Annotated in this window: 106 protein-coding genes (2 of these 106 running past the window's edge); 69 read left to right on the forward strand and 37 right to left on the reverse strand. The window is 66.7% G+C overall.

Annotation, left to right across the window (positions count from 1 at the left end):
* Positions 1–348 carry the 5' portion of a UbiX family flavin prenyltransferase gene (locus QX041_RS22585; protein WP_316166549.1) on the reverse strand. 285 nt of this gene lie to the left of the window's left edge, so 348 of the gene's 633 nt are visible here — the first part of the coding sequence; its start codon is at positions 346–348; the stop codon falls past the left edge of the window.
* Positions 345–1871, reverse strand: a complete 1527-nt coding sequence (locus QX041_RS22590) for a UbiD family decarboxylase (RefSeq protein ID WP_316166550.1) — start codon at positions 1869–1871, stop codon at positions 345–347. The genes QX041_RS22585 and QX041_RS22590 overlap by 4 nt, the downstream gene beginning before the upstream one ends.
* Positions 1872–2062: 191 nt before the next feature.
* Here QX041_RS22590 and QX041_RS22595 point away from each other — a divergent pair, with 191 nt between their 5' ends.
* The 4 genes from QX041_RS22595 to QX041_RS22610 are packed head-to-tail and all read left to right on the forward strand — an operon-like array spanning position 2063 to position 4675.
* On the forward strand, positions 2063–2533 hold the full coding sequence (locus tag QX041_RS22595; RefSeq protein WP_316166551.1) for an SCP2 domain-containing protein: 471 nt from the start codon (positions 2063–2065) through the stop codon (positions 2531–2533).
* On the forward strand, positions 2524–3501 hold the full coding sequence (locus tag QX041_RS22600) for a peptidase U32 family protein (protein WP_315714249.1): 978 nt from the start codon (positions 2524–2526) through the stop codon (positions 3499–3501). The genes QX041_RS22595 and QX041_RS22600 overlap by 10 nt, the downstream gene beginning before the upstream one ends.
* A 36-nt stretch (positions 3502–3537) precedes the next feature.
* On the forward strand, positions 3538–4428 hold the full coding sequence (locus QX041_RS22605) for a U32 family peptidase (RefSeq protein WP_316166553.1): 891 nt from the start codon (positions 3538–3540) through the stop codon (positions 4426–4428).
* Positions 4429–4477: 49 nt separating this feature from the next.
* Positions 4478–4675: a hypothetical protein gene (locus QX041_RS22610; RefSeq protein ID WP_316166554.1), complete on the forward strand. Its 198-nt coding sequence runs from the start codon at positions 4478–4480 to the stop codon at positions 4673–4675.
* An 11-nt stretch (positions 4676–4686) separates the two neighbouring features.
* On the opposite strand, the gene QX041_RS22615 is transcribed toward QX041_RS22610, so the two are convergent.
* Complete coding sequence (locus QX041_RS22615; protein WP_316166555.1) at positions 4687–5622, reverse strand: LysR family transcriptional regulator; 936 nt, start codon at positions 5620–5622, stop codon at positions 4687–4689.
* A gap of 108 nt (positions 5623–5730) precedes the next feature.
* Between QX041_RS22615 and QX041_RS22620 the strand changes: the two genes are divergently transcribed.
* On the forward strand, positions 5731–6144 hold the full coding sequence (locus QX041_RS22620) for a hypothetical protein (protein ID WP_316166557.1): 414 nt from the start codon (positions 5731–5733) through the stop codon (positions 6142–6144).
* Positions 6145–6558: 414 nt separating this feature from the next.
* Here QX041_RS22620 and QX041_RS22625 read toward each other — a convergent pair whose 3' ends face one another.
* Positions 6559–7896, reverse strand: a complete 1338-nt coding sequence (locus QX041_RS22625) for an MFS transporter (RefSeq protein ID WP_315714254.1) — start codon at positions 7894–7896, stop codon at positions 6559–6561.
* A gap of 450 nt (positions 7897–8346) precedes the next feature.
* On the opposite strand from QX041_RS22625, the gene QX041_RS22630 reads away from it, so the two are divergent.
* Together QX041_RS22630 and QX041_RS22635 are read left to right on the forward strand one after the other, a co-directional pair.
* A complete protein-coding gene (locus QX041_RS22630; protein WP_315714255.1) occupies positions 8347–9372 on the forward strand; it encodes a histone deacetylase family protein in 1026 nt (341 codons plus the stop codon).
* A 224-nt stretch (positions 9373–9596) separates the two neighbouring features.
* The gene (locus QX041_RS22635; RefSeq protein WP_315714256.1) at positions 9597–11030 is read left to right on the forward strand and encodes a lysophospholipase; all 1434 of its coding nucleotides are present in this window, start codon (positions 9597–9599) and stop codon (positions 11028–11030) included.
* A gap of 13 nt (positions 11031–11043) precedes the next feature.
* Here QX041_RS22635 and ppsA read toward each other — a convergent pair whose 3' ends face one another.
* Positions 11044–13497 (reverse strand): phosphoenolpyruvate synthase, encoded by a 2454-nt coding sequence (gene ppsA / locus QX041_RS22640; RefSeq protein ID WP_315714257.1) that lies wholly within the window; start codon positions 13495–13497, stop codon positions 11044–11046.
* 174 nt (positions 13498–13671) lie between these two features.
* Between ppsA and QX041_RS22645 the strand changes: the two genes are divergently transcribed.
* Entirely contained in the window at positions 13672–14799 is a 1128-nt protein-coding gene (locus QX041_RS22645) for an SbmA/BacA-like family transporter (protein WP_315714258.1), read from the forward strand.
* Here the strand turns inward: QX041_RS22645 and QX041_RS22650 are convergent.
* The 3 genes from QX041_RS22650 to QX041_RS22660 are packed head-to-tail and all read right to left on the reverse strand — an operon-like array spanning position 14759 to position 18039.
* On the reverse strand, positions 14759–15697 hold the full coding sequence (locus tag QX041_RS22650; RefSeq protein ID WP_315714259.1) for a 1-phosphofructokinase family hexose kinase: 939 nt from the start codon (positions 15695–15697) through the stop codon (positions 14759–14761). The two genes, QX041_RS22645 and QX041_RS22650, sit on opposite strands and share 41 nt — an antisense overlap.
* Positions 15698–15703: 6 nt before the next feature.
* Positions 15704–16684, reverse strand: coding sequence for a glucokinase (glk, locus tag QX041_RS22655; protein ID WP_315714260.1), 981 nt, complete (start codon positions 16682–16684; stop codon positions 15704–15706).
* A gap of 2 nt (positions 16685–16686) precedes the next feature.
* The gene (locus tag QX041_RS22660) at positions 16687–18039 is read right to left on the reverse strand and encodes a GH1 family beta-glucosidase (protein ID WP_315714391.1); all 1353 of its coding nucleotides are present in this window, start codon (positions 18037–18039) and stop codon (positions 16687–16689) included.
* A 212-nt stretch (positions 18040–18251) separates the two neighbouring features.
* Between QX041_RS22660 and QX041_RS22665 the strand changes: the two genes are divergently transcribed.
* Genes QX041_RS22665 through QX041_RS22685 form a run of 5 tightly spaced genes read left to right on the forward strand, consistent with a single transcriptional unit; the run spans position 18252 to position 23655 of the window.
* Positions 18252–19202, forward strand: a complete 951-nt coding sequence (locus tag QX041_RS22665; protein ID WP_315714261.1) for an ABC transporter permease — start codon at positions 18252–18254, stop codon at positions 19200–19202.
* Positions 19203–19210: 8 nt separating this feature from the next.
* Positions 19211–20077 carry an ABC transporter permease gene (locus tag QX041_RS22670; RefSeq protein WP_315714262.1) on the forward strand — a complete coding sequence of 289 codons (867 nt, stop codon included), beginning with the start codon at positions 19211–19213 and terminating at the stop codon, positions 20075–20077.
* Positions 20074–21084, forward strand: a complete 1011-nt coding sequence (locus QX041_RS22675) for an ABC transporter ATP-binding protein (RefSeq protein ID WP_316166559.1) — start codon at positions 20074–20076, stop codon at positions 21082–21084. The genes QX041_RS22670 and QX041_RS22675 overlap by 4 nt, the downstream gene beginning before the upstream one ends.
* Positions 21081–22133, forward strand: a complete 1053-nt coding sequence (locus QX041_RS22680) for an oligopeptide/dipeptide ABC transporter ATP-binding protein (RefSeq protein ID WP_315714264.1) — start codon at positions 21081–21083, stop codon at positions 22131–22133. The genes QX041_RS22675 and QX041_RS22680 overlap by 4 nt, the downstream gene beginning before the upstream one ends.
* A 34-nt stretch (positions 22134–22167) precedes the next feature.
* Positions 22168–23655, forward strand: a complete 1488-nt coding sequence (locus QX041_RS22685; RefSeq protein WP_315714265.1) for an ABC transporter substrate-binding protein — start codon at positions 22168–22170, stop codon at positions 23653–23655.
* Between the two features lie 210 nt (positions 23656–23865).
* Here the strand turns inward: QX041_RS22685 and QX041_RS22690 are convergent, their stop codons facing one another.
* Positions 23866–24027 carry a hypothetical protein gene (locus tag QX041_RS22690; RefSeq protein WP_315714266.1) on the reverse strand — a complete coding sequence of 54 codons (162 nt, stop codon included), beginning with the start codon at positions 24025–24027 and terminating at the stop codon, positions 23866–23868.
* 10 nt (positions 24028–24037) lie between these two features.
* Entirely contained in the window at positions 24038–24280 is a 243-nt protein-coding gene (locus tag QX041_RS22695) for a hypothetical protein (protein WP_315714267.1), read from the reverse strand.
* Between QX041_RS22695 and QX041_RS22700 the strand changes: the two genes are divergently transcribed.
* Positions 24273–25166 (forward strand): NAD(P)/FAD-dependent oxidoreductase, encoded by an 894-nt coding sequence (locus QX041_RS22700; protein ID WP_315714268.1) that lies wholly within the window; start codon positions 24273–24275, stop codon positions 25164–25166. The genes QX041_RS22695 and QX041_RS22700 overlap by 8 nt on opposite strands.
* Before the next feature lie 282 nt (positions 25167–25448).
* Here the strand turns inward: QX041_RS22700 and QX041_RS22705 are convergent, their stop codons facing one another.
* The 6 genes from QX041_RS22705 to QX041_RS22730 form a co-directional block, all read right to left on the reverse strand.
* Positions 25449–26306 carry an ABC transporter permease gene (locus QX041_RS22705; protein WP_316166561.1) on the reverse strand — a complete coding sequence of 286 codons (858 nt, stop codon included), beginning with the start codon at positions 26304–26306 and terminating at the stop codon, positions 25449–25451.
* Positions 26303–27232 (reverse strand): ABC transporter permease, encoded by a 930-nt coding sequence (locus QX041_RS22710; RefSeq protein WP_315714392.1) that lies wholly within the window; start codon positions 27230–27232, stop codon positions 26303–26305. The genes QX041_RS22705 and QX041_RS22710 overlap by 4 nt, the downstream gene beginning before the upstream one ends.
* The gene (locus tag QX041_RS22715; protein ID WP_315714270.1) at positions 27232–28224 is read right to left on the reverse strand and encodes an oligopeptide/dipeptide ABC transporter ATP-binding protein; all 993 of its coding nucleotides are present in this window, start codon (positions 28222–28224) and stop codon (positions 27232–27234) included. The genes QX041_RS22710 and QX041_RS22715 overlap by 1 nt, the downstream gene beginning before the upstream one ends.
* A complete protein-coding gene (locus tag QX041_RS22720) occupies positions 28221–29195 on the reverse strand; it encodes an ABC transporter ATP-binding protein (protein WP_315750445.1) in 975 nt (324 codons plus the stop codon). The genes QX041_RS22715 and QX041_RS22720 overlap by 4 nt, the downstream gene beginning before the upstream one ends.
* Positions 29196–29199: 4 nt before the next feature.
* Positions 29200–30837: an ABC transporter substrate-binding protein gene (locus QX041_RS22725; RefSeq protein WP_315714271.1), complete on the reverse strand. Its 1638-nt coding sequence runs from the start codon at positions 30835–30837 to the stop codon at positions 29200–29202.
* Between the two features lie 64 nt (positions 30838–30901).
* Complete coding sequence (locus QX041_RS22730; protein ID WP_315714272.1) at positions 30902–31723, reverse strand: sugar phosphate isomerase/epimerase family protein; 822 nt, start codon at positions 31721–31723, stop codon at positions 30902–30904.
* A gap of 228 nt (positions 31724–31951) precedes the next feature.
* Between QX041_RS22730 and QX041_RS22735 the strand changes: the two genes are divergently transcribed.
* Positions 31952–33085, forward strand: a complete 1134-nt coding sequence (locus tag QX041_RS22735) for a hypothetical protein (protein WP_315714273.1) — start codon at positions 31952–31954, stop codon at positions 33083–33085.
* A 30-nt stretch (positions 33086–33115) separates the two neighbouring features.
* Here the strand turns inward: QX041_RS22735 and QX041_RS22740 are convergent, their stop codons facing one another.
* Both QX041_RS22740 and QX041_RS22745 read right to left on the reverse strand, forming a co-directional pair.
* On the reverse strand, positions 33116–33760 hold the full coding sequence (locus QX041_RS22740; RefSeq protein WP_315714274.1) for a PQQ-binding-like beta-propeller repeat protein: 645 nt from the start codon (positions 33758–33760) through the stop codon (positions 33116–33118).
* Positions 33761–33792: 32 nt separating this feature from the next.
* Positions 33793–35013, reverse strand: coding sequence for a helix-turn-helix domain-containing protein (locus QX041_RS22745; RefSeq protein WP_315714276.1), 1221 nt, complete (start codon positions 35011–35013; stop codon positions 33793–33795).
* 87 nt (positions 35014–35100) lie between these two features.
* Between QX041_RS22745 and QX041_RS22750 the strand changes: the two genes are divergently transcribed.
* Positions 35101–35862 carry a DUF899 domain-containing protein gene (locus QX041_RS22750; protein WP_315714278.1) on the forward strand — a complete coding sequence of 254 codons (762 nt, stop codon included), beginning with the start codon at positions 35101–35103 and terminating at the stop codon, positions 35860–35862.
* 15 nt (positions 35863–35877) lie between these two features.
* A complete protein-coding gene (locus QX041_RS22755) occupies positions 35878–36165 on the forward strand; it encodes a hypothetical protein (protein ID WP_315714280.1) in 288 nt (95 codons plus the stop codon).
* A 304-nt stretch (positions 36166–36469) separates the two neighbouring features.
* Here the strand turns inward: QX041_RS22755 and QX041_RS22760 are convergent, their stop codons facing one another.
* From QX041_RS22760 to QX041_RS22780, 5 genes are all read right to left on the reverse strand, one after another.
* A complete protein-coding gene (locus QX041_RS22760) occupies positions 36470–37255 on the reverse strand; it encodes an ABC transporter ATP-binding protein (protein WP_315714281.1) in 786 nt (261 codons plus the stop codon).
* Positions 37252–38025, reverse strand: a complete 774-nt coding sequence (locus QX041_RS22765; protein WP_315714394.1) for an ABC transporter permease — start codon at positions 38023–38025, stop codon at positions 37252–37254. The genes QX041_RS22760 and QX041_RS22765 overlap by 4 nt, the downstream gene beginning before the upstream one ends.
* A 213-nt stretch (positions 38026–38238) precedes the next feature.
* Positions 38239–39183 (reverse strand): ABC transporter substrate-binding protein, encoded by a 945-nt coding sequence (locus tag QX041_RS22770; protein WP_315714283.1) that lies wholly within the window; start codon positions 39181–39183, stop codon positions 38239–38241.
* Between the two features lie 128 nt (positions 39184–39311).
* Positions 39312–40049: a histidine utilization repressor gene (hutC, locus tag QX041_RS22775; RefSeq protein WP_315714284.1), complete on the reverse strand. Its 738-nt coding sequence runs from the start codon at positions 40047–40049 to the stop codon at positions 39312–39314.
* Entirely contained in the window at positions 40046–41404 is a 1359-nt protein-coding gene (locus QX041_RS22780; protein ID WP_315714285.1) for a formimidoylglutamate deiminase, read from the reverse strand. Before QX041_RS22780 ends, hutC begins: the two co-directional genes overlap by 4 nt.
* Before the next feature lie 87 nt (positions 41405–41491).
* Here QX041_RS22780 and hutI point away from each other — a divergent pair, with 87 nt between their 5' ends.
* From hutI to QX041_RS22830, 10 genes are all read left to right on the forward strand, one after another.
* On the forward strand, positions 41492–42706 hold the full coding sequence (gene hutI, locus QX041_RS22785) for an imidazolonepropionase (RefSeq protein WP_315714286.1): 1215 nt from the start codon (positions 41492–41494) through the stop codon (positions 42704–42706).
* Positions 42703–44250: a histidine ammonia-lyase gene (hutH, locus tag QX041_RS22790; protein ID WP_316166563.1), complete on the forward strand. Its 1548-nt coding sequence runs from the start codon at positions 42703–42705 to the stop codon at positions 44248–44250. The genes hutI and hutH overlap by 4 nt, the downstream gene beginning before the upstream one ends.
* A 9-nt stretch (positions 44251–44259) precedes the next feature.
* The gene (gene hutU, locus QX041_RS22795; protein ID WP_316166564.1) at positions 44260–45930 is read left to right on the forward strand and encodes a urocanate hydratase; all 1671 of its coding nucleotides are present in this window, start codon (positions 44260–44262) and stop codon (positions 45928–45930) included.
* A gap of 84 nt (positions 45931–46014) precedes the next feature.
* Positions 46015–47061 carry a magnesium chelatase ATPase subunit I gene (gene bchI / locus QX041_RS22800; protein WP_315714289.1) on the forward strand — a complete coding sequence of 349 codons (1047 nt, stop codon included), beginning with the start codon at positions 46015–46017 and terminating at the stop codon, positions 47059–47061.
* Positions 47058–48797 carry a magnesium chelatase subunit D gene (locus QX041_RS22805; RefSeq protein WP_315714290.1) on the forward strand — a complete coding sequence of 580 codons (1740 nt, stop codon included), beginning with the start codon at positions 47058–47060 and terminating at the stop codon, positions 48795–48797. The genes bchI and QX041_RS22805 overlap by 4 nt, the downstream gene beginning before the upstream one ends.
* A gap of 133 nt (positions 48798–48930) precedes the next feature.
* Positions 48931–49899: an alpha/beta hydrolase gene (locus tag QX041_RS22810; protein WP_315714291.1), complete on the forward strand. Its 969-nt coding sequence runs from the start codon at positions 48931–48933 to the stop codon at positions 49897–49899.
* 33 nt (positions 49900–49932) lie between these two features.
* The gene (gene bchO, locus QX041_RS22815) at positions 49933–50838 is read left to right on the forward strand and encodes an alpha/beta fold hydrolase BchO (RefSeq protein ID WP_315768650.1); all 906 of its coding nucleotides are present in this window, start codon (positions 49933–49935) and stop codon (positions 50836–50838) included.
* 51 nt (positions 50839–50889) lie between these two features.
* Positions 50890–52428 (forward strand): phytoene desaturase, encoded by a 1539-nt coding sequence (locus QX041_RS22820; protein ID WP_316166565.1) that lies wholly within the window; start codon positions 50890–50892, stop codon positions 52426–52428.
* Positions 52425–53465, forward strand: coding sequence for a phytoene/squalene synthase family protein (locus QX041_RS22825; RefSeq protein ID WP_315714294.1), 1041 nt, complete (start codon positions 52425–52427; stop codon positions 53463–53465). The genes QX041_RS22820 and QX041_RS22825 overlap by 4 nt, the downstream gene beginning before the upstream one ends.
* A gap of 146 nt (positions 53466–53611) precedes the next feature.
* Positions 53612–53755 carry a hypothetical protein gene (locus QX041_RS22830; RefSeq protein WP_315714295.1) on the forward strand — a complete coding sequence of 48 codons (144 nt, stop codon included), beginning with the start codon at positions 53612–53614 and terminating at the stop codon, positions 53753–53755.
* A gap of 614 nt (positions 53756–54369) precedes the next feature.
* On the opposite strand, the gene QX041_RS22835 is transcribed toward QX041_RS22830, so the two are convergent.
* On the reverse strand, positions 54370–55074 hold the full coding sequence (locus QX041_RS22835; RefSeq protein WP_315714296.1) for a hydratase: 705 nt from the start codon (positions 55072–55074) through the stop codon (positions 54370–54372).
* Positions 55075–55229: 155 nt separating this feature from the next.
* Positions 55230–56759 carry a 1-hydroxycarotenoid 3,4-desaturase CrtD gene (gene crtD, locus QX041_RS22840; protein WP_315714297.1) on the reverse strand — a complete coding sequence of 510 codons (1530 nt, stop codon included), beginning with the start codon at positions 56757–56759 and terminating at the stop codon, positions 55230–55232.
* Positions 56760–56882: 123 nt separating this feature from the next.
* Between crtD and QX041_RS22845 the strand changes: the two genes are divergently transcribed.
* The 12 genes from QX041_RS22845 (at position 56883) to QX041_RS22900 (ending at position 67786) form a co-directional block, all read left to right on the forward strand.
* Positions 56883–57752 (forward strand): polyprenyl synthetase family protein, encoded by an 870-nt coding sequence (locus QX041_RS22845; RefSeq protein ID WP_315714298.1) that lies wholly within the window; start codon positions 56883–56885, stop codon positions 57750–57752.
* A 336-nt stretch (positions 57753–58088) separates the two neighbouring features.
* Complete coding sequence (locus QX041_RS22850; RefSeq protein WP_315714299.1) at positions 58089–59234, forward strand: methyltransferase; 1146 nt, start codon at positions 58089–58091, stop codon at positions 59232–59234.
* A gap of 89 nt (positions 59235–59323) precedes the next feature.
* Entirely contained in the window at positions 59324–60265 is a 942-nt protein-coding gene (gene bchC / locus QX041_RS22855; protein WP_315714300.1) for a chlorophyll synthesis pathway protein BchC, read from the forward strand.
* The gene (locus QX041_RS22860) at positions 60262–61272 is read left to right on the forward strand and encodes a chlorophyllide a reductase iron protein subunit X (protein WP_315714301.1); all 1011 of its coding nucleotides are present in this window, start codon (positions 60262–60264) and stop codon (positions 61270–61272) included. The genes bchC and QX041_RS22860 overlap by 4 nt, the downstream gene beginning before the upstream one ends.
* A 31-nt stretch (positions 61273–61303) precedes the next feature.
* A complete protein-coding gene (gene bchY / locus QX041_RS22865) occupies positions 61304–62854 on the forward strand; it encodes a chlorophyllide a reductase subunit Y (protein ID WP_316166566.1) in 1551 nt (516 codons plus the stop codon).
* Entirely contained in the window at positions 62854–64305 is a 1452-nt protein-coding gene (gene bchZ / locus QX041_RS22870) for a chlorophyllide a reductase subunit Z (RefSeq protein ID WP_316166567.1), read from the forward strand. The genes bchY and bchZ overlap by 1 nt, the downstream gene beginning before the upstream one ends.
* 30 nt (positions 64306–64335) lie before the next feature.
* The gene (locus QX041_RS22875; protein ID WP_315714304.1) at positions 64336–64563 is read left to right on the forward strand and encodes a hypothetical protein; all 228 of its coding nucleotides are present in this window, start codon (positions 64336–64338) and stop codon (positions 64561–64563) included.
* A gap of 151 nt (positions 64564–64714) precedes the next feature.
* On the forward strand, positions 64715–64948 hold the full coding sequence (gene pufB / locus QX041_RS22880) for a light-harvesting antenna LH1, beta subunit (RefSeq protein ID WP_315714305.1): 234 nt from the start codon (positions 64715–64717) through the stop codon (positions 64946–64948).
* 16 nt (positions 64949–64964) lie between these two features.
* On the forward strand, positions 64965–65153 hold the full coding sequence (pufA, locus tag QX041_RS22885; RefSeq protein WP_315714306.1) for a light-harvesting antenna LH1, alpha subunit: 189 nt from the start codon (positions 64965–64967) through the stop codon (positions 65151–65153).
* A 141-nt stretch (positions 65154–65294) separates the two neighbouring features.
* Complete coding sequence (gene pufL / locus QX041_RS22890; protein WP_315810497.1) at positions 65295–66140, forward strand: photosynthetic reaction center subunit L; 846 nt, start codon at positions 65295–65297, stop codon at positions 66138–66140.
* A gap of 18 nt (positions 66141–66158) precedes the next feature.
* Positions 66159–67085, forward strand: a complete 927-nt coding sequence (gene pufM / locus QX041_RS22895; protein WP_315750173.1) for a photosynthetic reaction center subunit M — start codon at positions 66159–66161, stop codon at positions 67083–67085.
* A 17-nt stretch (positions 67086–67102) separates the two neighbouring features.
* A complete protein-coding gene (locus tag QX041_RS22900; RefSeq protein ID WP_315714309.1) occupies positions 67103–67786 on the forward strand; it encodes a biliverdin-producing heme oxygenase in 684 nt (227 codons plus the stop codon).
* A gap of 256 nt (positions 67787–68042) precedes the next feature.
* On the opposite strand, the gene QX041_RS22905 is transcribed toward QX041_RS22900, so the two are convergent.
* Both QX041_RS22905 and ppsR (QX041_RS22910) read right to left on the reverse strand, forming a co-directional pair.
* Positions 68043–70217 carry a GAF domain-containing protein gene (locus tag QX041_RS22905; protein WP_315714310.1) on the reverse strand — a complete coding sequence of 725 codons (2175 nt, stop codon included), beginning with the start codon at positions 70215–70217 and terminating at the stop codon, positions 68043–68045.
* A complete protein-coding gene (gene ppsR / locus QX041_RS22910) occupies positions 70218–71588 on the reverse strand; it encodes a transcriptional regulator PpsR (RefSeq protein ID WP_315714311.1) in 1371 nt (456 codons plus the stop codon).
* 317 nt (positions 71589–71905) lie between these two features.
* Between ppsR (QX041_RS22910) and QX041_RS22915 the strand changes: the two genes are divergently transcribed.
* Entirely contained in the window at positions 71906–72340 is a 435-nt protein-coding gene (locus QX041_RS22915; RefSeq protein WP_315714312.1) for a c-type cytochrome, read from the forward strand.
* Between the two features lie 18 nt (positions 72341–72358).
* On the opposite strand, the gene QX041_RS22920 is transcribed toward QX041_RS22915, so the two are convergent.
* The 6 genes from QX041_RS22920 to QX041_RS22945 form a co-directional block, all read right to left on the reverse strand.
* Complete coding sequence (locus QX041_RS22920) at positions 72359–72622, reverse strand: hypothetical protein (RefSeq protein WP_315714313.1); 264 nt, start codon at positions 72620–72622, stop codon at positions 72359–72361.
* A gap of 11 nt (positions 72623–72633) precedes the next feature.
* Positions 72634–73845 (reverse strand): geranylgeranyl diphosphate reductase, encoded by a 1212-nt coding sequence (locus QX041_RS22925; protein WP_316166569.1) that lies wholly within the window; start codon positions 73843–73845, stop codon positions 72634–72636.
* A gap of 3 nt (positions 73846–73848) precedes the next feature.
* On the reverse strand, positions 73849–75183 hold the full coding sequence (locus QX041_RS22930) for a BCD family MFS transporter (RefSeq protein WP_316166571.1): 1335 nt from the start codon (positions 75181–75183) through the stop codon (positions 73849–73851).
* Positions 75180–76082 (reverse strand): chlorophyll synthase ChlG, encoded by a 903-nt coding sequence (gene chlG, locus QX041_RS22935; RefSeq protein ID WP_316166573.1) that lies wholly within the window; start codon positions 76080–76082, stop codon positions 75180–75182. Before chlG ends, QX041_RS22930 begins: the two co-directional genes overlap by 4 nt.
* A gap of 14 nt (positions 76083–76096) precedes the next feature.
* Positions 76097–77464 (reverse strand): transcriptional regulator PpsR, encoded by a 1368-nt coding sequence (gene ppsR / locus QX041_RS22940; RefSeq protein WP_316166574.1) that lies wholly within the window; start codon positions 77462–77464, stop codon positions 76097–76099.
* Between the two features lie 138 nt (positions 77465–77602).
* Positions 77603–78499, reverse strand: coding sequence for a B12-binding domain-containing protein (locus tag QX041_RS22945; protein WP_316166576.1), 897 nt, complete (start codon positions 78497–78499; stop codon positions 77603–77605).
* A 229-nt stretch (positions 78500–78728) separates the two neighbouring features.
* Here QX041_RS22945 and bchF point away from each other — a divergent pair, with 229 nt between their 5' ends.
* The 16 genes from bchF (at position 78729) to bchJ (ending at position 96702) form a co-directional block, all read left to right on the forward strand.
* Entirely contained in the window at positions 78729–79328 is a 600-nt protein-coding gene (gene bchF / locus QX041_RS22950) for a 2-vinyl bacteriochlorophyllide hydratase (protein WP_316166577.1), read from the forward strand.
* Positions 79325–80611, forward strand: coding sequence for a ferredoxin:protochlorophyllide reductase (ATP-dependent) subunit N (locus QX041_RS22955; RefSeq protein WP_316166579.1), 1287 nt, complete (start codon positions 79325–79327; stop codon positions 80609–80611). The genes bchF and QX041_RS22955 overlap by 4 nt, the downstream gene beginning before the upstream one ends.
* Before the next feature lies 1 nt (position 80612).
* Entirely contained in the window at positions 80613–82169 is a 1557-nt protein-coding gene (gene bchB / locus QX041_RS22960; protein ID WP_316166580.1) for a ferredoxin:protochlorophyllide reductase (ATP-dependent) subunit B, read from the forward strand.
* Positions 82144–85734 (forward strand): magnesium chelatase subunit H, encoded by a 3591-nt coding sequence (locus QX041_RS22965; RefSeq protein WP_316166581.1) that lies wholly within the window; start codon positions 82144–82146, stop codon positions 85732–85734. Before bchB ends, QX041_RS22965 begins: the two co-directional genes overlap by 26 nt.
* On the forward strand, positions 85731–86636 hold the full coding sequence (gene bchL, locus QX041_RS22970; RefSeq protein WP_316166582.1) for a ferredoxin:protochlorophyllide reductase (ATP-dependent) iron-sulfur ATP-binding protein: 906 nt from the start codon (positions 85731–85733) through the stop codon (positions 86634–86636). Before QX041_RS22965 ends, bchL begins: the two co-directional genes overlap by 4 nt.
* Positions 86637–86649: 13 nt before the next feature.
* Entirely contained in the window at positions 86650–87351 is a 702-nt protein-coding gene (bchM, locus tag QX041_RS22975; RefSeq protein ID WP_316166583.1) for a magnesium protoporphyrin IX methyltransferase, read from the forward strand.
* Positions 87348–88778: a BCD family MFS transporter gene (locus QX041_RS22980; protein WP_316166584.1), complete on the forward strand. Its 1431-nt coding sequence runs from the start codon at positions 87348–87350 to the stop codon at positions 88776–88778. Before bchM ends, QX041_RS22980 begins: the two co-directional genes overlap by 4 nt.
* Before the next feature lie 19 nt (positions 88779–88797).
* Positions 88798–89580, forward strand: coding sequence for a photosynthetic reaction center subunit H (gene puhA, locus QX041_RS22985; RefSeq protein ID WP_316166585.1), 783 nt, complete (start codon positions 88798–88800; stop codon positions 89578–89580).
* Between the two features lie 26 nt (positions 89581–89606).
* Positions 89607–90227, forward strand: a complete 621-nt coding sequence (puhB, locus tag QX041_RS22990) for a photosynthetic complex putative assembly protein PuhB (protein WP_410051884.1) — start codon at positions 89607–89609, stop codon at positions 90225–90227.
* A 16-nt stretch (positions 90228–90243) separates the two neighbouring features.
* A complete protein-coding gene (puhC, locus tag QX041_RS22995; RefSeq protein ID WP_316166589.1) occupies positions 90244–90711 on the forward strand; it encodes a photosynthetic complex assembly protein PuhC in 468 nt (155 codons plus the stop codon).
* Positions 90708–91013: a hypothetical protein gene (locus QX041_RS23000; RefSeq protein WP_316166590.1), complete on the forward strand. Its 306-nt coding sequence runs from the start codon at positions 90708–90710 to the stop codon at positions 91011–91013. Before puhC ends, QX041_RS23000 begins: the two co-directional genes overlap by 4 nt.
* Positions 91010–92071, forward strand: a complete 1062-nt coding sequence (acsF, locus tag QX041_RS23005) for a magnesium-protoporphyrin IX monomethyl ester (oxidative) cyclase (RefSeq protein WP_316166591.1) — start codon at positions 91010–91012, stop codon at positions 92069–92071. Before QX041_RS23000 ends, acsF begins: the two co-directional genes overlap by 4 nt.
* Before the next feature lie 13 nt (positions 92072–92084).
* The gene (gene puhE / locus QX041_RS23010) at positions 92085–93128 is read left to right on the forward strand and encodes a putative photosynthetic complex assembly protein PuhE (protein ID WP_316166592.1); all 1044 of its coding nucleotides are present in this window, start codon (positions 92085–92087) and stop codon (positions 93126–93128) included.
* On the forward strand, positions 93125–94336 hold the full coding sequence (gene hemA, locus QX041_RS23015) for a 5-aminolevulinate synthase (protein ID WP_316166593.1): 1212 nt from the start codon (positions 93125–93127) through the stop codon (positions 94334–94336). The genes puhE and hemA overlap by 4 nt, the downstream gene beginning before the upstream one ends.
* A 94-nt stretch (positions 94337–94430) precedes the next feature.
* Positions 94431–96035, forward strand: a complete 1605-nt coding sequence (gene bchE / locus QX041_RS23020) for a magnesium-protoporphyrin IX monomethyl ester anaerobic oxidative cyclase (protein WP_315714331.1) — start codon at positions 94431–94433, stop codon at positions 96033–96035.
* Position 96036: 1 nt separating this feature from the next.
* Positions 96037–96702, forward strand: a complete 666-nt coding sequence (gene bchJ, locus QX041_RS23025) for a bacteriochlorophyll 4-vinyl reductase (RefSeq protein ID WP_315714333.1) — start codon at positions 96037–96039, stop codon at positions 96700–96702.
* 48 nt (positions 96703–96750) lie between these two features.
* Here the strand turns inward: bchJ and QX041_RS23030 are convergent, their stop codons facing one another.
* Complete coding sequence (locus QX041_RS23030; RefSeq protein WP_315714335.1) at positions 96751–97671, reverse strand: LysR family transcriptional regulator; 921 nt, start codon at positions 97669–97671, stop codon at positions 96751–96753.
* A gap of 146 nt (positions 97672–97817) precedes the next feature.
* Here QX041_RS23030 and QX041_RS23035 point away from each other — a divergent pair, with 146 nt between their 5' ends.
* From QX041_RS23035 to QX041_RS23075, 9 genes are all read left to right on the forward strand, one after another.
* Positions 97818–98873: a class 1 fructose-bisphosphatase gene (locus tag QX041_RS23035; protein WP_315714336.1), complete on the forward strand. Its 1056-nt coding sequence runs from the start codon at positions 97818–97820 to the stop codon at positions 98871–98873.
* A 35-nt stretch (positions 98874–98908) separates the two neighbouring features.
* The gene (locus QX041_RS23040) at positions 98909–99784 is read left to right on the forward strand and encodes a phosphoribulokinase (RefSeq protein WP_315714337.1); all 876 of its coding nucleotides are present in this window, start codon (positions 98909–98911) and stop codon (positions 99782–99784) included.
* Positions 99781–101808 (forward strand): transketolase, encoded by a 2028-nt coding sequence (tkt, locus tag QX041_RS23045; protein WP_315714338.1) that lies wholly within the window; start codon positions 99781–99783, stop codon positions 101806–101808. The genes QX041_RS23040 and tkt overlap by 4 nt, the downstream gene beginning before the upstream one ends.
* A 44-nt stretch (positions 101809–101852) precedes the next feature.
* Complete coding sequence (gene fba / locus QX041_RS23050; RefSeq protein WP_315714339.1) at positions 101853–102935, forward strand: class II fructose-bisphosphate aldolase; 1083 nt, start codon at positions 101853–101855, stop codon at positions 102933–102935.
* A 35-nt stretch (positions 102936–102970) separates the two neighbouring features.
* Positions 102971–104431, forward strand: a complete 1461-nt coding sequence (locus QX041_RS23055; protein ID WP_315714340.1) for a form I ribulose bisphosphate carboxylase large subunit — start codon at positions 102971–102973, stop codon at positions 104429–104431.
* Between the two features lie 75 nt (positions 104432–104506).
* The gene (locus QX041_RS23060; RefSeq protein WP_315714341.1) at positions 104507–104923 is read left to right on the forward strand and encodes a ribulose bisphosphate carboxylase small subunit; all 417 of its coding nucleotides are present in this window, start codon (positions 104507–104509) and stop codon (positions 104921–104923) included.
* Between the two features lie 170 nt (positions 104924–105093).
* The gene (cbbX, locus tag QX041_RS23065) at positions 105094–106038 is read left to right on the forward strand and encodes a CbbX protein (RefSeq protein ID WP_315714397.1); all 945 of its coding nucleotides are present in this window, start codon (positions 105094–105096) and stop codon (positions 106036–106038) included.
* A complete protein-coding gene (locus QX041_RS23070) occupies positions 106035–106757 on the forward strand; it encodes an HAD-IA family hydrolase (RefSeq protein WP_315714342.1) in 723 nt (240 codons plus the stop codon). Before cbbX ends, QX041_RS23070 begins: the two co-directional genes overlap by 4 nt.
* 148 nt (positions 106758–106905) lie before the next feature.
* A complete protein-coding gene (locus QX041_RS23075; RefSeq protein ID WP_315714343.1) occupies positions 106906–107598 on the forward strand; it encodes a TetR/AcrR family transcriptional regulator in 693 nt (230 codons plus the stop codon).
* Positions 107599–107607: 9 nt separating this feature from the next.
* On the opposite strand, the gene QX041_RS23080 is transcribed toward QX041_RS23075, so the two are convergent.
* A complete protein-coding gene (locus QX041_RS23080) occupies positions 107608–108195 on the reverse strand; it encodes a PepSY domain-containing protein (RefSeq protein WP_315714344.1) in 588 nt (195 codons plus the stop codon).
* 190 nt (positions 108196–108385) lie between these two features.
* On the reverse strand, positions 108386–108631 hold the full coding sequence (locus QX041_RS23085; RefSeq protein WP_315714345.1) for a hypothetical protein: 246 nt from the start codon (positions 108629–108631) through the stop codon (positions 108386–108388).
* Positions 108632–108808: 177 nt separating this feature from the next.
* On the opposite strand from QX041_RS23085, the gene QX041_RS23090 reads away from it, so the two are divergent.
* Positions 108809–109624 carry a lytic transglycosylase domain-containing protein gene (locus QX041_RS23090; RefSeq protein WP_409977953.1) on the forward strand — a complete coding sequence of 272 codons (816 nt, stop codon included), beginning with the start codon at positions 108809–108811 and terminating at the stop codon, positions 109622–109624.
* Between the two features lie 95 nt (positions 109625–109719).
* Here the strand turns inward: QX041_RS23090 and katG are convergent, their stop codons facing one another.
* Positions 109720–111900, reverse strand: a complete 2181-nt coding sequence (gene katG, locus QX041_RS23095; RefSeq protein ID WP_315714346.1) for a catalase/peroxidase HPI — start codon at positions 111898–111900, stop codon at positions 109720–109722.
* A gap of 229 nt (positions 111901–112129) precedes the next feature.
* Between katG and QX041_RS23100 the strand changes: the two genes are divergently transcribed.
* The 3 genes from QX041_RS23100 to QX041_RS23110 all read left to right on the forward strand — a co-directional run.
* Entirely contained in the window at positions 112130–113059 is a 930-nt protein-coding gene (locus QX041_RS23100; RefSeq protein ID WP_316166594.1) for a hydrogen peroxide-inducible genes activator, read from the forward strand.
* Positions 113060–113115: 56 nt separating this feature from the next.
* A complete protein-coding gene (locus QX041_RS23105) occupies positions 113116–113412 on the forward strand; it encodes a hypothetical protein (RefSeq protein ID WP_316166595.1) in 297 nt (98 codons plus the stop codon).
* 177 nt (positions 113413–113589) lie between these two features.
* On the forward strand, positions 113590–113814 hold the 5' portion of the coding sequence (locus QX041_RS23110; protein WP_316166596.1) for a hypothetical protein. It continues 207 nt past the right edge of the window; 225 of the gene's 432 nt are visible here — the first part of the coding sequence; it begins with the start codon at positions 113590–113592; the stop codon falls past the right edge of the window.

The raw sequence follows: 113814 nt of genomic DNA on the forward strand, positions 1-113814 counted from the left end.
GAGTTGAACGTCGGCGGCGCGGACCAGCAGGTTGTCGAGCTGGCCCCAGGCGATCGCCGAGAGGGTGCGGATCGAGCAGGGCGCCACGATCATGCCGGCTGCAGAAAACGAGCCGCTGGCGATGCTCGCACCGATGTCGGCGACATCATGAGCATGCGCCGCCAGATCACGCAGCCGCGCGAGGCCGCCCTGGCCGACCTCCTCGTGCAAGGTGCGCACGGCAGCGCCGGACACCACGAGATGGACCGCGCATTGCGGCTGCTCCGCGAGCCGTTCGACGATGCGCGCACCGATCGCGGCGCCCGAGGCGCCGCTGATGCCGACGATGACGTGATGCCGCCCGTTCATGTCGAGGCCGTTCGGTCGGCCATGGCGTCGCCGAGGCCGAGGCTCGGCCACATCGCGTCGATGCGCGCGGCTACAGCGGGGTCCATCGCCAGCACCTCGCCCCAGGGGCGTTCGGTCTCGACCCCGAGCTTGGTTGTGGCGTCGATGCCGAGCTTCCCGCCGAGGCCGGATTTTGGCGAGGCGAAGTCGAGATAGTCGATCGGCGTGTTGGCAAGCGGCACGAGGTCGCGCGAGGAGTCGCTGCGCGTCGCGACGGCCCACATCACCGCGCGCCAGTCTCGGACGTCGATGTCTTGGTCGACCACGATGAGGAGCTTGGTGTAGCTGAACTGCGGCAGCATCGACCAAAGGCCGAGCATGATGCGGCGGGCCTGGCCCGGATAGCGCTTCTCGATCGCTACTACGGCGATCCTGTAGGAGCAGGCCTCCGGCGGCAGATAGCAGTCGACGACCTCCGGGAATTGTCGTCGGATCAAGGGGACGAACAGCGTGTTCAGCGCCTCGCCAATTCGAGACGGCTCGTCCGGCGCGCGTCCCGTGAACGTCGACAGATAGAGCGGACTTCGACGCGTGGTGATCGCGGTGACCTGAAGCACCGGAAAGCTCTCGACGGCGTTGTAGTACCCGGTGTGATCGCCGTAGGGCCCCTCCGGGGCGGTCTCCGTGGCCGACACGATGCCCTCGATCACGATCTCGGCGGCCGCCGGCACCGTCAGGGGCACGGTCAGGCATTCGACCAGCTCGGGACGGTCGCCGCGCAGGACGCCGGCGAAGCGCAGCTCGGAGATGGTCTCGGGCAATGGCAACACGGCGCTGAGGATGGTGGCGGGATCGGCCCCGATCACGACCGCAATCGGCATGTCGCGCCCCTGCGCCTGCCACTGCTGGTGGTGGCGGGCGCCGCCGCGATGGGCGAGCCAGCGCATGATGGCGCGATCGCGGCCGAGCACCTGCATGCGGTAGACGCCGACATTTTCCTGCTCGCCGGCGGACGCGTCCGGCGGCACGGTGATGACGAGCGGCCACGTCAACAGCGGCGCCGGCTCGCCCGGCCAGCAGATCTGGGCCGGCAAGGTGGTCAGGTCGATGTCATCGCCCATCGTGACACGTTCATGCACCGGCGCGGCTGATCGCAGCCTCGGCCGGGTCGACAGTGCTGCGCGTGCCAGCGGCAGCTTCTGCAGCGCTTCCCTGATGTCGCGCGGCGGCTGCGGGGCGCGCAACTCCGCCATCATCTCGCCGAGCTCCGCCAATCGTTCCGGCTGCACGCCCATGCCCCAGGCCACCCGCTCCACGGTGCCGAACAGATTGGTGACGAGCGGCATTGCCGAGAGCGATCCGCATGCCTTGATCGGCCGTTCGAACAGCAGCACGGGCCCTTCGGCGGAGATGACGCGGCGATGGATCTCGGTGATCTCGTGGACGACCGAGACGCTGTCGCGAATGCGTCGCAGCTGTCCCCGCTCGTCGAGAAAGCGCAGGAAATCCGACAGCTCGCGGAAGCGAGGGACATCACGTCGCAACGATAGGCTCCGTTCAAAAAACGCCTCGTAGCTGGAACAATCAGTGTGATCTTTGTTCCGGGTCAAATACTTCCCCCGCCGATCCGGCCAGAGCTTGTGCCATGAGCTCTCTTCAGGACGCGTCTTCGACCTCACTGCCCCTGTTGCCGCCACTGCTCAGGCAGGTGCTGCGTCCGTTGCCGTTGCTGCCCGTGCAGATCGCGCTCGGCGCTTTCCTGCGTGGGCTCTTGCGCCGGCATCCGCATCTGCTCGACCGGCTCGGGTCGCATCGCGGAAAGCGCTTTGGCATCAAGCCGACCGATCTGCCGTTCGCATTCGTGATTCAGGCGGGTCCACAGCAGCCGCAACTCGCGGCGGTGCGCGAGCTGCCCACCGGCCTCGATGCCTCCATCTCCGCGTCGATCGTGAGCCTGCTGGCGCTGGTCGAGGGCCGGCTCGACGGCGATGCGCTGATGTTTTCGCGTCAGCTCGTCATCGAAGGCGATATCGAGGCGGTGCTGGCGCTGCGCAACGCGATCGACGATGCCGGTCTGGATCTGGTCGGCGAGATCGCAGCGCTTTCGGGGCCGTTCGGCGTGCCCGCGCAACGCCTGCTGGCGGCCGCGCGTGACTCGCTGCTGAGATCAACGACGAACGAAAGCGGGATGCGACGATGGAGCTGATCTGTCCGGCAGGGACGCCGGCGGCGCTGAAGAGCGCGGTCGAAGCCGGCGCCGATGCCGTCTATTGCGGTTTCGCCGACGAGACCAATGCCCGCAACTTTCCCGGGCTGAATTTCAGCCGCGAGCAGATGCGCGAAGGAGTAACGTTCGCGCATCGGCGCGGCGCCAAGGTGCTGGTTGCGATCAACACCTTCCCGCGCGCCGGCGCCGTCGAGCTGTGGCGTCGCGCGGTCGACGATGCCGTCGAGGCCGGGGCCGACGCGCTGATCCTTGCCGATGTCGGGCTGATGCACTATGCCGCGCGGCGCCATCCCGAACAGCGACTGCATGTCTCGGTGCAGGCGGCGGCGGCGAATGTCGACGCGATCGCGTTCTATGTCGAGAATTTCGGCGCCCGCCGCGTGGTGCTGCCGCGCGTGCTGAGCGTGCCCGAGATCGCCGAGATCACCCGTGAGACGGCATGCGAGACCGAAGTGTTCGTGTTTGGCGGACTATGCGTTATGGCGGAGGGGCGTTGCTCGCTGTCCTCCTACGCCACCGGCAAGTCGCCGAACATGCAGGGGGTGTGCTCGCCGGCCAGTCATGTCGTCTATCAGGAGACGATACTGGGCACGACCTCGCGGCTTGGCGCTTTCACAATCAACCGATTCGGACGCAACGAACCTGCCGGCTATCCAACACTGTGCAAGGGGCGTTTCTCGACCGCACAGGGCTCTGGCTACATCTTTGAGGATCCGGTCAGCCTCGATGCCACGACCCTGCTTGCAGGCTTGCGCGAAGCCGGCGTCACCGCGCTCAAGATCGAGGGCCGCCAGCGCGGCCGCGCCTATGTCGACGGGGTCGTGCGGCATTTCCGCAGCGTGCTGGCAGCGCTCGATGCCGGGCGGCCCGCCGACGCGTCCGACCTCACGGCGTTCACCGAAGGGCAGGCCACCACGCAGGGCGCCTACCGCAAGACCTGGCGCTAGGACGACATGACAATGGCGGAACAAGGCGCAGGCCGAATGCAGCTCACTCTGGGGCCCGTGCTCTACAATTGGCAGCCCGAGCGCTGGCGTGATTTTTACTTTCGCATGGCCGACGAGGCCCCGCTCGACCGCGTTGTGGTCGGCGAGGTCGTCTGCTCGAAGCGCGCGCCGTTCTTCGAACCCCATTTGCCTGAAGTCATCGAGCGGCTTATGGCTGCCGGAAAGCAGGTGCTGCTGGGTTCGCTGGTCCTGGTGTCGTTGCGACGCGAGCGCCGGCAGACGGCAAGCCTCGCCGAGTTTGGCCACGGTCTGGTGGAGGTCAACGACCTCACCTGCCTCAAATCGATCGCCGGTCGGCCGCATGCCATCGGGCCATTCGTCAACATCTACAACGAGGCCAGCGCCGCGTTTCATGCCGCCCAGGGCGCTACCCGGATCTGCCTCCCGCCGGAGCTGCCGCTGTCCTCGGTTGCCGCGATCGCCGGCGCCGTGCCGCAGGTGGCGATCGAAGTGTTCGCCTTCGGCCGTGTGCCGCTCGCGATCTCCGCGCGCTGCTATCACGCCCGCCTGCACAAGCTAGCCAAGGACAATTGCCGCTTCGTGTGCGAGCAGGATCCGGACGGCCTCGTCGTCACGACGCTGGACGATGAAGCGTTCCTCACCATGAATGGCGTGCAGACGTTGTCGCATGGTTGCTGCAACCTGCTCGGCGATCTCGATCGTCTGACGCAGAGCGGCGTGAGATCGCTGCGGCTGTCACCTCAGGCCTGCGACATGGTCGCGGTGTCCGAGCAATTCCAGGCGGTCCTGGCGGGCCGCATGGAGGCTGAGGCCGCCAGGGACCGCTTGCGCGAGATCTATCCGGACGTGCCATTCGCCAACGGCTTCTTGCACGGCGCCCCCGGTGCCTCCTACGTCTCGGGGTAGGTACTGCCGTGTCCTTCTGTCGAGGTGAACTCGGATGTGCTCAGTGTGCATGTCGACCCATCTCAAATTGACTGACCACGGATGGACGACGTTGAGAGACGGCGCGCAGCCCGTTCTTGCTGGCGTGCTGCAGATTGCCGACCGCGCCAAGGCGGAAGCCCAGGAAGCCGGGGAAATCGTGGTCTGTCCCCGATTTCCCCTCCCAAGCCGGCTGGCGTCCTACGCGCCGACCGCAGAGCCCAGCTGACGGCCGACGCCTCATCCCGATTTGTCGCTGAACGCGGCGGGAAGCGTAGCGAGGAACGCCATGACGCGCTGCGTGCGCAGCGGCGGCCGGCGGTCCGAGGTGCGCAGCACCCATAGGGGCTCCGCCGGCGCGCGCCACGGCTCAAGCACTTCGACGAGCCGACCTGTGCGCAAGTCGTCGTGGACGAGCCATGCCGGGCCCCAGCCAATGCCGAACCCATTCGCGATCAAAGCGACTGAAGCGTGCGCGTCGTCGCAAATGTGCTTGGGCTTGGGCGCGACGCGAACGAGTTTTTTGCCGCGCGGGTCGGTGAAGCGCCAGGTCAGGATCTGCCCGCTCGCGGGATTGCGGAAGCCGACGTGGTCATGTTCGGAAAGCTCGTATGGAGTCGCCGGCGCACCGCGCGCGTTCAGATAGGCGGGCGAGGCGCAAGCGATCCAGGAGAACGTGCAAAGCCGCCGCGCCAGATGACCGGGCGCGCGAGCGAGGGGTCCTGAGCGGATGGCGACGTCGACACCTTCCGCCGCGAGATCAAGAATCTCGTTGCGGAATTTGATCTCGATCTCGATTTCGGGCCGCTCCCGCAGGAACGCAGGCAGTCGCGGCAGGATGCAGGCACGCGCGAAAGAGGCGGGGGCGGTCACTCGCACCCGTCCGCCATCGTTACGCGCGGCTTCGCTGAGCGCGGATTGGACGCGATCGAGACTTTCGGCCAGCGCGCGTCCCGCCGCCATCAGCCGCTCGCCCTCTTCGGTCAGCGCCAGCGAATGGGTCGTGCGATGCAAAAGCCGTATCCCGCGAGCCTGTTCGAGGCGGGCGACCGCCTTGGACATCGCCGAGGTGGTCGTCCCCGCCCGCCGCGCGGCTTCGGCGAAGGAGCCCGCCTCGACGACGCGGACGAAGGCGAGGAGGCGCGAGAGGTCGGGAGGCAAGGCCGTTGTGGACATCCAGTCCACATAGTCATGGCGACGGGGTCGCTACAAGAGGCCGTTCCGATGGACCAAATGGGGAGCGTCAGCGCGCATGCTGCGCCGCTAGAAACCGCGAGAAGTCCCATGAACCCCATCGAAATCACGCTGCAAGCCCTCGACGTCGCCGAGCGCGCGCTTCCCCCCGGCCAGCCGGTCTACATGCTCAATCTGTTGCGCTACCGCGCTTATGCGCGTTATGAGGACGGCTTCGACGCCGCGCCCTGTTCGGGCCGCGAAGCCTTTAACGAACGCTATAGACCGGCCTTCCGGCGTCTCGCAGCCGGTAAGCCGCTGGTGCGGATGTTTTCCGGGCCGGTCCTGGCGAGCCTGGCCGGCCCGCAAGGCGAACGCTGGGACGAAGCGGCGATCAATGAATACGGTGATTTCGCCGCCTTCCGCTCGATCGTCGACACCGAGACCTACCAGCGCGACGTCGCTCCGCATCGGCACGCGGCGCTCGAGGATTTCCGGTTGTTCGCGCTCGCCAAGGCGATGTGAACGCATTGAGGCGGCGGCCTCATGCATTCGCCTTAACCAAGCGTGACGCTCCGACGAGCCCGGGAATCCGTTCCACCGATCGCAAGAATTGGTGTCGCGGGCCCTGGGGATTTGGACTTGTCCATCGGCATTTGGGCTACCCGCCGATAGAAAACGGGGATTCCGAAATAGTGGGTCTAGCGATGTAGCGGACCCCTGCTACCAATGTTCCCCGCGTTCCCTTTTTGCTGGGCTCGACATGTCTGTCCGCTGATCGGCGGGTTGAGATAATGAGACCCGGTCCGTTTCCACGGGTCCGGGTTGCTTCTGATGGCTGTCGCGCGTCGCCCTGGAATGGCGGCGAGGCGCCGACAAAAAAACGGCGGCCGGGGGGCCGCCGTTGGAGTCGAGACCACGCGACGCTAATCGTGGTGCTCAGGAGGTTCGGAGCTGGACGCGCTGGATCTTGCCGACGATCAGCAAGTAGGCACACGCCGCGACCAGGGCGTTGAGGCCGACGAACACCAGCGCGCCGTTGAAGGAGCCGGTGGCCGACAGGATGTAGCCGATCACGATCGGCGTCGTGATGCTGGAGAGGTTGCCGAAGGTGTTGAACAGGCCGCCGGAGACGCCGCCGGCTTCCTTCGGCGAGGTGTCGGAGACGACCGCCCAGCCGAGCGCGCCGATGCCCTTGCCGAAGAACGCCAGCGCCATCAGGCCGACCACCAGCGCCTGGCCGTCGACATAGTTGCAGCCGATGATCGCCATCGACAGCAGCATGCCGCCGACAATCGGGATCTTGCGGGCGAGTGTCAGCGATCCCGTCTTGCGCAGGATGGCGTCGGAGATGAAACCGCCGAGCACGCCGCCGATGAAGCCGCACAGCGCCGGCAGGGTGGCGACGAAGCCGGCCTGCAGGATCGAGAGGCCGCGCTCCTTGACGAGATAGACCGGGAACCAGGTCAGGAAGAAATAGGTCAGCGTGTTGATGCAGTACTGGCCGATATAGACGCCGAGCATCATGCGGTTCGACAGCAACTGCCCGATATGCGACCAGGTCGGACCACCGGAGCTGGCCTTGGCGTCTTTCGCGCCTTCCATGTCGACCAGCGCGCCGCCGTCCTTGATGTAGTCGAGCTCGGCCTGGTTGACGCTCGCGTGCTCCTTCGGTCCGTACATGGTCCTGATCCACATTAGGCCCATGAGAATGCCGAGCGCGCCCATCACGGTGAAGACGTGGCGCCAGCCGAATTCATGCGCGATCCAGCCCATCAGCGGTGCGAAGATCACTGTCGCGAAATACTGGCCCGAGTTGAAGAACGCCGACGCCGTGCCGCGCTCGTTGCTCGGAAACCAGGCGGCGACGATGCGGGCATTGGCCGGGAAGCTCGGCGCTTCGGCGAGACCGACCAGGAAGCGCAGCGCGAACAGCGCGGTGACCGCGGCGGCGCCGGAGAAGAAGCCGATCCAGCCCTGCATCATGGTGAAGATCGACCAGATCACGATGCTGCAGGCATAGACCCAGCGCGAACCGAAGCGGTCGAGCAGCCAGCCGCCCGGCACCTGCGCGAGCACATAGGACCAGCCGAAGGCGGAGAACACATAGCCCATCGCGACGGGATCGAGATGCAGCTCCTTGGACAGCGAAGGTCCTGCGATCGACAAGGTCGCCCGGTCGGCGTAGTTCACGGTCGTGACCAGGAACAGCATGGTCACGATGAATAGCCGCACGCGCGATCGGCGCAATTCGGCCGTGGTTACGATTGCGCTCATGCGCTCCACCTCTCTTGTCACGTTCCTCGATGACTGTCCTAGAGGAGAGGGAGGGCCGGGGTCCAAACCGAAGCCTGTATCGATCGATCCAAATTTTGGATCAATCCCGGGGTCTCCATGCCGGACAAAGGCGCTCTTTCGTGAGCAGCCGCGGCGTGCGACGCATGAGCCGATCAGGCTTGCACGTCGAGGTTTTGCAGATTTCGTCGCGCATTCCGACGGCCGTCGCGGCAATCGCCAGCATGCGGATCTCTCCTCACGTCCACCGCGCTTCGCGCCAGATCGCCCGGATCCCGGCGAACCCGCTGCCGGCAAGATGCGAGGCGCAGCGTTCCGTTCCGCCGGTTGGAAGCTGCGGGCACGGACCAACGGACGTGCGAACCATCTGTGCTTGTATCGGCTGCGACTGCGTGCACAATCGTCGGTGCAAGCGAACAGGAGCCACTGCGCGTGAAGGCCGTCTACACCGAGCTGCATCGCAGCCATGATCCGCAATTCTATCTGGTGCGCGGCGTCGTCAAGCGCACCACCGAGCAGCCCGAGCGGGCGGATCGTCTGCTTGCGGGATTGAAGGCCGGCCATCACGAGGTGGTCGCGCCGCTTCATTTCGGCCAGGAAGCTCGCGCGCGCGTGCACAGTCCGGAATACCTCAGTTTCCTGGAAGAGGCTTGGGACGCTTGGGCCGCGCTCGGCGATGCCGGTGCGGAGATGATCCCGAACATCCATCCCGTTCGCAATGCCGCCACCTATCCGACGCACATCGTCGGGCGGCTGGGCTGGCACACGACCGATACCTCGGCGCCGATCGGGCCGGGGACGTGGGAAGGCGCCTGCGCCGCGACCGACGTGGCTGCGACCGCGGCGCAACTGCTGCTCGATGGCGAGGATGCGGTGTACGCGCTGTGCCGGCCGCCGGGCCACCATGCCTATCGAGACATGGCCTCGGGCTTCTGCTTCTTGAACAACTCCGCCATCGCGGCCGCGCATCTGCGTCAGCGCTACGAGCGCGTCGCCATCCTCGACGTCGACGTCCATCACGGCAACGGCACGCAGGGCATCTTCTACGAGCGGCCCGACGTGCTCACCATCTCGATCCACGCCGACCCCACGCATTACTACCCGTTCGTCTGGGGCTATGCGCATGAGCGCGGCGCAGGCGCGGGGCTTGGCGCCAACCTCAACATTCCGCTGCCGCTGAAGAGCGGCGACGACACCTATCTCAAGGCGTTCGAGACCGCGGCCAAGACGATTCATGCGTTCGCGCCCGGCGCGCTCGTGGTGGCGCTCGGTCTCGATGCCTCCGAGCACGATCCGCTCAAGGGGCTCTCCGTGACGACGCCGGGTTTCCGTCGCATCGGCGGCGCGATCGCGCGGCTCGGCCTTCCCACGGTGTTCGTGCAGGAGGGCGGCTATCTCTCGGACATTCTTGGGCAGAACCTGACCGCAGTGCTCGGAGGTTTCGAGGCCGCGCGGTAGGCCATCATCTCTTCCTCGCGATCTCTTCTTGGTGTGTACCCCAGAACGCCATCGCAAATCATTCGCATGGCGGCATCTGACGTGTGGAGGCGAGCCGCGACGCGACCACTCGAGGCTCGACGGTGCAGGCGACCGTCGAAACATCCGGCTCCAATTGCTGCACCATTTAGCAAGTGCTAGGCTTTGTGAACTACCCTCGGCTGTAGGCGGCTCGGAGGGACGTGATGAAGCGGCGAATGATCGGCCTGGAGACCCTGGTCACGGGATCCGAAGAGGCGTTGGCTCCGCCGAAGTCCAAGCCGACCGGGCCGGAGCTCAGCTCTGCAGCCTCGGCCGGCCGGCCATCCCGCCGAAGGCTGCTGGCCTCAGCCGGCCTTGGCTTCGGCGCTGCGGCATTGTCGTTCTCCGCCGGCCCGGCTGTCGCGCAGCCAGGTGACGGCGCAAGCCTCGGCCAGCCGGTGCGCGTCAGCAAGGATCGGCTCGATGCGCTCGCAGCGAAGCTCCACGCCGTCTTCAATGAGCACAATATCTTGCCGCCATTCTCGGCCGACAAGCACGGGGCGCGGGTCGACGTCGAACTGCGTCGGCTGACGACCTACACGCGCATTCCCGGCACCGGTGAGCGCGTCAAGGTCAGCGGCCTGCTCGCGCTGCCCGCCGATCACAAGGGCGCACTGCCGGTCGTGTCGTGGCAGCACGGCACCATCCTGTCGTTCGACCAGGTCCCGTCCAATCTCGTCAAGCTGGCCGATCCGAACTACGAGCCGCGCGACAATGTCGATTCGATCGAGACGCTGTTCAACGTCCAGCGCCTTGTCGGCAACGGCTTTGCGTTGATCGCGGCCGACTATCTCGGCAAGGGACCGTATCGCCAGGGGCGAGGCGAGGCCTATGCGGTGAAGGACGCGACCGTGCAGTGCTGCCTGGACGTGCTGAGCGCGGGTCTGCTCGCGCTCGATCATCTCCGCCTGCGAAAGTCCGGGCTGTTCCTGAACGGCTGGTCGCAGGGTGCCTTGAACACGCAATGGCTGCGCCAGGAATTGCAGCGGCGGCGCGTCGCGGTGGCGGCGAGCGCCACGCAGAGTCCGTTCAACAATCTTGCGGATTCGATGCGCTATTGGGTGTCGGCCCAATCGGGCAGCGCGTCGACCGACAGCACCTATCCGAAGCAGCCGATCTGGATAACGCCCTGCGTCATCGTCCTCCTGGGCAGCTATCGCCAGTATTACCGGCTCGGCGACCTGTTCAAGACTGCGATCAAGCCGCAGCACCTCGCGCTGGCCGAGAAATACTGGGCCGACTACAGCATGGACGAGGCGTTCAGCAAGTCGGTGCCGCAGCCCTCGGACCTGCTGGTCGACGGCTTCTTCGAGCGCTTCACCCACGAGACCAACAGCCGCTTCCTCCGTCGTCTGGCCGGCAATAGCTCGACCTATTGGGACTATGACGCCCCGATGCGGTTCTATTACGGTCTTCTCGACGAGGCGCTACCGCCGAGCCTCGTCAAGATGCCGCTGGCGGCCGACGGCCGCTTTGCGCAAGGCATCGCGGTCACCGGCGCCAGCCATCGCGGCACGTTCCTGGCAAGCCTGTATGGCGGCGGCGACGTCGTCGGCGGCGCTTCGACCGTGCTGGACTTCTTCAAGAGCAGCTCCTGAATTTCGGCCATGATCAGCTTGCCAGCGCTTGCGGCGTGTGGGTCGCGAGCTCCCGCTCAGCGGTACGGACGATCTCCATGGTGCGCACGATGCTCGCCGGATTGACGCTGATCGAATCGATGCCGAGTTCGGCCAGATAGCGCGCGACTTCCGGATAGTTTGCCGGCGCCTCGCCGCAGATGCCGACATGGCGATGGTTGCGGTGCGCGCCCTCCACCGCCATCCGCAGCATCGCCAGCAGGCCGGGATCGCGCTCGTCGAAATCGAACGCGACGATGTCGGAGTCGCGGTCGACGCCGAGCGTGAGCTGGGTGAGATCGTTGGAGCCGATCGAGAAGCCGTCGAAATGTTTGGCGAACTCATCGATCAGGATCACGTTGTTCGGGATCTCGCACATCATGTAGATTTCGAGCCCGTTTTCGCCTCTGACGAGGCCATGCCCGGCCATCGCCGCGATCACCTTGCGTGCCTCCTCGACCCGGCGGCAGAACGGGATCATGATCTTCAGATTGGAGAGCCCCATCGTGTCGCGCACGCGCTTCATCGCCGCGCATTCCAGCGCGAAACCGGCGGCGTAGGCGGGATGCGCATAGCGCGAGGCGCCGCGGAAGCCGAGCATGGGGTTCTCTTCCTTCGGCTCGAAATCGGAGCCGCCGATCAGGCTGGCATATTCGTTGGTCTTGAAGTCCGAGAGGCGCACGATCACCGGCCGCGGGTGGAATGCCGCGGCGATGGTGCCGACGCCTTCCGACAGCCGCTCGACGAAGAAGTCGGCGGGCTTCTTGTAGCGCGCGGTCAGGCGCTTGATCGTCGCGCGGTCCTTTGCCGCGGTCACCTTTGCGGGCGTCGCCAGCGCCATCGGGTGGATGCCGATCGCCTGGTTGATGATGAACTCCATGCGGGCGAGGCCGACGCCATCGTTCGGCAGCAGCGCGGTCTTGAAGGCCAGTTCGGGATTGCCGAGATTGACCATGATCTCGGTGCGCGGCTTCTCCAATCTGTCGATCGCCAGGCGCTCGACATCGAACGGCAGTGCGCCGTCGTAGACATGGCCGGCGTCGCCCTCCGCGCAGCAGACAGTGACCGTCGTTCCGGTCTTCGCGCGCTTGCTGAAATCCTCCGTGCCGACCACGGCCGGCACGCCGAGCTCGCGAGCGACGATCGCGGCATGGCAGGTGCGGCCGCCATGATCGGTGACGATCGCCGCCGCGGTCTTCATCACCGGCTCCCAGTCCGGACTGGTCGACGCGGCGACCAGCACCTCGCCGGGGCGGAACGCGTTCAGATCCTTGGGAGTGCGGATCAAGCGGATCTTGCCGGTGGCGATCTTTTCGCCCACGGCGCGGCCGGTTGCCAGCGTTCTGCCGGTCTTCTTCAGAACGTAGGTCTCGATCGCCTCGGGCCGCCGCTGCGAGGCCACCGTCTCCGGCCGCGCCTGGATGATGTAGAGCGCACCGTCGCGACCGTCCTTGGCCCATTCGATGTCCATCGGCGTCGGCCTGCCGGCCTTCTGCGAGTAGTGCTCCTCGACTACGATGGTGGCCTGCGCGAGCTCCAGCACGTCGGCATCGCTGATGCAGAATTTCGCCCTGTCAGCCGGCGGCGTCGCCTCGGTGCGCGTCGTCGGGCCACGGCTGCGCGCGCCGGCCTTTGCGCTGGCTTTGGCATAGACCATCCGCTTGTCCTTGGCGCCGAGCCGGCGCGACAGCACGCTGCGGAAGCCGGCCGCGAAGGTCGGCTTGTGGACGTAGAACTCGTCCGGATCGACCGTGCCCTGCACGATGGTCTCGCCGAGGCCGTAGACCCCGGTGATGAAGGCGACGTCGCGAAAGCCGCTCTCGGTGTCCAACGAGAACATCACGCCGCTCGCGGCGCGGTCCGAGCGTACCATCTTCATCACGGCCACCGACAGCGCGACCTTGTCGTGGTCGAAGCCGTTGTCGATGCGGTAGGAGATCGCGCGGTCCGTATAGAGCGAGGCGAAGCAGCGGCGGCACGCCTCGAACAGGTCCTTGGCGCCGCGAATGTTGAGAAAGCTCTCGTGCTGGCCTGCGAAGCTCGCATTCGGCAGGTCCTCGGCGGTGGCCGAGCTGCGCACGGCAACCGCGACGCCGCGGCCATACTCCTGCTCCAGCTGCTTGTAAGCCTCTGCGACCTCGTGGCGTAGATCGTCACGGTCGGTCGCCGCGAACACGATCGCGCGCGCCTTCGCCGCGCGTTTGGCGAGATCGGCGATGCGGCGCTTGTCGAGGCCGGCGAGCAGCTTGCGCAGCGCGTCGTCGGCGCCGGTCGCGCGCAAGGCGTCGCGATAGGCGGCGGCCGTCAGTGCGAAGCCGTTGGGTACGCGCACGCCTTGCGACGCCAGCGCCGAATACAGCTCTCCGAGCGAGGCCGTCTTGCCGCCGACGCCGGGCACGTCCTCGATACGAAGGTCCTTGAACCAGCGGATGTAGCCGGGTGCCGTCATCGGTGATCTCCCGCATCGCAGCGCGAACTTCAGTTTGTCGCGGCGGGCGGCGACTGCCTTGCGCAAGATCAAGCAAGGCGCTCCGCGAGCCCCTTAAATCGCGGGATGACAACGGTTCCACCATAGGCGAGGATGTTTGTTAAGACCCATCAATCGTACCCATCCGGATCACCAATGATCTCCGACGACGAGAACGAGGACGGCAATCGCGAATGGTCGCGGTTCTGGCTCACGGCGCGGCAATTCTGGCTCGGATCGACGGCATGGCGGGTCTGGCTGCTCTGCGTCGCCCTGATCGTCCTCGTGGTGCTTCAGCTCTACGTGCAATTTCGGTTCAATTACTGGAACAGGGATTTCTTCGACGCATTGGAGGGCCGCGATCCGACGCGGCTGCGGCAGCAGGCCGTTCTGCTCATTCCGCTTTGTCTGGCGAGCGTCGTGCTGGCGATCGTCTCGGTGTGGGGCCGCATGGTGATGCAACGCAACTGGCGGCAATGGTTGAGCGCCAAGGTGATCAACTACTGGGTCGAGAACGATCGCTATGCGCGGCTCGCGACGGTGCAGGGCGATCTGAAGATTCCGGAGTATCGTATTGCCGAGGATGTCCGCATCGCCACCGATGCACCGATCGACTTCGTGGTCAGTGTGATCTCCTCGCTGCTGACGGCGGTCGTGTTCGTCCAGGTGCTGTGGCAGGTCGGCGGATCCATCGGCTTTGCCGTGGCCGGGCACCAATTGTGGATTCCAGGCTACCTGGTGGTCAGCGTCGTCATCTATTCCGGGCTGGTGACCGGGGCCATGCTGTGGGTCGGTTCGCCACTCACGCGCGTCATCCAGACCAAGAACCAGGCCGAGTCGGAGCTGATCACCGCAGCCCATCACTTGCGCGACATCGGCGAAGGCATCGCGCCCAAGCAGGAAGAACGCAGCGTCGTTGCCGGGCTGTGGATGGCGCTCGACCGCACGATCCAGCAATGGAAGCGGCTGTGCTGGCAGCTGATGCGCAACACCCTGGTGTCTCATCTGAATACGCTGCTCGCGCCGATCATCGGCCTCGTGCTGTGCGCGCCGAAGTTCCTCGGCGATCAGATGACCCTGGGCGAACTCACCCAGGCAGCCGCTGCGTTCACGCTGGTGCAGGGGTCGTTCAATTGGATGGTGGACAATTTCAACCGCCTCGCCGAGTGGATGTCGTCGCTGGAGCGCGTCGGCGGGTTGCTGCTCTCGCTCGATCGGCTCAACGGTGATGCGGCGAGCGATGTCACGCCGTCTCAAGCCGCACGTCAGCCTGCAGACGGCTGACGTCGGCGGGATCGGACAGCGCGGTGCCGGTGCGCAGCAGCGCCGCGGCACCTGCGGCGACCGCAAAGCGAAACGCGTCGTCCAGCAACTCGCCCGCGGCGAGCTTCGCGACCAATGCGCCGAGAAAACTGTCACCGGCGCCGACTGCGTTGACCGGCACCATCGTCAGCGGCTGAGCGCGCAGCACGCGGTCGCGGGTGACCAGCAGGGCGCCGAGATGACCCATGGTCAGCGCGACGGTGCCGGCCTTGCCGCTCGCGACCAGCGCGTGGGCGGCTTTCTCCCACGCCGTGGCATCGGGCAGCGCGCCGCCGACCAGCTCTTGCATCTCGTGCAGCGACGGCTTCATCAGGTCGATGCCGCCGGCTACCGCCGCGGCCAAAGCTGGCCCCGAGGTGTCGAGCACGAATTGCGCGCCGCGTGACCGTGCAAGCGTCGCAACGCGCGCATAGAAGTCGGTCGGCACGCCGCGCGGCAGGCTGCCGCTGCCGACGACGAAGCGGGGAAACGGATCCTGGGCTGCGAGCAAGGCAAGGCCGGCCTGCCATTCGGCCTCGGTCAGCGTCGGACCCGGCAGGATGAAGCGATAGGGCTGGCCGCTGACGCGCTCCTGGACGAAGAAGTCCTCGCGCGTGTCCTCGGCCGTTGCCCAGGTGCGGCTGGCGACGCCTTCCTTCTCGACGAGCTGCTTCAGCAGCAGGCCGGTCGGACCGCCGACCGGATAGAGCGCGGTGACGTCGCCGCCGAGGCGGGCGATGACGCGGGCGACGTTGATGCCGCCGCCGCCGGGATCTCGCTGTTGCGTCGTGCCGCGCAGCTTGGCCACCGGCACGATTTTCTCGACGGTCGTCGAGACGTCGACGGCCGGGTTCGGCGTGATCGTGACGATGTCGCTCATTCGATCTCAGTGCGTCGGGGAGCCGCCGCTCGCGGTGATGCCGGCCTCGAAGAACGATTTGAGACCGAGAAAGCTGATGTCGGGCTTGATAACGAGATGAACCGGGATCGGACGCAGATAGCTGTCATAGCGCCCCTTGCCCTCGAACTGCCGGCGGAAATCGGATCTGGCAAAGTAGTCCGGAAACCGCGGCGGGATGCCGCCGGCGATGTAGACGCCGCCGCGGGCGCAGAAGGTGAGCGCGAGGTTGCCGGCGACGGCGCCGAGCCAGGCGCAGAACATGTCGAGAGTCGCGCGGCTGGTGGCGCAACTGCGGTCCAGCGCGGCGTGAGTGATCGCTGCGGCATCGCGCGGCGGCACCGTGACCCCGTCGACCGCGGCAATGGCCTGATAGACGTTCGCAAGGCCCATGCCCGACAGCGCACGCTCGATCGAGACATGGCCGAAGCGCTCGCGCATCTTGGCGAGCACGGCGGCCTCGCGCGCCGTCGTCGCCGGCAGCGTGGCATGGCCGGCCTCGGTCACGGCAACCGTGGGACGGCCTTCTGCCGGGAGATAGCACGCGGCGCCGAAGCCGGTGCCGGGGCCGATCACCAGCATCGGCGCGCCGTCGACCGCGGCGCTTCCGCCAAGCGGAAACAGGTCGTCGGGATGCAGCACCGGCAGCGACCAGCCGACCGCCTCGAAATCGTTCAGGAGCTTGGCCGAGCGCAGCTTGAACCGCTCCGCCAGCTCGGCGCCGTCGATCACCCAGGTCGAGTTGGTGAGCATGCCGCGATTGCGCTCGATCGGGCCGGCGATGTCGAGCACGGCCGCGGTGGGCGGGCCGCCGGCGGCGTGTCGCAACAGGAAGTCGGTGATCGCGTCCGTGATGGTCGGGAAGTCGGCGACCTTGAGATGCGCGACCTCGCCGATGACGTGGCCGTCAAGCAGCGCGAACCGCGCATTGGTGCCGCCGATGTCGCCCAGAAGAACGCGTTCGCTCATCCTCACTCTTCCGCCCGGTTGTGCCGCCCGGCGGGATCGTCGGATACCCGGTGAGCGGCAATCATGTTCGAATACCACCGCGCCGACGCCTTGGGAATGCGGCGCTGGGTGGCGCGATCGACATAGACAATGCCGAAGCGCTGCGAATAGCCCGCTCCCCATTCAAAATTATCCAGGAGCGACCAGACGAAATAGCCGCGCACGTCGGCGCCCGCCGCGATCGCCTGTTCCATCGCGGTCGTATAGGCCTTGAGATAGCCGATCCTGCCGTCGTCCTGGATGCAGCCGGATGCATCGACGGTGTCATTGGCCGCCGTTCCGTTCTCCAGCACGTAGATCGGAAGCCGGAACCGGCTGTGGATGTCCAGGAGCGTATCGCGGAACGCCTCGGGCACGACGGGCCAGCCGATTGCGCTGCGCGGCACTGCCGCGGGAGGCGCTCCGAAGCTGGCGCCCATCAGGTTGCTGCCCGCCTTGATGTAATGCGGCGAATAGTGATTGAGCCCGAACCAGTCGACGGGGCGGGCGATCTGCGCCATGTCGCCGGGTGCGATATAGGGCGCGACGGCGTCCTGGAGCTCCGGCGGGTAGCAGGCAAAGGCCTGCGGAAACGGGAAGGCATCGTTCCAATAGGCGGCGAGCCGCAAGGCGGCCGCGGCGTCCTCCGCACTGTCGCTCGCAGGGTAGCAGGGCTGCCGATTGTGGATGGCGCCGATCGAGGCGCCGGCCACGTCCCTGCGCAGCACGTCGACGGCGCGGCCGTGGCTGAGATTGACGTGATGAATGGCCTTGTGCAGGGCCGCTCCGTCGGCGATCCCCGGCGCGTGCCAGCCGAGGCCGTAGCCGAACAGCGTGAACACGCAGGGCTCGTTGAAGGTGGCGAAGCGCTTGACCCGGTCGCCATAGCGCCGCGCGACCAGCGCGGCATAGTCGGCGAACCAGCCGACGATGTCGCGGTTCTGCCAGCCGCCGAGCGCCTCCAGCGCCTGCGGCAGGTCCCAGTGGTAGAGACAGAGCCACGGCTCTATCTCAGCGGCAAGCAGGGCGTCGATGAGGCGGTCGTAGAAGGCGAGGCCGGCTTCGTTGGCCGCGCCGCGGCCTTGCGGTAGCAGCCGCGGCCAGGCGATCGAGAACCGATAGGCATTGAGGCCGAGATCGCGCATCAGCGCCACGTCCTCCGCGTAGCGATGATAGTGATCGCAGGCGGTCTCGGCGGTGTCGTTGTGGCTCACCCGGCCGGGGGCGCGCAGATAGACATCCCAGATGCTGTCGGCGCGGCCGTCGAGGTGCGCCGCGCCCTCGATCTGGAAGGCCGAGGTCGAGGCGCCCCAGAGAAAGCTCGGACGGATGGTCATGATCGAGATGGGCCCTTGCGTTGTTGCGATCAGCCGCATGATGGCGGTCGCCGGCGCTCCGCCGTTGACCGGGATCAAGCCGGCGATACCCCGGCGGATGCGGTGTGTGAAGGTGCCTCCGCCCGGCAATGGCAATCATGCAGGCAACGGGCTTGCATCGGAGCCGAAAGCTGTGGAACGTGCGGCCGCCGAAAACTGGAGTCCCGGCGCGAATGAGCGTTTTTCTGCTGCGGCGCTTCCTGACCTTGCTGGCGACCCTCGTCGGCGCGTCACTGATCATATTCCTGGTGCTCGACGCGCTGCCGGGCAATGCCGCCCAGATGCTGATGGGCGCGGATGCCTCGCCGGATGCGGTCAGGGCGCTGACCGTCAAGCTCGGGCTGGATCAGCCGCTGGCGTTGCGTTACCTGCACTGGATCGGCGGCCTGCTGAGCGGCGATCTCGGCAACAGCTACGCCTATGGCACGCCGGTGGCCGAACTGATCCGCGAGCGGCTGGCGATGACCATTCCGCTCGCGATCCTGGCCATGGGGCTCACGACCGTGCTGGCGCTCACGGCCGGCATCTACACGGCCGCCAATCACAACCGTCTCGGCGATGTCGGCGTCATGTCGCTGACCCAGATCGGCATCGCCTTGCCGAACTTCTGGTTCGCGATCCTGCTGATCCTCCTGTTTGCGGTGAAGCTGCAATGGCTGTCGGCCGGCGGCTTTCCCGGCTGGGAGGACGGCATCTGGCCGGGTCTGCGCGCGCTGCTGTTGCCGGCTGTGGCGCTGGCAGTGGTGCAGGCCGCGATCCTGGCGCGGGTGACGCGCTCGGCCGTGCTCGACGTTCTGCGCGAGGATTTCGTCCGCACCGCGCGCGCCAAGGGCCTGACGAAGCGCGAGGTGCTGTGGCAGCACGTGCTGCGCAACGCCATGATCCCGGTGCTCACCGTGATGGGGCTGCAATTCGCCAACCTGCTCGCCGGCACCATCGTGATCGAGAACGTGTTCTATCTCCCGGGCCTGGGGCGCCTCATCTTCCAGTCGATCGCCAATCGCGACCTGATCGTGGTGCGCAACTGCGTGATGCTGCTGGCGGCCATGGTGATCATCGTCAACTTCGTGGTCGATGTCCTGTATGCGGTGATCGATCCGCGCATCAAGGTGCACGAGCTGTGAGTTCCGCCGTGGTCGTTCAAACGGGCGCTGCGCCTGCGTCCAACGCGTTCTGGCGCCGCGCGCTGCGCCATCGCAGCTTCACGGTCGGCGCGCTGCTCTGTCTGCTGGTGCTCGGCGCCGCGCTGCTGTCGCTGCTCTGGACGCCATGGTCGGCCTATGAGATCGATGTCGCGTCCAAATTGCGGCCGCCATCAGCAGCGCATTGGCTGGGCACCGACGTGCTCGGCCGCGACATCGTCTCGCTATTGCTGGTGGGTGCGCGCGCGACCATTCTGGTCGGCATCATCGCCGTCGGCATCGGTCTCACCTGCGGCGTCTGCCTTGGCCTGGTCGCAGCCGCGCAGCGCGGCTGGACCGAGGAACTGATCATGCGCTTCAGCGACTTCACCTTCGCCTTTCCCGCGGTGCTGTCGGCGATCATGCTGGCGGCGGTGATCGGGCCGGGCATGGTGACGTCGATCACCGCGATCGGCATCTTCCAGATCCCGGTGTTCGTGCGCGTCACCCGCGGCTCCGCCGGTGCGGTCTGGGCGCGCGAGTTCATCCTGGCTGCGCGCGCCGCCGGCAAGGGCCGCTTCCGCATCACCATCGAGCACGTGCTGCCGAACATCTTGTCGATTCTGATCGTGCAGGCGACGATCCAGTTCGCGCTGGCGATCCTGGCGGAAGCGGCGCTGTCCTATCTGGGCCTCGGCACGCAGCCGCCGCAGCCGTCCTGGGGACGCATGCTGAACGATGCGCAGACCCTGTTGTTCCAGTCGCCAAGCCTCGCCGTGTATCCCGGTGCCGCCATCGCGCTCGCGGTGCTCGGCCTGAACCTGCTCGGCGACGGCCTGCGCGATCTGCTCGACCCACGGCTGGCGAGGCAGCGATGACGGTAGGCGATCAGCCTCTGCTCCATGTGTCGGGTCTCGGCATCCGCCTCAATACCAGCCGCGGCTCGGCGCAAGCCGTGCGCGAGGTCTCCTTCACGCTCCGGCGCGGCGAGACGCTCGGCATCGTCGGCGAGTCCGGTTGCGGCAAGTCGATCACGGCGCTCGCTCTGCTTGGCCTTCTGCCTGACAGCGCCGTCGTCAGCGGCAGCATCACGCTCGATGGCCGCGAGCTGGTCGGTCTCGGTGATGCCGATTACTGCAAGCTGCGCGGCAACCGCATCAGCATGATCTTCCAGGAGCCAATGACCGCGCTCAACCCGATGCATACGATCGGTCATCAGGTGGCCGAGCCGCTGCTGCGGCATATCGGCTGCACGGCGACCGAGGCGAAACGACAGGCGATCGCGCTCCTCGACCGCGTCGGTCTGCCGGATCCCGCCCGACGCTACGGCGCCTATCCGCACCAGTTCTCCGGCGGCCAGCGCCAGCGCATCACCATCGCGATGGCGCTCGCCTGCAAGCCCGACGTGCTGATCGCCGACGAGCCGACCACTGCGCTCGACGTCACCATCCAGCGCCAGATCCTCGACCTCATCGCCGATCTGGTCGCCGAGCGCGGCATGGCGATGATCTTGATCTCGCATGATCTCGGTGTCATCGCCGAGAACGTCCAGCGCATGATCGTGATGTATGGCGGCACGGTGGTCGAGAGCGGCACCACGGACGCCGTGTTCTCGCGCATGGGGCATCCCTACACGCAGGGCCTGTTCCGCGCGCGGCCGCGGCTCGGGGCCCGCAAGGGCACGCGCCTTGCGACCATCGCGGGTACCGTGCCGGAGCTCGCCGATCTTCCGGCCGGTTGTCCGTTCGCAGATCGCTGCGGGCTGGCGATCGACGCCTGTCGCACGGCGCTGCCGCCGTCGATCGAGATCGGCGCCGGGCACGGCGTCCGGTGCATCCGGACCGGCGTCGCGCTCGCGTGTGATCCGGCGGGAGTGGTCGCTTGAGCACCGCCGCGCAAGGAGTTGCAGAGACGCCGCTGCTCGAGGTCAGGGATCTCGTACAGCGCTACACGCTGCCGCGAGAGAGTCTGCTGCGGCCGCCCGGCGAGGTGCTCGCGCTGAACGGCGTGTCGCTGTCGTTGAAGGCGGGCAAGAGCCTCGGCATCGTCGGCGAGTCCGGCTCTGGCAAGTCGACCCTGGCGCGGCTGATCATGGCGCTGGAGCGGCCGTCAGCGGGATCGGTGCTGATGGTGGGCCGCGATCTCAACCGCCTCCCGGTGGATGAGCTGCGGCGGGCGCGCCGCGATTTCCAGATGGTATTTCAGGATCCGTACGGATCACTCGATCCGCGCCAGACCATTGCGCGCATCGTCGCCGAGCCGCTGACCGCTCTCGAACACTCGGATCGCGATTCTCTCCGCAGGCGCGTCGCGAGCGTGCTGCGGCAGGTCGGATTGCGCGATGCCGACATGGACAAATATCCGCATGAATTTTCCGGGGGGCAGCGCCAGCGCATCGCGATCGCGCGGGCCCTGATCACCCAGCCGAAGCTGATCGTCGCCGACGAGCCGGTGTCGGCGCTGGATGTCTCCGTGCAGGCGCAGGTTCTCAACCTGATGCAGGATCTGCAGGAGCAGTTCGGCCTGAGCTACGTGCTGATCAGTCATGATCTCGCGGTCGTCGACTATCTCTGCGACGAGGTTGCGGTGATGTATCTCGGCCGCATCGTCGAGCGCGGGCGGCCGGAGGACTTGTTCGGAAGTTGCGCGCATCCCTACACGCGGGCGCTCCTCGACGCCGTGCCGCGGGCCCAGGCCGGCGCGGTCCGGCGCCGTCGCGAGAGCGTTGCGATCGCTTCGCAATCCCTCGGCGCGGCCGGATGCGCCTACGCGCCCCGTTGTCCGCTCGCCGATGCCCGGTGCCGCGCGACGGCCCCCGCGTTGCGAGCGCTCACCGGACAGCATTCCGCTGCCTGCCATCGGGCGGAAAGCGTAATGGCGCTGCCGGCGCTCGTCGCAACGGAACTGCAGCCACTTGTCTCGAAGCCGCTTTGACGCGTAATTTGGCTTCCTCAGGGAGAAACAAACAATGTTCAAGAAACTATCGATCATCGCCATGGCCGCGCTCGTTGCGGCCGTCGCGCCGGCTCTCGCGCAGAGCAAGAAGGATAGCGTCGTTGTCGGCATGACCTTGGAGCCGCCGGGGCTCGATCCGACCAGCGCGGCCGCGGCGGCCATCGCCGAGGTGACGCTCTACAACGTCTATGAGACGCTGACCAAGATCAACGAGGACGGCTCGGTCTCGCCGCTGCTGGCCTCGAGCTGGCAGGCCTCGTCCGATCTGAAGAGCTACACGTTCAAGCTCGCCAAGGGCGTGAAATTCCAGAACGGCGAGGCGTTCGATTCCGCCGCGGTGAAGTTCTCGTTCGAGCGCGCCGGCGCCGCCAACAGCACCAACAAGGACAAGGCGCTGTTCCAGGCGATGGAGTCCGTGACGGCTCCCGACGCGGAGACCATCGTCGTCAAGCTGAAATATTCTGAGCCCAACCTGCCGTTCCTGCTCGGACAGGCCACCGCCTCGATCGTCGAGCCGAAGAGCGCGCCGACCAACGCGACGCAGCCGGTCGGTACTGGACCGTACACGCTGGGGAGCTGGGCCAAGGGCTCGTCCCTGACCTTGAACAAATGGCCCGACTATCGCAACGCCGCAGCCGTGAAGCTGTCCAAGGTGACGATCCGCTTCATCTCCGATCCGGCAGCGCAGGTCGCTGCGCTGTTGTCGGGTGACGTCGATGCCTTCCCGCGCGGCACCACGGCGCGCACCATCGCGCAGTTCAAGTCCGACCCGCGCTTCACCGTGCTGATCGGCGGCTCAAAGGCGAAGACGATCGTCACCATCAACAACAAGAAGAAGCCGCTCGACGACGTCCGCGTCCGCCGCGCGATCCTTGCTGCGATCGATCGCAAGGCGATGGTCGAAGGCGCCGTCGACGGCCTGGGTACGCCGATCGGCAGCTTCTACGTGCCGGGCTCGCTCGGCTATGTCGACACCACCGACATCAATCCCTACGACCCGGAGAAGGCCAAGAAGCTGCTCGCCGAAGCCGGCGTGACCACGCCGCTGCAACTGTCGCTGCGGCTGCCGCCGCCGGCCTATGCCCGCCAGGGCGGCGAGGTGCTCGCGGCTCAATTGGCCAAGGTCGGCATCGTCGCCAAGATCGAGAATCTCGAATGGGCGGCGTGGCTGTCACAGGTCTTCAACGGACCGCATGATTTCGACCTGACCATCGTCTCGCATGTCGAGCCGTTCGATCTCGTGAAGTTCACCGACAAGAATTACTACTTCGGCTATCAGTCCGAGGCCTTCGACAAGCTCTACCAGTCGATTGTCGATACGCCGAACGAGACCGAGCGCGCCAAGCTGCTCGGCGATGCCCAGCGCATGCTGGCGACCGATGCCGCTGCGGGCTTCCTGTTCCAGCCGCAGTGGATCACAATCATCAACAAGAAGCTCAAGGGTGTCTGGAAGGACGTGCCGCAGTTCGAGAATGATTTCTCGAGCTGGTCGTGGGAATGATGACGACCCCGCTTCGCGCGGCTTTGCGGTGACACTGCAGAATACAGCGCCCTCTCCCCTTGTGGGAGAGGGCATCGCAAGCCCGTCCGCAAACTCTGTCCTACTTGCCTCCCACAAGGGGAGAGGGCGCAATAACGACCGCCGCGCTGTCTGGTCGAACGCAATACTTCAACTTGAGCGCTGAGGTGAGCCCCACGATCCCTTGCCCAATCAGTTCGGCCAATCGATCGGCGTGAAGCGCAACTGCCGCCGCCGCATCTCGGCCTGGAGCTCCTGCGCATACTGCTTGGCCCGATCGCCGATCAAACGGTAGGGGCCCCCGATCCGGCTGTCGGCGGCCACCTGCTTTCGGACACTTTCGTAGTACGCCATCAAGCTTTCATCAGTCGAATTTACAAATCGCATCCACGCGCCCTCGCAACAAATCCCCTCGCTGCCAAGTTTGCACGGCTTTTCCGCCGCGGCAGTGACATAGGTTAACGTCCCTCAGTGGCAAAAGTTCCACTTGTGTTCCAGAGAGTTCCGGGTCGATTTCATCGACACGTTTGCCGAAATGTTTTCCGCGCGAGAACTTTCTGCTCCGATGCAGCTTGAGCCAGGACTGGAGCAGGGCGGCAATGCGCACCGAAGTCCTCGTCATAGGCGGCGGGCCAGCTGGACTGATGGCCGCGATTTACCTGGCCCGGTTCCGGCGTGGGGTCGTGGTCGTCGATGGCGGCGCATCGCGGGCGGCGCTGATTCCGCGGAGCCACAACCTGCCGGGGTTCCCGAACGGCATGCCCGGAAGCGAGCTGCTCGCACGAATGCAGCGGCAGGTCGAGGAACTTCACGTTCCTATCGTCCGGAGGACGGTGAGCGCTCTCGAGACGCATGACGGAGATCTGGTCGCGACTCACGAGCGCGGTGCGGTCGCGGCACAGCGCGTCATCCTCGCGACGGGTATCGTCGACAAGCAGACGTCGCTCGCCGATTGGAGAGCGGCGGTCCGTGACGGCGAGCTGCGCTATTGTCCGGTCTGCGACGGCTTTGAAACCATCGACCACAAGATCGCCATCGTGGGCGCGCTCGGTCACGCCGCTGGCAAGGCGCTGTTCATGCGCGTCTACAGTTCGGACGTCACCTTGATCCCGATCGATGATGAGCAGGATGCGGCGAAGCGGCAGGAGCTCGCCGCCGCCGGCGTTCGGGTGACGCCACAACTTCATGCGTTGCAGCGCCAAGACGGTGCGATCGAGGCGTCATTCGTCGACGGCAGCAGCGAACGGTTCGAGATCGTGTATCCTGCGATGGGCGCCGATGTTCGCTCCGAGCTCGCCATCAAGCTCGGCGCGCGGCATACATCCGATGGCTTTCTCGAGGTCGATGCCAAGCAGCGCTGCGGCGTCGCGGGACTCTATGGCATCGGCGACGTCGTCACCGACCTGCATCAGATCGCGGTGGCATTCGGCCATGCCGCGGTCGCCGCCTGTCACGCGCATCATTCATTGCCGATGCGTCATGCGGAAGCGTAGCGGCTAGGCAGCATCGAATTGATCGCAATCTGAAGTCGCGATATTATATGTAAGTGCCGTTTAAGTTGATGTTTCGGACCATGATTCATGGACAGAAGATCGGCGTGCATGACTGCGGCATTGAGCTGTCGCGAGGAGGCCGAACGCGATCCGGCTCGCCGCGATCAGTGGTTGCAGCAGGCGTCGAGATGGATGGCGCTGGCGGGCGAGCAAGCGGGGCATGCCCTGATCATCTGCGAGCATAGTGCCGCGGCGAGTCACGAGGCTCGTCGCTGATCGAGGCTATTGCAGCGTCGGATCGAGCCGGTCGCGCAGCCAGTCGCCGATCATCGAGACGGCGAGCGTCGTCACCACGATGGTGATCGCCGGTGCCAACATGATCCATGGTGCGCGCGTCAGATATTCGCGGCCATAGCCGACCATGTTGCCAAGGCTCGTCATCGGCGGCTGCACGCCGAGGCCGAGGAAGGAGAGACCGGACTCCAGCAGGATGACTTCGGGAAACACCAGCGTCATCGACACGATGAGGGTCGAGGCGATGTTCGGCAGGATGTGCCTGAGATAGACGCGCTGCGGCGTTGCGCCGAGCTGTCGGACGGCGGCGGCATAGCCTTGTGCATTGGCGGAGATGGCGAGGCCGCGCGCGATGCGCGCATAGCGCTCCCAGCCGAACAGGCCCATCAACCCGATCGAGAGCGGCAGCGAGTTGCCGAAGAAGGCGAGCACGGCGAGCGCCAGAATCAGGAACGGCATGCTGGCCTGGAAGTCCGCCAGCATCAGCACGGCCTGCTCGACCAGGCCGCGGAAATGCGCGGCGAGAAAGCCGAGCGTGGTGCCGGCGATGGCGGAGATCGCGGTCGCGCCGAACGCGATCAAGAGCGAAATCCGGATCGACACGATCAGACGCGACAGCACGTCGCGACCGAGCTCGTCGGTGCCGAGCCAATGCGCCGGGTTGCCCGGCAGCGACAGGCGATGGCGCAGATCGAATTTGGTGAAGCCATGCGGCGCGAGCTGATCGGCGAAGATCGCCAGCAGCAGCATCGCGACGATCCAGCCGACTGCGATGGTCACGGAGACGGGAATGTTCGGCCAGCACAGCCGCCGCGCGGCAGGCGATTTCAATGCAAGGTCGGTCATGCCTCGGCTCCCTTGCTGCGCAGCCGCGGATCCAGCAGGCCGTAGAGGAAGTCCACCATCAGGTTCGACGTGACCATGGTCATCGCCACCAGCAGCAGGATGCATTGCACGACCGCGAGGTCGCGGTTGGCGACGGCGACGACCAGGAGACGGCCGACGCCGGGCCAGGAGAACACGCTCTCGACGACGACCGCGCCGGCGATCAGGCTGCCGACCATGAAGCCGAGAATGGTGACGGTGGGGATCGCCGCGTTGGGCAGCGCGTGATCCGTGATCACCCGGCGCCACGGCACGCCCTTGGCCGACGCCGTTCTGATGTAGGGCTGGCCGAGAATTTCCAGCATGGCGCTGCGCGTGAACCGCGCCAGCACCGCGGCGCCGCCGAAGCCGAGCGTCACGATCGGCAGGATGGCGTGCCGCCACGAGTCCTGTCCGCCCGACGGCAGCCAGCCGAGCTGCACGGCGAAGATCAGCACCAGGATCAGGGCCAGCACGAAGCTCGGCACCGTGAAGCCCGCCACCGCCGTGATCATCACGGCGCGGTCGATCGCCGATCCGCGGTGCAGCGCGGCGTAGATGCCGGCGGGAATGCCGAGCAGCACTTTCAGCAGGAACGCCGGAATGGTCAGCGCCAAGGTCGCGGGGATGCGCTCGATGACGAGCTGGATCGCGGGCCGGCCGTCGCGCATCGAGCGTCCGAGCTCGCCCTGGCCGATCGCCTTGAAGTAGTCGAGATACTGCATCCAGATCGGATGATCGAGACCCCACGCCTTGCGGAAGGCGGCGATGACCTCGGGCGGCGCCTCGGGCCCCATGATCATCAGCGCGGGATCGCCCGACAGCCGCAGCACGATGAAGGCAAAGGTGACGACGAGTGCGATGGTCAGCAGCGCACGCGCCAGGCGGATGGCGAAATAGCGCAGCATCACGCGGCGACCTCGGTCTGCGACTGCAGCCCCGAAACGAGATGACAGGCCACCTGGCGCTGCCGATCCAGGGCGGCGAGCGCGGGCAACTCGTTGGCGCAGCGGGCGGTCGCGTGGCTGCAGCGCGGGTGGAAGGCACAGCCGGCGGGGCGCGCCGCCGGATTCGGCGGGTCGCCCGTCAGTACGATGCGGCTGGTGCTGCGGCGTCCCGGAGCAGGGGAAGCGGACACCAGCGCCTGCGTGTAGGGATGTTGCGGCCGCGCGAACAGGTCGTCGGCATCGCCATATTCGACGATGCGGCCGAGATACATCACGGCCACCTTGCTGCTGATCTGCCGGACGACGCGCAGATCATGGCTGATGAACAGCATCGTCAGACCGAGCCGGACCTGGAGATCGACCAGCAGGTTCACCACCTGCGCCTGGATCGAGACGTCGAGCGCGCTGACCGGTTCGTCGCAGACGAGGAAGTCGGGCTTGGTCGCCAGCGCACGGGCGAGCACGATGCGCTGGCGCTGACCGCCCGACAGCGCGCCGGGATAGCGGGCGCCATGGCCGTCGTTGAGATCGACAGCCTGGAGCAGCTCATGCACGCGCGCGTCGCGCTCGGCGGCCGTGCCGATGTCGTGGATGTCGAGCGGCTCGCGGATCTGCGCGGCAACGGGAAGTCGTCGATCGAGCGCGCCGAGCGGATCCTGGAAGATCATCTGCATGCGCGCGCGCTGGGCGCGCCACGCCGCCGAGCCTGGTGCTGCGATCGGGGCGCCGTCGAAGCGCACACTGCCGCGGTCGGGCGGCTCGAGACCGAGCACCATGCGGCCGGTGGTGGATTTGCCGGAGCCGGACTCGCCGACGATGCCGAGCGTCTCGCCCTTTTGGATCGAGAAGCTCAGGCCGTCGACGGCGTGGACGGATGCGGCGCGTCCGAACAGGCCGGTCCTCATCCGATAGGTGCGCGAGATCGCCTGGACCTCGACCAGCGGCGCTGTCATTCGGCGGCGAGCTCCATCGGCAGGCGCTGCGGCCGCAGGCAGGCCACCGCGCGGTCCGGCTCGACCGGCGCCAGCGGCGGCACGCCGGCATGGCAGCCGTCGCCGGCAAACGTGCAGCGCGGCGCGAAGGCGCAGCCGCTGGGCAGTGCGCGCGGATCAGGCACTGTTCCGGGAATGGCCTGCAGCCGCCGCCTGACGCCATCGAGCGGCGGCAGCGCGCCGATCAGGCCCTGCGCATAAGGGTGCCAGGGATCATCGAACAGCCGCGTCGCGGGCGCGCGCTCGACGATGCGGCCGGCATACATCACGCAGACGTGGTCGCAATTCTCCGCGACGACGCCGAGGTCATGGCTGATCAGGATCATCGCCATGTTGAACTCGCGCCGGATGGCCGACAGCAGATCGAGGATCTGCGCCTGGATGGTGGCGTCGAGCGCGGTGGTGGGTTCGTCGGCGATCAGCAGCTCGGGCTGTCCGGCCAGCGCCATTGCGATCATGATGCGCTGGACTTGGCCGCCGGAGAACTCGTGCGGATAGGCGGACAGCCGGCGTGCCGCATCGGGGATGCCGACGAGATCGAGCAGCCTGAGCGCCTCGGCCCGCGCAGCCTCGCCGCGCAGCCCGCGATGCAGCGCGAGGCTTTCGCACAACTGGCGCCGGATCGTGAGCACCGGATTGAGCGCGCTGGCGGGATCCTGGAAGATCATCGCGATGCGGCGGCCGCGCACCTGGTCGAGCACCTTGCCGTCAGCGCCGAGCAGCTCGCGGCCTTCGAGCCTGGCCGAGCCTGATACTTTCGCCTTGCCGGGCAGGAGACCCAGCGCCGCGAGCCACGTCACCGACTTGCCGGATCCGGACTCGCCGACGAGGCCGATGGCCTCGCCCCTACCGATGTCAAGATCGATGCCGTGCAGCACGGGCGTGCCGTCGAAGGCGACCTTCAGTTCGGAGATGCTGACCAGCGGCGCCACGGCGTCACGCACCGTAGTTGCCGGTGCGGAAGTCCATCGCGAAGGCCGGCGAGGCCTTCCACTTGATCGACTTCGGCTTGGCGGTGAAGGTCGCGTTCTGGTGCAGCACCGTGTAGGCGGGGTCCTCGCGCTCGGCGATCTCCAGCATGCGGCGGAACGCCTTCTTGCGCGCCTCGCGATCGGTCGAGGTCTCCAGGAATTCGGAAAGACGATTGAGCTCGTCATTGCTCCATTCGCCGACCTGCTGCTGCTGGCCGTTGGGGCCATGCTGGGCGACGAGCGAGGAGACGGGATCGTTGAACGCGGCCGAGTTGGACCAGTCGCGCACCGCGCGGGTCGGAGCGCGCTCGAGAATCTGGGACCAGTTCTCCTTGGTCTCGATCTGAACGTTGAGGCCGACCGCCTGCCACATCTCGACCAGCACCTGCGCGGTCGCGACCTGGTTGGTGTAGTAGTTGTTGAGCAGTCGATACGGGATCGGGTCACCCTTGTAGCCGGCCTGCTTGAGCAGGTCCTGTGCCAGCTTCGGATCGAATGCCGGCACGCTCCAGTCGGCGATGAACATGTCGCCGTAGAATTCCCACTGCAGGCCCTTCGGCACCCGGGTGCGGCCGGCCCACAGGCTGTCGACGATGGCCTGGCGGTCGATCGCATGGGTGAAGGCGCGGCGCACCAGCGGATTGGCGAGCTGCGGGTGGTTCTTGTCGAACACGGTGAGACGGTGATTGAGGATGGTGCCGCCCTGGACCTCGAACGCCGCGTTCTTCTCGATGCCGGCGATCTGGTCCGGCGGGATGTCGCAGGCGAACTGATATTCGCCAGACAGGAGCCCGTTGATGCGGCTCGCGACCTCCGGCACTTCCAGGAATCGGATGCGCTTCAGCGGCGGACGGCCACCCCAATATTCGTCATGGGCTTCGAGCGTCAGCGACACGTCCGGCTTGAACTCGACGATCTTGTAGGGACCCGTCGTGATCGGCTTGCGCGCCCAGTCGAGATAGCTCGCCGCTTCCTCCCAGCCGCGCCGGCTCATGATGTCGGAGCCATAGCGCATCAGGCGGCCTTCGATGGTGACGTCGGGCGTCGCGTTGACGAAGCGCACGGTGTATTTGTCGACGGCGTCGACGCGAACCAGGTCCGGCCACATCCGGCGCGCGACGCCAATCACGTCCGGCGGCAGCTCCTTGCCCGGGCGCGGCGTCGGGATCTTCTCGAACGCCTTGATGGTGGTGCGGCTCTTGGCCTCGCTGTCGCCGAACATGCGCTCGCGGCTGAACGAGAACACGACGTCCTCGGACGTCATCTCGTCACCATTGTGGAACTTGACGCCCTGGCGCAGCTTCAATTCGACGGTCTGGTCGTCGATGCGCTTCCACTCGGTGGCGAGGCCGGGGACGGCTTCGAGATTGCCGCGGAAGTTCTTCGAGATCAGGCTTTCCCACAGCGACGAGTAGAACACGCGCTCGCCGACATTGGACTGCTCGCGCAGCACGTCGAGCACGTTCGAATTGGTCACCTTCTGCACGGCGATGGTGACCGAGGGACGGTTGTCTCCCTGCGCGATCGACACGCGCGGCAGGATGAAGCTGCCGCCGATCGCGGCGCCGGCGCCGAGCAGGCCGCGGCGGGTGAGCTTGGTCATGGCAATCTCTCTGTCGTCTGAGGTTGTCTGAAACGATGGGATCGGGTCGCGCGGACGCGTTGGCCTATCGGGCGAGGCCGAGCGAGGCGAGATACGCGGCGCCGGCCTTGACGTGATCATGGTTGCGCAGTTCGAGGATCAGGCGCGGATTGGAATTGAGCTTCGCCAGTGCGCGGAACACGGCGACCCAGCGGATGTTGCCTTCGCCCGGCGCCCAGTGACGGTCGGCGTAGCCATCGGTGTCCTGCAGATGGACATGGGTCAGCATGTTGCCGGCAGCATCAACGTAGTAGTCGACGGGTGGCGCGCCGGTCGAATGGTGCGCGTAGTTGGCATGGCCGGTATCGAGCGAGACCCGCACCTTGCTGCTGCCCAGCGCCTTGGCCAGGGTGACGCGGTCCTGCGGATCCTTGTCCTCGATGTTCTCGATCACGATCTCGCAGTTGGCCTGCTCGGCAGAGGCAATGACGTCGGTCAAGGTCGCCCTGACACGCTCGATCAGCGCCTCGCGATTGTCCGGCAGCATGTCGATGTTGTTGGCGTCCCACGTCGTGTAGGGCGAGTGGATCACCATCTGCGTGGCGCCGAGAAACTCGGCGACCTCGAGCCCCTGCAGCAGGCGCTTGGTGACGGCGCGGCGGATCATCGGATCGTGGCTGTCGATCTTGAAGCCCCAGAACGGACCGTGGATGCCGAGCCGGCCGGTGTGGCCCGACAGCATCGACTTGATTTCCTTGGCGGTGCTGCGCCAGTCGCTGTCGAGAAGGTCCGCGCGGAAGAAGTCCTGGATCTCCAGATCGCGTTGATGTTCGAGCAGCCAGTCGCAATGCGCGGGAATGGACTTGACGGAGAGGGCGGCGCCGAGCACCGGCAGCGTGGTGGTCATGTCGAGGAAACCCTTTCGAGGAAGCCCTTGCCTGCGTGGGGCCCGGCAAGCGCTAGCGGAGTTCGATGACGCGCCCATGAAGGGCTGTGGAGGACGACCGCGACATGTTGTGTCCTCGCGGGCATGAAGGCGGTCAGCGGATCAATCTCTGGGGTAGTCGCGTGCCGGCTGCTGCTACTTGACGTAGCCGCGGGAATTGCAACAATGCGGCGAAAACGGGGAATTGGGATGACGGTACGGCGTGCAATCCTTGGAATGGTTCTTTCGCTCGTGGCGCTGACGATAGGCGCGTTGATTGAGCCTGCGCATGCAAAGGGGCCTTACGGCTCCATCTCCGTCGCCGGATGGTCAGGCGGTGCCTACACCGACGACAAGACCGGACGGTTCACGAGCTGCATCGCGAGCGCGAGCTACCAGAGCGGCATCACGTTCGGTGTGCTTGCAACGCCGACATATGGTTGGGCTCTCGCCTTCATCCATCCGGGCTGGGCGCTATCCCCCGGGCAAAAGTTTCCGATCGTTCTGAGCTTTGACGGAAAGGCGTCGTACAATGTCGAAGGCGCGGTCTGGACGGCCAACATGGTCGCCGTGCCAATGCCGAACGACTCCACCCTGATCAAGGCGTTCCGCGCCGCGCGGACGATGTCGGCCTTCGCGCAGGGCAACCTGTTCCAGTTCAATCTGAACGGCACGGCCGTGCTGATGCCCACGCTTGCCAATTGTGTGCGCGTGATCAACGCCGGCGGGCTGGCCGCCGCGACCAATTTCAACGCTCAGCCGGCGGCGGCGTCAGTGCAGCGTCCGGCGGCGCCGCAGGCCGCGGCTGCGCCGACGGCCAGCGCGCCGCCACAGCGGATGTCGGAGGACTCTCCCGAGCTGCAATTGGAAGCGATGCAGATCGCCTCCAACTTCATCCTCAAGGCCTCGCTGTCGCATCCGGCCATTCTGGGCGGAGGCGAGCGGCCGGTGTGGCTGACTTCGGGCGGGGTCGCCTGGAAGGCGGACAACGCCACCGGCTTCGTTCGCATCGTGCCGCCGCAGCGCAATGTCGACGGCCTGGAAGTCGCAGCCACGATCATCGGCAACGATGCGCGCGACTGCAAGGGCAAGTTCATCTCGGCGCGCAACAGCGAGCTGGTCGACAGCGCCGTCGTGTTCCGCGGCATGTCCTCCTGCGAGGACAGCGAGAAGTCGGATATCGCCGAGTACTTCATCTTCCCGCGCAAGACCGGCGGCTTCGTGCTGTTTTCGGTCGTCACGCCCACCAAGCCGGTCGGTGGCGGCGGTGGCCAGCAGCTGCAGACGCGCGAGGAAGCCAACGCCAATTTCCGCAAGGCGGCCTACACGTCGATCGGCAAGTAGGCCACTTCCATTCGCGGAGCCGTCAGCGGCTCACCCGCGCACCCGCTTGGGGCGCCTGATCGCGCGCACCTTGCCGCTGTCGCCGCCGCCGCAATACAGCGTCTCGCCTCCGTCGGATTCCATGCCGGAGACGCCGGTGCCGGCGGGCATGTCGAGCTGGTCGAGCACCTCGCCGGTCTCGGGATCGATGCGCCTGATGTCGCTGACGTCGTCTTCCCAGGTGCCGTGCCAGAGCTCGCCATCGACCCAGGTGACGCCGGTGACGAAGCGCGTGCACGGGATGCTGCGCAGGATCTCTCCGGTCGCAGGGTCGATCTGGTGGATCTTGCGATCGCGATAGGCGCCGACCCAGAGCGACCCCTCGGCCCAGGCGAGCCCGGAGTCGCCGCCGCCCGAGGGCGCCGGGATCGTCGCGAGCACGCGGCCATTCTCGGGATCGACCTTGTGAATGCGATCTTCCGCGATCTGATAGAGGTGCCGGCCGTCGAACGCCGTGCCGGCGTGAGAGGGGAGATCGAGCGACTTCCGCACCGTGCCGTCGGCCGGATCGAACGCCTTGATGCTGCTGCCGGTCGCGATCCACACCTGCCGGCCGTCATAGCTGACGCCGTTGACGCGCCCGGCGTCGTCGAAGGGGCCGTACTCGTGAATGATCTCTGCGGCTGCTCGTGTCATGCCTGCCATCCTCTGCTTCCGATGGACCCACGCTAGTCGAGCGACGACCACGCCGGGAGTAACAACGCAGTCGCGAATTCCGGCACGACCGGGCAGGTCCAGCGTTGCGCGCGGCCGCGGCCGAACGACTGCACCTTGCTCGATGATGCGAGCTCATCGAGGGCACGCTGCACCGTCCGCTGGCTCGCGCCCAGCGCCAGCGCAAGGGCGGAGCTCGACCATGCCTCACCGTCGGCGAGGCAAGCAAGCACCGTGGCATTCTCGTCCTCGACCGGCTGTGCCAGTACGACGACGTCGTGATCGCGACGCGGCACCAGGGCAAAGCCGTCTCGCGTGGCATTGATCTCGGCCAAGCCATGGAGCAGCTGGCGCAACCGTCCGATCTCGACGCGCAGGCGGGCGCGGTGCGACTCGTCGGCTTCCTTGCCGTGGAATGCGTGCGCGATCAGCGCGGCCCGCGGCACACCATCGGGGACCCCCTCGGCCAGCCGCCGGGCGAGTGCAAACAGCACCGGCCGCCGCGCCAGCGGCACGATCCGGCTCCCCTGACGTACCGCCAATCGGCAGGCATCGACGATCAGCCGGTCCGACCGGAACAGCGCCTCGACATCGTCGAGCTGTAGCAGTCGCTGCTCGCCGCGCAGGATCATCCGCGCCGCCGGTGCCGACAGAGCCGACGAGGCCCGCTCGATCTCCGCCTGAAGCTCCGGGATGCGGGCCTGCCGCGCCGACCGCGTCGCGCGTTCGAGCGCCGATCGCGCGGTCTTTGTTTGCAGCCGGCGCAAGGCCAGGCCGGCTACGATCAGCTCGTAGATCGTGCGGGCCGCCGGCAGCAGCGGCGAGGGATCGAGCTCGGCGAGGCCTCGCTCGGCGTCATCGAGCTGCCCGACCAGGACCATGCGGCGGATCTCGAGGCTGCGCGCATAGGCGGCATTGGCGCGGTCGCCGTGCTGCTCCAGCGTTTCACGCGCCGCCGCGAGCGACTTCGTCGGCCAGCCGAGATCGCGCGCCGCGAGCGCGATCTCGGCCTCTGCGACGGCGCAGCGGGCGCGGGCCAGCACGGCCCTGGGCCCAAAGCTTCGCGCGGCCTGCCGCAGCAGCGCCTTCGCACGCCCGAAATCGCCAAGCCGCGCCATCGCAATACCGCGCAACGCCAGCGCCGGCGGATCATCGCGCAATGCGACGCGGTTCAATGCGCCGAGCGGGTCGCCGGCGGCGAGCGCCTGCGCCGCCGCCGAGATCAGCGAGTCCATGCAAATCCCGCCATACTTGTCACTCCCGGTCGCTCTCCTGCCGATCCTAGTCTGAGCTGCGGTCAACACGCAAAAAGGATGACGACCATGACCATGCATATCACCGGAACGCGCGAAGATTGGTTGAAGGCCCGGCTCGACCTGCTGCAAGCCGAGAAGGAACTCACTCGCCGCAGCGACGAGCTGGCGGAGCGCCGTCAGGCCATGCCATGGGTGCGCGTCGACAAGGCCTATCGCTTTGACACCGAAGACGGGCCGGCGACGCTGCCCGACCTGTTCAAGGGCCGCTCGCAGCTGCTCGTCTATCACTTCATGTTCGGCCCCGACTTCCAGGCCGGCTGCCCATCCTGCTCGATGATTGCCGACGGCTTCAACGGCTTCCAGGTCCATCTCGCCAATCACGACGTGATGCTGTGGGCGGTGTCACGCGCGCCGCTGGCGAAGCTGAAGGCCTACAAGGCGCGGATGGGATGGTCCTTCCCATGGGCGTCATCGGCGAGCAGCGACTTCAATTTCGACTTCAACGTCGCGATCACCGAGGAGCAGCAGCGCCAGGGCGGCAGCGAGTACAATTATCGCACCAGTCCTCCGCTCGGGACATCGGACGTGCCGGCGATGGTGGCGGAGATTGCCGCGGGCGCCGGGACCGACGGCGCCACGTTCATGCGCGATCGTCCGGGCATGAGCGCCTTCGTCCTCGAGGATGGGGACGTCTATCACACCTATTCGAGCTATGCCCGCGGCCTCGACGGCCTGTGGGGTGCCTATCAATGGCTCGACCGTGCGCCCAAGGGACGCAACGAGCAGGGCGTCTGGTGGCGCCGCCGCGACGAATACGGCAAGCGCTGACGACGGAGCGGAGCCATGGCGTTCTTCCCGATCAGGATGCGCGCGATGCCCGGCATCGCCACTGGTCTCCGCTACGCGGCGGCGCCGACCTTCGCGCTGATGGCGGTGCTGAACGCCATGGCCCGTGACGGCCGTTCAGACGTGATCTGCTCGGCCATGCCGGCGGGCGCACCGCTCGGCGACATGACCGTGATGTACCTCCTGATGAGCGCGTTTCATCTGGTGCCGTGGTTGAGGCGCATGGGGCGGGGCATCACGGGTGCGCGGTCCGACGACGTTCGCGTGCGGCAGCCTAGGAGTTAATTGTCGAGCAGCTTTGCTCGCGGAGAGAGACCCCTCACCCGAGCGGGCCTGCAGAGGGGCCGGCGATGCCCTCTCCCACAAGGGGCGAGGGCACTGTACCGCGCAGTCTTGCCGTGGCGATTTTGGAAGGATACAGCTCGCGATTTCAAGTCAGTACGGTGCCCGTTACTGCGCCTTCTCCCCTTGTGGGAGAGGGCATGTAGGACAGCGCGACAATCTCACTCGGGTGAGGGGCATGTCTCTGCATCCATCACCGAAAATTGAGAGCGTTCAGCCGAACCAACGCATAGCCGACGAAGAGAGCTCACGCCTCCGCCGCGACCTTCAGCGCCTCGGCGCGGATCTCCTCGACCAGCCGCTCCTTGAGCGCGACGAACTCCGGCGAGGTCTTGATCTTGTAGGAGCGGGGATGCGGCAGCTCGATCTTGATGTCGGCCTTGATGCGGCCCGGGCGGGCGCTCATCACCAGCACGCGGCTGCCAAGGAAGATCGCCTCCTCGATATCGTGGGTGACGAACAGCACCGTCTTCTGGTCGCGCTCCCAGATGCCGAGCAGCATCTCCTGCATCAGCACGCGGGTCTGGTTGTCGAGCGCGCCGAACGGCTCGTCGAGCAGCAGGATTTTGGGATCATTGGCGAGCGCCCGCGCGATCGCGCAGCGCTGCTGCATGCCGCCGGAGAGCTGCTTGGGCCAATGGTTCTCGAAACCCTTCAGGCCGATCTGCTGGATGAAGCGGTCGGCGACGGCGTTGCGCTTGTCCTCAGGCACGCCGCGCTCGCGCAGGCCGAAGGCGATGTTCTCACGCACGGTGAGCCAGGGAAACAGCGTGTAGGACTGGAACACCATGCCGCGGTCAGCGCCGGGTCCGGTCACCTCGCGGCCGTCGAGCAGCACCTTGCCGCTCGTCGGATGATCGAGCCCGGCGACGATGCGCAGCAGGGTCGACTTGCCGCAGCCGGAGGGGCCGAGGATGGTGACGAAATCGTTGTTGCCGATGGTGAGCGCGACCGGCTCCAGCGCGCGCGTCGGCGCGTGGCCCTGGCGGGCCGGGAACGTGCGTGAGACCTTGTCGATGACGAGCGTGGTCATGCGAGCTTCCACGGGAACAGCCAGGCGTTGAATGCCTTGAACAGGAAATCCGAGATCAGCCCGATCAGGCCGATGATGATGATGCCGAAGATGATCTGTCCGGTGTTGAGCAGCGCCTGGCTGTCGGTGATCATGTGGCCGATGCCGGAGGACGAGCCGATCAGTTCGGCGACGATGACATAGGTCCAGGCCCAGCCGAGCACGAGCCGCAGGATCTCGGCAATCTCAGGCGCAGCCGACGGCAGCAGCACGCGCGCGATGATGCCGCGATCGCCGGCGCCGAGCGTGTAGGCGGCTTCGACGAGGTCGCGCCGTGTGTTGCCGACGGTGACGGTGATCATCAGGATGATCTGGAACACCGAGCCGATGAAGATGATCAGCAGCTTCTGCAACTCGCCGATGCCGGCCCACAGGATCAGGAGCGGGATGAAAGCGGAGGCGGGCAGATAACGCGCGAACGAGACGAACGGCTCGAGGAACGCCTCGATCGGCTTGTAGGCACCCATCAGGAGGCCGAGCGGAACGGCGATGATGGCCGCGAGCACGAAACCGCCGACGACGCGCCAGACGGTCATGCCGATGTCGGTGAGGAAGCCGAACTTGACCAGCAGGTCCCAGCCCTCGCGCAGCATGGTCAAGGGATCTGCCAGGAACGTCTTCGGCACATAGCCGCCAACCGTCGCCAGCGACCACGCCGCGACGAACACGACGAAGAAGGCAAGGCCGAGCGCGGTTCTCGATCTGGCGCTGACGGGTTCGAGAGGTCGGATCACGGATCGGGCTTTCGTGTTGGGTGCGGCTCGCGAGGGGGTGGGCCGCTCATGTTGAGTTGGCTTCGGAATACGCTGCTCAATATCGGGCAGGATGCCTCAACACCGTCATTGCGAGGAGCGAAGCGACGAAGCAATCCAGAGTCTCACGCTGGGCCCTGGATTGCTTCGCTTCGCTCGCAATGACGGATCGTGCGGGGCACGCTTCAGCGCCTACTTGATGAAGCTCGCATCATACAGATCCTCGATCTTCGGGATCTGCTTGATGATGCCGACCTCGAGCAGGAGCTCGGCCGCGTCCTTGTTGAAGGTCTTGAACTCCGTTTCAAAGAACTTCTGGCTCGCGGCCTTGTCCTGCCAGCGCAGATACTTCGCGGAGTTGCCGAACTGCTCAGCCGTCTGCTTCACGTCGGCACCCATGATCTCATAGGCCTTGGCCTGGTCCTTGGCGATCATGTCCAACGCCTCGAAATAGCTGTCGGCGAGCGCCTTGGCGGCCTTCGGATTCTCGGACAGGAACTTCGGTGTGCAGCCGAAGGTGTCCATCACCATCGGATAATCCAGGGTGGTGGCGATGATCTTGCCCTTGTCAGGGGCAGCTCGGACGGTCGACAGATACGGCTCGTAGGTCATCGCCGCATCGTTCTGGCCGGAGACGAAGGCCTGCGCAGCGGCGGCCGGCTCCAGGTTCACGATGGTGACGTCCTTCACCGTGAGGCCGTTCTTCTTGAGCATCCAGGCCAGCCCGAAATAGGGCGAGGTGCCGGGCGCGGATGCTGCGACGGTCTTGCCCTTGAGGTCCTTGATGGAGGCGATGTCGTTGCGCACGGCCATGCCGTCGGCGCCGTAGCTCTTGTCGAGCTGGAAGATCTGCTTGGTGGCGACGCCGTTGGCGTTCCAGGAGATCCAGGTCTCGACCGTGGTCGCCGCGCACTGCACGTCTCCAGCGGCGATGGCGAGGTGGCGATCCTTCTGCGGGATCTTCTTGATGGTGACGTCGAGGCCGTTCTTCTTGAAGATGCCGGCTTCCTTCGCCAAGGTCAGCGGCGCAAAACCGGTCCAGCCGGAAATGCCGATACCGACCTTGACGTCGTCGGCATAGGCGGTCGTCGAGGCCAGGAGCGCGGCAGTTACTGCGAGTAGCCCAAATCTGCGCATCGTCATCGTCCTTTGCTGTGAGAAGAAAGCCCTTCGTGCGGCTCGCAGCCGTGATGGCTGCGATCTCCGCTCATCTCTGCAAGCGTGCTTGCAAATCCCATGCTCAGTTCGGGCGCGGGTGAGCTGTCTCATTCGCTGCCCCTGAACCGCGCCACGAGGCGATGCTGCTCGCCGGGATAGATCAGCCTGACAGCCGTGAGCGGCTGCCCCTTGCGCCAGGTGTGGCGCTCGATCACGAGGCAGGGTGCGCCGACCGCGATGTCGAGGCCTTCGGCGATTGCGTCGTCGGCGACGATGGCGCTGATCGCGTGCTCCGCCTCGGTCCAGGGCACGTGATGCAGCAGCCAGGAGCCCGGTGGATCGATCTTGAAATTGGCCTTCGCGGCATCGGGTACGGCGTCGAGATCGATCAGCCGGTCCTCGATCGCGAACGGGACGTTGTCGGCGCTGTGCCGGCAGCGGATCGCGATGACCTTGCACGGTGTCTTGACGCCGAGGCGCTCACGATCGGCGGCGTTGGCGGTGCGGCGCGTCGATGAGATCAGTTCATAGCCATAGGCGCGGCCGAGCGCGCTGATCTCGGCGCGGATGTCCGGGATCTTCAGCACCGCCGACAGGAACTGCGGACGCCGCACGAACGTTCCGGCACGGCGACGCCGCTCGATCAGGTCGGCCTGGGCGAGCTCCGATAGTGCCTTGTTCACGGTCATGCGTGAGCAGCCGTAATGCTCCATGATCTCGTGCTCGAACGGGATGCGGTGGCCGGGCGGCCATTCGCCGGTGAGGATGCGGCGCTCGATGTCCTGCCGGATCGTCTTGTAGAGCGTGCCGGCTCCCGGCTTGGCGCTGTCATCGGCGAGGCTCATGCGAGCAGCCTCCGCACCGCCGTGTTAAAGCCGCGCCTTGCCGCCTCGCGCGACCGATGATGGCCTCCCTGCACGACCTTGGCGCCGCCGGCCCAGACACAATCGATGGCGCCGTGCGACGTCGCGAAGATCCAGCCGTCGAGCAGCGCATCGCGCGTTCGCCCTGCGAGCGACGGATGCGACAGATCGAGCGTGAGGATGTCGGCGCGGCCGCCGACCTGCAGGCCGGCGAGCGGTTGCGCCAGCGCCTGTGCGCCGCCAGCAAGAGCGGCATCCAAGAGCGTGCGGCCTGTCGACGCATCCGGACCTGACGTCAGCACGTTGCGCTCACGATGCGTCAGCCGCTGGCCGTATTCGAGCTGGCGCAACTCGTCGCTCACGCCGACCAGCACGTTCGAGTCGGTCCCGACGCCGATGCGCCCACGCGCGCGCAGATAGTCGCGCGCCGGGAAGATGCCGTCGCCGAGGCTGGCTTCGGTGACCGGACAAAGGCCGGCCGTCGCGCCGCTCCTCGCAAGCGCCGCGGTTTCGTCCGCCGTCATATGCGTCGCGTGGATCAGGCACCAGCGGTCATCGACGTCGTGGTGATCGAGCAGCCATTGCACCGGGCGCTGGCCGGACCAGGCGAGGCAGTCCTCGACCTCCTTCACCTGTTCGGCGGCGTGAATGTGGATCGGGCCACCCTCGGCGAGCGGCAGCAGCGCGGCCAGTTCATCCGGCGCGACCGCCCGCAGGCTGTGTGGCGCGATGCCGAGATTGGCGCCATGAAGCGAGCTGATCGCCTTGCGGGAGGCCGTCAGCAGTTTGGCGAACTGATCGATATCGCAGATGAAGCGCCGCTGGCCGTCATGCGGCGCCGCGCCGCCAAAGCCGCCATGCGCGTAGAAGCTCGGTAGCAGGGTCAGGCCGATGCCGGATGTCTGGGCCGCCGCGGCGATGCGCCCCGCCATCTCGGAGACATCGGCGTAAGGCGTACCGTCGCGATCGTGGTGCAGATAATGGAATTCACCGACCCGCGTGAAGCCGCGCTCCAGCATCTCGACATAGAGCAGGACCGCGACCGCCTCGACATCCTCGGGGCGCATCGACAGGGCGAAACGGTACATCGTCTCGCGCCAGGTCCAGAACGTATCCGTCGAGTGGCCGCTGATCTCGGCAAGCCCGGCCATGCCGCGCTGGAACGCGTGGCTGTGCAGGCTGGCGATGCCGGGGATCGCGACCTCATGTTGCTCGTCGTCGGAGGTCGGAGGCACGCCGGCGGATACCGACTCGATTGCGCCATTGCTGATGACGACCTGCACGTCCTCGGCCCACCCCCTGGGCAGAAGCGCGGATGCGAAGTGCAGTGACGCCATGATCGATAAGCCCGCTGGACAGGACGGCGGAGCTAAGTTTATGTATAGACATATCGCCCGTCAAGCTTTCGTGAAGGGGGAGGCAGCATGGCCCAGCGTTTCGACCGGATCTGGCAGAATGCGCGGCTCGCGACCTTGTGCGAGGGGCAGCCGGGCCTCGGCGTGATCGAGCAGGGCGTGATCGCTGCGCGCGATGGCCGCATCGCCTTTGCCGGTCCGCAATCGGAGTTTCCGGCAGATGGAGATGCGCCCGAGCGCATCGATTGCGAGGGACGCTGGATCACGCCGGGTCTCGTCGACTGCCACACCCATCTTGTCTTTGGAGGCGACCGTGCGCACGAGTTCGAGCTGCGGCTCGCCGGCGCGAGCTATGAGGAGATCGCGCGTGCCGGCGGTGGCATCGTGTCCACCGTCGCGGCGACGCGCGCCGCCAGCGAACAGGAATTGATCGCCCGCGCGCTGCCGCGGCTCGATGCGCTACTCGCCGAAGGCGTCACGACGATCGAGATCAAATCCGGCTATGGCCTGGAGGCCGCGACAGAGCTGCGACAATTGTCCGCAGCCCGCGCGCTCGGCAGCCAGCGGCCGGTCAGCGTGCGCACCAGCTTTCTCGGCGCGCATGCGTTGCCGGTCGAAGCCGGTGGCGACAAGGACCGCTACATCGACCTCGTCTGCAACGAGATGCTGCCGGCGGTTGCCAGGTCAGGCCTCGCCGATGCGGTCGACGCGTTCATGGAAAATATCGCTTTCTCCGCTGCGCAGACATCGCGCGTGTTCGCGGCGGCCAAGGCGCTCGGCCTGCGGGTCAAGCTGCATGCCGATCAGTTGTCGAACCTCGGCGGCGCCGCGCTCGCGGCCGAGTTCGGCGCGCTGTCCGCCGATCATCTCGAGCATACCGACGAAGCGGGTGCTGTTGCGATGGCGCGGAGCGGCACGGTGGCGGTGCTCCTGCCTGGCGCGTTCTACTTCATCCGCGAGACGCAGAAGCCGCCGGTCGAGCTGTTTCGCAAGCACGGCGTAAAGCTCGCGCTGGCGACCGACTGCAATCCGGGCTCGTCGCCGCTGACCTCGTTGCTGCTGACCATGAACATGGCGGCGACCTTGTTCCGGATGAAGGTCGATGAATGCATCGCCGGCGTCACGCGCGAAGGCGCCCGGGCCTTGGGCTTGCTGGCCGAGACCGGCACGCTGGAGGCCGGCAAGTGGTGCGATCTTGCGATCTGGGACATCGGCCGTCCCGCGGAGTTGGTCTACCGCATGGGCTTCAACCCGCTGCACCGGCGCGTGTGGAGGGGCCAATGAGCACGATCGTCGCAGAGCCCGGCCACGTCAGCCTCGATGATCTCGTGCGCGTCTACGCAGGCGCGTTGCTCACGCTGGATCCGGCGTATTGGCCGCGTTTCGAAGCGGCAGCAGGGATTGTGGCGAAGGCGGCGCAGGGCGCCGAGCCGGTCTATGGCATCAACACCGGCTTCGGAAAGCTGGCCTCGAAGCGCATCCCGCCTGACCAGACGGCCCAGCTCCAGCGCAATCTCATTCTCTCGCATTGCTGCGGCGTCGGCCCCGCGACGCCTGAGCCGGTGGTGCGGCTGATGATGGCGTTGAAGATCATCTCGCTCGGTCGCGGCGCCTCCGGCGTGCGCTGTGAGATCATCGAACAGTTGCAGGCGATGCTGGCGCAAGGTGTGTTGCCGTTCGTGCCGCAGCAGGGCTCGGTCGGCGCCTCGGGCGATCTCGCGCCGCTCGCGCATATGACCGCCGTCATGATCGGCGAAGGCCAGGCCTTCGTCGGCGGCCGGCTCGTGCCGGGCCGCGAGGCGCTGGCGCGCGCCGGCCTCACGCCGGTTACGCTCGGGCCGAAGGAAGGGCTGGCGCTGATCAACGGCACGCAGTTCTCGACGGCCTATGCGCTCGCCGGCCTGTTCCGCGCGCATGATCTGCTCAACGCTGCCCTGGTGACGGGCGCACTGTCGGTCGATGCGGCGATGGCTTCGACGGCGCCGTTCCGGCCCGAAATTCAGGCGCTGCGCGGTCATCCCGGCCAGATCGCAGCCGGCCGCGTGCTCACCGAACTGCTCGACGGCAGCGCCATACGGCTGTCGCATCTCGAAGGCGACGAGCGCGTGCAGGATCCGTATTGCCTGCGCTGCCAGCCGCAGGTCGCCGGCGCTGCGCTCGATCTGCTGACACAGGCCGCGCGCACGCTCGTCACCGAGGCCAATGCCGTCACCGACAATCCGCTGGTGCTGGCCGACACCGGCGAGATCATCTCCGGTGGCAATTTTCACGCCGAGCCGGTGGCGTTTGCCGCCGACCAGATCGCGCTGGCATTGTCCGAGCTCGGCGCGATCAGCGAGCGGCGCATCGCGACGCTGGTCGATCCCGCGCTGAACTTCGGCCTGCCGCCGTTCCTGACGCCGGAGCCGGGCCTGAACTCCGGCTTCATGATCGCCGAGGTGACGGCCGCGGCGCTGTTCGCCGAGAACAAGCAGCGCGCGCTGCCGTGCTCGATCGACTCGACGCCGACCAGCGCCAACCAGGAAGACCACGTCTCGATGGCTGCACATGCGGCGCGCCGGCTGTACGACATGGCCGACAATCTCGCTGCTATCATCGGCATCGAGCTGCTCGTCGCCGCCCAAGGCATCGAGCTGCGAGCGCCGCACGGCACCAGCGCGGCGCTGTCTGCTGTCATTGCTGCGCTTCGCGCGCATGTGCCGGCGCTGGGGCACGACCGCTACATGGCCGACGATCTCGCCAAGGCGGCCGCGCTCGTCGGTGGCGGTGTGCTGGCCACGGTTGCAACGCATGCACTCGGACGCGATCCGTTTCCCAAGCTTGGATGAGAGGGACCCATGAACCGACGCCTGGACAACGAACGGGTGATCCGCGCTCCCCGTGGCAGCGACATCAGCGCCAAGAGCTGGCTCACCGAAGCGCCCTTGCGCATGCTGATGAACAATCTCGATCCTGATGTGGCGGAGAAGCCGAGCGAACTGATCGTCTATGGCGGCATCGGCCGCGCCGCGCGCGACTGGGACAGCTTTGATCGCATCGTCGCATCGTTGCGCAAGCTCGAGGCGGACCAGACGCTGCTCGTGCAGTCGGGCAAGCCGGTCGGCATCTTCCGCACTCATCCGGATGCGCCGCGCGTCCTGATCGCCAACTCCAACATCGTGCCGCATTGGGCGACGCTCGATCACTTCAATGCGCTCGATAGAATGGGCCTGATGATGTACGGCCAGATGACGGCCGGCTCCTGGATCTATATCGGCAGCCAGGGCATCGTGCAGGGCACCTACGAGACATTCGTCGAAGTCGGCCGCCGTCACTACAACGGTGATCTCTCCGGCAAGTGGATTCTGACCGCGGGCCTCGGCGGCATGGGCGGCGCGCAGCCGCTTGCGGCGACCATGGCCGGCGCCTCGATGCTCGCCGTTGAATGCCAGCCGAGCCGCATCGAGATGCGGCTGCGCACCGGCTATCTCGATCGCCAGGCCACGACGCTCGACGAGGCGCTGGCGCTGATGGCCGACGCCGCGACGACCAAGAAGGCGGTGTCGGTCGGCCTGCTCGGCAATGCCGCCGAGATATTCCCCGAGCTCGTGCGTCGTGGCGTGCGGCCGGATATCGTCACCGACCAGACCAGCGCGCATGATCCGATCAACGGCTATCTGCCGAAGGGCTGGACTCTCGCAGAGTGGGAAGCCAAGCGTGCTTCGGAGCCGAAGGCGGTCGAGCAGGCGTCGAAGACGTCGATGGTCGGCCACGTCCAGGCCATGCTCGATTTCCACGCCATGGGCATCCCGACGCTCGACTACGGCAACAACATCCGCCAGATGGCGAAGGACATGGGCCTCGCCAATGCCTTCGACTTCCCGGGTTTCGTGCCGGCCTATATTCGCCCGTTGTTCTGCCGCGGCGTCGGCCCGTTCCGCTGGGCGGCGCTGTCCGGCGATCCCGAGGATATCTACAAGACTGACGCCAAGGTGAAGGAGCTGCTGCCCGACAACAAGCACCTGCACAACTGGCTCGACATGGCGAGGCAGCGCATCAAGTTCCAGGGCCTGCCGGCGCGGATCTGCTGGGTCGGCCTCGGCGATCGCCATCGCCTTGGGCTTGCCTTCAACGAGATGGTCGCCCGCGGCGAAGTGAAGGCGCCGATCGTGATCGGCCGTGACCATCTCGATTCCGGCTCGGTGGCGAGCCCGAACCGCGAGACCGAGGCGATGAAGGATGGCTCGGACGCAGTGTCGGACTGGCCGCTGCTCAACGCACTGCTCAATTGTGCGAGCGGCGCCACATGGGTGTCGTTGCATCATGGCGGCGGCGTCGGCATCGGCTATTCGCAGCATGCCGGCATGGTGATCGTCGCCGACGGCACGGCGGACGCTGCGCGGCGGCTGGAACGCGTGCTGTGGAACGACCCGGCGACCGGCGTGATGCGCCACGCCGATGCCGGCTATGAGGACGCCATCGCCTGCGCCGAGGCCAATGGTCTCGATCTGCCGAGCCTCGTCCGTTAAGCGCTGATGGGTTGAAGAGCGGCCCCTGATTGTGGTCTCATGCTGGCAACGCGGCGGGAACGCGTCGCGGCGCAGGGGACGCTCATGGGAATCGCCTTTCCGTTCTCGGCCATCGTCGGCCAGGACGAGATGAAGCTGGCGCTGATGATCGCTGCTGTCGATCCCAAGGTCGGTGGCGTGCTGGCCTTTGGCGATCGCGGCGCCGGAAAATCCACCGCGGTGCGGGCGCTCGCCGCGCTCTTGCCGCCGATGAGCGCCGTGATCGGCTGTCCCTATCAATGCGATCCGGCCGACGTCGCCGCGCAATGCGCCGCGTGTCGCGCGCGCTCCAAGCCGAGCGGCAAGACAAAGAAGCCGGCGGCGTTGAAGGCGCACCAGGTGCCGGTTCCGGTCATCGACCTGCCGCTCGGCGCCACCGAGGACCGCGTCGTCGGCGCGCTCGATCTCGAGCGTGCGCTGGCTCATGGCGAGAAATCATTCGAGCCGGGGCTGCTTGCTCGCGCCAATCGCGGCTTTCTCTATATAGACGAGGTCAATCTGCTGGAGGATCATCTCGTCGATCTCCTGCTCGACGTCGCCGCGTCAGGCGAGAACGTGGTCGAGCGCGACGGTCTCAGCATCCGCCATCCCGCCCGCATCGTGCTGGTCGGCACCGGCAATCCGGAGGAGGGCGAGTTGCGGCCGCAATTGCTCGATCGCTTTGGCCTATCGGTCGAGGTCAAGACGCCCAATGATCTGCCGACGCGCATCGAGGTGGTCAAGCGGCGCGATGCCTTCGAGACCGATCCCACCGCCTTCGTTGCACATTGGGAGAAGGAGGAGGCGAAGCAGCGCAAGCGTATCCTCGCGGGCCGTGAGCACATCGGAGCGGTCAAGGTCGCCGATCGTGAGCTCGAGCAGGCCGCACGCCTCTGCATGGCGCTCGGCACCGATGGCCTGCGTGGCGAACTCACCTTGATGCGGGCGGCGCGCGCGGTAGCGGCGCTGGAGGGCGCAAAGGCGGTCGATGACCGCCATCTGAAGACGGTCGCGCCGATGGCGTTGCGGCACCGTCTCAGGCGCAATCCGCTCGATGATTCCGGCTCGTCGGTGCGGGTCGAGCGCGCGCTCGACGAGCTGTTCGCGCCGTGAGCGATGGCGCCGCGATCTGGGCCGATGCGATGATCGCGGCCGCTCTGGCCGCGATCGACCCGTCCGCGTCGGTGCTGCTGCGTGCGGGCGCAGGTCCGGTGCGCGAGCAGTGGCTGGAGCTGTTGCACGAGCTGATGCCGCCGTCGACACCCTTGCGCAAGCTGCCGCCGTCGATCTCGGACGATCGCCTGCTTGGCGGCCTCGATCTCGCCGCGACGTTGCAGGCGGGGCGGCCGGTGCTGCAACGTGGGCTGCTCGCCGATGCCGATGGCGGCGGGCTGATCGCCGTGATGGCCGAGCGCATGTCGCGGTCGACGGTCGCACATCTCTGTGTTGCCGTCGACACCGGGGCTATCAGCATCGAGCGCGATGGCATGTCGCTGCGCGCACCGGCTCGGCTCGGACTGATTGCGCTCGACGAGGGCATCGGTGATGAGCGCGTGTCGCCTGCCTTGGCCGACCGCCTGGCCTGCCATCTCGATCTCAGCAAAGTTGCGCGCGTCGATCTCGGCGAGAGCCTGTTCAAATCGTCCGACATCGCAGCAGCGCGTGCGCTGCTGCCGCGGGTCCGTTCGTCGGACGAGGCGGTCGCGGCGCTGACGATGACGGCCGGCGCGCTCGGCATCGACTCGCTGCGCGCGCCGCTGCTCGCCTGTCGCGTCGCGCGCATCGCAGCGGCCCTTGATGGCGAGGTCGAAGTCGCCGAAGCGCACATCGCCTGCGCCGCGCGGCTGGTGCTGGCGCCGCGCGCCACCCGGCTGCCCGCAGCAGATGACGAGACTGAGAACAGCGAGGCGCCGGAGCCCGAGAATGAGTCGGCCGAGAGTGAGGACGACGACCGCAGCGAGGACGGTCCGCTCGAGGATCGCGTGGTCGAAGCGGCGCAGGCGGCCGTCCCAGCCGACCTGCTGAAGCGGCTGCAGGAGGAACGCGCGACCCGCGTCCGCAGCAGCAGCGTCAGCAAGCAGGGCGCTGCTCAGAAGGTGCCGAAGCGCGGCCGTCCGATCGGCGCGCGTCGCGGCGAATGGCGCGCCGGCGCGCGGCTCAACGTGCTCGAGACCTTGCGCGCGGCAGCGCCGTGGCAGCCGCTGCGGCGGCGGACGCAACATTCCGGCAAGAGCGGCCGGCTGATCGTGCACAAGGACGACATTCGGATCACCCGCTTCAAGCAGCGCTCGGGCACCACGACCATCTTCGTCGTCGATGCTTCCGGCTCCTCGGCCTTGCAGCGGCTTGCGGAAGTGAAGGGCGCCGTCGAGCTGCTGCTGGCCGAATGCTACATTCGCCGCGACGAGGTCGCGCTGATCGCGTTCCGCGGCAGGGGCGCCGAGCTGCTGCTGCCGCCGACGCGCTCGCTGACGCGCGCCAAGCGCAGCCTCGCGGCGCTGCCCGGCGGCGGCGGCACGCCGCTGTCGGCAGCGATCTTCGCCGCAACCGAGCTCGCGCTCGCCGTGAAGGCCAAGGGCCAGACGCCGACGATCGTTTTGATGACCGACGGCCGGGCGAATGTCGCGCGCGATGGCGGCGGCCGCAGCGAGGCCGAGGCGGAGGCGCTGGTGGCCGCACGGCAGCTCGCGCTGACCGGCATTCCGGTCGTGCTGGTCGATTCCTCGCCGCGCCCGCAGGACAAGGCCGCGCAGCTCGCCGGTGCGATGCAGGCGCGTTACGTCGCGCTGCCTCATGCCGATGCCGTACGGTTGTCGCAGGCCGTTATGGCGCAAGCCGGCCGCGGCTGATTGCGGTGGAACCCCCGGCGTCAAGCTGCGTTCCCAACGGCGACTGACAAGAGGATCGGTCATCGCTATGCTCACCCACTCGTATGGCAGCGCTTGCCTGCCGTCGCCCGATATCGTCACACAGGAGCACGCCATGCAGGTCGCCTCGACTACACAGAGTGATCATGCGGCTGACACGCGCGCTGTGACGATGCCGCCGCCGCTTGCAGCGCCAAGCTTCGAACTCGCCGATCTGCGTACGGGCCGCATCACCTGCTATGGCGACGGCCCCGCCGCCCCGGCGGAGCAGCGGCCGCTGCTCTTGATTCACAGCGTCAACGCCGCGGCGACGGCCTACGAGATGAAGCCGCTGTTCGAGCACTACCGCCAGACGCGTCCGGTCTATGCGCTCGACCTGCCGGGCTTCGGCCTGTCGGACCGCGCCGACCGCATCTATACGCCGCGCATCATGACCGATGCGATTCTGCTCGCCACGAACGAAATTCGCCGCCGTCATGGCGACGTCGCGATCGACGCCATCGCGTTGTCGCTCGGCTGCGAGTTCGCCGCGCGCGCCGGCACCGAGGCGCCGAACCTGTTTCGCACCTTGGCGCTGCTCAGCCCGACCGGCTTCGATCGCCGCGCCGAGGCCGCGGCCGAGTCGGCGGGCACCAAGGACACGACCCGCGCCATGCCGTGGGTCCGCAACATCCTCAACGTCCCGCTGTGGAAGCACGGCTTCTTCACCCTGCTGACCTCGCGCGCCAGCATTCGTTTTTTCCTGCAGAAGACCTTCGGCCGCAAGGACATCGACGAGGGCCTGCTGGAGTATGACTACATCACGACCCATCAGCCCGGCGCCGAGAACGCGCCGTATTCCTTCGTCTCCGGCTATCTGTTCAGCACCAATGCCCTGAAGCTCTACCAGGCACTGGCGATGCCGGTCTGGATGGTGCATGGCGTGCGCGGCGATTTCGTCGACTATCACGGCAAGCACGCCGTCGAGGCTCTGCCCAACTGGCAGATCGAGGTGATGCAGACCGGCGCGATGCCGCATTTCGAACAGCTTGATAAAGTCGTCGCCAGCTACGATGATTTCCTGACGCGCGCGGCCGATCGTTGACGATGCCGGCGGCGTCCAACCGCGTGGGCCGGCATGAGCGACAAGCCGAACTGGAGCGTCGACGGCAGCGACTGGCCCAACCGCGCAGCCAGCCGCTTCGTCGAGGCCGCGGGCCTGCGCTGGCATGTTCAGATCATGGGCGAGGGGCCCGTTGCGCTGCTCGCCCATGGCACGGGAGCCGCGACCCATTCCTGGCGCGATCTCGCGCCGCTGCTCGCCAGGCACTTCACCGTCGTCGCGCCGGATCTCTCCGGCCACGGCTTCACCTCCACGCCGCATGGGCGGCGGCTGTCGCTCGACGGCATGTCGCGCGATCTCGCTGGCCTCTGCGAGAAGCTTGCGATCGCGCCTGAAATCGCGATCGGCCATTCCGCGGGCGCGGCGATCCTGACGCGCATGACGCTCGACAATCTCATCAGGCCGAAGCTGATCGTCAGCCTCAATGGCGCCTATCTGCCGTTCGGCGGCGCGGCCGCGCAGTTCCTGTCGCCGCTCGCCAAGATGATGGCGCTCAATCCGCTGGTGCCGCGGCTGTTCGCCTGGCGGGGCCGCGATCCGGCGGCGGTGCATCGGCTGCTGAAGGGCACGGGCTCGACGATCGACGCGACAGGCGAGCGGCTGTATCGGCGGCTGGTCGGCAGCCCCGGCCATGTCGGCGCCGCGCTCGAGATGATGGCGAACTGGGACCTGCATCCGCTTGGGCGCGAGCTGCCGCGGTTGAAGACCGCGCTGCTTCTGGTCGCGGCCGCGAATGACCGCGCCATCCCGCCAGACGTCGCGCGTCGCGTCCAGCGATTGGTGCCCCAGGCGCAGCTCGAACTCATTGATGGCCTTGGTCATTTGGCCCATGAGGAGCAGCCGGCCAGGATCGCGGGCCTGATCGTCAACGCCGCCGAGCGCGCGGGCGTCCTTGCAGCGCAGCAGGAAGCGTCCAGTTAAATTGACATTTTTGGCTGGCGAAAGCGTCAATTTCAATTTACGCTTTCGCCCATGCTCGACGTCTCCACCATCAAGGCCGCTGTCCCGGCTGTGCTCGGAGACCGGCCGCATGCGGTCGTGATCGGCTCCGGCTTCGGCGGCCTCGCCGCAGCGGTCCGGCTCGGTGCGCGCGGTTATCGCGTCACGGTCTACGAGCAACTCGATGCGCCCGGCGGCCGCGCCTATGTGCATCGCCAGGACGGCTTCACCTTCGATGCCGGCCCGACCATCGTCACCGCGCCGTTCCTGTTCGAGGAGCTGTGGCAGCTGTGCGGTCGGAAGATGTCCGACGACGTCACGCTCAAGCCTATCTCCCCATTCTATCGCATCCGCTTCGACGACGGCACCGTGTTCGACTGCTCGGGCGACCCGGCCGAGATGCGTGCCGAGGTGGCGCGCCTGGCACCCGGCGACGTCGATGGCTACGAGCGCTTCATGAAGGCGAGCGAGGCGATCTTCAGAAAGGGTTTTGAGGAGCTTGGCGACGTGCCGTTCCTGTCGTTCATGGACATGGCAAAGATCGCGCCGGCGATGATCAAGCTGCAGAGCTTTCGCTCGGTGTATGGGCTGGTCTCCCAGCATGTGCGCGACGAGCGGCTGCGCGTGATCTTGAGCTTCCATCCGCTGCTGATCGGCGGCAACCCGTTTACGACCACGTCGATCTACTGCCTGATCGCCTATCTCGAGCGTCGCTGGGGCGTGCACTTTGCGATGGGCGGCACCGGCGTGCTGGTCAACGGCCTCGTCAGCCTGATCGAGGGGCACGGCGGCCAGGTGCGCTGCTCGGCGCCCGTGGCCGAGATCACCACGAAGAACGGCGTTGCGACCGGCGTGCGGCTCGCATCCGGTGAGACGATCGCCGCCGATGTCGTCGTCTCCAACGGCTGCGCGGCCTGGACCTACAAGCATCTGCTGCCGAGCGTGCCGCGCCGGCGCTGGACCGATGCGCGCATCGACCGTGCGCGCTACTCGATGAGCCTGTTCGTCTGGTATTTCGGCACGAAGCGCCGCTATGATGACGTTCAGCATCACACCATCCTGCTCGGCCCGCGCTATCGCGGCCTGCTCGACGACATCTTCCGCCGCAAGGTGCTGGCGGATGATTTCAGCCTCTATCTGCATCGCCCCACCGCGACCGATCCGTCGCTGGCGCCCGATGGCTGCGATGCTTTCTACGTTCTGTCGCCGGTACCGCATCAGCAGAGCGGCATCGACTGGTCGGCGACGGCCGAGCCGTTCCGCCAGCGGATCGAGACCGCGCTGAGCGACACGCTGCTGCCGGACCTTGCCGGCCAGCTCGTTACGTCGCGGCTGCTGACGCCGGATGATTTCGAGCATCGCCTGTCGTCCTATCGCGGCGCGGCGTTCGGGCTCGAGCCGGTGCTGATGCAGAGCGCCTGGTTCCGGCCGCACAACAAGAGCGAAGAGGTCGAGCGGCTCTATCTGGTCGGCGCGGGCACCCATCCCGGCGCCGGCCTGCCGGGCGTGTTGTCCTCGGCGCGTGTGCTCGATGATCTCGTGCCCGCGCCGCATGAGCTGGAGCGACGATGAGCTGGCAAACGGACATTGCGATCTGTCGGCGGATGTTGCGGGGCGGATCGAAGACGTTCTTTGCCGCCTCGAAAGTGTTGCCTCGCGCGGTTGGCGATGCCGCCGTCGCGCTCTACGCGTTCTGCCGCGAGGCCGATGATGCGATCGACGGGCCCGGCCGCCGCGTCGACGCCGTCGAGCTGCTGCACGAACGGCTCGACCGGATCTATCATGGCACGCCGGACGACAGTCCCGTCGATCGCGCGCTGGCCGGTGTCGTGGCGCAGTTCACGATTCCGCGCACGCTGCCGGAGGCGCTGCTCGAAGGTCTCGCCTGGGATGCGCAGGGCCGCCGCTATGAGACCCTGAGCGACGTGCTCGCCTATGCCGTGCGCGTCGCCGGCACGGTCGGTGTGATGATGTCGCTGCTGATGAACCGGCGTGAGGCCGAGACGATCGGACGCGCCTGCGACCTCGGCATCGCCATGCAGCTCACCAACATTGCCCGCGACGTCGGCGAGGACGCGCGCGCCGGCCGGCTCTATCTGCCGCGGCAATGGCTGCGCGAGGCGGGTCTCGATATCGAGACCTGGCGTGCCGCGCCGTTCTTCGACGACCGCATCGGGCGGGTCACGGCGCGACTGCTCGCGGTCGCCGACGTGTTCTATGCGCGCGCTTCTGCGGGCATCGCCGATCTGCCGTGGACCTGCCGGCCCGGCATCCATGCGGCGCGGCTGATCTATGCCGAGATCGGCCGCGAGGTCGCACGTGCCGAATTCGATTCGCTGTCGCGGCGCGCATTCGTCTCGATGCCGCGCAAGCTGCAGCTTCTCGGCAAGGCGGCGGTGATGTCGCTGCTGCAGGAGCAGCCGTCGCTGGCGCCGCCGCGGCCGGAGGCGCGCATTTTGATCGAGGCGGTCGTCGCGGCGGATGCGCAGCGCCCGCACGCGATCGCGCCGCCGCGCCGGACTGTTCACGATCGCGCGCTGTGGGTGCTCGATCTGTTCGAGCGCCTGGAGCGACGCGATCAGTTGCTGCGCTCGGGGCGGATGTCGTAGCGAGGCGAGGTCGTCGCCATCACGTATGAGACGACTCGCGGACGACGGTACGACCGCGTTGGCGCGACCAGTGTGGCTCGGCTGCGATGTCATGACACGCGAAGTCATGAGCTGGACACCAGGTGAGACGCGATGAGTGACGCGCCATGAGCGAGATGGGCGGCCTGCTCGAATTCGTCGTCGTCACCATGTGTGTGCTCGGCTGGCTCGTGCTCGAATGGCAAGGCCGCCGCCTCGACCGCCAGCGCGCCGAGCGCGAGGCCAGGGAGCGCGAGGCGGAGAAGCGGTAGGGTGGGGGAGGCGGATTCACGTCTCAAACAGCGATCGACATGGCTTCGCGTTCTCGCGGCAGAGGTTGCCCGAGTCTGCGATGATCTTGTCCCTCGCAAACAGTGCAGAGGGCGCAGGGAATGCCGGGTGAAGGCCTCACCCATGGCCCGCCTGCAGAAAAAATGCAGGCGGCAGGTACCACAGGCAAAGCCGATTCAACCGGCATTCCCTGCGCGACGGTCTTCACGCTTATACGCAGTCTCCCTGGTGCGCCGGGCTTGTTGGCCACCATCACCACGCGGCACATGAGCGCCATCGCGGCTTGATACCAGCGTCGGGGTATCAGGACGCTGCGACTTCACGTCCGCAAGACATCGTTCGTCGGCACCCTCGTCGAAGAGAATGCTGCGATCTCTCGCGGCCATCGCATCCCCACCTCGCGTGTCGTGACGATCGCGCGCTACGCCCCTCTGCGGTGAGGCGGGATGCGCGTAGACAATCATGATTTCAGATAAATAGCAAGAGATTTATTATTATCGGAATCTGTCTCGCCGCATTCCGCCGTCGTTCCGCGACCATTGCAGGTCCGCTGCGCTCGCCAGCGACTGCAGCCAACGTCGCCCCTGTCCCATCCTCACCACCGCGGCATCCGGAACGGCAGCATGGCCTGGACGATCGGCATCTGGAAGCGGTCGAGCGACAGGCTCTCATGCATCACCTCGACATCCTCGCCGTGCAGACGGGCGGCGAGATGGGAGCGCGCGTAGAACGGGGCGTCCTCCAGCGTGTTCACGACGCGCACCGGTGCGCCGGCGTCGGCGCGGGCGCTGCGGTCGACGCGCCACAGCGTCTTGCGCAAAGGCGCCTCCGTGAGCGGCGTGATCGATTCCAGACGGCCCGCGGGGTCGACGTGCAGCGCGAGCGACGTATTGGCGCCGTCGCGTGCGACCGTGTCATACGAGATCACGGTGCCGGTGCGCGTCGCCGCGCGCGACCATTGCCAGCTCTGGAAGTCGCGCTCCAGCGGCGCGTCGCCATGGTTGGTGTCGAAATAGCCGTCGCCGCGCCAGCGCAGATCCGGATGATCGAAATCGACCGACACGCGGCAGCATGGCGCGATCGGCTGCCAGCGATGGCGTCCCTCGGCATCGAGCGTGAACGCGATCTCGGTCAGCGCCGTCGGCACGACGCGGACGCGACCGCGCAGTGGCAGCGGCCAGGGCACGCTGACCTCGCTGATCTCGATAGTGAGTTCGCGGCCGTTCCAGGCGAGGCTGCTCGGACCGAGCCTGAGGCTCGCAGGCTCACGCGTGATCGCGCCGCGTCCGCGCTCGGTCATGGCCCAGCGCCGCGCGCGCGCGCCATAGAGCGCAACGTTGAGCGCACAGTGATTTTCGGGATCAGCCGCTCCCCGCCGCCGCGACCACGCGTAGTACGGCGAGAACACGCTGCCGACGAAGGCAATGAGCGTAATGCCGAAGCGGCCGTCATCGCTCAGCGCGTCGACATACCACCACGCATAGCCGTGTTCCGGGACAAGGCGGTCGAAGCGAGGTCCGCGATCGCCCGTGCAGCGGCCATCCGGCCCGACAGCGCCGCCATCGGCACGCCCGGTCCCGGATGTGCGCTGCCCCCCGCCACGTAGAGCCCCGGCAGCTTCGTCGGCGCGCCCGGCCGCTGGAACGATGCCATCCAGCCGTGCGAGCTGCGGCCGTACAGCGCGCCCCCCGTGCCCGGAAACATCCGGTTGAAGTCCGTCGGCGTCGTCACGCGGGTCAATTCCGGCGTCGTCGCGATGCTGAGGCCGCAGCGCTGCAACAGGTCGAAGGTCTGGCGGGCACATTGGCTGATCTCCGGGGGAGCAAAGCTGTGATGGTCGCCGGTGGCGGGGGCGTTGATCAGCACGAACAGCGGCTCGCTCGTCGCAGCCTTGCGCGGCTGGTCGTCGCGCGCCTGCGCGCAGACATAGACGGTCGGCTCCTGCGGCATCGTGCGACGGTCGATCAACTGCTCGAACTCGGCGCGGGAGTCGCGCGAGAAGAACACGTTGTGACGCAACAGCGGAAAGCCGTCGGCGCGCGCCATGCAGCTCCAGGTCATCGCCGAGAGCGAGCGCGCCGATTCCGGGATGGCGGGGAGGGCTCGCGCCGCCTCGGGTCCGAACAGGCCCTGCGCCAATGCCGCGACATCGGCGGTGGCGATGACGGCGTCGGCGGCGATCTGCTCGCCATTGGCGAGCCGCACGCCCGCAGCGCGGCCGGCGTTCGTCGCGATGCCCGCGACCTCGGCGTCATAGCGGATGGTGACGCCGCGGCGCCGCGCCAGCGCCGCGAGGCACGCGGCGAGCTCGTGCATGCCGCCGTCGATCAGCCAGACGCCGGACTGCTCGACATGGGCGACCAGCATCAGCGTCGCCGGCGCATGGAACGGCGACGAGCCGCAATAGGTCGCGTAGCGGCCGAACAATTGCTGCAGGCGGGCATCGCGGAAATAGCCGCCGAGCGCCTTCCACAGCGTCTGGAATGGGCGGATCGCGGTGAGGTCGCGAAAGCCGGCGGTGCGCAGGAGATGCGTCATGCTCGGCGCCGGCGTGCGGATGAACGGATCGCGCAGGACCTCGAAGATGCGGCGGGCATCGCGGCAGAAGGCGCGATAGCCCTCGGCCTCGCTGCGTCCGGCGAAATGACCGATGGCGTCGGCCGATTGCTCCTCGTCGGCGAACAGATCGAGCGTGCGGCGATCGGTCCAGGCGTGACGAGCGAGAACGTCGAGCGGCGTCAGGGTGAGATGATCGTCGAGTGCGGTGCCGATCTCGGCAAATAGCTCGTCGAACACCCAGCGCATCGTGAACACGGTGGGACCGGAGTCGATGCTGACAGGTCCGATCGCGATCTGGCGCATCTTGCCGCCGGGCGCGGGCGCGCGCTCCAGCACCGTCGCCTCGGCGCCGCGCGCGGCGAGCGTGAGCGCAGCGGCCAGCCCGGCGATGCCGGCGCCAACCACGATCAGGCGGTGATCGGCCATTTCCTCGCACCTCCCGTCCGCAGGACCTGACACGGGAAATGTCTAGCATGATTTACATTATGGGTGTAAGCTGTAATTTACATAAGCGAGGGCCGGGTGGACCTCGCGATAGGGGAGGCGGACATGGACGTGGTGGCCCGGATCGAGAAATCCCTCGTCGCAGCGGTCGCTTTGGCCGACCGGCCCGGATGTCCGCCACGGCTGTCGGCGGCGATGCAGGCCGCAGTGTTCCCCAAGGGCGCGCGGGTCCGGCCCCGGCTCTGTCATGCCGTGGCCGCAGCCTGTGGCGACGACGAGCCCGCGGCGACCGACGCCGCCGGGTCGGCGATCGAGCTGTTGCACTGCGCCTCGCTGGTGCATGACGATCTGCCGTGCTTCGACAACGCGGCGCTGCGACGCGGGCGGCCCTCGGTGCATGCCGCGTTCGGCGAGCCGCTCGCGGTGCTCGCGGGCGACGCGCTGATCGTGCTCGCGTTCCAGACGCTGGCCAAGTCGCGCTGCTCGCCGCTGCGGCTGGCGCAGCTGATCGCGACCATCGGCGATGCCGTCGGCGTGCCGCATGGCATCTCGGCTGGGCAAGCCTGGGAATGCGAGCCGCAGATCGATCTGTCGCGCTATCACCGCTCCAAGACTGGCGCGCTGTTTGCGGCGGCCACCGTGTCGGGTGCCGCTGCGGCAGGGCATGAGAATCCGGAAGCGTGGCGCACGCTCGGCGAGACCATTGGCGAGGCCTATCAGGTCGCCGACGACATTCGCGATGCCGCCAGTGATGAAGAGGAGGCGGGCAAGCCCGTCGGCCAGGACGCCGCGCATGGTCGGCCCAACGCCGTGCTGATCTATGGGCTCACCGGCGCCGTCAGCTATCTGCACGACCTCGTCGCCGACGGTATCCGCACCATGCCGCCCTGCGCCCACGCGCACGAGCTGCGTTTGCTGATGGAGCAGGAAGCCAAGCGCCTCGTGCCGCGCCGCCTGGCGGCGTCGGCGGCGTGATTGTTCGGCCGCATGGGATGGCGACGGTCTCACCACACGAGCGTTGCTCACCCTCCCCTGGAGGGGGAGGGTCGAAGCGCGCGAAGCGCGCGGCGGGGTGGGGTGACAGCCCATCCGCGCGCGCAGTGCCGGTGATACCCCGCAGGCTTAGGCAGGCGCAGCGAAGGGCATCGGGACTCATAAGCACCAATTTCCGAGCCCACCCCACCCCGCCGCGCGCTTCGCGCGCGGCGACCCTCCCCCTCCAGGGGAGGGTGGGCACCTGCGTGTGTCGAGCCATTCGGACCAATCAACTGCGTCAGCCAGCGCAACCTTCGTGGTTGGAGCCGTAGCGCCATGCCTGGGGCCATCCGCCACAACACGCCGGCGCCGGTCAGCTTCGGCGATCGCTGGCGCGGCTGGCGGGACGGGCTGCTGGCGAGTGCGGCATTCCAACGCTGGGCGGCGGCGTTTCCGTTGACGCGGCCGATCGCGCGCAAGCGTGCCGCGCAGCTGTTCGATCTCTGCGCCGGCTTCGTCTATTCGCAGACCTTGGCGGCCTGCGTGCAGCTCGATCTGTTCGAAGGCTTGCGTTCCGGCCCCCGCGATGTCGCGACACTGGCGTCGCGCGCGGCGATGGCCCCCGACGCGATGCTCAGCCTGTGCGAGGCGGCGTCCGCGCTTCAGCTGCTCGAGCGCCGCGGTGCGGCGCGCTACGGGCTCGGGCCGCTCGGCGCGGCGCTGGTCGGCAATCCCGGGATCGCCGCCATGGTTCGACATCACGCCGCGCTGTATGCCGATCTCACCGATCCCGTGGCGCTGCTGCGCGGACATGACCGCCAGCGCCGGCTCGCGCAGTACTGGCCGTATGCGCTGGACAAGACCGGCGATGCGCTGACACCCGACAGCGTCGCGCCCTACACGGCGCTGATGGCGGCGTCGCAGCCGATGATCGCGGACATCGTCCTCGCAGCCTATCCCCTGAGCGGCCACCGTTGCCTGCTCGATGTCGGCGGTGGTGACGGCAGCTTCCTCGCCGCCGCCGCGCGGGCTGCGCCGCAACTGCAGCTCGAGCTGTTCGATCTGCCCGGGGTCGCCGCGATCGCGCAGGAGCGTCTCGCCAGGGCCGGGCTCGCCGATCGCGTCACGATCACGGCCGGCAGCTTCTACGATGATGCGCTCCCGACCGGCGCGGACGTGATCTCGCTGATTCGTGTCGTGCACGATCACGACGACGACGCCGTGGCGCGGTTGCTCGCGAAGGTGCGCGCCGCCTTGCCTGACGATGGCGTGCTGCTGCTGGGCGAGCCGATGCGCGAGGCGGCCGGCGGGGCCGACGGCGTCAGCGCCTATTTCGAGATCTATCTCCGCGCGATGGGACAGGGGCGGCCGCGCAGCGCCGCCCGCTTGCGCGACCTGCTCCAGGCGGCGGGTTTTTCGCAGGTGCGAGTGCTTCGTACGCGAATTCCGCTGATCGCAAGCGTGATTGTCGCGAAAAGCTGACACCCGGACTGTAAATAAATATTGACACTTCTTTCAGTCAGGCTAACCTGACACCCGTAACTAAGCGGGCGTCGCTGGGGAGTTGGGCTATGGACGCGATCGCCGTCGTACTGGGGAGGCCGAGGCAATTGTCGCTGCAGCACCTGGTGCTCGCAGACGTCCCGGACTGCCTGACCGTCGACATCGAATGGAGCGCGATCAGCACCGGTACCGAACGGCTGCTGTACGAGGGCCGCATGCCCCAGTTTCCCGGCATGGGCTATCCGCTCGTGCCGGGCTACGAGGCGGTGGGCCGCGTCGCGCACGCCGCCCCGCATTCCGGTTTTCGCAAAGGCGAGCGCGTGTTCGTGCCGGGCGCGGCGCGCTGCTTCGGCGAGGTCAGGAGCCTGTTTGGCGCCGCCGCCTCGCGCCTCAACGTTCCCGCGCAGCGCATTGTTGCGATCGATGAGACGACGGGCCGGCGCGGCGTGCTGCTGGCGCTGGCGGCCACCGCCTATCATGCATTGTCAATCGGTGGTGACGGCCAGGCCGAATGCGTGGTTGGCCATGGCGTGCTCGGCCGTCTGCTGGCGCGGCTGATCGTGGCGATGGGCGGCGATCCGCCCGTGGTGTGGGAGAGCAATCCGGAGCGCGCCGTTGGCGCGACGGGCTATCGCGTCATCGATCCCGCAGAGGACAGCAGACGCGACTATCGCCTGATCTTCGATGCCAGCGGCGATGCCGGCCTGCTCGACAGCCTCATTGCTCGCCTGGCGCCACGTGGCGAGATCATCCTCGCCGGCTTCTACAGCGCGCCGCTCTCCTTCTCCTACCCTCCGGCCTTCATGCGCGAGGCGGCGATCCGCGTCGCCGCCGAATGGAAGCACGAGGATCTGCTCGCGGTGCGCAATCTCATCGACACCGGCAGGCTGTCTCTGGATGGGCTGATCACGCACCATGCCGACGCTCTGTCCGCGGAGAGCGCCTACCGGACCGCGTTCGACGATCCGTCATGTCTCAAAATGGTCTTGGACTGGAGAGCTGCAGCATGAACGCCCCGATCAAGATCAGTGCCGAAATTAGTGAGATGACCGATGCCCTGCGCGCCGAAGCGGCGATCGAGCCGGATGCGCCGTCGACGGCTGCACCGAAGAAGGCCACGCAGATCATCGCGATCTACGGCAAGGGCGGCATCGGCAAGAGTTTCACGCTCGCCAACCTGTCCTACATGATGGCCCAGCAGGGCAAGAAGGTGCTCCTCATCGGCTGCGATCCGAAGAGCGACACCACCTCGCTGCTGTTCGGCGGCAGGGCCTGCCCGACCATCCTCGAGACCTCCTCGAAGAAGAAGCTTGCCGGCGAGGAGGTCAAGATCGGGGACGTCTGCTTCAAGCGCGACGGCGTGTTCGCGATGGAGCTCGGCGGGCCCGAGGTCGGCCGCGGCTGCGGCGGACGCGGCATCATCCATGGCTTCGAGCTGATCGAGAAGCTCGGCTTCCACGATTGGGGCTTCGACTACGTGCTGCTGGACTTCCTCGGCGACGTCGTCTGCGGCGGCTTCGGCCTGCCGATCGCGCGCGACATGTGCCAGAAGGTGATCATCGTCGGCTCCAACGATCTGCAATCGCTCTACGTCGCCAACAATGTCTGCTCGGCGGTGGAGTATTTCCGCAAGCTCGGCGGCAATGTCGGCGTCGCCGGCATCGTCATCAACAAGGACGACGGCACCGGCGAGGCCGCCGCATTTGCCGAGGCGACCGGCATTCCGGTGCTGGCCTCGATCCCGGCGGACGACGACATCCGCCGCAAGAGCGCGAGCTATCAGATCATCGGCCGGCCTGGAACGCCCTGGGCGCCGCTGTTCGAGCATCTCGCCAAGAACGTCGCCGAGGCGCCGCCGCAGCATCCGCACCCCCTGACGCATGACGGCCTGCTCGGTTTGTTCAAGGGCTCGGATGTGGGACGCGGCGTCGTGCTGGAGCAGGCGACGCTCGAAGACATGTGTGGCAGCGCCGCGGTGACCAAGCCGTCGCTCGAAGTGATCTACGACAATTTGTGATGGGATCGGCCGACGAGCGGAATGTAATGCAATGAGCGATCCTGTGGTCCATCAGGCAATGAGCGCGCAGAGCGGCGCAGAGGCAGGCCTCCTGCCGGTGCAGCCCGAGGCGCTCGGCTGTCATGCCGGCAAAGCCGAGCTCAAGAAGGCGGCGGATGCCGCCGGCAAGAGCGAGGTGCTGGCGCGCTATGCCGCGGATTATCCGGCGGGACCGCACGACCAGCCGCAGAGCATGTGTCCGGCGTTCGGCTCGCTGCGCGTCGGCCTGCGGATGCGGCGCACCGCGACCGTGCTGTCGGGCTCGGCCTGCTGCGTCTACGGCCTGACCTTCACCTCGCACTTCTACGGCGCGCGGCGCAGCGTCGGCTACGTCCCGTTCAACTCGGAGACGCTGGTCACCGGAAAACTGTTCGAGGACATCCGTGAGGCGGTCTTCAAGCTGGCCGATCCCGCCAACTACGACTGCGTCGTCATCATCAATCTCTGCGTCCCCACCGCCTCGGGCGTGCCGCTGCAGATCCTGCCGAAGGAGATCAACGGCGTCCGCATCATCGGCATCGACGTTCCAGGTTTTGGTGTGCCGACCCATGCCGAGGCCAAGGATGTGCTCGCCGGCGCGATGCTGAACTACGCGCGCCGCGAGGCGGAGCAGGGCCCGGTGCAGGCGCCGCGGGCGCCACGCGGCGACAAGCCGACCATCACCCTGCTGGGAGAGATATTCCCCGCCGATCCCGTCGGCATCGGCATGATGCTGGCGCCGCTTGGCCTCGCCGCAGGCCCCACCGTGCCGACGCGCGAATGGCGCGAGCTCTATGGCGCGCTGGATTGTGCGGCGGTGGCGGCGATCCACCCGTTCTATACGGCTTCGATCCGCGAGTTCGAGACGGCGGGCCGTCCGATCATCGGCTCGGCGCCGGTCGGCTGCGATGGCACTGCGGATTGGCTGGAAGCTGTCGGCAAGACCTGCGGCGTCGGGCGCGCGCAGATCGATGCGGCCAAGACCGCGGTGCTGCCGGCAATTCGCGCGGCGCTTGCGGCCACGCCGATCCGCGGCCGCATCACGCTGTCGGGATATGAGGGATCGGAGCTGCTGGTCGGGCGTCTGCTGGCCGAGAGCGGCGCCGATCTGCGCTATGTTGGCACCGCCTGTCCGCGCACGCGCTGGTCGGAGGCCGATTGCGCCTGGCTCGAGAGCCGCGGTGTGCGCGTGCAGTACCGCGCCTCGCTGGAGCAGGATCTCGCGGCGGTCGATGAGTTCGCGCCGGATCTCGCCATCGGCACCACGCCGGTCGTGCAGAAGGCCAAGGCGCGCGCGATCCCGTCGCTCTACTTCACCAATCTGATCTCGGCGCGGCCGCTGTTCGGCGTGTCCGGAGCCGGCTCGCTGGCGCAGGTCGTCAACGCGGCGATCGCAGGCAAGGCGCGCTTCGACGAGATGCGCGACTTCTTCGAAGGTGTCGGCGAGGGCGACAATGCGGGCGTGTGGCAGGGCACACCGGTCGAACGTCCCGAATTCCGCGACAAGTTCCGCAAGGCGGTCGCGGCGCAGGCCAGGAAGCGCACGTCCGGGGAGATGGTGTGATGCTGATCCTCGACCACGATCGCGCCGGCGGCTATTGGGGGGCGGTCTACGCCTTCACCGCGATCAAGGGCCTGCAGGTCATCATCGACGGCCCCGTGGGCTGCGAGAATTTGCCGGTGACCTCGGTGCTGCACTACACCGACGGCCTGCCGCCGCATGAGTTGCCGATCGTCGTCACGGGTCTCGGCGAGGACGAGCTCGGCCAGAAGGGCACCGAGCAGGCGATGAAGCGCGCCCGCGCCGCGCTCGATCCGGATCTGCCGGCGGTGGTCGTCACCGGCTCGATCGCCGAGATGATCGGCGGCGGCGTCACGCCGGAAGGCTCCAACATCAAGCGCTTCCTGCCGCGCACGATCGACGAGGACCAGTGGCAGAGCGCCAACCGCGCGTTGAGCTGGCTGTGGAGCGAATACGGCCTGCGCAAGATCCCGGAGCGCAGGCCTCGCAAGGACGGCGAGAAGCCGCGCGTCAACATCATCGGCCCGATCTACGGCACCTTCAACACGCCGTCGGATGTCGCCGAGATCCGTCGCCTGGTGGAAGGCATCGGCGCCGAGATCAACATGGTGTTTCCGCTCGGCAGCCATCTCGCCGATGTCGGAAAGCTGGTCGATGCCGACGTCAACGTCTGCATGTATCGCGAGTTCGGGCGGCTGTTGTGCGAGACCTTGGAGCGGCCTTATCTGCAGGCGCCGATCGGGCTGCATTCGACGACGAAATTCCTGCGCTCCCTGGGCGAGATGCTCGGCCTCGATCCCGAGCCGTTCATCACCCGGGAGAAGCATACGACGATCAAGCCGCTGTGGGACCTGTGGCGCTCGGTGACGCAGGACTTCTTCGGCACCGCGAGCTTCGGCATCGTCGCGTCCGAGACCTACGCGCGGGGCCTGCGGAATTTCCTGGAGACCGAGCTCGGGCTGCCCTGCAGCTTCGCGATCTCGCGCTGTGCCGGCGCCAAGACCGACAACGACGCCATCCGCAAGCTCGTCCATGAGCGGCCGCCGCTGGTGCTGTTCGGCAGCTATAACGAGCGCATGTATGCGGCGGAAGCCGGCGACCGGTCGATCTACATCCCGGCCTCGTTCCCGGGCACGGTGATCCGCCGCCACACCGGCACGCCGTTCATGGGTTACGCCGGCGCGACCTACGTGGTGCAGGAGGTCTGCAACGCGCTGTTCGATGCGCTGTTCAACATCCTGCCGCTCGCAACCCAGCTCGATCAGATCGCAGCGACGCCGGCGCGGCTCGAGCGTGAATTGCCGTGGGATGACGGGGCCAAGCTCGCGCTCGACCAGATCATCGAGACACAGCCGGTGCTGGTGCGGATCTCGGCGGCCAAGCGGCTGCGCGACGCGGCGGAACGCGGCGCGCGCCAGGCGGGGCTGGACAAGGTGACGGAGGACGTTCTCGCGCATGCGCGGTCGCAGCTCGCAACGGGCCAGGCCGCGTAGGGCACGAGGATAGCGGACAGGGAGAGGACGATGTCGTTATACGAACGCATGGATCGTGACGTCGCACCGAGATCGCGCGAGCGCATCGACTATCTCCTGGTCTACGCGGTGTGCTTCGCCGTGCTGATGGTCGAGGGCGTGCTGCGCCGGATCGGCTCCATCATCACCGGCCACCGGCCCGCGCCGCTCGGCGCGATCGTCGGTGAAGCAAGGATCAAGGCCGCGAACTGCGCGACCTCGTCCTTCATGGGACTTTGAGTTCGGGAGCTGTGAGTTCGCTCTCTCAGTATTGCAGGGAATTCGTGCGGCTCGCCGCATGGATGTCATCCCGGTGACGGGATGGCGCTTCGACGCCGCTCATCTCGGTGAGTGGCATCCGGCCGAAAGGCCAACACCAGGAGGTACCACTATGGTGGACGTACCAAACAAGGGAGGCTCTCTGTCGGGGCTGACCGAAGCGGAGGCGAGGGAATTCCATAGCATCTTCATGACGAGCTTTGTGGTCTTCACGGCGGTTGCGATCGTCGCCCACATTCTCGCCTGGATGTGGCGTCCCTGGCTGCCCGGGCCGACTGGCTACAAGGCGGCGGCGCTGGATGGGGCGACCCACTACGCCAATATCGTGCTCTCCTACCTGACCTGATCGAAAGGAGAAAACTATGTGGCGCTTGTGGTTGTTGTTCGATCCCCGCAGGGTTCTCGTGGCTCTCGGCGTGTTCCTGTTCGGGCTGGCATTGGTGATTCACTTCATCCTGCTCAGCACCAACCGGTTCAACTGGCTGGAGGGACCGCGTGCAGCGAAGACGTCGTCGATCTCCGAGCCGGCGACCCCGCTGAAGCTCAGCTAACAGCTCGACGACCAGAGGGAAGCGGACGGGCGACGGCGGCAGACCCCGTTCGCCCGCTTCCCAAATCCTCTTGTCCACGAATTCACGACACGACGATACGACACGCAGCATATCGAGCGACGGGCAGCGGAGGCAGGACCGATGGCAATGCTCAGCTTTGAACGAAAATACCGCGTCCGCGGCGGCACGTTGATCGGCGGTGACCTCTTCGATTTCTGGGTCGGACCGTTTTATGTCGGCTTCTTCGGCGTGACGACGATCTTCTTCACCTTCGTCGGCGTGGCGCTGATCCTCTACGCCACGGCGCTCGGACCGACGTGGAATCTCTGGCAGATCAGCATCAACCCGCCCGATGCCAAATACGGGCTGTCGTTCGCGCCCCTCACGGAGGGCGGCTTCTGGCAGCTCATCACGGTGTGCGCGCATGGCGCATTCGTCTCCTGGGCGCTGCGGGAGGTCGAGATCTGCCGCAAGCTCGCGATCGGCTATCACGTACCGTTCGCCTTCGGCTTTGCGATCTTCGCCTATTTCACGCTGGAGGTGATCCGTCCGGTGCTGATGGGCTCGTGGAGCTACGCCTTCCCCTACGGCATCATCACCCATCTCGATTGGGTGTCGAACACCGGCTATCAGTTCGGCAACTTCCACTACAATCCTGCGCACATGATCGCGATCACGTTCTTCTTCACGACGTGTCTCGCGCTCGCGCTGCACGGCGGACTGATCCTCTCGGCGAGCAATCCGGGCCGGGGTGAGGAGATGAAGTCGCCGGAGCACGAGAACACGATGTTCCGAGATCTGATCGGCTATTCGGTCGGCACGCTCGGCATCCACCGGGTCGGCCTGTTCCTGGCGTTGTCGGCCGTGTTCTTCAGCGCGGTGTGCATCGTCATCTCCGGTCCCGCCTGGCTGCTGCCGGAAGGCAATGCCTGGTCGGACTGGTGGGAGTGGTGGCGCAGGGTCCCGATCTGGTCGCCGCCGCAATGAGTTCAAGGAGAGGTCACCATGGCCCAATACCAGAACATCTTCACGCAGATCCAAGTTCGCAGTGCGATCTACCCGGGCATCCCGATCGAGCCCGGAATCTGGGAGCGGCTCGGCAAGGGCAGCTTCAACTACTGGTTCGGCAAGGTCGGCGACGCACAGGTGGGGCCGGTCTATCTCGGCTTCCTTGGCCTCGCCTCGCTGATGTCCGGCTTCGTCGCGATCGAGATCATCGGTCTCAACATGCTGGCGTCGGTGAACTGGAGCCCGCTCGAGTTCATTCGACAGTTCCCGTGGCTGGCGCTGCAACCGCCGGCGCCGGAATATGGCCTGCAGATCTTCCCGCCGCTGCAGGAGGGCGGCTGGTGGCTGATGGCCGGCTTCTTCCTGACGACGTCGATCCTGCTGTGGTGGGCGCGCACCTATCGCCGCGCCCGGGCGCTCGGCCTCGGCACGCATGTGTCGTGGGCGTTCGCGGCGGCGATCTGGCTCTATCTGGTGCTCGGCTTCATCCGGCCGATCTTCATGGGGAGCTGGAGCGAGGCGGTGCCGTTCGGCATCTTCCCGCATCTCGACTGGACCAACAACTTCTCCATCACCCACGGCAATTTGTTCTACAACCCATTCCACATGCTCTCGATCGCCTTCCTGTACGGATCGGCGCTGCTGTTCGCGATGCATGGCGCGACGGTGCTCGCGATCAGCCGCTACGGCGGCGAGCGTGAGCTCGAGCAGATCGTCGACCGCGGCACGGCCTTCGAACGCGGTGCGCTGTTCTGGCGCTGGACGATGGGCTTCAATGCCACGGCCGAATCGATCCATCGCTGGGCCTGGTGGTTCGCCGTGCTTTGTCCCTTGACCGGCGGCATCGGTATCCTACTGTCGGGCACCGTCGTCGACAGCTGGTTCGACTGGGGCGTGAAACACGGGCTGGCGCCGCCGCGCTGACTGCTGCAGGTCGAGGCATGTTGGACAGAGTCGAATTGGATCGGATCGAGACGGCCGGACGCAGCGCGCGCCCGGCCAGTCTCTTGCAGGCGATGCGCGAGCGTACCAAGACGCTGCACGTCACCGCGGAGCGGACCGGGATCGTCGCCGAGCTGCTGCGGGGACGCGGCACGCGGCAGGCCTACGCGTTGTTGTTGCGCAATCTGCTGCCGGTCTACGAGACGCTCGAAGCGGAGCTGCTCCGCCATCAGGGAACGCCGGTGATGGGCCGCATCGTGCGGCCGGAGCTGCATCGCAGTGCTGCGATCAAGCTTGATCTTGCGTGGTTCGATGCGAGCCCTCTGCCGCTGCTGCCCGAGGCCATCGCCTATGTCCGGGTCATCCAGGAAGCGGGAGCCGGCTCCGGCCATCGGCTGCTGGCCCATGCCTATACGCGCTATCTCGGTGATCTCAGCGGCGGCCAGATCATCAAGAAGATTCTCGCGCGTTCGCTCGAGCTACGGCCCGAGGCGACGTCGTTCTACGAATTCCCCGAGATCGCTGATATCCCGCGGTTCAAGGACGACTACCGCGACGTGCTGGAGCAGGCCGGCGCGGCGATGGCGGAGCATGAGACCGTCGTCGAGGAGGCGGCATTGGCGTTCGAGATGAACATCACGCTGTCGCAAGCGCTGCAGGAGGCGGCCGGGCTGAGAACGTGATGTGCGAAGGCCTGATTGATCCTTCGCCATCGGTTTGGTCGAATACGATCGCGTGAGACCCCGCGTCCTCCCCCGGGGGCGGTGGGCTCCGCTCCTCCTTTCCGGCAGGGCAATCGCATATGCCCTTCCAATTCGGCCCAGCCGCAACTTGGATCGCAGAGGCCGACGTCGGGAGATTTTCGAATCCAGATTGGCTCTCCGGAGGCAGGACGGACAAGGCAGTCGAGGTCGCCCGGACGAGAGCTGCGGCCCGCCGTCACTCTTCGCTCTGCGAGCGGTACCACACCAGGTGCTCGAGGATCTCCAGTGTCCGCGTGGTCGAATTGCGGATGCTCTCCAGCATCTCCGGCATGCTGCCGGCCTGTGCTCCGTGCGTCACCTCGAGCGCCGCGAGCTGCGCGTTCTCCACGGTGGAGGCAGCGAGCTCCTTGTAGATCAGGCTTGCGCTCTGATCGAGCCGCAGCGTCGGCCGGCGGGCGCCGTCGATCTCTTCCTGGAAGCGCGCGCGGGCCGCCTCGGCGGTCTTGCGCTCGGTCAAGTCCGAGAAGATCAGCACGAAGCCGAGCACGCGATCATACGGTGCGATCACCGGGTCGGCGCGCACCATCAACGGCCGTTGCGGCGAGGCGCCGCCCGTCAGTGTCAGCTCGCCGCGCCAGCTCCGCTTGTTGCGCATGAGGTCGTCGAGATTGGCGCGGAATTCCGCCGGCGCCGTGCAGTAGCTGCCGAGATCGCGCAGATGCGGGATGTGCGGATGCGGGGCGCGCAGCTGCTGCTCGAACGCTTCGTTCATCAGCAGGATGCGGCCCTCGACATCGGCGATGATGACCGGCTGCTCCGAGCGCAGCACCTGAGCGCTGATCGTGGCGAGCTGGTCCTGCGCGATCACCATGCGGACCGAACGCAGCTGCAGCGCCACGTCGGCGACCGTTTCGCTCACCGCGCGGGCGGAGGCGAGCTCGGCGCTCGACCACGGCTCGGACTTGCCTTCGACCAGCTGATGCCATTTCGCAAACGAGCGCCGCGGCGACAGATCCGACGGATCGTCGCCGATGATGACGGCCTTGAGCGGATCGCCGCCCCAGGTCACCGTCCGGACCTGCTCCGGCCGGAACCACAACAGATACTCGCCCTCGCTCGCCGACAGCGGAGCGGCGATCAAGCCGCTGGCGATCGAGCGGATGTCGGCAAAGGACGGCTCATCGAGCGTCAGCGAGCTGGTCGCCGTCAAGCCCTCGGGGGCTGCTCCCGGAGTGTTGCGCCGGCGATCGAGCCAGGCGGCGAGGTCGCGGATGCGCTGCGTCGACGGGACGTCGCCGGCGGTCGTGACTTGGCCCTCGAACAGCAGCGCCGCGCCGCTGGCACCGAGCGGCTGCAGCAGCGACTGCGAGCCGTCGAACAGCGCGGCCTGCCATTCGCCGTCGCGCGACACCGCTTCGACCAGCCGCTGCTCCAGCCGGCGCACGACCAGCTCGGACTGGCTTTGGGCAAAGCTCTCCAGCGCCGCGATCCGGATCGCGCAGGTCTCGGCCAGCGCCTCGCCTGCCGCGCGAATGTCGAACGGCACGAAGCGCGGCTCATAGTGATGGCAGGCGATCAGTCCCCACAGCCTTCCGCTGACCATCAGCGAGCACACCAGTGTCGCGCCGACACCCATGTTCTGCAGATATTTCTGGTGGATCGGCGACATGCTGCGCAGGCAGCTCAGGGACATGTCGAGATCGCGGCCGTTGAGCGGCGAGATGCGCGGCTGCAGCGGCACAGGCCTGTAGTTGACGTCGACCAGGAGGCGCACCCGGTTGCGCTCGTAGAGCCGGCGCGCGATCTGCGGAATGTCGGACGCCGGATAGCGGTTGCCGAGAAAGGCCTCCAGATCCGGCCGCCGCCGCTCCGACAACACCTCGCCATGGCCATCTTCGTCGAAGCGATAGACCATGACGCGGTCGTAGCCGGCGATCTCCCTGAAGATGGTCGCCGTCTCGTCGCACAGGCCGAGCAGCGATGAGGCTGAGGTGATGCGGTGGAAGGCGCCGTCGAGCGCAGGCGCGATGTTGGTCGTCTTCGTCGCCGGCTCCAGCTCGACGATCAGCCCGCCATTCGAGGGCCGGTGAAGCGTGCAGTCGACCCGGCGCGGCGGCGCCCCGGCGGTGCATCGCAGGGTCATCGGAGCCAGATGGAGCGGGCTGTTGAGATGCGGCAGGATCTGCAGCGCGAGATCGCCGCCAAGATCGCGTAACGGACGTCCGACCACGGAGCCGGTGTTGAGGAAGGCGGCCGCATTGGTGCTGGCCTGGATGACGATGTTGTCGGGCTCCTTGACCGCCAGGAGAATGCCGTGCGGCTGGATCGAGCCTGCGAGATGAATCTGTTCACGCTCGCAATCCGCAAGAGTAGCGTGGCCGAAGGCCGGCGTTGTCAGCGGAACGGGCAACTATCTCCCCTTTTCGGTTTCCTCGTCGCTTTCTTCGAGCTGGCTCAGATTATACCGATCGAGCTTGGCGTAAAGACTCTGGCGGCTGAGGCCGAGAATTTCGGCAGCCGACGTCCGGTTTCCGTTGGCGAGCTCGAGCGCAGCGCGGACGTAATGCTGCTCGACGACTTCGACCGTGCTCCTCACCAGGTCGCGCAATGGTGTTTTGCCGACCGATTCGTTGATGCCCGCGAGGGCGACCCGCAGATTGTCATGCTCCGCCGTGGGCGACAACCGCCTGGCGATGTTGCGCAACACAAGGCCGATCCGGCGCTGGCCGTCGAGGCCATGGGCGGCGGCCGAGATCTCGACCTCGGTCTCGGTTCCGAGCTCGCCCTGGATCGTGGTCGACAGCAGTCGGACGGCTCCATGGCGCTCGACGTTGGAGATCAGCACCGAAAGGTCGGCGCCGGGGCGCGTCAGCCACCGGCTGAGCTTCTCGCCGATCAGCGCCTCTTTCGATCCGACCTCGACCAGCTCCAGGAAGGCCCGATTGGCGCGCTTGACGGCACCGGTGCCATCGATGCTGATGACGGCATCGGGAAGATTGTCGATCAGCGCCTCGGGATCGTCGGGCAGCGGACCGGGCTGCGCGGCCTTGCCGATCGGCGCCATCTGCAGCAGGAACATCGGGGCGGTGTCGCTGCTCATCAGCGATCCCCGGAGCATCCAGGGGGCGGTGTCCTGGCCGAGGTGAATCACGATGCCCGGCGCCTTGCCCTGGTCGCGGACGCGCCTCAGCATCAGCTCCACCGGCTCGCGATCCTTTTGCGGGATCTCCTGCAGGAACTCGCGGCCCACCAGATTGTCCCGGCGCCGGCTTGAAACGCCGAGCGCGGCTGCCGCCGTCCGATTCGCTTCGACGATGCGCAGATCTGACACCTTCGTCAGCAGCACAGCCTCGTTGGAATCCTCGATGACCAAGCGGTAGCGCGTCTCGATCTCGCGCAGCTTCCAGTAGTCGCGCTCGATGGTCTGCTGGGCCGAGATCAGCCGGGCCTGGAGCTCCGCGACCGCCTGCAGATTCTTGCCGATCGCCAGCATGCCGGCCCGGCCGCCGAGCAGCACGGTCGTGAATTCCATCGGCAGCTCGAGACCGCTCGGGAATCGCTGCGTGATCTGTCGGAACGCGGAAATGCCGGTCCGCCTGGTGTCCTGCATGATGCGCTCGATCTTCTCGCTCGCATCATCGACGATCTCGGACCAGGGACGGCCGAGCCAGATGTCGACATTCTCGGCTGACATGTTCGGCGACAGCGTCGCCTCACGGATCACGCCGTCCATGTCCAGCAGCAATGTCACGTCGGGTCGTGGACCGTGAAACTCGGCCATGGTCTTGGCACCCGTTATCTTGGCACCCTCTTGAGACGCTCGGGGGATCGCGGCCAGTTCATTTGGCGCGCATTTTGAAGGTGTTGCGCCCCATCCCGCTAACGTATTGAGAGTCTTGAGAATGTCGTTAGCCCATGCAGGGCGCTCGCTGTCAAGGCTTATTTCAGAGCATCCAGCTTTCGTTGGTATCCCTGCGCTTATTGCATGTTCGAGCTGCGACTTAATCACTCGGGTGAGAATGACAAGATATCATGACACTGATAAATGTAACGATGAGGTCACATGGGCTAACGGAACGACAAATTGGGAGGATGCACATGCTCAAGGCGGGTTTGGTTGCGGCAGTCGTGGTTGCAACGTCGGGAGGCGCCGCATTGGCGCTGGACGGCGGCGACGCTGCGAAGGGCGAACAGGTCTTCAAGCAGTGCATGACCTGCCATCGGATCGGACCGGAGGCGAAGAACGCGGTCGGTCCCGTGCTCACCGGCGTGGTCGGCCGGCCTACCGGGACCTATCCGGGCTTCGCCTATTCTGAGCTGAACAAGCATGCCGGCGAGGCCGGGCTGGTCTGGACCGAGGACAACATCTTCGCATACCTCCCAGATCCCAACGCCTTCCTGAAGAAGTTCCTCACCGACAAGGGCAAAGCGGATCAGGCCACTGGATCGACCAAGATGGTGTTCAAGCTCGCCAACGAGCAGCAGCGCAAGGACGTCATCGCGTATCTGAAGACGTTCTCCGAGAAGAAGTGATCGGTATCGGCCGCCCCCTCATCGCCAGCGCTGCCGCAGATCGGCGGCGTTGGCGAGACCCGAGGCCGCCAGACAGCCTGCGAGCCAGAACCAAGGCGCCCCGATCAGCGCGCAGCGCAGCGCCAGCAGCAGGAACACGCCGGCGAGCAGGTTGGGCAGCAGTCCAAGCGGGCTGATGCCGCGGCGGTGCCGCTGCCAGATCCACGCCACGGCGGCGAATTCCACGGCGACCACCGCGAGGATCAGGTCGACCAGATGCGGGCTGCGAAACAGCTCACCCATTGCGCGAGCCGCTAGGCGGCCCTCGCGAGCCCGGTGAGGTGCGCGATGTTCTTGAAGAAGATGCGCACATGCGACAGCGGCTTGGCGCGGACCAATTCCTTGTTCATGTAGGCGTCCCAGGTCAGCTGCTGGACGTCCTTGTCACGGCAGATCGCGACGAAGCGCTCGCGGCGGGCGTCGTTCGTGTACCAGTAGCGCTGCATCATGCCGAGGATGAAGAACACGGCGCCATGCTTGCGCATGAAGGATTTGCGGGCGGTGGCCAGGGCGGCGGCATCGCCGGTCTTCAGGAACAGGGCGACGGCCTGGGCCGCGGCGCGGCCGCCGGCCATCGCGTAGTAGATGCCTTCACCGGAGGCCGGGGCCACCACGCCGGACGCATCGCCGGCCAGCACAACGTCGCGGCCATTGTCCCACCGCGACAGCGGCTTCAGCGGGATCGGCGCGCCTTCGCGGCGGACGGTTTCGAGATCGTCGAGCGCGGCGGCCTTGCGGAATTCGGCGACTGAGCCCCGCAGCGAAAAGCCCTTATGCGCGCTGCCGGTGCCGATGCTGGTGGTCGGTCCGTGCGGAAACACCCAGCTGTAGAAGTCCGGCGACAGCCGGCCGCGATAGACGACATCGCACCGCGCGGCATCGAACACCGGATGGCTGCGGTCCGGCGAGCGGACGATCTCGTGATATGCGAACACGTAGCGCATCTCGCTGGCTTGGGGGATGCACTGGCGCGCCACGGCCGAGACCGCCCCGTCGGCGCCGATCACGGCGCGGGCCCGCACACGGTCCTCGCGCATGCTGCCGTCGTCCATGCGCCTGACATAGTGCACCACCGACTTGCCGTCGTCGTCGCGCGCGATATGGCTGAAGGTCCCGGTGCGGCGGATCGCGCCGTTTGCGGCGGCGCGCGCGCGCAGCCATTCGTCGTAGTGCTCGCGATCGACCATGCCGACGAAGCCGCCGTCGATCGGCATGTCGACGTCTCGGTTGCTCGGCGACACCATGCGGGCGGACGAGATTCGGGCCACCAGCAGATGGTCGGGAATCTCGAACTCGGCGATCAGCCGCGGCGGAATGGCGCCGCCGCACGGCTTGATGCGGCCGGCCTTGTCGAGCAGCAGCACGTGATGACCCTGGCGGGCCAGATCATTGGCGGCGGTGGCGCCGGCGGGACCGCCGCCGACGACCACGACATCAAAGCATTCCGGGCTGGAGGAGGGGCTCATCGGTCATGCTCCCAGATTGGCCGGCTGCGCCGCCAGCGTCGGTGATGGCTCGCGCGGGCGCTTGATCCAGATCGCGAGCCAGGCGGAGAGGACGAACAAGGCCGCTTCGGCGGCGAACACCGCCGCGTAGGCCGAGGCGGTCGTCGGCATGAAATGGCGCGCGGCGTCGGCCGCCGCGGTGCCGACAAAGCCGCCGATGCCGAACGAGATTGCCTGCGAGGCGCCCCACAGGCCCATGCGCGTGCCCTCGCGGTTGTCGCGGCCCTCGCTGACCATGTTCATCATCGCGCCGATCGCGGCGATGGCGTAGACGCCGTTGGTGATGCCGAGCAGCAACACGGACGCGCGCAGTGGCCAGGCCGGGCCGACGGTCGCGGCCGCAACCAGGCTGAGCAGCGCCAGCGCCGAGGCGAGGCAGCCGCCGATGATCCACGGCTGCGGCCGCATCCGCCAATCGGCATGCAGGCTCGCCATCGCCGGCATCAGGATCATGCCGATCAGTGCACCCATGTGTTGCACCGATGAGAGCTGCGTGGTCTGGCCCGGCGTCATGCCGAACACGCTGCCGGCGAACGGCTCCAGGATCAGGTCCTGTGCGCTGTAGGCGAGCATCGAGACGAAGATGAAGATCGCGAAGCGCCGCGCCTGCGGCTCCCGGCAGATCTCGCGGAAGTCTTGCATGAAGCCCGACCGCTCCGCGATGGCGGAGGTCGTCTCGGCAGAGGTGTCGGGCTGCTCGATGCCCCAGACGCCGAGCAGCGTCAGCACCATGGCGATCGCCGACACCGTGCCCGACACCGTCATCAGCCGCTCGCCGGAGAACGGATCGAGCGCCTTGCCGGCCACCGCCGTGGTGACGATGAAGCCTGTGATCATCATGATCCAGGCGATCGAGGCGGCGGCGCTGCGCCGCTCTGGCGCGGTGCGCTTGGCGAGCAGCACCAAGAGCGACGTGCCGGCGGCGCCGACCCCAATGCCGATCATGATGAACGCGATCACTGCGAGCGCCAGGCCGAGGGCGAGGTGGGCCGCCATCAGCGCGGTGGCGGCTGCGGCCAGCAGGCCGCCAGCCGCGAGCACGGCCATGCCGCCGACGATCCAGGCGAAACGACGCCCGCCGACATCGGAGCCGTGGCCGAGCCAGGGCCGCAGCACCTGCATCGCATAGTGGATCGCGACCAGCAGGCCGGGGATCATCGCCGGCAGCGCCAGTTCGATCACCATGACGCGGTTGAGCGTCGAGGTGGTCAGCACCACGACCGCGCCGAGCGCGGTCTGCACCAGGCCGAGTCTGACGATGCCGAACCAGGACAGAGGAGCGGGCGCAGCGTTGCTCATGCCGACAACCCCGCCAGCGCGAGGGCCGTGACCAGCATGCCCAGCACGTAGAGCAGCACGCCCGTGCCGTTGTACCAGGGCGCGAGCTCGCGCGGGTTCGTCATCAGCCGCCGCATCAGCACCAGCTGGGCCGCGATCAGCGCAACCACGATGATGGCATGGGCCGGGCGGCTCCAGACAATGAGCAGCGTCAACACCGCAACCTGCGCCAGCGCCATCGTGATGCAGGCGAGGCGCGCGGCGCGCTCGGCGCCGAGCAGCACCGGCAGCGAGTTGACGCCGCTGACGCGGTCGCCGCCGATCGACTTGAAGTCGTTCAGGGTCATGATGCCGTGCGCGCCGGCGCTATACAGCAGGGCGACCGCGAGCACGGGCCAGGACGGCGCCTGCGCGCTCATGATCGCTGCCGCCGTGATCCAGGGCAGGCCTTCGTAGCAGAGGCCGACGGCGCTGTTGCCCCACCAGCCGTTCTGCTTGAGCCGGATCGGCGGCGCGCTGTAGGCCCAGGCCAGCGCGAGGCCAAGCGCCGCAGCGGCAAAGCCCCAGGTGCCGAGCAGGGTGGCGACGCCGAGCGACAGCACCGTCCAGATCAGCGCAATATAGAGACCCCAGCGTCCGGGAATGCGGCCCGACGGGATCGGGCGGTCCGGTTCGTTGAGCGCATCGACATGGCGGTCGAACCAGTCGTTGACGGCCTGGCTGGTGGCGCAAACCATCGGCCCGGCGAGCATGAGACCTGCGATCACGACCGGCCAGCGCGGCGCCAGTGGCGCGCCGGACGAGATCACGCCGCAGCTGAACGCCCAGATCGGTGGAAACCAGGTGATCGGCTTCAACAGCTCGAGAACGGCCGAGGGATGAAGCCGGGGAGCGAGGGGGACGGGCGCGATCTCGGTCATTGCAACTGTTCCCCCTATTCCAACTGGCTGTCTTCTTCGCTCGGCTCGGCCAGGCCATAGCGCCGCAGCTTGACGTAGAGGCTCTGTCGGCTGAGGCCGAGCATCTCTGCGGCGGTGGCGCGGTTGTCGCCGGTCAGCTTGAGCGCGGTCTCGATGCACATCCGCTCGATCACGTCGGTGGTCTCGCGCACCAGCTCCTTGAGCGGCACGCGGCCGATGAGCTCGGCGAGCTGCTCGCGGGAGCGCGGAATATAGCCGTGGTCGCCGCCGTCGCCGGAGATGCGCGGGCCGACGTTGCGGATGGTGAAGCCGAGCCGGGCCTGGCCGGGCGCCCCGACCGTGCTGGCGGAGATCTCGACGTCGACCGGCGAGCCGTGCTCGCCGCGGACGACGCTGGAGAACAGCTTCACGCTGCCATGCTGGCGCAGATTGGCCAGCATGACCGAGAAATCGATCGCCGACTTGCCGATCCAGCGGTCGATCGTCTCGCCCATGATCTGGTGCATGTTCTCGATCTGAGCAAGCTGGAGGAAGGTGGCGTTGGCGTGCAGCAGGCGGCCGTCCATGTCGGTGATGACGAAGCCGTCGGGCGCCGATTCGACGAACTGCACGAGCTGGGTGTTGACGTCGGACGTCCTGGGGAGCGCAGGCTGCGACGTCTGCGGAGAGAACCGCAGCAGGAACAGCGACGAGTTGTCCTGCCGGAAGAAGGTGCCGTCGAGCAGATAGTCGCGGCCACCGTCGAGCCGGATCTTGGCGCGTTCGATCTTGCCCTGCGAGCGGATCGCCAGCGACAGGGATTGCGACATCGCCATGTCGTCGAGCAGCAGCACGTCGGGAAACAGCTTGCCGATCAGATTGGCGGCGCCATGGTCGAGCAGGGCGGCCGCGGCCGGATTGGCCTCGACGATGCGATGGCTCACCGCATCGACGATCAGCACCGGCTCGGCCGTGATCTGAAACAGGATCCGGTAGCGCGATTCGGCGTTGCGCATGCGCGAGTAGTCGCGCTCGATGGCAACTTGCGCCTCGATCAGCTTCTGCTGGAGCGCGGCGGTGGCGCGCACGTCGCGGCCGACCGCGATGAAGCGCGCCGCGCCCTTGATCGCCACCACCGCGAACAGGATCGGGATGTCCGGTCCGCGCGCGGCCGGATAACGCACCTCGCGCCAGCGCGACACCTTGCGCTGGGAGGCTTCGGCGAGCAGCAGCTCTGGCTTGGTCTGGCTTTCCTCGGACACTGTTGCTTGCCAGGATCGGCCGATCCACGCGTCTGTGTTTCTCAGTTCAAGCGGCAGGCCGGCTTGTTGAAAAGCCAGGTCCTGAATGTTGCCGTCGGCGTCGAGCGCGAGCGCAATGTCGGACGCTGCGGCCACCAGCATGCCCGCAACATCCGCATTGAGGTCGCCAAGCGACTCTTTCGGAGCTCTGAACGCCCTCACCAACGCCGTTGTCCTCCCAGTCAAGGAGCCTTCGCGCGGCAAGTCTCGTTCCAGCATTCATCTTCACTGCACCCTCAGCTATCGCCGTTCGGTCAGAAGACTGACGACGTGCCGGGCTTGCGAAGCCTCTCTGCTCGGATCGGAGACGACACCGTCGCCACCGACCAGGAGAACGAGTTCAGGCCGTTCAATAAAAGCAGGACCGCAGACCAGCACGCCGACGTCCTGGTTGGAGGACTCGCGCCGGACCATCCTTATGTTCGAGGCGAGAGCGTCAAGCTTCTTGTCGCTGTTGGCGAAGAACTCGACGACGTTGAACCACTGCGAGCGAAGTGTCTCGACGAAGCCGCGATCGGCCGTGTCCGGCTCGATCCAGGTCTCGAAGCCGTCGCGACGGAAGAACTCGCCGGCCAGCACGAGACCGAACATCATGTGGCCCAGCTCGCGCCTGTCGCCCGGCGCCGTGGTCAGCAACACGCGCAGCCCCGCGGGCGCGACCGAGAGCTCGGCGCAGAAGGCCGGGCTGAAATGCCGCAGCAACTGCTGCAGCCGCCACAGCGCGAGCGTGACGTCGGCGAAGTCGCGCTCGTCGTCGGCCCACAGATGGCGCAGATGGTTCGCGGTGGGGACCAGGAGATCGAGATAGATGCGCTCCAGGGTCTCGCCGTGATCGCGATGCGCCTGGATGCAGGCCACCGCGCCAACATCGTCCGCATCGAGCACGAGTTCGGCGAAATCAGCCGCCTCCTGCGCCGAGGCCGTGATGATTGCCGGGACGCGTTCGAGCGCGGAGGCATGGGCCATCACGAGCCGCGGAATGATCTCGGCTTCGATCGCGTCGTTGAGTTGAGGGTGACGTGTGTTGCGCAGCGGCGCGATGATGCGTGGCGATGCAGGCGCATGAAAGCCGGGCTGCCCACGCTTCGTCCGAAAGCGGGCTCGCGGAAATCGGGCTGTCTCATTGAGCTCGGTCATAAGCGCCTCCCCTCCATATGAGCGCACGTCACTCGTTGCGTCAATATTATTTGACGTCAATTTTGATTGACACTCTTCCTGCCCAGGTCTAGCGTTTCCCCATCGGGCTCGCACTCGGGGATTTGCGATGCGCCACCTGCGAACTGCACAACGTAGCGCTGATCAGACCGAGTGCGGTGCACCACAAATCCCCCTGTGGTTGTCGTCATCGCATCACTGGGCACCGATGTTGTCAAATCATCTTTACACATGGTGTGGCGCCCAGTTCACATCCGTCACCGATCCGTCGCGCTGGAGCCAGCTCTGCTTCACGCCTGAACCGGCGCCGCGTGCAAAGCGGCAAGCGCTTTACACGCCTGAGGAAAGGCGCCGGCGCGACGCCACGCCATGGACCCTGGTGCAGGGCATTCTGGCGCCGCTGCAATTCCTCGTCTTCCTGATCAGCCTCGGACTCGTGGCGCGCTATCTCGCGACCGGCGAGGGACTCTGGCTCGCGACCGCCTCGGTCGTTCTGAAGACAGCGCTGCTCTACACCATCATGATCACCGGCTCGATCTGGGAGCGGGTCGTGTTCGGGCGTTATCTGTTCGCACCGGCCTTCTTCTGGGAGGACGTGTTCTCGATGCTGGTGATCGCGCTGCATACGGCCTATCTGGCCGCGATCATCGGTCATATCGGCGGCGCCCAGCAGCAGATGCTGCTCGTGCTCGCCGCCTACGCCGCCTACGCGATCAACGCCGCGCAATTCCTGCTCAAGCTGCGCGCGGCGCGGCTGCAGGGCGAGGCGATGGCGCCGGCCGCCGTCACCAGCGTGGAGCGCGCGTCATGACCATTCACGCGCAAGCCTGCACCGTTTCAGCTGCATCGTCACCGGATGGCGTGCTGCGTGAGCGCGGCCAGCGCGAGGTGTTCTGTGGCCTGACCGGCATCGTCTGGCTGCACAGGAAGATCCAGGACGCGTTCTTCCTCGTCGTCGGCTCGCGCACCTGCGCGCATCTGATCCAGTCGGCCGCCGGCGTCATGATCTTCGCCGAGCCGCGCTTCGCCACCGCCATCATGGAGGAGCGCGATCTCGCCGGCCTCGTCGACGCCAATGACGAGCTCGACCGCATCGTGGCGCAGCTGCTGGCGCGTCGGCCCGAGATCAAGCTGCTGTTTCTGGTCGGCTCCTGCCCGTCGGAAGTGATCAAGCTCGACCTGTCACGCGCGGCGCTGCGGCTGTCGCAGCGCTTCTCACCTGATGTGCGCGTGCTCAACTACTCCGGCAGCGGCATCGAGACGACGTTCACGCAAGGCGAGGATGCCTGCCTCGCGTCGCTGGTGCCGGTGCTCCCCGCAGCCGATCGGGCTGCGCGGCCATCGCTGCTGGTGGTCGGCGCGCTCGCCGACGTGGTGGAGGACCAGTTCAGGCGGACCTTTGCGGCGCTCGGCATCGACCAGGTCTCCTTCCTGCCGCCGCGCCGCTCCTCGGAGCTGCCCGCGATCGGCCCGGAGACGCGCGTGCTGCTGGCGCAGCCCTTCCTCGGCGACACCGCGCGTGCGCTCGAGGAGCGCGGTTGCCGCCGCATCGCTGCGCCATTTCCGCTCGGCGGCGAAGGCACCGCGCTGTGGCTCGCAGCCGCCGCCGCCGCCTTCGGTGTCTCTCGCCCCCATGTCGAGCGGACCATCGCGCCGCTGAAGGCGCGGGCCGAGCGCGCGCTGGCGCGCTACCGCGCGCAGCTCGCCGGCAAGCGCGTCTTCCTGTTTCCGGACTCCCAGATCGAGATCCCGCTGGCGCGTTTCCTGGCACGCGAGATCGGCATGGAGCTGGTCGAGGTCGGCACGCCCTATCTGCACCGCGATCATCTCGCCTCCGAGCTGGCGCTGCTGCCTGATGGCACGCAGCTCAGCGAAGGCCAGGACGTCGAGCGCCAGCTCGACCGTTGCCGCGTTGCGCGGCCCGATCTCGTCGTCTGTGGGCTCGGCCTCGCCAATCCGCTGGAGGCCGAGGGTCTCACCACCAAATGGTCGATCGAGCTGATCTTCACGCCGATTCAGGGGTTTGAGCAGGCCGGCGATCTCGCCGAGCTGTTCGCGCGGCCCTTGCTGCGGCAAACCCGACTGGCGGTGTGAGATGCAGCTGTCGGTCTGGACCTATGAAGGACCCCCGCACATCGGCGCGATGCGCATCGCGACCGCGATGCGCGACGTGCACTACGTGCTGCACGCGCCGCAGGGCGACACCTACGCCGATCTGCTGTTCACGATGATCGAGCGCCGTGACCGCCGTCCGCCGGTCACCTACACCACGTTCCAGGCGCGCGATCTCGGCGGCGACACCGCGGATCTGCTTCAGAGCGCGGCGCGCGCCGCTTACGAGCGCTTCCAGCCGCAGGCGATGCTGGTCGGCGCGTCCTGCACGGCCGAGCTGATCCAGGATGATCCCGGCGGGCTCGCGCAGGCCTTGAAGCTTCCCATTCCGGTGATTCCGCTCGAGCTGCCGGCCTATCAGCGCAAGGAGAATTGGGGCGCCTCAGAAACGCTCTACCGGATTGTACGGGCGTTGGCTGCGTCTTCCGCTGATGGCTCCCCCCGCCGTGAAAGGAAGACAGGCGCCCGTCCAGTCTGCAACCTGCTTGGTCCGACGGCTCTCGGCTTCCGTCACCGCGACGACCTCGCGGAAGTGACCAGGCAGGTTGTGGAGCTCGGCATCGAGATCAACGTCGTCGCGCCGTGGAACGCGACGCCGGCCGATCTCGCCCGCCTTCCCGACGCCGATTTCAACATCGTGCTGTATCCCGAGATCGCGCTGACGACGGCGCAATGGCTCAATCGCCAGTTCGGCCAGCCTTTCACGCGCACGATCCCGATCGGCGTCGGCGCGACGCGCGACTTCATTGCGGAGGTCGCGGGCCTCGCCGGCGTCGATGCCGCGCCGGTGCTGGCGCGCAGCGAGAGCCGGCTGCCGTGGTACTCGCGCTCGGTCGATTCGACCTATCTCACCGGCAAGCGCGTCTTCATCTTCGGCGACGCCACCCATGCGGTCGCTGCGGCGCGCGTCGCGACGCAGGAGCTCGGCTTCGAGGTCGTCGGCCTCGGCACCTATGCCCGCGAGTTCGCCCGCGAGATCCGCGAAGCCGCCGCGATCTACGGCGTGGAGCCGCTGATCACGGATGATTACCTGGAGGTCGAGGCCCGCGTCGGCGAGCTGCGCCCCGAGCTCGTGCTCGGCACGCAGATGGAGCGCCACATCGCCAAGCGGCTCGGCATTCCCTGCGCCGTGATCTCGGCGCCGAGCCATGTGCAGGACTTCCCCGCGCGCTACTCGCCGCAGATGGGGTTCGAAGGCGCCAACGTGCTGTTCGACACCTGGGTGCATCCTTTGATGATGGGCCTGGAGGAGCATCTGCTCGGCATGTTCCGCGAGGACCATGAATTCGCCGATCACGCGCCGTCGCATCTCGGCGCAGCACCGGCCGCGCCGCCGCAGCAGCCGCAGCTGCGCGTCGTCGAAACCAACGTCACCACCGAGCTTGCCTGGGCGTCCGACGCCGAGCGCGAACTGACCAAGATCCCCTTCTTCGTGCGCGGCAAGGCCCGCCGCAACACCGAACGATTCGCGCGCGAGCGCAACGTCAACCTGATCACGCTCGAGACCTTGTACGATGCCAAAGCGCACTTCGGTCGCTGACGTCACACCCATCCGGGTGGTGATCGTGACGATGGACAGCCATCTCGCCTCGGCTGCCGTGCGCGCGCGCACGGCGTTGCAGGCGGAGCTGCCCGGGCTCGATCTGAAGGTGCATGCGGCCGACGAGTGGGGCTGCAATCCGACCGCGCTCGAACATTGCCTTGCCGATATCGCCACCGGCGACATCGTCGTCGCCACCATGCTGTTCATGGAGGATCACATCCAGCCGGTGCTGCCGGCGTTGCAGGCGCGCCGCGACCAATGCGACGCCATGATCGGCTGCCTCTCGGCCGGCGAGGTGGTGCGCCTGACCCGGCTCGGCAAGCTGACGATGTCGGGCTCCGCCACCGGCGTGCTCGGCCTCTTGAAGCGGCTGCGCGGCAGCAACCGCTCCGGCAATTCCAGCGGCCAGGGCCAGATGAAGATGCTGCAGCGGATGCCGCGCCTGCTGCGCTACATCCCCGGCACCGCACAGGACCTGCGCGCCTACTTCCTCACGCTGCAATATTGGCTCGCCGGCTCCGAGCAGAATTTTGCGAACATGGTGCGCTTCCTGGTCGGCCGCTACGCCGACGGCCCGCGCGCCGCGCTGCGTGGCAAGACCAGCGCGGCCGAGCCGGTGACCTATCCGGATGTCGGCCTCTATCATCCGCGGCTGTCGCCGCGGATCATCGAGCGCGCCGACCAGTTGCCGGCCCTGGCGAAGCCGGCCGGCCGCGTCGGCGTGATCTTGATGCGCTCCTATCTGCTCGCCGCCAACACCGCGCATTATGACGGCGTGATCGCAGCGCTGGAGGCGCGCGGGCTTGCGGTCATTCCGGTGTTCGCCTGCGGGCTAGACTCGCGCCCGGCGATCGAGCGCTATTTCCAGAAGGACGGCGTCGCCACCGTCGATGCCGTGATCTCGCTCACCGGTTTCTCGCTGGTCGGCGGCCCCGCCTACAATGACGCGCGCGCCGCGGAAGAGGTGATGGCCGGCCTCGACGTGCCGCTGATCGCGGCGCATCCGCTCGAATTCCAGACCGTCGAGCAGTGGCGCGATGACGCGCGCGGGCTGACGCCCGTCGAAGCCACCATGATGGTCGCGATTCCCGAGCTCGACGGCGCCGTCGGCCCGACCGTGTTCGGCGGCCGCTCGGCGGTGGCCGATGCCGGCCGCGACATGGCCTCGCTGCCGGAGCGCGCGGCGCAACTCGCCGCGCGTGTGGCCAGGCTCGTCGAGCTGCGCCGCTCCGCGCGCGCCGAGCGGAAGCTCGGCGTGGTGTTGTTCAACTTCCCGCCGAACGGTGGCAGCGCCGGCACCGCCGCCTATCTCTCGGTGTTCGAGTCGCTGCACAATGTGATGACATCGCTGCGCGCGGCAGGTTACACGATCGACGTCCCCGACACCGTGGACGCGCTGCGCGCGCGTGTGCTCAAGGGCAATGCCGAGCGCTTCGGCACCGCCGCCAACGTCGCGGCGCGCATCCCGGTGGATCAGCATGTCCGGCGCGAGCGCCACCTCGCCGAGATCGAGAAGCAGTGGGGGCCGGCGCCCGGCCGCCACCAGACCGATGGCGCCAGCCTCCTGGTGCTCGGCGAGCAGTTCGGCAATCTGTTCGTCGGCCTGCAGCCCGCCTTCGGCTACGAAGGCGATCCGATGCGGTTGCTGTTCGAGCGCGGCTTTGCGCCGACGCATGCGTTTGCGGCGTTCTATCGCTGGCTGCGCGAGGATTTCCGTGCCCACGCCGTGCTGCATTTCGGCACCCATGGTGCGCTCGAATTCATGCCGGGCAAGCAGGCCGGGTTGTCCGCGGAATGCTGGCCGGAGCGCCTGATCGGCGACCTGCCGAACTTCTACATCTACGCGTCCAACAACCCGTCCGAGGGCGCTCTGGCGAAGCGGCGTGGCGGTGCCACCCTGATCAGCTATCTCACGCCCTCGATCACCAGCGCCGGCCTCTACAAGGGGCTCGCCGATCTGAAATCCTCGCTCGACGCCTGGCGCAATCTGTCGCCGGACGCGACCGAGCAGGTGAGGGGCGACAGTGCGGCGCTGATCCAGGCGCAGGCGGCGGCGGTCGATCTTGCCGCGGCCGAGCCGCTGTGGGGCGGCGAGCGCGATGCCAGCATCGGCGCGCTGTCCGCGAGCGTGCTGGAGCTGGAATACTCGCTGATCCCGCATGGCCTACATGTCGTCGGCGCGCCGCCGCCCGAGGGGCAGCGGACCGAGCTGCTCGACCTCGCCGGCATCGCCGATCCGGCCAAGCGTGCCGAGCTCGACAGGATGCTCGCCACCGACAGCGAGACGCCCGCGATCCTGCACGCGCTCGACGGCGGCTACGTCCGCCCCGTGCCCGGCGGCGATCTGCTGCGCAACACCGACGTGCTGCCGACCGGCCGCAATCTCCATGGCTTCGATCCCTTCCGCATTCCCAGCGCCTTCGCGCTCAAGGATGCCGAGCGCCAGGCCGCGCGGCTGCTCGCCCGCCATGCAGGTGAAGGCCATAAGCTGCCGGAGACGATCGCACTGGTGCTGTGGGGCACCGACAATCTCAAGACCGAGGGCGGGCCGATCGCGCAGGCGCTGTGGCTGATGGGTGCCGAGCCACGCCATGACGGCTATGGCCGCCTCTGCGGCGCGAAGCTGATCCCGCTGGAGCAGTTGGGCCGCCCGCGCATCGATGTCGTCATCACGCTCTCGGGCATCTTCCGCGACCTGATGCCGTTGCAGACCAAGTTGCTCGCCGAAGCAGCGCTGCTTGCGGCGTCTGCCGACGAGCCGGCCGACATGAATTACGTGCGCAAGCACGCGGTCGCGTTCCAGGCCGCGCATGGCGGCGAGCTGGCGGATGCGTCGCTGCGTGTGTTCGGCAATGCCGAGGGCGCCTATGGCGCCAACGTCAACCACCTGATCGATTGCGGCGCCTGGACCGATGAGGACGAACTCGCCGACGTCTACACGCGGCGCAAGGGCTTTGCCTACGGCACCGACGGACGCCCTGTCCGGCGCGACGCGTTGCTCGGCCATGTGCTGGCCGGCGTCGATGCGGCGTATCAGAACGTCGACTCGGTCGAGCTCGGCGTCACCACCATCGATCATTATTTCGATACGCTCGGCGGCATCAGCCGCGCGGTGAAGCGCGCCAAGGGCGAGGCGGCGCCGGTCTATATCGGCGACCAGACCCGCGGCGAAGGCACGGTGCGCACGCTGTCGGAGCAGGTGGCGCTCGAGACCCGTACCCGCACGCTCAATCCGAAATGGTACGAGGCGCTGCTCGCCCACGGCTATGAGGGCGTGCGCCAGATCGAGTCGCATGTGACCAACACCGTCGGCTGGTCGGCCACGACAGGGCAGGTGGCCCCGTGGGTCTATCAGCAGATCACCACGACCTTCGTGCTGGACCCCGCGATGCGCGAGCGGCTTGCCTCGCTCAATCCGGCCGCGTCGGCGAAGATCGCCAACCGTCTGATCGAGGCGCATGAGCGCAATTACTGGACCCCGGACCCTGACATGCTCGACGTGCTGCGCAAGGCCGGGGAAGAGCTCGAAGATCGCCTCGAAGGCGTGGGAGTGGCCGCATGAATGTGACATTACGACCGCCGCTGACAACGGCGCCGCGGCGCCCCGATGGGGCCGGCAGCGTCCAGGTGCAGCTCGATCCGAACGTCGTCATCGACACCGCGAAGGTGTTCTCGGTGTATGGCAAGGGCGGCATCGGCAAGAGCACGACGTCGTCGAACCTCTCGGTCGCGCTGTCCAAGCTCGGCAAGCGCGTGCTGCAGATCGGCTGCGACCCCAAGCACGACTCGACCTTCACGCTCACCAAGCGACTGGTGCCGACCGTCATCGACATTCTCGAGCAGGTCAATTTCCACGCGGAGGAGCTGCGCCCGGAGGACTTCGTCTACCAGGGCTACAACGGCGTCATGTGCGTGGAGGCGGGCGGGCCGCCGGCCGGCACCGGCTGCGGCGGCTATGTGGTCGGCCAGACTGTGAAGCTGCTCAAGGAGCACCACCTGCTGGAAGACACCGACGTCGTGATCTTCGACGTGCTCGGCGACGTCGTCTGTGGCGGCTTCGCAGCCCCCTTGCAGCACGCCGACCGCGCGCTGATCGTGGCCGCCAATGATTTCGACTCGATCTTCGCGATGAACCGCATCGTCGCCGCGATCCAGGCCAAGTCGCGCAACTATCCGGTGCGGCTCGGCGGCGTCATTGCCAACCGCAGTGCTGCGACCGACCAGATCGACAAGTTCAACGAGCGGGCCGGATTGAAGACGGTGGCGCATTTTCCCGATCTCGACGTCATTCGGAAGAGCCGGCTGAAGAAGTGCACGCTGTTCGAGATGGAGGCCTCGCCCGACGTCGAGCGCGCCCAGAACGAGTATCTGCGCCTCGCCGCCTCGCTGCTCGCCGGCAGCGAGCCGATGCAGGCCGTGCCGCTGAAGGACCGCGACATCTTCGATCTCCTTGGCTTTGATTGAGTGGAGCCAGCCGATGACGACAGCGGAATATCTCGCCCGCCGCAGTGAAGTGGAGACGTATTTCGACCGCACCGCGGTCGCCGCCTGGACACGGCTGACGTCGGATGCGCCGGTCGGCCGCATCCGCGCCACGGTGCGGGCCGGCCGTGACGAGATGCGGCGGACGCTGCTGTCATGGCTGCCGCTCGATCTGCGCGGCGCGCGCATTCTCGACGCCGGCTGCGGCACCGGCAGCTTCTCGATCGAGGCGGCCCGTCGCGGCGCCGATGTCGTCGCCGTCGACATCTCGCCGACCCTGATCGAGATCGCGCAGCGCCGGTTGCCCGACGACATCAGCCGCAACGCGATCCGTTTCGTCGCCGGCGACATGCTCGATCCCAAGCATGGCGGCTTCAACTTCGTGGTGGCGATGGATTCGTTCATCCACTACCGCGCCGAGGATGCCGTGCGCATCGTCGCGGGCCTCGCCGCGCGCACCTCCGATGCGATCCTGATGACCTACGCGCCGCGCACGCCGTTGCTCGCCGTCATGCATGCGGTGGGCGGCGTGTTCCCGCGCGGCAATCGCGCGCCGGCGATCGAGCCCGTTGCCGAACAGAAGCTGCATAGGCTGATCGCCGACCATCACGGTCTCGCCGACTGGCGCTGCGCGCGCAGCTGCCGCGTCGCCAACGGCTTCTACATCTCGCAAGCGCTGGAGCTTCGCCCGTCATGAGCGCGCGTGCACCATCGGTCCTGCAACTGTGGACGCGGCTGTCGTCGCGCTATCTGCCGTTTGCGGATGCCGCCTCGACCGAGCTGCCGCTGTCGCGCCTGATGCGGCTGTCGCTGTTCCAGGTCTCGATCGGCATATCGGTGGTGCTGCTCAACGGCACGCTCAACCGCGTCATGATCGTCGAGCTCGGCGTGCCCTCCTGGCTGGTCGCGACCATGGTGGCGCTGCCGCTGGTGTTCGCGCCGCTGCGGGTGCTGATCGGCTTCAAGTCCGATCATCACCGCTCGGTGCTCGGCTGGCGCCGCGTGCCCTACATCTGGATGGGCACCCTGCTGCAGTTCGGCGGCCTCGCGATCATGCCGTTCGCGCTGCTCCTGCTGTCCTCGGGCGATGCGCCGGGCCAGGTGATCGCAGGCCGCACCGGCGCGGCCTTGGCCTTCCTGCTGGTCGGCGCTGGGCTGCACACCACGCAGACCGCCGGCCTGTCGCTCGCCACCGACATCGCGCCTGAGCATTCGCGCCCGCGCGTCGTCGCCTTTCTCTACGTGATGCTCATGTTCGGCATGATGGCGAGCGCGCTCACCTTCGGTGGGCTGCTCGCCGAGTTCAGCGAGATGCGGCTGATCCAGGTGATCCAGGGCGCGGCGCTGACCGAGATGGTGCTCAACGTCATCGCGCTGTGGAAGCAGGAGGCGCGTGATCCGTCGCGCACGTCGGCGGCCCGCGAGCGGCCGCGCTTCGGCGACTCCTGGCGACGCTTTCGGGAGGCCGGCGGCTCGGCACGCGTGCTGGTCGCGGTCGGGCTCGGCACCGCCGGCTTCACGATGCAGGACATCCTGCTGGAGCCTTACGGGGCTGAGATCCTGCATCTGACCGTCGGCGAGACCACGGCGCTGACCGCCTTGTTCGCCGCGGGCACGCTGGCCGGCTTCGGTCTCTCCGCGCGCCGCCTCGGCAAGGGCTCCGATCCCTATCGGATCGCCGCCCTCGGCGGACTGGTCGGGCTGTTCGCCTTCTCTGCTGTCATCTTCTCGGCGCCGCTGGCCTCACCCTTGTTGTTCCGGATCGGCACCACGCTGATCGGTTTCGGCGGCGGGCTGTTCGCCGTGGGCACGCTGACGGCGGCGATGGCACTGGTGCAGAACGGCGAGAGCGGGCTTGCGCTCGGGGCCTGGGGCGCGGTGCAGGCGACCGCAGCGGGGCTCGCGATCGCCGGCGGCGGCGCCATTCGCGATGTGATGTCGCAGCTCGCGCTGGATGGCCGCCTCGGCGTCGCCCTTGCCGGTCCCGCGACCGGCTACAGCATCGTCTACCACGTCGAAATCGCGCTGCTGTTCGTCACGCTTGCGGTCATCGGACCGCTGGTGCGGCGGCGAGCGGCGGAGCCGCAGCAACTACAATTCGGAATCGCGGAATTTCCAGGTTAGCCCGGTCGGGGAGGAAACCATGCAGACGTCTTTCACGAGCTACATCGATGTCGCCCAGGTGGTGCTTTACGGGTTCTGGGTGTTCTTCGCAGCCCTGATCTTCTACCTGCGCACCGAGGACAAGCGCGAAGGCTATCCGCTGCAGTTCGAGGGCCGCGTCGGCCGCCGGACCGCCTCGAGCGGTCACGGCTTCCCGACCCCGCCGAGCCCGAAGACCTACCACATGCATGGCGGCCGCACCGCGACCCTGCCGAACTGGGACAACGACCGCGCCGATGCGCCGGTGACGCCGATGTATCCCTGGCCGGGCACGCCCTACCTGCCGACCGGCAATCCGATGCTCGACGGTGTCGGTCCGGGCTCCTTTGCCGCGCGCAAGGACGAGCCGGAGCTGACCATCGACAACATCCCTGCGATCGTGCCGCTGCGCGTCGACGGCAGCATCTTCATCGCCTCCGAAGATCCGGATCCGCGCGGCATGCCAGTGCTGGGTTGCGACGGCAGGCTCGGCGGCAAGGTTCGGGAGGTCTGGGTCGACCGCGCCGAGATGCTGATCCGATACCTCGAGGTCGAGGTCGACGGCATCGTCGGACGTCACGTGCTGCTGCCGATGACCATGGCCATCGTCGACAGGTCGCGCAAGGCGGTGCTGGTCGATGCCATCCTCGGCTCGCAGTTCGCCAGCGTGCCGGGCCTTGCCAACCCCGACCGGGTCACCAAGCTCGAGGAAGACAAGATCGTCGGCTACTATGGCGGCGGTCATCTCTACGCGACTGCTGCACGGCAGGAGCCGCTGCTGTGAGTACGCGCAAGGAGATGGATACGCTGATGCTGCCGGAGGGCGAGCGGCTGCTTTGGCAGGGACAGCCCACGGTGAAGGCGCTGCTGCTGCGGGTGTTCCACCTGCGCCTGGTGCTGGCTTATTTCGCGGCGCTGTTCGGCGCGCGCGTTGTGGCGGGCGTGCTCGATCATCAGCCGCTCGCGGCCTCGGTCGCCAGCGCCTCGTCGCTGGTGACGCCGGTGGCACTGGCGACGCTGCTGCTCACCGGGCTCGCGGTGCTCTACAGCCGCACCACGCGCTACACCATTACCAGCCGGCGCGTGCTGCTGCAGTTCGGCGCCGTGTTGCCGATGACCCTGAACGTGCCGTTCAAGCAGGTGGCACGGGCGGATGCGAAGCTGTTCTCCGATGGCTCCGGCGATCTGCCGCTCGGCGTCACCGCGCAGCAGCGGCTGTCGTATCTGCTGCTGTGGCCGCATGCGCGGCCGTGGCGGCTGAACGAGGTCGAGCCGATGCTGCGCGGCGTTCGGGACGCCCGCAACGTCGCCGAGATTCTTGCCAAGGCGCTGGTTGCTGCGTCGGATGGCGCCGTCGCCGCGCAGCCGCTGCCGGCAGCCAATGGTCAGTCGCAAGGCGCACCGCCGGCGGCGGTCGCCAGCGCGGCGTGATCGGGAGGAGGGCGCGATGAGCAACGCCGATAGCCATGCCGAAGCCGAGATCATCATGCCGAAGGGCGCGCTCCGCGCGGCCTTCGCCCTGGTCGCCTTTGCCCTGCTCGCGGCCGGCGTCGGCCGGGTCACGGGTATCGGCACGGTGCGCAACGACCACGTCACGGCGGTGCAGTCGACGGCGCTGCGGTTCGAGGACCGTGCCGATGGCGGCATTGCGGTGGTGTCGCCCGACAGCGGCAAGCTCGTGACCGTGGTCGAGGCCGGCGGCGATGGCTTCCTGCGCACCGTGCTGCGCAGCATGGCCTTCGACCGCCAGCGTCACGCGATCGGATCGGGCCCGGCGTTCACGATCAACCGCTGGTCCGACGGCCATCTGACACTGGACGATCCCGCCACCGGCCGGCGGATCGATCTCGCGCCGTTCGGCGCCGACAACATGCGCCGGTTCACGGGATTGATGGCGATGGGAGAGCCGCGATGAGAGGATTATGGGCCACTGGGCCGCGCCGCTTCGACATCGGCTGCAGCATCGAGATCGAGCAGACCTCCGAGACCTTGCATGCCCATGTCACGCTCGACCGCGACGTCAACATTCGTCCGGGCGACGAAGTGCTGATCCAGGGCGCGCCGATCGTGGTGAAGTTCGGCGAGCAGCTCAACCTGCGCCGCACCGCCACGGTGGTGCGGGCAGGTCCCTTGAAGCGCCTGATGATGCATGTCGCGGGTTATCTCGAGCTCACGGAACTGTACGACGTCAGCTTTTCGGACGGGAGGGTCAGATGATCGCGATGGAAGGCGGAAGCGGCAACATCTCCACCAAGATGGCATTGGAGGACACGATCCTCACGCCGCGCTTCTACACCACAGATTTTGCGGCGATGGACCGGCTCAACGTCGACCTGGTGCGCCGCGAATGGGATGCGGTCATGGCCGAGCTGCGCGCCGACCACAACCGCAAGCACTTCGTGCGCACGCCGGAATTCGAGAAGGATCTGAACGAGCTGCCCGAGGCGCTTCGCGTGGAGTTCAAGGACTTCCTGGTGTCGTCCTTGACCGCCGAGTTCTCCGGCTGCGTGCTCTATGCCGAGATCAAGAAGCGGATCACCAATCCCGACATCCGCGAGCTGTTCCAGTTCATGAGCCGCGACGAGGCGCGCCATGCCGGCTTCATCAACGAGATCCTCAAGGATCACGGCATCGGCGTCGACCTCAGCTTCCTCACCAAGACGAAGAAGTACACCTACTTCAAGCCGAAGTTCATCTTCTACGCGACCTATCTCTCCGAGAAGATCGGCTATGCCCGCTACATCACCATCTATCGCCAGATGGAGCGGAATCCCGAGCGCCAGTTCCACCCGATCTTCAAGTGGTTCGCGAGGTGGTGCAACGACGAGTTCCGCCACGGCGAGGCGTTCGCGCTTCTGATGCGCGCCGATCCGAAGCTGCTCAGCGGCCTCAACAAGCTGTGGATCAAGTTCTTCCTGCTCGCGGTGTTCGCCACGATGCATGTCCGCGACCACATGCGCCCCGCCTTCTACGAGGCGCTCGGCATGCCGGTGGACGAGTACGACATGCGCGTGTTCCGGATCACCTCGGAGATCTCGCGCCAGGTCTTTCCGGTCATGCTGGACATCGACAATCCGCGCTTCTGGGCCGGCTTGAAGCAGCTGCGCCAGGTGTCGGAGGCGATTGCCGATGCCAAGGCACAGGGGGGCATCATGGGCACGCTGAAGCGCGCCGTGCTGCCGCTCAAGGCGGCGCTGACCTTTGGCCGGCTGTACATGCTGCCGGCCAAGAGCAACGAGCTGCCACGGGAGATCAGGCTGCAACCCGCCTGGTGACAAGGAGCCGGCCATGGGCGCGACCGCGATTGCCATTCCCTACGTCGTGTTCGTCTGGTGGTTCTCGACCGGCGCCGTGCTGGCGCTGGTCGGGCTCGCCGCCCGCCATCCGGCCGCGTTCAAATGGGGCACGGCCGCAGCGTTCGTCGCGGCCCTGTCGGGCGTCGCGGTGTCGAGCCAGGCGGCGGAGGATGCCAACGCCTATTGCGCCTTCACCTGCGCCATTCTCCTGTGGGGCACGGTCGAGATGTCGCTGCTCGCCGGCTGGATCACCGGCCCGCGGCCCGAGTCGTGCCCGCGGAACTGCACGCCGGCCTCGCGCGTCGGTTTCGCGCTGCAGGCGATCGCCTATCACGAGTTGGCGCTGATCGCGACCGCGGGCCTCGTCTTCGCGGTGACATCGGGCGCGCCCAACCGTCTCAGCTGGTGGACCTTCGCCGCGCTGCTGGTGCTCAGGCAGAGCGCGAAGATCAATTTGTTCCTTGGCGTGCGCACCCTGAACGACGAGCTGCTGCCGCAGCAGGTCCGCTTCATGCGCAGCTATTTTGCAAAGAAGTCCACCAACCTGTTGTTCCCGTTCTCGATTGCCGCGGCGACCACCGCGACCGTGATGGTCGCCGCTGCCGCGATCGGCGCAACGTCATCGTTCGACGGCGTCGCGCTGTCACTGCTTGCATCGTTGATCGCGCTCGGCCTGCTCGAGCATGGCTTCATGGCGCTGCCGATGCCGGTGATCAATCTGTGGCGCTGGAGCGCGCCAGTCGAGCCTGCCGTGCCAGCGATGGCGGTCGTGGCTGCCGCTCCCGCACCAGTGCCCGCGACGCCTTTGGTCCGGCCGGTGCTCGCGGTAGTCTCTCCTGCGCCGCAGGCCGAGCGTCCCGTCTCTGTTCAGAAGAATGCAGCAGCCGCAGCACGGCAGCGGCTCGAAGAGCAATTCCGCCAGGCCTATCGCCAGGCCCGCGCTGACGCGCAGGCGCAAACCATCACCGGGCTGGCCGCGGTGCCGGTCACGCCGCCGGTCGATCCGAACACGACAGCACAGGGGGGAGTACCATGAACTACGAAGACTATTTCCGCCGCCAGCTCGACGGTCTCAGGCGCGAAGGACGCTATCGCGTATTCGCCGACCTCGAGCGCAAGGCCGGCGCCTTCCCGCGTGCGACCTATCGTGGCCCGCATGGCGAGCGCGATGTCGCGGTGTGGTGCTCCAACGACTATCTCGGCATGGGCCAGCACCCCAAGGTTCTGGAGGTGATGCACGAGGCGCTCGACCGCTGCGGTGCCGGCGCCGGCGGCACCCGCAACATCAGCGGCACCAACCACTATCATGTCCTGCTGGAGGAGGAGCTCGCCGATCTCCACGGCAAGCAGGCTGCGCTCTTGTTCAACTCCGGCTATGTCTCGAACTGGACCTCGCTGTCGACCTTGGCTGCGCGCATGCCCGGCTGCGTGATCCTGTCCGACGAATTGAACCACGCCTCGATGATCGAGGGCATCCGCCACAGCCGCTGCGACACCCGGATCTGGCGCCACAACGACGTCGCCGATCTCCGCGACAAGCTGTCGGATCTCGATCCCAAGGCGCCGAAGCTGATCGCGTTCGAGAGCGTCTATTCGATGGACGGCGACATCTCGCCGATCTCGGACGTCTGCGACGTCGCCGACGAGTTCAACGCCATGACCTATCTCGACGAGGTCCACGCCGTCGGCCTGTACGGTCCGCGCGGCGGCGGCATCTCGGAGCGCGACGGCGTGGCCGATCGCCTGACCGTGATCGAGGGTACCCTGGCCAAGGCGTTCGGCGTGATCGGCGGCTATATCACGGCCTCCAACACGGTCTGCGACTTCGTCCGCAGCTTTGCCTCCGGCTTCATCTTCTCCAGCTCGCTGCCGCCGGCGGTCGCCGCGGGCGCGCTGACCAGCATCCGGCATCTGAAGGCCAGCAATGCCGAGCGCGCCCGGCACCAGGACCGCGTCGCTCGGCTGCGCCGCCGGCTCGACGAGGCCGGCGTCAGCCATCTCGACAATCCCAGCCATATCGTGCCGGTGATGGTGCGGGATCCTGTGCTGTGCAAGCGGATCAGCGACATCCTGCTCGACCGCTACGGCATCTATGTGCAGCCGATCAACTATCCGACGGTGCCGCGCGGCACCGAACGGCTGCGCATCACGCCGTCGCCCTATCATTCCGATGCGGATATCGAGCATCTCGTTGCGGCACTCTCGGAGATCTGGGCCGAGATGGGTCTCGCACAAGCGGCATGAGGTGACGCTTTCGCGCGGCGTTTGAGTCAGATCAAATTGTCAATCTATCTTGACGTTAAGATTGATAGACAAATTGATAATCGGGGAGAACGCCGTGCGGATCTTGTTGCTGCATCCGAATTATCACTCCGGCGGCGCCGAGATCGCCGGCAACTGGCCGCCCGCCTGGGCGGCCTATATCTCTGGCGCGCTGAAGGCGGCCGGCTTCACCGACCTCCGCTTCATCGACGCGATGACCAACGATCTCTCCGAGGATCAGGTCCGCGCCATCCTGCGCAGCGAAAAGCCTGACGTGATCGGGTGCACCGCGATCACGCCCTCCATCTACAAGGCCGAGCGTCTTCTGGAGATCGCTCGGGAGGAGCACCCGGACGCACTGACCGTGCTCGGCGGCATCCACGCCACCTTCATGTATCAGCAGGTGCTGACCGAGGCGCCGTGGATCGACGCCATCGTGCGCGGCGAGGGCGAGGAGATCATCGTCGACCTGATGCGCGCCCGCGAGGACGGCCGCTGGGCGACGGACCGCCGCAGCATCAAGGGCATCGCCTATCGCGACGGCAGCGAGGTCGTGGCGACGGTGGCGGCGCCGACGGTGAAGAACCTCGATGCGATCACGCCGGATTGGAGCGTGCTCGAATGGAGCAAGTACATCTACATCCCGATGAACAAGCGCGTCGCCATCCCCAACATGGCGCGCGGCTGCCCGTTCACCTGCAGCTTCTGCTCGCAATGGAAATTCTGGCGCGACTATCGCATCCGCGACCCGAAGAAGGTGGTCGATGAGATCGAGACATTGATGCGCGAGCACGATGTCGGCTTCTTCATCCTGGCCGACGAGGAGCCGACCATCAACAAGAAGAAATTCATAGCCTTCTGCCAGGAGCTGATCCGCCGCGACCTCAAGATCCTCTGGGGCATCAACACCCGCGTCACCGACATCCTGCGCGACGAAGCGCTGCTGCCGCTGTACCGCAAGGCCGGCCTGATCCACGTCTCGCTGGGGACGGAAGCCGCGGCGCAGATGAAGCTCGACCGCTTCAACAAGGAGACCACGGTCGCGCAGAACAAGAAGGCGATCCAGCTCTTGCGCGACGCCGGCATCGTCGTCGAGGCCCAGTTCATCGTTGGCCTTGAGAACGAGACCCGCGAGACCCTGGAAGAGACCTACCAGATGGCGCGCGACTGGAAGCCGGATCTCGCCAACTGGGCGATGTACACGCCCTGGCCTTTCTCCGATCTGTTCCGCGACCTCGGCGACAAGGTCGAGATCTTCGACTACGAGAAGTACAATTTCGTCACCCCGATCATGAAGCCGGACGCGATGGACCGCGGCGAGCTGCTCGACGGCGTCATGAACAACTATCGCCGCTTCTACATCCTAAAGGCGCTGTTCTCCTATCCCTGGGCCGGCTCCGGCGAGCGCCGCCGCTATCTGCTCGGCTGCCTCAAGGCGTTCCTGAAGTCGGGCTTCGAGCGGAAATTCTACGATCTTGGCCGCGTCAATTACTGGGGGCCGCAGTCCAAGGGCAAGGTCGATTTCGGCTTCGATACGTCGCGCAGGCGCGCCGATCCCGGCAAGGTCGAATGGAAGACGAGCCATAATCGCAAGCTGAGCGGACCGCAGCAGGCGCAGGTGATGGCCTGTGGCGGCGGTGCCGGGCAGATGAACGACGAGACCGAGACGCGGGTGCATTGAAATGCACGGCACGTGCGCCCGGCACGTTCCGCTGCCGCGTGCTGACGCCGCGCCTGACCATCAGGACGGCGTTGCTGAAGGCCACATCGCCGGCCGCATCGGTCCCAACGCGATCATCCAGACCGCGGAGGCCTTGCGTCAGCTGCACGGCGAGGAGGCGGCGCGCCGCGTCTTCGCGGCCGCGCGGCTCGACACCTATCTCGCGACGCCTCCGGCGGCGATGGTCGACGAAGCCGAGGTCACGCGGCTCCATCGTGCGCTTCGGACCGAGCTCGACGACGATGCTGCGCGCGCCGTCAGCACCAGGGCAGGGCGGCTGACGGCGGCCTATCTGCTCGCGCATCGCATCCCCTCCGCGGCGCACCGCGTGCTCCGGCTGCTGCCGGCCCGGCTCGCGAGCGGCGTGCTGACGCGGGCGATATCCGCGCATGCCTGGACGTTTGCCGGGACCGGCACCTTCACCGTACGCCCAGGTCGGCCCACCATCTACCAGATCAGCCATTGTCCGCTGTGCCGCGGCCATCACGGCGATCACGCCATCTGCGACTTCTACGCTGGGACGTTCGAGACGCTGTTCGCAAGGCTCGTGCATCCCGACGCCCATGCGCGCGAGATTGCCTGCGAAGCCTGGGGTGACGAGGCCTGCCGGTTCGAGATCGGCTGGTGAGACGGCGCCATGCGAGACGTGACACCGCAATGGCATCGGTTGTCGCGCTCAGCTCGGCAGAAACCGCGCTCCTTCCTTGCCGAAGAAGTCCAGCATCGCCTGGGCCGGCGGCAGCAGCAGCTTGTCGGCGCGCCGCACCGCGTGCCACTGGCGGATGATCGGCAATCCCGCGACCTTCAACGTCACCAGCCGCCCCTCGCTGAGCTCATGGGCGACGGTGTGCTGCGAGATGAAGGCGATGCCGAGGCCGGCGATCACGGCCTGCTTGATGGTCTCGTTGCTGTCCATCTCCATGCTGGTCTTCGGCTTCAGACCATGCTTCTCGAAGAATGTCTCCATCAGCAGCCGGGTGCCCGATCCCGGCTCCCGGGTGATGAACACCTCGCCGGCGAGATCCTCGGCCGCGATCCGCTTGCGGCGCGCCAGCCGGTGGTTGGCTGGGGCGATGATGATGTGCGGGTGCTTTCCGAACGGCCGCATATCCACGGGAACGTCGGCCGGTGGCCGGCCCATGATGGCGATGTCGAGATCATAGCCGCGCAGTGCCTCGCGCAGGCTGTCGCGATTGCCGATCCGCAAGGTGACGTCGATCTTGGGGAAGCGCCGCGAAAATTCCGCGATCGCAAACGGCACGAAATATTTCGCGGTGCTGACCGCGCCGATCGCCACGCGGCCGCCGCTGCGTCCCGCCAGAATGTCGAGCGCCTGCTCGCAGTCCTGCAGCGCGGCTTCGACGCGCTCGGCGAGTGCCAGGACGCTGCGGCCGGCCTCGGTCAGGATCATGCCGTCGGTGGTGCGCTGGATCAGCGGCAGCCCGGCGAGCTCCTGAAGATTGCGAATCTGCAGGGTCACGGCAGGCTGAGTGAGGTTCAAACGGCCGGCCGCAGACGTCACCGACCCCGAGTTTTGCACGGCAGCCAGCGCCCGAAGCTGGCGGATGGTGAGATCGCGAGAGAAGTGCCGGCTCATGGAACCCTCGATGAGATCGCCAGTATAAGGAAAACTTTGGTCTATCCAAAGATAATGAAATTTCCCTAATTAGGCAAATCGAGTGTTGATAGCAGCGCGGCACGACGCATTCGTGCGGCTTCATCAAGTTCCCGGCAGAGGAGCTGATGGCGAGGGAGTGGCCCATGAATCACCAAATGGATCAACATCAGACATTGCAGGCACATCTGGCGGCGCAGGGTGCCGACGCCGATTGCGCCGCGGTCATCGAGGCTCTGGCCGGGGCGGCGCGCGAACTCGCGCGGCAGATCGCGGTCGCACCGCTGTCTGGCGTCGACGAAGGCGCCGCCACCGTGAACGCCGACGGCGACGTCCAGAAGGCGCTCGACATCGTCGCCGACAATCTGATGCGGGATGCGCTGCGCCGGGCTCCGGTCGCTGGCATCCTGTCCGAGGAGGTCGACCGGCCGGAAACGGTCAATGCTGCTGCCCCACTTTGCGTGGCGATCGACCCGCTCGACGGCTCGTCGAACCTGCAGAACAACATCTCCGTCGGCACCATCTTCTCGATCCGCCCGCGGGGCCGCGACGTGCTCTCCAGCTTCTTCGAGCCCGGCACGGCACAGCTTGCCGCCGGCTTCTTTGTCTATGGACCACAGACCTGCCTGGTGCTCGCGATCGACCATCGCGTCGATCTCTACGTCCTGCATCCGACCTTGCACGAGTTCATGCTCGCCAAGTCTGGCATCCGCATCCCGCAGGATACGCCGGAGTTCGCCATCAACGCGTCGAACCGCCGGCACTGGAGCGGGACCGTGCGCAACTATGTCGACGAATGCCTGTCGGGCGCGGCCGGCCCGCGCGGCCGCGACTTCAACATGCGCTGGATCGCCTCGCTGGTCGCCGAGGCCTATCGTATCCTGATGCGCGGCGGCGTGTTCCTCTATCCGGCCGACTCCCGCCCCGGCTATCGCGAGGGCCGGCTGCGGCTGGTCTACGAAGCGCATCCGATGGCGCTGATCATGGAATGGGCCGGCGGCTCGGCCTCGAGCGGCCGTTCGCGCATCCTCGAACTGTCGGCGCGCTCGCCGCATCAGCGCGCGCCGCTGATCATGGGCGACGTCCGCCTTGTCCGCGACGTCGACCAGTTGCATGAGGGCATCGAGCCGCTGTTCGAAACCAGCGATGCGCCCCTGTTCGCGCGGCGCGGCCTGTTCCGCTGAGCCCGCCTGCCGAACGCGCCTTCCGGAGAAAGTTCATGTCACGTCGTCATCCCATCATCTCGATCACCGGCTCGTCGGGCGCCGGCACCACGTCCGTCAAGAAGACCTTCGAGAACATCTTCCGCCGCGAGAACGTCAAGGCGGCCTATATCGAGGGCGACGCCTTCCATCGCTACAATCGCGAGGAGATGCGCCGCAAGATGGTCGAGGAGGCCGAGATCGGCAACAAGCACTTCAGCCATTTCAGCCCCGACACCAATCTGTTCGAGGAGCTCGAGAAGACTTTTCGCGATTATTCCGAGACCGGCACCGGCATGACGCGCCACTACGTCCACGATGAGGAGGAGGCGCGGCTCTACGACACAAGGCCCGGCAACTTCACCGAGTGGAGCCGGCTGCCGGAGGACTCCGATCTGCTGTTCTACGAAGGCCTGCACGGCGCCGTTGTCACGGACAAGGTCAACATCGCGCAGCACGCCGATTTGAAGATCGGCGTTGTTCCGGTGATGAACCTGGAGTGGATCCAGAAGCTGCACCGCGACCGCGCGTCGCGCGGCTACACCACCGAGGCGGTCACCGACACGATCCTGCGCCGCATGCCGGACTACGTGAACTACATCATCCCGCAGTTCTCCGAGACCGACATCAACTTTCAGCGCGTGCCGACGGTTGACACCTCGAACCCGTTCGTCGCCCGCTGGATCCCGACGCCCGATGAATCGATGGTCGTGATCCGGCTGAAGAACCCGCGCGGCATCGACTTCCCCTATCTGCTCTCGATGATTCCGCAGAGCTTCATGTCGCGCGCCAATTCGATCGTGATCCACGGCGCCAAGCTCGATCTCGCGATGCAGCTCATTCTCACCCCCATGATCATGCAACTGATGGACCGAAAGAGGCGCACGCTATGACCGCCACCGCCGTGCAAACGCTGGCTCCGAAAGCCGATCCCAGCCATGCCGAGATGGCGAATGCCATCCGCTTCCTGGCCATCGACGCAGTCGAAAAGGCGAAATCGGGTCATCCGGGCATGCCGATGGGCATGGCCGACGTGGCAACCGTCCTTTTCTCACGCTTCATGAAATTCGATCCCGCCGATCCGGCCTGGCCCGATCGCGACCGTTTCGTGCTGTCGGCCGGACACGGCTCGATGCTGCTCTATGCGCTGCTGCATCTGACTGGCTACGAGGCCGTCACGATCGATGAGCTGAAGCGGTTCCGGCAATGGGGCGCCAAGACGCCGGGGCATCCTGAGTATGGCCACACGCCTGGTGTCGAGACCACCACCGGTCCGCTCGGGCAGGGCATCGCGACGGCGGTCGGCATGGCGCTCGCCGAGCGCCTGATGAACGCGCGCTACGGCGACGATCTGGTCGATCACTATACCTACGTGATCGCCGGCGACGGCTGCCTGATGGAGGGCATCAGCCACGAGGCGATCTCGCTCGCGGGCCATCTCAAGCTGAATCGCTTGATCGTGCTGTTCGACGACAACGGCATCTCGATCGACGGCTCGACGGGTCTTGCCTGCTCCGACGATCAGCTCGCACGCTTCGCGGCGTCGGGCTGGGCGACGTCCCGCATTGACGGCCATGATCCCGAAGCCATCGAGGCTGCTATCGCGGCGGCGCGGCAGAGCAACCGCCCGAGCATGATTGCGTGCCGGACGACGATCGGCTTCGGCTCACCCGGACGGCAGGGCTCGGAGAAGGCGCATGGCGCGCCGCTCGGGCCGGAGGAGGTCGAGAAGACCCGCGCGGCACTGCACTGGCCGCACCGTCCGTTCGAGGTGCCAGCCGATGTGTTGGTGAGCTGGCGCGAGATCGGCGCGCGCGGCCGCAGCGTGCGCCAGGCCTGGAAGGAGCGTGCGCGCAAGCTGTGCACCGCGGACCGATCGCCGTGCCATGACGCGCTGAACAAGAAGCTGCCGGCCGCCTATACCGAGCGCATGGCGCAGTTCATCGCGCAGCTCACGGCCGAGCGGCCGAAGATCGCCACCCGCCAGGCCTCGCAGAACGTCATCGATGTCATTGCGACAGTGCTGCCAAATCTGCTCGGCGGCTCGGCGGACCTGACTCATTCCAACCTGACCAAGGCAAAGACGCACAAATCCGTCACACCGGCCGCAATGGATGGCAACTACGTGCACTATGGTGTGCGCGAACACGCGATGGCTGCGGCCATGAACGGCATCGCGCTGCATGGCGGTTTCATTCCCTATGGCGGCACCTTCCTCGCGTTCGCCGACTACAGCCGGCCGGCGATTCGGCTGGCCGCGCTGATGGGCATCCGCGTTATCCACGTGATGACCCACGATTCCATCGGCCTCGGCGAGGACGGCCCGACGCATCAGCCAGTCGAGCATGTCGCGAGCTTGCGCGCCATTCCGAACCTCCTGGTCTTCCGCCCGGCCGACGCGGTCGAGACGGCGGAAGCCTGGGACTGCGCGCTGCGCGCGGAGACCTCGCCGTCGGTGCTGTGCCTGTCTCGGCAAGCCCTGCCGGCCTTCCGCACCGAGGCATCGGATCACAACAAGGTCGCGCGCGGCGCTTACGTGGTCATCGAGCCCGAGGCTGGGCGCGATGTGACCTTGATTGCGACCGGCTCGGAGGTGGCGATCGCGCTGGAGGCGGCCAAGCTGCTGGCGGCCGAGGGCGTCCAGGCGGCGGTGGTGTCGGCGCCGTGCTTCGAGTTGTTTCGCAAGCAGTCGGCAGAGTATCGCGCCGCGGTGCTCGGCCACGTGCCGCGCATCGGCGTGGAGGCCGCGATCGAGGGCGACTGGGCGCGCTGGCTCGGCGATGCCGGCGAGTTCGTCGGCATGCACGGCTTCGGCGCCTCGGCGCCGGCCGAGGTGCTGTACCGCGAATTCGGCATCACGCCTGCGGCGGTGGCCGATGCGGCGATGCGCAACATCATCCGGGCGCGGGCTTCCTGAGCCGCGCCACCAAGCAGAACATCGAACCAGGGACGGAGACCAACATGGCGCGGATCACGCTCAGACAATTGCTGGACCATGCGGCCGAGCGCGGCTACGGCGTGCCGGCGTTCAACATCAACAACATGGAGCAGGGGCTGGCGATCATGGAGGCGGCCGCGGCCGTCGATGCCCCCGTGATCATCCAGGCCTCGCGCGGCGCGCGCTCCTATGCCGGCGACATCATGCTGTCCAAGATGATCGACGCGCTGGAGGAGATGTATCCGCAGATCCCGCTCTGCCTGCACCAGGACCACGGCAATGACGAGGCGACCTGCGCCACCGCGATCAAGTACGGCTTTACGTCCGTGATGATGGACGGCTCGCTCAGGGCCGATGCCAAGACCGCGGCCGACTACGACTACAACGTCGACATCACCCGCCGCGTCACCGATATGGCGCACTGGGTCGGCGCCTCGGTCGAGGGCGAGCTCGGCGTGCTCGGCTCGCTCGAACATGGTGGCGGCGAGCAGGAGGATGGTCACGGCCTCGAGGGCAAGGTCAGCCGCGAGCAGCTGCTGACCGATCCCGACCAGGCGGTCGACTTCGTCCGCGCCACCAAGGTCGATGCGCTGGCGATCGCGATGGGCACCTCGCACGGCGCCTACAAATTCTCGCGCAAGCCGGACGGCGAGATTCTCGCCATGAACGTGATCGAGGAGATCCATCGCCGGCTGCCGAATACGCATCTCGTCATGCACGGCTCGTCCTCGGTGCCGCAGAGCCTGCAGGACATGTTCAACCAGTTCGGCGGCGAGATGCCGCAGACCTGGGGCGTCCCGGTCGAGGAGATCGTGCGCGGCATCCGTCACGGCGTGCGCAAGGTCAACATCGACACCGACTGCCGGCTGGCAATGACCGCCATCTTCCGAAAAGTCGGCGCGTCGTCGAAGAGCGAGTTCGATCCGCGCAAATTCCTGAAGCCCGCGATGGATTCGATGCGCGAGCTCTGCCGCGAGCGGTTCGAGCAGTTCGGCGCCGCCGGCAATGCATCCAGGATCAAGGTGCTGCCGCTGTCGGAGATGGCCAAGCGCTATCGCTCCGGCGCGCTCGATCCACGAATTGGGGGAATGACCGAAGCTGCGTGACGTCCACAGCCACAACGAAAATCCAGGAGGAACACATGAACGACCAATCGATCACGGTGCGCGGCAAGGATCGCTACAAGTCCGGCGTGATGGAATACAAGAAGATGGGCTATTGGGAGCCGTCCTATCAGCCCAAGGACACCGACGTCATCGCGCTGTTCCGCGTCACGCCGCAGGACGGTGTCGATCCGACCGAGGCCTGCGCCGCGGTCGCCGGCGAATCCTCGACGGCGACCTGGACCGTGGTGTGGACCGACCGGCTGACGGCGGCCGAGAAGTATCGCGCCAAGTGCTACCGCGTCGAGCCGGTGCCGGGCTCGCCCGGCAGCTATTTCGCCTATATCGCCTATGACCTCGATCTGTTCGAGCCCGGCTCGATCTCCAACCTGACCGCCTCGATCATCGGCAATGTGTTCGGCTTCAAGCCGCTGAAGGCGCTGCGGCTGGAGGACATGCGGCTGCCGGTGGCCTATGTGAAGACGTTCCAGGGGCCGGCGACCGGCATCGTCGTCGAGCGCGAGCGGCTCGACAAGTTCGGCCGTCCCTTGCTCGGCGCCACCGTCAAGCCGAAGCTCGGCCTGTCCGGCCGCAACTACGGACGCGTCGTCTACGAGGCGCTGAAGGGCGGGCTCGACTTCACCAAGGACGACGAGAACATCAACTCGCAGCCGTTCATGCATTGGCGCGAGCGCTTCCTGTACTGCATGGAGGCGGTCAACAAGGCGCAGGCGGCGACCGGCGAGATCAAGGGCACCTACCTCAACGTCACCGCGGCGACGATGGAGGACATGTATGAGCGCGCCGAGTTCGCCAAGGAGCTCGGCTCGACGATCGTCATGATCGACCTCGTGATCGGCTACACCGCGATCCAGTCGATGGCGAAATGGGCGCGCCGGAACGACATGATCCTGCATCTGCATCGTGCCGGTCACTCGACCTACACGCGGCAGCGCGCGCACGGCGTGTCGTTCCGCGTCATCGCCAAATGGATGAGGCTCGCCGGCGTCGACCACATCCATGCCGGTACCGTGGTCGGCAAGCTCGAAGGCGATCCGAACACCACGCGCGGCTATTACGACATCTGCCGCGAGGACTTCAATCCGATGCGGCTGGAGCATGGCGTGTTCTTCGACCAGAACTGGGCCAGCCTGAACAAGCTGATGCCGGTGGCCTCCGGCGGCATCCATGCCGGCCAGATGCACCAGTTGCTCGACCTGCTCGGCGAGGACGTCGTGCTGCAGTTCGGCGGCGGCACGATCGGCCATCCGCGCGGCATCGCCGCCGGTGCGACCGCCAACCGCGTCGCGCTGGAAGCGATGATCCTCGCCCGCAATGAGGGCCGCGACTACGTGCATGAAGGTCCGGAGATCCTGGCCAAGGCGGCACAGACCTGCACGCCGCTGCGCGAGGCGCTGGAGATCTGGAAGGACGTCACCTTCAACTACGAATCGACCGATTCGCCGGACTTCGTCCCGACAGTGACGCCTGCCGCCTAACAATCGTTCGATGCGACGCCGCGATGCGAGCCGGACACCGGCTCGCCCGTTTCAGCGATATCGGGAGACATCAACATGCGCGTGACCCAGGGTTGCTTTTCTTTCCTGCCCGATCTGACCGACGAGCAGATCTCCGCTCAGATCCAGTATTGCCTCGAGAAGAATTGGGCCGTGAACATCGAGTTCACCGACGATCCGCATCCCCGCAACACCTATTGGGAGATGTGGGGCCTGCCGATGTTCGACCTGCGTGACGCCGCCGGCATCATGCGCGAGCTGACCGAGTGCCGGAAGATCTACGGCGACCGCTACATCCGCATCTCGGCCTTCGATTCCAGCCATGGCTGGGAATCGACCCGGTTGTCCTTCATCGTCAACCGGCCGCAGAACGAGCCGGGCTTCCGGCTCGACCGGCAGGAAACCGTCGGGCGCAATCAGCGTTATTCGACGCGGTCCTACGCGGCCGAGCGCCCGGAAGGCCAGCGTTACTGATCCCTGGCGGGCGGAGGTCGCTGCTGCGTCTGCGGGTCTGCGGCGTGGCAGGGATCTCCGCCCGGAGCGGCCATATCACCTTCTATTTGCCGTTGCTTCGTTGCTGCCAGGTTCGCAATCGAACGCACGGCGATCTGATGCGAACGTCCAGAACGGAGCACCAGCCGATGATGCAGGCCACGCAGACGGACACCACCGAGGCGACGCCGGTCGACACCGTCGACCTGCGCCGCGAGTTCGAGAGCGTCGATATTGCGCCGGTGCTGGAGCAGCTCGACCGCGAGCTGGTCGGGCTCACCCCGGTCAAGACGCGAATCCGCGAGATCGCGTCGCTGCTGATGATGGAGCGGATCCGCCGCAAGATGGGGCTGGCGACGACGTTTCCGACCCTGCACATGTCGTTCACCGGCAATCCCGGCACCGGCAAGACCACTGTCGCGCTGCGCATGGCCGGCATCCTGCACCGGCTCGGCTTCGTGCGCCGCGGCCACGTCATCAGCGTCACCCGCGACGACCTCGTCGGCCAGTATATCGGCCACACCGCGCCGAAGACCAAGGAGGTGCTGAAGAAGGCGATGGGGGGCGTCCTGTTCATCGACGAGGCGTATTATCTCTACCGTCCCGAGAACGAGCGCGACTACGGCCAGGAGTCGATCGAGATCCTGCTGCAGATCATGGAGTCGCAGCGCGAGGACCTCGTGGTCATTCTTGCCGGCTATGCCGACCGGATGGAGAAGTTCTTCCAGAGCAATCCCGGCTTCCGCTCGCGCATCGCCCATCACATCGACTTCCCCGACTATTCGGAGGCCGAGCTGCTGACGATCTCCGAGATGATGCTGGAAGGGCAGAATTATCGCTTCACGCCGGAGGCCCGCGCCGCTTTCGAAAGATACATCGCCGTCCGGCGCACTCAGCCCATGTTCTCCAACGCGCGCTCGATCCGCAATGCGCTGGATCGGATCCGCCTGCGCCAGGCCAACCGGCTGGTGTCGCGGCTCGACCGCGTGCTGACGTCCGATGACGTGATGTCGATCGAAGCCAGCGACGTGCTGGCAAGCCGCGTGTTCGCCAAGGGGACCGACGCGGGAGACGGCAGGGTGGAGGTGCAACCATGAGTCTGGCTCTGGTGAGGAACGCGCCGCTCGACGACCTCCGGCGCCGCATCGCCGACGCCGGCGCGCTGATCTTCGACGTCGACGGCACGATGGCCGAGACCGAGGAAATCCATCGCGAGGCCTTCAACGAGGCGTTCGTCGCGGTGGGCATCGACTGGCACTGGGGCCGCCGCATCTACAAGGAGCTGCTGCGTGTCACCGGTGGCAAGGAGCGCGTTCGTGCGTTCGACCAGATGCGGCGCACGGGTCCTCCGCTCAGCGACGCCGTCGTTGCCCGGCTTCATCGCATCAAGACGGAGCGGTTTGCCGCGCTGATGGCCGACAAGGGCTGCCCGTTGCGTCCGGGCGTTCAAGCATTGCTGGAGGCTGCCTCGGCCCGCGGGCAGCGGCTCGCGATCGCGACGACGACCACGCGCGCCAATATCGATGCCCTGTTGGCGCCCGCGCTGGGCGCGAACTGGGAGGCAGGATTTGCCGCCGTCGTGGCGGCCGACGATGTCGTGCGCAAGAAGCCTGCGCCCGATGTCTACCTGGAGGTCTTGTCGCAGCTCGATCTACCCGCGGCCAGTTGCATCGCGATCGAGGACTCCGGTAACGGGTTGATGGCTGCGACCCGCGCCGGCGTTCCCGTGCTGATCACGCGCAGCCTCTACTTTCATGACGACGCGTTCGACGGTGCGCTCGCCGTGTTCGACGATCTCGGGGAGCTTGTTACCTGAGGTATTTTGAGGTGCTTGTGCTGATGCGTTGCCGATTATGTACGCCACCATGCGCATAGCCGCGTGGCGTGGTCGTTCTATTGCCGTCTCGACAAGAACGTGTAATCCCTTGACGACATATCTTCATGTCGAGTCGAGGTCGTTGAGTATGGCCCGCACGCAGGCCAAATTGAAACGTACGGACGTTGCACGCACGGAAGCGTTTCGCGGGCGGGTGGGACGGCCGCCGAAGGCGCTGGCTGGAAATATCGAGGAACGTATTCTGGACGCTGCGCGCGCGGTGTTTCTCGAGCGCGGCTTTGACGGCGCCAGCATCGACGAGATCGCCGAGCGCGCCCCCGCCAGCAAGCCGACGATTTATGCCCGATACACCGGCAAGGCCGCCTTGTTCGCCGCCGTCGTCGCGCGGTCCATCAACGACGTGATGAATCTCGGGTCCTACACGCCGGTGGCCGGCACCGCACAGGAAAAGCTGGTTGGACTGGCCATCGCCATCGTCGATCGCGCGCTGAAGGACTCGCTGGGATTGTTACGGGTCACGATCGGGGAGGCTTACCGGTTTCCCGATCTCAGTTGTCAGTTTCATGACGTCTCGCGCAAGCGGGCCACCCATGCCGTGGCGGTGCTGCTCGGCGAGACGATCGGCGCCTCGGCCACGACCGCTCGCCGGACGCCGTCGAAGGCGTCGGCCGTTTCTGCCGAGATCTTCATCGATCTGATCGTCATGCCGGTGATCATGCGCTCGCTCATGGGTGAGAGCGAAAGGACGATCCGCAGGGAGCTGCCCGGCTTCGTCCGTGACCGGGTCAAGACGTTCCTGGCGCTGCAGCCGAAGGTCTGAGCAGCGCGATCAGCGTCGCCGGAGCGATGACGGTTCGAGCGTCACCTGCTTGAGATCGTTGCCGCTGACGACGACCACGACGAAGGCGAGCTTGCCGTCCTTGTTCATCAGGCCGCCACTGATCGCCCGGCCGGCCGCCGAGCGCTCGGCGATCCGAATCGCATCCGACATCTTGAGCCGGACCGTGGTGAGGGCAGCCAGGCTGTTACGATCGCTTTCGCTCAGTCCATCCACGGTGGAGAACAGCACGCTGTTGCGCACCTTCGCCGTGGTGCCGTCGATGTCGGATTCCCAGATCCGTCCGCTCTGCAGGGTTCGGACCTTGTAGACGGGCGCGTCGAGCCCACCCTCGAAGCTGATGTCCGCGGTCTTGGAGCCCGGATGAATCCTTTCGGCGATCCGCAGCGCCTGGTGCAGTGACACCTCCGTCCGCCGGAACTTGTCGAGCTCGCGATCGATCGTCTCCTGGCTCAGTGCCGGATCGGTGGAGGCTGACGGATCCCTCTCGGTCTGCATGCCGGAGCCGGTCCCGGCGACCGCGTGCGCCAGGGGCGCCCATGACAGCAGGATCAAGGTCAACAGAATGATTCGTTTCATGACGGCCTGCTGTCTCCGATCTCGGTCGGTGCTTGTAGAGCATTCCCTCGGAAAACGGTTGTGATAAAACGAAACTGTATCGTTTTATAATTAAGGGCAGCGTATATGTCAAGGTTACGGTACCGGCGGCGTCATGTAGTCGGTGTCGAAGCCGACGCCGTGGCCCTCGGGGATGGAGGGGCGATCGCCGTCACGTTGAAGGCCAAGCCATTGTGCCTGGCGAACTGATAGGTGGCGGGAGATAGCTCTGGATCTCGCGTTTGCTCGTCATGGCCAGCGAGCGGATCGCGATCGCCTTGGCGCTGTTTTCGACCGGCTGGAAACCGGTGGACGTCCGGCAGGTCATGATGATGTAGATGGCGCTGATCACGATTGCGGGAGCTGCGTCCTTGGAACCCGCACGGCCACGCATGTCGATGGGCGGCTGCGCAATCACGGGTGCTCGGCGCGTTCATCTGCGGCTAATGCGCCGCCGGCTATGATTTTCTTCCATTTCCGATAGGTTGTCGCCGTTTCAACCGGGAGCGGCCGATATTGCCGCGCAGCGGCGTCCGATGTCCCGACAGGGGTCACGATGCAGGCCGCATCGGCGGACGCGATCAGAGGAGTCTGAATGATTAAGCGCCGGGCCATGATCACCTTCACGTTCACCGTCGCGACGCTGCTCGCAGCCTGCGGCGGCGTTGCGCAAGCGGCGCAGTGCGGTTCGTCGCCGGCGGGGTTCGAGGCGTGGAAGCGCGAATTCAGCGAGGAGGCGCGGGCGAAGGGCGTCGGCGGCGCCGCGATCGCCGCGCTGATGCAGACCAACTACGCCTCCGCGACGATCGCCGCCGATCGCGGCCAGCGCAGCTTCTCGCTGTCGCTCGATCAGTTCCTCGCCAAGCGCGGGGCTGCTGCGATCGTCGCGCGCGGCCGCCAGCTCAAGCAGTCGCAGGCGGCGATGTTCGCCTCGATCGAGCAGCGTTACGGCGTGCCGCCCGGACCGCTGATCGCGATCTGGGGCATGGAGAGCGCGTTCGGCAGCCAGCGCGGCAATCAGCACATGCTGTCGTCGATCGCGACGCTCGCCTATGACTGCCGCCGTCCGGAGTTCTTCACCGACCAGCTCTATGCCGCGCTCAAGCTGATCGACCGCGGCGTGCTCTCGGGCAACACCCGCGGCTCGATGCATGGCGAGGTCGGGCAGACGCAATTCATGCCGAAGAACATCCTCGCTTACGGCGTCGGCAATCTCGACGTCGCCGCCAACGCGCTGGCCTCGACCGCGAACTTCCTGCGCGCCAACGGCTGGAAGGCAGGCGCCGGCTATCAGCCGGGCGAGCCGAACTTCGCCGCCATCGAGGCCTGGAACGCCGCCGGCGTCTATCAGAAGGCGATCGCGCTGATGGGCCGCCAGATCGACGGCGGCGGCTCGGCCGCGGCGCGCTGACGGGCCCGCGACTGATAGACATGTCCAATGAAAAAAGCGGCGCTTCATCACTGAAGCGCCGCTTCTCTTTGGTGTCGGTCAGTCGGCTTGTCGCCTCAGGCCTTCAGATCGAACCGGTCGAGGTTCATCACCTTGGTCCAGGCGGCGACGAAGTCCTTGACGAACTTCTGCTTGGCATCCGAGCTGGCATAGACCTCAGCCAGCGCGCGCAACTGCGAGTGCGAGCCGAAGATCAGGTCGGCGCGGGTCGCCGTCCACTTGATCGCGCCGGACTTGCGGTCGCGGCCCTCGAAGGTGTGCTCGCCCTGATCGACCGGACGCCAGGCCACGCCCATGTCGAGCAGGTTGGCGAAGAAGTCGTTGGAGAGCGTCTCGGTCTGCTCGGTGAACACGCCATGCTTGGAGCCGTTGGCGTTGGCGCCGAGCACGCGCAGGCCGCCGACCAGCACGGTCATCTCCGGCGCGGTCAAGGTGAGCAGTTGCGCCTTGTCGACCAGCAGCTCCTCGCCCGACAGCCACTGCTTGCCGCTGAGATAGTTGCGGAAGCCGTCATGGGTCGGTTCGAGCACCGCGAACGACTCGACGTCGGTCTGCTCCTGCGAGGCATCGGTGCGGCCGGGCGCGAACGGCACGGTCACCTCGACGCCGGCCTTCTTGGCGGCCGCCTCGACGCCGGCATTGCCGGCCAGCACGATCAGGTCGGCGAGCGAGATCTTCTTGCCGCCGGAGGCCTGCGCGTTGAACTCCTTCTGGATGGCCTCGAGCGTCGAGAGCACCTTGGCGAGTTCGGCCGGGTTGTTGACCGCCCAGTCCTTCTGCGGAGCCAGGCGAATGCGCGCGCCATTGGCGCCGCCGCGCTTGTCCGAGCCGCGGAAGGTCGAGGCTGAGGCCCAGGCCGTCGACACCAGTTGCGACACCGACAGACCCGAGGCGAGGATCTTCGCCTTGAGCGCCGCGACGTCCTTGTCGTCGACAACGGGATGATCGAGGGCCGGCACCGGATCCTGCCAGATCAGATCCTCCTTCGGCACCAGCGGGCCAAGGTAGCGCACCTTCGGACCCATGTCGCGATGGGTCAGCTTGAACCAGGCGCGGGCGAAGGCGTCGGCGAACTGATCCGGGTTCTCCAGGAAGCGGCGCGAGATCTTCTCGTAGGCCGGATCGAAGCGCAGCGCGAGGTCGGTGGTGAGCATCGACGGCGCATGCCGCTTCGACTTGTCATGCGCGTCCGGCACCGTGTTGGCGCCGGCGCCGTGCTTCGGCTTCCACTGATGCGCGCCGGCCGGGCTCTTGGTCAGCTCCCATTCGTAGCCGAACAGATTCCAGAAGAAGTTGTTGCTCCACTTGGTCGGCGTCGTCGTCCAGATCACTTCGAGGCCGGAGGTGATGGTATCGCCGCCCTTGCCCGAGCCGTACTTGCTGGCCCAGCCGAGACCCTGCTGCGCGATGTCGGCGCCTTCCGGCTCGGCCCCGACCAGCGACGCATCGCCCGCGCCGTGGGTCTTGCCGAAGGTGTGACCGCCGGCGATCAGCGCCACCGTCTCTTCGTCGTTCATCGCCATGCGGGCGAAGGTCTCGCGGATGTCGCGCGCGGCAGCCAGCGGATCGGGATTGCCGTTCGGGCCTTCCGGGTTGACGTAGATGAGGCCCATCTGCACGGCAGCGAGCGAGCCCGCGAGCTCGCGGTCGCCGCTGTAGCGCTCGTCGGCGAGCCACTTGCCCTCGGGACCCCAATAGATGTCCTGCTCGGGCTCCCAGGTGTCGGCGCGGCCGCCGCCGAAGCCGAAGGTCTTGAAACCCATCGATTCCAGCGCGACGTTGCCGGTCAGCACGAACAGGTCGGCCCAGGAGATTTTCTGGCCGTACTTCTGCTTGATCGGCCACAGCAGGCGGCGAGCCTTGTCGAGGTTGGCGTTGTCTGGCCAGCTGTTCAGCGGCGCGAAGCGCTGCTGGCCGGTGCCGGCGCCGCCACGGCCGTCGCCAATGCGATAGGTGCCGGCGGCGTGCCAGGCCATGCGGATGAACAGCGGACCGTAATGGCCGAAATCGGCCGGCCACCAGTCCTGCGAATCGGTCATCAGCGCGTGCAGGTCCTTGACCAGCGCGTCGAGATCGAGGCTCTTGAATTCCTTGGAATAATCGAACGCCTCACCGAGCGGATCGGAGAGGTTCGAGTGCTGATGCAGGACCGAGAGATTGAGCTGGTTCGGCCACCAATCCTTGTTCGAAAATCCCTTCAAGCCGCCCGAAAACGGGCACTTGCTGACGTCATCCATGTTTCTCTCCTGACGTGATCGTCATGGTTCCCCCCTGGGGTGGGAGCCGGGACCCTACGCGGCTGCTTCGATCAGGGGAAATTGAGATTGGTGATCGCAACGATAAGATTATCTGATGAACCTGGTCTGACGCCATTCAAACGCATATGGACACGGTGCATGACCGCTGCATCTCAAGATTGTGGTCAGGGAAAATTGACTCCGCGGCGGTGAACGATAAGATAAACTGATGATACATTTGACGATGCGGCAGCTTCGCTATTTCGATGCGCTGGCGCGTCTCGGCCATTTCGGCCGCGCCGCGGAGGCCTGCGCGATCTCGCAGCCGGCGCTGTCGATGCAGATCAAGGAGATGGAGGACGCGCTTGGCGGCGTGCTGCTGGAGCGCAATGCGCGCCAGGTGGTGCTGACGCGATTCGGCGAGCAGCTCGCCGAGCGCGTGCGCGAGATCCTGCGCTCGGTCGATGAGCTCGGCGATTTCGCCCGCGCCTCGCGCGACAAGCTCACGGGCCGGCTGCGGCTCGGCATGATCCCGACGATCGCGCCCTATCTGCTGCCCAAGGTGATCGGGAACCTGACGCGCAGACATCCCGAGATCGACATCCACGTCCGCGAGTCCAAGACGCCGAAGCTGATCGAGGAACTGGTCGAGGGCCGGCTCGATGCCGCGATCGTCGCGCTGCCAGTGTCGGAGCCGTCGCTGACCGAGGTCGCGCTGTTCGCGGAGAATTTCCTGCTGGTCCGGCCGCCGGAATATGAAGGCGCGGCGGTGCCGAGCAGCGAGATGCTGCGCGAGATGCGGCTGCTGTTGCTGGAGGAGGGGCACTGCTTCCGCGACCAGGCGCTGTCGTTCTGCAACATGCAGGCGCCGCGCGAGATGCTCGATGCTTCCTCGCTGTCGACCCTGGTGCAGATGGTCGGCGCCGGCATGGGCGTGACGTTGATTCCGGAGATGGCGGTCGGCGTCGAGACGCGGTCGGCGTCGGTGTCGCTGGCGCGCTTCGCCGATCCGCAGCCGCAGCGCACGGTCGGCATGGTCTGGCGCAAGACCAGCCCGCTCGCCAAGCAACTGATGCAGATTTCCGAGATCGTCGGCAGCGCGGCCGAGGGTCTGCGCAAGCAGGCCGCGGCAGCGCAGGGCCGCAAGCGGCGCGGCTGATCCTTCGAACGTCCCATCCGAGGCGGCCTTGTCCTTCCTTAAGGAAGGACCTCCTCATGAAATTGGCCTTGATCGCATCCGCTGCTGCGCTCGCGTTGCCGAGCCATCTCGCCTTGGCTGATAGCAGCGGCACGGGTAGCAGCAGCGCCGGCGCCTCCCGCGACGCGACAACCTCAACGCCGGGCGGACCCGGAAACGCGACGGGGACGACCGGAATGGGATCGGGCGCGGCGGGGAACGGATCGGGGCGCACGCCATCGGCGCCGAACGACGCCACCGGCTCGCTCGACAACAACAGCCCGAGCACCGGCGACGACAATTCCGGCAGCTCGAGCAATCTCGGCCGGCATTGAAGGATGACATCGATGTCTCGCCGGCGATCGCGCTTTTGCAATGGAACGGTCGCGTCGACAGGTGGTTCGTAGCGACGAGCAACTCATTTGCTCGTCGCCGCGATCGCGGCGGAGGACTGCGCCGGATGACCTTCGCGGGCAGTCATGCGTGATGACCTTGGTCGAGGAGTCCTTGCGATGCGAAGCTTGAACTATGTGGGAGCGCTGGCCCTGTCCGGCGCGCTGCTGGCCGGAGCGAGCGCTCCGGCGTTGTCTGCACCCGTCACTGCGCTGTCGGCCGCGGCGAAGGCCGACGTTGCGCCGCTCAGCACGGTTCAGGTCCGCTATGGCGGCTGGCATGGCGGCGGCTGGCGTGGTGGCGGTTGGCGTGGCGGCGGCTGGGGCTGGGGAGCAGGCGCGCTC

The organism is Bradyrhizobium sp. SZCCHNRI2009 (assembly GCF_032485115.1).
Lineage (GTDB): Bacteria > Pseudomonadota > Alphaproteobacteria > Rhizobiales > Xanthobacteraceae > Bradyrhizobium.

Excerpts from the sequence above, each read along its gene's own strand:
- QX041_RS22600 (WP_315714249.1), top strand. The coding sequence starts at position 2,524 with ATGGAGCTGATCTGTCCGGCAGGGACGCCGGCGGCGCTGAAGAGCGCG.
- QX041_RS22605 (WP_316166553.1), top strand. The coding sequence starts at position 3,538 with ATGCAGCTCACTCTGGGGCCCGTGCTCTACAATTGGCAGCCCGAGCGC.
- QX041_RS22610 (WP_316166554.1), top strand. The coding sequence starts at position 4,478 with ATGTCGACCCATCTCAAATTGACTGACCACGGATGGACGACGTTGAGA.
- QX041_RS22615 (WP_316166555.1), bottom strand. The coding sequence starts at position 5,622 with ATGTCCACAACGGCCTTGCCTCCCGACCTCTCGCGCCTCCTCGCCTTC.
- QX041_RS22620 (WP_316166557.1), top strand. The coding sequence starts at position 5,731 with ATGAACCCCATCGAAATCACGCTGCAAGCCCTCGACGTCGCCGAGCGC.
- QX041_RS22625 (WP_315714254.1), bottom strand. The coding sequence starts at position 7,896 with ATGAGCGCAATCGTAACCACGGCCGAATTGCGCCGATCGCGCGTGCGG.
- QX041_RS22635 (WP_315714256.1), top strand. The coding sequence starts at position 9,597 with ATGAAGCGGCGAATGATCGGCCTGGAGACCCTGGTCACGGGATCCGAA.
- ppsA (WP_315714257.1), bottom strand. The coding sequence starts at position 13,497 with ATGACGGCACCCGGCTACATCCGCTGGTTCAAGGACCTTCGTATCGAG.
- QX041_RS22645 (WP_315714258.1), top strand. The coding sequence starts at position 13,672 with ATGATCTCCGACGACGAGAACGAGGACGGCAATCGCGAATGGTCGCGG.
- QX041_RS22650 (WP_315714259.1), bottom strand. The coding sequence starts at position 15,697 with ATGAGCGACATCGTCACGATCACGCCGAACCCGGCCGTCGACGTCTCG.
- glk (WP_315714260.1), bottom strand. The coding sequence starts at position 16,684 with ATGAGCGAACGCGTTCTTCTGGGCGACATCGGCGGCACCAATGCGCGG.
- QX041_RS22660 (WP_315714391.1), bottom strand. The coding sequence starts at position 18,039 with ATGACCATCCGTCCGAGCTTTCTCTGGGGCGCCTCGACCTCGGCCTTC.
- QX041_RS22665 (WP_315714261.1), top strand. The coding sequence starts at position 18,252 with ATGAGCGTTTTTCTGCTGCGGCGCTTCCTGACCTTGCTGGCGACCCTC.
- QX041_RS22675 (WP_316166559.1), top strand. The coding sequence starts at position 20,074 with ATGACGGTAGGCGATCAGCCTCTGCTCCATGTGTCGGGTCTCGGCATC.
- QX041_RS22685 (WP_315714265.1), top strand. The coding sequence starts at position 22,168 with ATGTTCAAGAAACTATCGATCATCGCCATGGCCGCGCTCGTTGCGGCC.
- QX041_RS22690 (WP_315714266.1), bottom strand. The coding sequence starts at position 24,027 with ATGGCGTACTACGAAAGTGTCCGAAAGCAGGTGGCCGCCGACAGCCGG.
- QX041_RS22700 (WP_315714268.1), top strand. The coding sequence starts at position 24,273 with ATGCGCACCGAAGTCCTCGTCATAGGCGGCGGGCCAGCTGGACTGATG.
- QX041_RS22705 (WP_316166561.1), bottom strand. The coding sequence starts at position 26,306 with ATGACCGACCTTGCATTGAAATCGCCTGCCGCGCGGCGGCTGTGCTGG.
- QX041_RS22710 (WP_315714392.1), bottom strand. The coding sequence starts at position 27,232 with ATGCTGCGCTATTTCGCCATCCGCCTGGCGCGTGCGCTGCTGACCATC.
- QX041_RS22715 (WP_315714270.1), bottom strand. The coding sequence starts at position 28,224 with ATGACAGCGCCGCTGGTCGAGGTCCAGGCGATCTCGCGCACCTATCGG.
- QX041_RS22725 (WP_315714271.1), bottom strand. The coding sequence starts at position 30,837 with ATGACCAAGCTCACCCGCCGCGGCCTGCTCGGCGCCGGCGCCGCGATC.
- QX041_RS22730 (WP_315714272.1), bottom strand. The coding sequence starts at position 31,723 with ATGACCACCACGCTGCCGGTGCTCGGCGCCGCCCTCTCCGTCAAGTCC.
- QX041_RS22735 (WP_315714273.1), top strand. The coding sequence starts at position 31,952 with ATGACGGTACGGCGTGCAATCCTTGGAATGGTTCTTTCGCTCGTGGCG.
- QX041_RS22740 (WP_315714274.1), bottom strand. The coding sequence starts at position 33,760 with ATGACACGAGCAGCCGCAGAGATCATTCACGAGTACGGCCCCTTCGAC.
- QX041_RS22745 (WP_315714276.1), bottom strand. The coding sequence starts at position 35,013 with ATGGACTCGCTGATCTCGGCGGCGGCGCAGGCGCTCGCCGCCGGCGAC.
- QX041_RS22750 (WP_315714278.1), top strand. The coding sequence starts at position 35,101 with ATGACCATGCATATCACCGGAACGCGCGAAGATTGGTTGAAGGCCCGG.
- QX041_RS22755 (WP_315714280.1), top strand. The coding sequence starts at position 35,878 with ATGGCGTTCTTCCCGATCAGGATGCGCGCGATGCCCGGCATCGCCACT.
- QX041_RS22760 (WP_315714281.1), bottom strand. The coding sequence starts at position 37,255 with ATGACCACGCTCGTCATCGACAAGGTCTCACGCACGTTCCCGGCCCGC.
- QX041_RS22770 (WP_315714283.1), bottom strand. The coding sequence starts at position 39,183 with ATGCGCAGATTTGGGCTACTCGCAGTAACTGCCGCGCTCCTGGCCTCG.
- hutC (WP_315714284.1), bottom strand. The coding sequence starts at position 40,049 with ATGAGCCTCGCCGATGACAGCGCCAAGCCGGGAGCCGGCACGCTCTAC.
- QX041_RS22780 (WP_315714285.1), bottom strand. The coding sequence starts at position 41,404 with ATGGCGTCACTGCACTTCGCATCCGCGCTTCTGCCCAGGGGGTGGGCC.
- hutI (WP_315714286.1), top strand. The coding sequence starts at position 41,492 with ATGGCCCAGCGTTTCGACCGGATCTGGCAGAATGCGCGGCTCGCGACC.
- hutH (WP_316166563.1), top strand. The coding sequence starts at position 42,703 with ATGAGCACGATCGTCGCAGAGCCCGGCCACGTCAGCCTCGATGATCTC.
- hutU (WP_316166564.1), top strand. The coding sequence starts at position 44,260 with ATGAACCGACGCCTGGACAACGAACGGGTGATCCGCGCTCCCCGTGGC.
- bchI (WP_315714289.1), top strand. The coding sequence starts at position 46,015 with ATGGGAATCGCCTTTCCGTTCTCGGCCATCGTCGGCCAGGACGAGATG.
- QX041_RS22810 (WP_315714291.1), top strand. The coding sequence starts at position 48,931 with ATGCAGGTCGCCTCGACTACACAGAGTGATCATGCGGCTGACACGCGC.
- bchO (WP_315768650.1), top strand. The coding sequence starts at position 49,933 with ATGAGCGACAAGCCGAACTGGAGCGTCGACGGCAGCGACTGGCCCAAC.
- QX041_RS22820 (WP_316166565.1), top strand. The coding sequence starts at position 50,890 with ATGCTCGACGTCTCCACCATCAAGGCCGCTGTCCCGGCTGTGCTCGGA.
- QX041_RS22825 (WP_315714294.1), top strand. The coding sequence starts at position 52,425 with ATGAGCTGGCAAACGGACATTGCGATCTGTCGGCGGATGTTGCGGGGC.
- QX041_RS22830 (WP_315714295.1), top strand. The coding sequence starts at position 53,612 with ATGAGCGAGATGGGCGGCCTGCTCGAATTCGTCGTCGTCACCATGTGT.
- QX041_RS22835 (WP_315714296.1), bottom strand. The coding sequence starts at position 55,074 with ATGACCGAGCGCGGACGCGGCGCGATCACGCGTGAGCCTGCGAGCCTC.
- crtD (WP_315714297.1), bottom strand. The coding sequence starts at position 56,759 with ATGGCCGATCACCGCCTGATCGTGGTTGGCGCCGGCATCGCCGGGCTG.
- QX041_RS22845 (WP_315714298.1), top strand. The coding sequence starts at position 56,883 with ATGGACGTGGTGGCCCGGATCGAGAAATCCCTCGTCGCAGCGGTCGCT.
- QX041_RS22850 (WP_315714299.1), top strand. The coding sequence starts at position 58,089 with ATGCCTGGGGCCATCCGCCACAACACGCCGGCGCCGGTCAGCTTCGGC.
- bchC (WP_315714300.1), top strand. The coding sequence starts at position 59,324 with ATGGACGCGATCGCCGTCGTACTGGGGAGGCCGAGGCAATTGTCGCTG.
- QX041_RS22860 (WP_315714301.1), top strand. The coding sequence starts at position 60,262 with ATGAACGCCCCGATCAAGATCAGTGCCGAAATTAGTGAGATGACCGAT.
- bchY (WP_316166566.1), top strand. The coding sequence starts at position 61,304 with ATGAGCGATCCTGTGGTCCATCAGGCAATGAGCGCGCAGAGCGGCGCA.
- bchZ (WP_316166567.1), top strand. The coding sequence starts at position 62,854 with ATGCTGATCCTCGACCACGATCGCGCCGGCGGCTATTGGGGGGCGGTC.
- QX041_RS22875 (WP_315714304.1), top strand. The coding sequence starts at position 64,336 with ATGTCGTTATACGAACGCATGGATCGTGACGTCGCACCGAGATCGCGC.
- pufB (WP_315714305.1), top strand. The coding sequence starts at position 64,715 with ATGGTGGACGTACCAAACAAGGGAGGCTCTCTGTCGGGGCTGACCGAA.
- pufA (WP_315714306.1), top strand. The coding sequence starts at position 64,965 with ATGTGGCGCTTGTGGTTGTTGTTCGATCCCCGCAGGGTTCTCGTGGCT.
- pufL (WP_315810497.1), top strand. The coding sequence starts at position 65,295 with ATGGCAATGCTCAGCTTTGAACGAAAATACCGCGTCCGCGGCGGCACG.
- pufM (WP_315750173.1), top strand. The coding sequence starts at position 66,159 with ATGGCCCAATACCAGAACATCTTCACGCAGATCCAAGTTCGCAGTGCG.
- QX041_RS22900 (WP_315714309.1), top strand. The coding sequence starts at position 67,103 with ATGTTGGACAGAGTCGAATTGGATCGGATCGAGACGGCCGGACGCAGC.
- ppsR (WP_315714311.1), bottom strand. The coding sequence starts at position 71,588 with ATGGCCGAGTTTCACGGTCCACGACCCGACGTGACATTGCTGCTGGAC.
- QX041_RS22915 (WP_315714312.1), top strand. The coding sequence starts at position 71,906 with ATGCTCAAGGCGGGTTTGGTTGCGGCAGTCGTGGTTGCAACGTCGGGA.
- QX041_RS22920 (WP_315714313.1), bottom strand. The coding sequence starts at position 72,622 with ATGGGTGAGCTGTTTCGCAGCCCGCATCTGGTCGACCTGATCCTCGCG.
- QX041_RS22925 (WP_316166569.1), bottom strand. The coding sequence starts at position 73,845 with ATGAGCCCCTCCTCCAGCCCGGAATGCTTTGATGTCGTGGTCGTCGGC.
- QX041_RS22930 (WP_316166571.1), bottom strand. The coding sequence starts at position 75,183 with ATGAGCAACGCTGCGCCCGCTCCTCTGTCCTGGTTCGGCATCGTCAGA.
- chlG (WP_316166573.1), bottom strand. The coding sequence starts at position 76,082 with ATGACCGAGATCGCGCCCGTCCCCCTCGCTCCCCGGCTTCATCCCTCG.
- ppsR (WP_316166574.1), bottom strand. The coding sequence starts at position 77,464 with ATGCTGGTGGCCGCAGCGTCCGACATTGCGCTCGCGCTCGACGCCGAC.
- QX041_RS22945 (WP_316166576.1), bottom strand. The coding sequence starts at position 78,499 with ATGACCGAGCTCAATGAGACAGCCCGATTTCCGCGAGCCCGCTTTCGG.
- QX041_RS22955 (WP_316166579.1), top strand. The coding sequence starts at position 79,325 with ATGACCATTCACGCGCAAGCCTGCACCGTTTCAGCTGCATCGTCACCG.
- bchB (WP_316166580.1), top strand. The coding sequence starts at position 80,613 with ATGCAGCTGTCGGTCTGGACCTATGAAGGACCCCCGCACATCGGCGCG.
- QX041_RS22965 (WP_316166581.1), top strand. The coding sequence starts at position 82,144 with ATGCCAAAGCGCACTTCGGTCGCTGACGTCACACCCATCCGGGTGGTG.
- bchL (WP_316166582.1), top strand. The coding sequence starts at position 85,731 with ATGAATGTGACATTACGACCGCCGCTGACAACGGCGCCGCGGCGCCCC.
- bchM (WP_316166583.1), top strand. The coding sequence starts at position 86,650 with ATGACGACAGCGGAATATCTCGCCCGCCGCAGTGAAGTGGAGACGTAT.
- QX041_RS22980 (WP_316166584.1), top strand. The coding sequence starts at position 87,348 with ATGAGCGCGCGTGCACCATCGGTCCTGCAACTGTGGACGCGGCTGTCG.
- puhA (WP_316166585.1), top strand. The coding sequence starts at position 88,798 with ATGCAGACGTCTTTCACGAGCTACATCGATGTCGCCCAGGTGGTGCTT.
- puhB (WP_410051884.1), top strand. The coding sequence starts at position 89,607 with ATGCTGCCGGAGGGCGAGCGGCTGCTTTGGCAGGGACAGCCCACGGTG.
- puhC (WP_316166589.1), top strand. The coding sequence starts at position 90,244 with ATGAGCAACGCCGATAGCCATGCCGAAGCCGAGATCATCATGCCGAAG.
- QX041_RS23000 (WP_316166590.1), top strand. The coding sequence starts at position 90,708 with ATGAGAGGATTATGGGCCACTGGGCCGCGCCGCTTCGACATCGGCTGC.
- acsF (WP_316166591.1), top strand. The coding sequence starts at position 91,010 with ATGATCGCGATGGAAGGCGGAAGCGGCAACATCTCCACCAAGATGGCA.
- puhE (WP_316166592.1), top strand. The coding sequence starts at position 92,085 with ATGGGCGCGACCGCGATTGCCATTCCCTACGTCGTGTTCGTCTGGTGG.
- hemA (WP_316166593.1), top strand. The coding sequence starts at position 93,125 with ATGAACTACGAAGACTATTTCCGCCGCCAGCTCGACGGTCTCAGGCGC.
- bchJ (WP_315714333.1), top strand. The coding sequence starts at position 96,037 with ATGCACGGCACGTGCGCCCGGCACGTTCCGCTGCCGCGTGCTGACGCC.
- QX041_RS23030 (WP_315714335.1), bottom strand. The coding sequence starts at position 97,671 with ATGAGCCGGCACTTCTCTCGCGATCTCACCATCCGCCAGCTTCGGGCG.
- QX041_RS23035 (WP_315714336.1), top strand. The coding sequence starts at position 97,818 with ATGGCGAGGGAGTGGCCCATGAATCACCAAATGGATCAACATCAGACA.
- QX041_RS23040 (WP_315714337.1), top strand. The coding sequence starts at position 98,909 with ATGTCACGTCGTCATCCCATCATCTCGATCACCGGCTCGTCGGGCGCC.
- tkt (WP_315714338.1), top strand. The coding sequence starts at position 99,781 with ATGACCGCCACCGCCGTGCAAACGCTGGCTCCGAAAGCCGATCCCAGC.
- fba (WP_315714339.1), top strand. The coding sequence starts at position 101,853 with ATGGCGCGGATCACGCTCAGACAATTGCTGGACCATGCGGCCGAGCGC.
- QX041_RS23055 (WP_315714340.1), top strand. The coding sequence starts at position 102,971 with ATGAACGACCAATCGATCACGGTGCGCGGCAAGGATCGCTACAAGTCC.
- QX041_RS23060 (WP_315714341.1), top strand. The coding sequence starts at position 104,507 with ATGCGCGTGACCCAGGGTTGCTTTTCTTTCCTGCCCGATCTGACCGAC.
- cbbX (WP_315714397.1), top strand. The coding sequence starts at position 105,094 with ATGCAGGCCACGCAGACGGACACCACCGAGGCGACGCCGGTCGACACC.
- QX041_RS23070 (WP_315714342.1), top strand. The coding sequence starts at position 106,035 with ATGAGTCTGGCTCTGGTGAGGAACGCGCCGCTCGACGACCTCCGGCGC.
- QX041_RS23075 (WP_315714343.1), top strand. The coding sequence starts at position 106,906 with ATGGCCCGCACGCAGGCCAAATTGAAACGTACGGACGTTGCACGCACG.
- QX041_RS23080 (WP_315714344.1), bottom strand. The coding sequence starts at position 108,195 with ATGAAACGAATCATTCTGTTGACCTTGATCCTGCTGTCATGGGCGCCC.
- QX041_RS23090 (WP_409977953.1), top strand. The coding sequence starts at position 108,809 with ATGATTAAGCGCCGGGCCATGATCACCTTCACGTTCACCGTCGCGACG.
- katG (WP_315714346.1), bottom strand. The coding sequence starts at position 111,900 with ATGGATGACGTCAGCAAGTGCCCGTTTTCGGGCGGCTTGAAGGGATTT.
- QX041_RS23100 (WP_316166594.1), top strand. The coding sequence starts at position 112,130 with ATGATACATTTGACGATGCGGCAGCTTCGCTATTTCGATGCGCTGGCG.
- QX041_RS23105 (WP_316166595.1), top strand. The coding sequence starts at position 113,116 with ATGAAATTGGCCTTGATCGCATCCGCTGCTGCGCTCGCGTTGCCGAGC.